Annotated in this window: 114 protein-coding genes, 8 tRNA genes and 1 riboswitch (2 of these 123 running past the window's edge); of the genes, 62 read left to right on the top strand and 60 right to left on the bottom strand. The window is 68.0% G+C overall.

Annotation, left to right across the window (positions count from 1 at the left end):
- Positions 1–660: the beginning of a transketolase gene (gene tkt, locus AC3IYJ_RS10315; RefSeq protein ID WP_489401006.1), read on the bottom strand. It extends 1,428 nt beyond the left edge of the window; only the first 660 of its 2,088 coding nucleotides appear in the window; the start codon lies at positions 658–660; the stop codon falls past the left edge of the window.
- A gap of 270 nt (positions 661–930) precedes the next feature.
- On the opposite strand from tkt, the gene AC3IYJ_RS10310 reads away from it, so the two are divergent.
- The 3 genes from AC3IYJ_RS10310 to AC3IYJ_RS10300 all read left to right on the top strand — a co-directional run bounded on the left by AC3IYJ_RS10310 (position 931) and on the right by AC3IYJ_RS10300 (position 3,609).
- The gene (locus AC3IYJ_RS10310) at positions 931–1,878 is read left to right on the top strand and encodes a heme o synthase (protein WP_489401005.1); all 948 of its coding nucleotides are present in this window, start codon (positions 931–933) and stop codon (positions 1,876–1,878) included.
- A gap of 69 nt (positions 1,879–1,947) precedes the next feature.
- Positions 1,948–2,298, top strand: coding sequence for a hypothetical protein (locus tag AC3IYJ_RS10305; protein ID WP_489401004.1), 351 nt, complete (start codon positions 1,948–1,950; stop codon positions 2,296–2,298).
- 210 nt (positions 2,299–2,508) lie between these two features.
- Positions 2,509–3,609 (top strand): amidohydrolase family protein, encoded by a 1,101-nt coding sequence (locus tag AC3IYJ_RS10300; RefSeq protein WP_489401003.1) that lies wholly within the window; start codon positions 2,509–2,511, stop codon positions 3,607–3,609.
- A gap of 4 nt (positions 3,610–3,613) precedes the next feature.
- Here the strand turns inward: AC3IYJ_RS10300 and AC3IYJ_RS10295 are convergent, their stop codons facing one another.
- From AC3IYJ_RS10295 to AC3IYJ_RS10280, 4 genes are all read right to left on the bottom strand, one after another.
- Positions 3,614–4,603, bottom strand: a complete 990-nt coding sequence (locus AC3IYJ_RS10295) for a COX15/CtaA family protein (RefSeq protein ID WP_489401002.1) — start codon at positions 4,601–4,603, stop codon at positions 3,614–3,616.
- A gap of 4 nt (positions 4,604–4,607) precedes the next feature.
- Entirely contained in the window at positions 4,608–5,744 is a 1,137-nt protein-coding gene (locus AC3IYJ_RS10290; RefSeq protein ID WP_489401001.1) for a hypothetical protein, read from the bottom strand.
- Positions 5,745–5,824: 80 nt separating this feature from the next.
- Positions 5,825–6,592 (bottom strand): ABC transporter permease, encoded by a 768-nt coding sequence (locus tag AC3IYJ_RS10285; protein WP_489401000.1) that lies wholly within the window; start codon positions 6,590–6,592, stop codon positions 5,825–5,827.
- On the bottom strand, positions 6,589–7,515 hold the full coding sequence (locus tag AC3IYJ_RS10280) for an ABC transporter ATP-binding protein (protein WP_489400999.1): 927 nt from the start codon (positions 7,513–7,515) through the stop codon (positions 6,589–6,591). The genes AC3IYJ_RS10285 and AC3IYJ_RS10280 overlap by 4 nt, the downstream gene beginning before the upstream one ends.
- A 133-nt stretch (positions 7,516–7,648) precedes the next feature.
- Here AC3IYJ_RS10280 and AC3IYJ_RS10275 point away from each other — a divergent pair, with 133 nt between their 5' ends.
- The 11 genes from AC3IYJ_RS10275 to AC3IYJ_RS10225 all read left to right on the top strand — a co-directional run bounded on the left by AC3IYJ_RS10275 (position 7,649) and on the right by AC3IYJ_RS10225 (position 18,146).
- Entirely contained in the window at positions 7,649–8,440 is a 792-nt protein-coding gene (locus tag AC3IYJ_RS10275) for a formate/nitrite transporter family protein (RefSeq protein ID WP_489400998.1), read from the top strand.
- A gap of 119 nt (positions 8,441–8,559) precedes the next feature.
- Positions 8,560–9,321 carry a helix-turn-helix transcriptional regulator gene (locus AC3IYJ_RS10270; protein ID WP_489400997.1) on the top strand — a complete coding sequence of 254 codons (762 nt, stop codon included), beginning with the start codon at positions 8,560–8,562 and terminating at the stop codon, positions 9,319–9,321.
- The gene (sufB, locus tag AC3IYJ_RS10265) at positions 9,318–10,733 is read left to right on the top strand and encodes a Fe-S cluster assembly protein SufB (protein ID WP_382979579.1); all 1,416 of its coding nucleotides are present in this window, start codon (positions 9,318–9,320) and stop codon (positions 10,731–10,733) included. Before AC3IYJ_RS10270 ends, sufB begins: the two co-directional genes overlap by 4 nt.
- Before the next feature lie 59 nt (positions 10,734–10,792).
- Positions 10,793–11,971, top strand: a complete 1,179-nt coding sequence (gene sufD, locus AC3IYJ_RS10260) for a Fe-S cluster assembly protein SufD (protein WP_489400996.1) — start codon at positions 10,793–10,795, stop codon at positions 11,969–11,971.
- On the top strand, positions 11,971–12,300 hold the full coding sequence (locus tag AC3IYJ_RS10255) for a bifunctional 3-phenylpropionate/cinnamic acid dioxygenase ferredoxin subunit (protein WP_489400995.1): 330 nt from the start codon (positions 11,971–11,973) through the stop codon (positions 12,298–12,300). The genes sufD and AC3IYJ_RS10255 overlap by 1 nt, the downstream gene beginning before the upstream one ends.
- Before the next feature lie 7 nt (positions 12,301–12,307).
- Entirely contained in the window at positions 12,308–13,075 is a 768-nt protein-coding gene (gene sufC, locus AC3IYJ_RS10250; protein WP_266876885.1) for a Fe-S cluster assembly ATPase SufC, read from the top strand.
- Positions 13,072–14,328 carry a cysteine desulfurase gene (locus AC3IYJ_RS10245; protein WP_330295773.1) on the top strand — a complete coding sequence of 419 codons (1,257 nt, stop codon included), beginning with the start codon at positions 13,072–13,074 and terminating at the stop codon, positions 14,326–14,328. The genes sufC and AC3IYJ_RS10245 overlap by 4 nt, the downstream gene beginning before the upstream one ends.
- A gap of 43 nt (positions 14,329–14,371) precedes the next feature.
- Positions 14,372–14,833, top strand: coding sequence for a Fe-S cluster assembly sulfur transfer protein SufU (gene sufU / locus AC3IYJ_RS10240; protein ID WP_384652633.1), 462 nt, complete (start codon positions 14,372–14,374; stop codon positions 14,831–14,833).
- Complete coding sequence (locus AC3IYJ_RS10235; RefSeq protein WP_073913993.1) at positions 14,830–15,174, top strand: metal-sulfur cluster assembly factor; 345 nt, start codon at positions 14,830–14,832, stop codon at positions 15,172–15,174. Before sufU ends, AC3IYJ_RS10235 begins: the two co-directional genes overlap by 4 nt.
- 174 nt (positions 15,175–15,348) lie before the next feature.
- Positions 15,349–16,776 (top strand): hypothetical protein, encoded by a 1,428-nt coding sequence (locus tag AC3IYJ_RS10230; protein WP_489400994.1) that lies wholly within the window; start codon positions 15,349–15,351, stop codon positions 16,774–16,776.
- On the top strand, positions 16,773–18,146 hold the full coding sequence (locus tag AC3IYJ_RS10225) for a DUF3616 domain-containing protein (RefSeq protein WP_489400993.1): 1,374 nt from the start codon (positions 16,773–16,775) through the stop codon (positions 18,144–18,146). The genes AC3IYJ_RS10230 and AC3IYJ_RS10225 overlap by 4 nt, the downstream gene beginning before the upstream one ends.
- Before the next feature lie 19 nt (positions 18,147–18,165).
- On the opposite strand, the gene AC3IYJ_RS10220 is transcribed toward AC3IYJ_RS10225, so the two are convergent.
- A complete protein-coding gene (locus AC3IYJ_RS10220; protein ID WP_489400992.1) occupies positions 18,166–19,041 on the bottom strand; it encodes a hypothetical protein in 876 nt (291 codons plus the stop codon).
- Positions 19,042–19,152: 111 nt separating this feature from the next.
- On the opposite strand from AC3IYJ_RS10220, the gene AC3IYJ_RS10215 reads away from it, so the two are divergent.
- Together AC3IYJ_RS10215 and AC3IYJ_RS10210 are read left to right on the top strand one after the other, a co-directional pair.
- Positions 19,153–19,476: a DMT family transporter gene (locus AC3IYJ_RS10215; protein ID WP_330295769.1), complete on the top strand. Its 324-nt coding sequence runs from the start codon at positions 19,153–19,155 to the stop codon at positions 19,474–19,476.
- The gene (locus AC3IYJ_RS10210) at positions 19,476–19,982 is read left to right on the top strand and encodes a TetR/AcrR family transcriptional regulator (protein ID WP_489400991.1); all 507 of its coding nucleotides are present in this window, start codon (positions 19,476–19,478) and stop codon (positions 19,980–19,982) included. The genes AC3IYJ_RS10215 and AC3IYJ_RS10210 overlap by 1 nt, the downstream gene beginning before the upstream one ends.
- 39 nt (positions 19,983–20,021) lie before the next feature.
- On the opposite strand, the gene AC3IYJ_RS10205 is transcribed toward AC3IYJ_RS10210, so the two are convergent.
- Complete coding sequence (locus AC3IYJ_RS10205) at positions 20,022–20,894, bottom strand: winged helix-turn-helix transcriptional regulator (protein ID WP_489400990.1); 873 nt, start codon at positions 20,892–20,894, stop codon at positions 20,022–20,024.
- A 235-nt stretch (positions 20,895–21,129) separates the two neighbouring features.
- On the opposite strand from AC3IYJ_RS10205, the gene AC3IYJ_RS10200 reads away from it, so the two are divergent.
- From AC3IYJ_RS10200 to dapD, 3 genes are all read left to right on the top strand, one after another.
- Positions 21,130–22,335 (top strand): IS110 family RNA-guided transposase, encoded by a 1,206-nt coding sequence (locus AC3IYJ_RS10200; RefSeq protein ID WP_489399227.1) that lies wholly within the window; start codon positions 21,130–21,132, stop codon positions 22,333–22,335.
- 147 nt (positions 22,336–22,482) lie between these two features.
- On the top strand, positions 22,483–23,760 hold the full coding sequence (locus tag AC3IYJ_RS10195) for an MFS transporter (protein ID WP_489402766.1): 1,278 nt from the start codon (positions 22,483–22,485) through the stop codon (positions 23,758–23,760).
- 9 nt (positions 23,761–23,769) lie between these two features.
- Positions 23,770–24,750 carry a 2,3,4,5-tetrahydropyridine-2,6-dicarboxylate N-succinyltransferase gene (dapD, locus tag AC3IYJ_RS10190; protein WP_489400989.1) on the top strand — a complete coding sequence of 327 codons (981 nt, stop codon included), beginning with the start codon at positions 23,770–23,772 and terminating at the stop codon, positions 24,748–24,750.
- An 89-nt stretch (positions 24,751–24,839) separates the two neighbouring features.
- Here the strand turns inward: dapD and AC3IYJ_RS10185 are convergent, their stop codons facing one another.
- Positions 24,840–25,094, bottom strand: coding sequence for a hypothetical protein (locus AC3IYJ_RS10185; protein ID WP_489400988.1), 255 nt, complete (start codon positions 25,092–25,094; stop codon positions 24,840–24,842).
- A 268-nt stretch (positions 25,095–25,362) separates the two neighbouring features.
- On the bottom strand, positions 25,363–27,204 hold the full coding sequence (locus tag AC3IYJ_RS10180; protein WP_489402765.1) for a DUF8508 domain-containing protein: 1,842 nt from the start codon (positions 27,202–27,204) through the stop codon (positions 25,363–25,365).
- A 313-nt stretch (positions 27,205–27,517) separates the two neighbouring features.
- On the opposite strand from AC3IYJ_RS10180, the gene AC3IYJ_RS10175 reads away from it, so the two are divergent.
- Positions 27,518–29,038, top strand: a complete 1,521-nt coding sequence (locus AC3IYJ_RS10175; protein WP_489400987.1) for a hypothetical protein — start codon at positions 27,518–27,520, stop codon at positions 29,036–29,038.
- A gap of 164 nt (positions 29,039–29,202) precedes the next feature.
- On the top strand, positions 29,203–30,648 hold the full coding sequence (locus tag AC3IYJ_RS10170; protein WP_489400986.1) for an alkaline phosphatase PhoX: 1,446 nt from the start codon (positions 29,203–29,205) through the stop codon (positions 30,646–30,648).
- 117 nt (positions 30,649–30,765) lie between these two features.
- On the opposite strand, the gene AC3IYJ_RS10165 is transcribed toward AC3IYJ_RS10170, so the two are convergent.
- The 4 genes from AC3IYJ_RS10165 to AC3IYJ_RS10150 form a co-directional block, all read right to left on the bottom strand.
- Positions 30,766–30,936, bottom strand: a complete 171-nt coding sequence (locus tag AC3IYJ_RS10165; protein WP_330295761.1) for a hypothetical protein — start codon at positions 30,934–30,936, stop codon at positions 30,766–30,768.
- A gap of 113 nt (positions 30,937–31,049) precedes the next feature.
- Positions 31,050–32,288, bottom strand: a complete 1,239-nt coding sequence (locus tag AC3IYJ_RS10160; RefSeq protein ID WP_489402764.1) for a TerD family protein — start codon at positions 32,286–32,288, stop codon at positions 31,050–31,052.
- A gap of 94 nt (positions 32,289–32,382) precedes the next feature.
- Complete coding sequence (locus tag AC3IYJ_RS10155; RefSeq protein ID WP_489400985.1) at positions 32,383–32,604, bottom strand: hypothetical protein; 222 nt, start codon at positions 32,602–32,604, stop codon at positions 32,383–32,385.
- A gap of 41 nt (positions 32,605–32,645) precedes the next feature.
- On the bottom strand, positions 32,646–34,178 hold the full coding sequence (locus tag AC3IYJ_RS10150; protein WP_489400984.1) for an aldehyde dehydrogenase (NADP(+)): 1,533 nt from the start codon (positions 34,176–34,178) through the stop codon (positions 32,646–32,648).
- Between the two features lie 169 nt (positions 34,179–34,347).
- Here AC3IYJ_RS10150 and AC3IYJ_RS10145 point away from each other — a divergent pair, with 169 nt between their 5' ends.
- From AC3IYJ_RS10145 to AC3IYJ_RS10110, 8 genes are all read left to right on the top strand, one after another.
- Entirely contained in the window at positions 34,348–35,130 is a 783-nt protein-coding gene (locus AC3IYJ_RS10145) for an IclR family transcriptional regulator (protein ID WP_489400983.1), read from the top strand.
- Between the two features lie 115 nt (positions 35,131–35,245).
- Positions 35,246–36,235: a hypothetical protein gene (locus tag AC3IYJ_RS10140; protein WP_489400982.1), complete on the top strand. Its 990-nt coding sequence runs from the start codon at positions 35,246–35,248 to the stop codon at positions 36,233–36,235.
- Positions 36,232–37,560 (top strand): sensor histidine kinase, encoded by a 1,329-nt coding sequence (locus AC3IYJ_RS10135; RefSeq protein WP_489400981.1) that lies wholly within the window; start codon positions 36,232–36,234, stop codon positions 37,558–37,560. The genes AC3IYJ_RS10140 and AC3IYJ_RS10135 overlap by 4 nt, the downstream gene beginning before the upstream one ends.
- A complete protein-coding gene (locus tag AC3IYJ_RS10130) occupies positions 37,557–38,237 on the top strand; it encodes a response regulator transcription factor (protein WP_489400980.1) in 681 nt (226 codons plus the stop codon). The genes AC3IYJ_RS10135 and AC3IYJ_RS10130 overlap by 4 nt, the downstream gene beginning before the upstream one ends.
- 62 nt (positions 38,238–38,299) lie before the next feature.
- Positions 38,300–39,748: a peptidoglycan D,D-transpeptidase FtsI family protein gene (locus tag AC3IYJ_RS10125; protein ID WP_489400979.1), complete on the top strand. Its 1,449-nt coding sequence runs from the start codon at positions 38,300–38,302 to the stop codon at positions 39,746–39,748.
- 109 nt (positions 39,749–39,857) lie between these two features.
- Positions 39,858–40,355 carry a GNAT family N-acetyltransferase gene (locus tag AC3IYJ_RS10120; protein WP_489400978.1) on the top strand — a complete coding sequence of 166 codons (498 nt, stop codon included), beginning with the start codon at positions 39,858–39,860 and terminating at the stop codon, positions 40,353–40,355.
- Between the two features lie 58 nt (positions 40,356–40,413).
- Positions 40,414–41,124, top strand: coding sequence for a DsbA family oxidoreductase (locus AC3IYJ_RS10115; RefSeq protein WP_489400977.1), 711 nt, complete (start codon positions 40,414–40,416; stop codon positions 41,122–41,124).
- Positions 41,125–41,219: 95 nt separating this feature from the next.
- The gene (locus AC3IYJ_RS10110; protein WP_489400976.1) at positions 41,220–42,275 is read left to right on the top strand and encodes an aminotransferase class V-fold PLP-dependent enzyme; all 1,056 of its coding nucleotides are present in this window, start codon (positions 41,220–41,222) and stop codon (positions 42,273–42,275) included.
- A 34-nt stretch (positions 42,276–42,309) separates the two neighbouring features.
- Here the strand turns inward: AC3IYJ_RS10110 and AC3IYJ_RS10105 are convergent, their stop codons facing one another.
- Positions 42,310–43,395, bottom strand: coding sequence for a pyridoxal-phosphate-dependent aminotransferase family protein (locus AC3IYJ_RS10105; RefSeq protein ID WP_489400975.1), 1,086 nt, complete (start codon positions 43,393–43,395; stop codon positions 42,310–42,312).
- A 98-nt stretch (positions 43,396–43,493) separates the two neighbouring features.
- Here AC3IYJ_RS10105 and AC3IYJ_RS10100 point away from each other — a divergent pair, with 98 nt between their 5' ends.
- Positions 43,494–44,609 (top strand): amidohydrolase family protein, encoded by a 1,116-nt coding sequence (locus AC3IYJ_RS10100; RefSeq protein WP_489400974.1) that lies wholly within the window; start codon positions 43,494–43,496, stop codon positions 44,607–44,609.
- Positions 44,610–44,910: 301 nt separating this feature from the next.
- Positions 44,911–45,828: an SCO1860 family LAETG-anchored protein gene (locus tag AC3IYJ_RS10095; RefSeq protein ID WP_489400973.1), complete on the top strand. Its 918-nt coding sequence runs from the start codon at positions 44,911–44,913 to the stop codon at positions 45,826–45,828.
- Between the two features lie 18 nt (positions 45,829–45,846).
- On the opposite strand, the gene AC3IYJ_RS10090 is transcribed toward AC3IYJ_RS10095, so the two are convergent.
- A complete protein-coding gene (locus AC3IYJ_RS10090; protein WP_489400972.1) occupies positions 45,847–47,085 on the bottom strand; it encodes a CapA family protein in 1,239 nt (412 codons plus the stop codon).
- 113 nt (positions 47,086–47,198) lie between these two features.
- The gene (gene cobC, locus AC3IYJ_RS10085) at positions 47,199–48,623 is read right to left on the bottom strand and encodes an Rv2231c family histidinol phosphate aminotransferase CobC (protein ID WP_489400971.1); all 1,425 of its coding nucleotides are present in this window, start codon (positions 48,621–48,623) and stop codon (positions 47,199–47,201) included.
- Between the two features lie 128 nt (positions 48,624–48,751).
- Between cobC and AC3IYJ_RS10080 the strand changes: the two genes are divergently transcribed.
- Complete coding sequence (locus AC3IYJ_RS10080) at positions 48,752–49,510, top strand: ZIP family metal transporter (protein WP_489402763.1); 759 nt, start codon at positions 48,752–48,754, stop codon at positions 49,508–49,510.
- A 35-nt stretch (positions 49,511–49,545) separates the two neighbouring features.
- Here the strand turns inward: AC3IYJ_RS10080 and AC3IYJ_RS10075 are convergent, their stop codons facing one another.
- The 7 genes from AC3IYJ_RS10075 to AC3IYJ_RS10045 all read right to left on the bottom strand — a co-directional run bounded on the left by AC3IYJ_RS10075 (position 49,546) and on the right by AC3IYJ_RS10045 (position 58,155).
- On the bottom strand, positions 49,546–50,979 hold the full coding sequence (locus AC3IYJ_RS10075) for a cobyrinic acid a,c-diamide synthase CobB (protein WP_489402762.1): 1,434 nt from the start codon (positions 50,977–50,979) through the stop codon (positions 49,546–49,548).
- An 11-nt stretch (positions 50,980–50,990) separates the two neighbouring features.
- Positions 50,991–51,590 carry a cob(I)yrinic acid a,c-diamide adenosyltransferase gene (gene cobO, locus AC3IYJ_RS10070; protein ID WP_489400970.1) on the bottom strand — a complete coding sequence of 200 codons (600 nt, stop codon included), beginning with the start codon at positions 51,588–51,590 and terminating at the stop codon, positions 50,991–50,993.
- The gene (locus AC3IYJ_RS10065; protein WP_489400969.1) at positions 51,590–53,701 is read right to left on the bottom strand and encodes a putative cobaltochelatase; all 2,112 of its coding nucleotides are present in this window, start codon (positions 53,699–53,701) and stop codon (positions 51,590–51,592) included. The genes cobO and AC3IYJ_RS10065 overlap by 1 nt, the downstream gene beginning before the upstream one ends.
- A gap of 112 nt (positions 53,702–53,813) precedes the next feature.
- On the bottom strand, positions 53,814–55,334 hold the full coding sequence (locus AC3IYJ_RS10060; RefSeq protein WP_489400968.1) for a cobyric acid synthase: 1,521 nt from the start codon (positions 55,332–55,334) through the stop codon (positions 53,814–53,816).
- Positions 55,331–56,317: a cobalamin biosynthesis protein gene (locus tag AC3IYJ_RS10055; RefSeq protein ID WP_489400967.1), complete on the bottom strand. Its 987-nt coding sequence runs from the start codon at positions 56,315–56,317 to the stop codon at positions 55,331–55,333. Before AC3IYJ_RS10055 ends, AC3IYJ_RS10060 begins: the two co-directional genes overlap by 4 nt.
- Positions 56,318–56,354: 37 nt before the next feature.
- Positions 56,355–56,505, bottom strand: a riboswitch (cobalamin riboswitch).
- Positions 56,506–56,630: 125 nt separating this feature from the next.
- Positions 56,631–56,852 (bottom strand): hypothetical protein, encoded by a 222-nt coding sequence (locus tag AC3IYJ_RS10050; protein ID WP_330295740.1) that lies wholly within the window; start codon positions 56,850–56,852, stop codon positions 56,631–56,633.
- A 28-nt stretch (positions 56,853–56,880) separates the two neighbouring features.
- Positions 56,881–58,155 (bottom strand): inorganic phosphate transporter, encoded by a 1,275-nt coding sequence (locus AC3IYJ_RS10045; RefSeq protein WP_489400966.1) that lies wholly within the window; start codon positions 58,153–58,155, stop codon positions 56,881–56,883.
- A gap of 431 nt (positions 58,156–58,586) precedes the next feature.
- On the opposite strand from AC3IYJ_RS10045, the gene AC3IYJ_RS10040 reads away from it, so the two are divergent.
- Together AC3IYJ_RS10040 and AC3IYJ_RS10035 are read left to right on the top strand one after the other, a co-directional pair.
- Entirely contained in the window at positions 58,587–59,726 is a 1,140-nt protein-coding gene (locus AC3IYJ_RS10040) for an alpha/beta hydrolase family protein (protein ID WP_489400965.1), read from the top strand.
- 153 nt (positions 59,727–59,879) lie between these two features.
- A complete protein-coding gene (locus AC3IYJ_RS10035) occupies positions 59,880–61,367 on the top strand; it encodes a hypothetical protein (protein ID WP_489400964.1) in 1,488 nt (495 codons plus the stop codon).
- A gap of 68 nt (positions 61,368–61,435) precedes the next feature.
- Here the strand turns inward: AC3IYJ_RS10035 and AC3IYJ_RS10030 are convergent, their stop codons facing one another.
- Positions 61,436–61,831 (bottom strand): VOC family protein, encoded by a 396-nt coding sequence (locus AC3IYJ_RS10030; RefSeq protein ID WP_489400963.1) that lies wholly within the window; start codon positions 61,829–61,831, stop codon positions 61,436–61,438.
- 71 nt (positions 61,832–61,902) lie between these two features.
- The gene (gene ypfJ, locus AC3IYJ_RS10025; RefSeq protein WP_489400962.1) at positions 61,903–62,793 is read right to left on the bottom strand and encodes a KPN_02809 family neutral zinc metallopeptidase; all 891 of its coding nucleotides are present in this window, start codon (positions 62,791–62,793) and stop codon (positions 61,903–61,905) included.
- A gap of 305 nt (positions 62,794–63,098) precedes the next feature.
- On the opposite strand from ypfJ, the gene AC3IYJ_RS10020 reads away from it, so the two are divergent.
- From AC3IYJ_RS10020 to AC3IYJ_RS09985, 8 genes are all read left to right on the top strand, one after another.
- The gene (locus AC3IYJ_RS10020; RefSeq protein ID WP_489400961.1) at positions 63,099–64,697 is read left to right on the top strand and encodes an ABC-F family ATP-binding cassette domain-containing protein; all 1,599 of its coding nucleotides are present in this window, start codon (positions 63,099–63,101) and stop codon (positions 64,695–64,697) included.
- Positions 64,698–65,049: 352 nt separating this feature from the next.
- Entirely contained in the window at positions 65,050–65,271 is a 222-nt protein-coding gene (locus AC3IYJ_RS10015) for a helix-turn-helix domain-containing protein (protein WP_018518904.1), read from the top strand.
- A gap of 178 nt (positions 65,272–65,449) precedes the next feature.
- A complete protein-coding gene (locus AC3IYJ_RS10010) occupies positions 65,450–66,229 on the top strand; it encodes an enoyl-CoA hydratase/isomerase family protein (protein WP_489400960.1) in 780 nt (259 codons plus the stop codon).
- Positions 66,230–66,377: 148 nt separating this feature from the next.
- A complete protein-coding gene (locus AC3IYJ_RS10005) occupies positions 66,378–66,812 on the top strand; it encodes an Asp23/Gls24 family envelope stress response protein (RefSeq protein ID WP_489400959.1) in 435 nt (144 codons plus the stop codon).
- Between the two features lie 10 nt (positions 66,813–66,822).
- Positions 66,823–67,035, top strand: a complete 213-nt coding sequence (locus AC3IYJ_RS10000; RefSeq protein WP_489400958.1) for a hypothetical protein — start codon at positions 66,823–66,825, stop codon at positions 67,033–67,035.
- On the top strand, positions 67,032–67,403 hold the full coding sequence (locus AC3IYJ_RS09995) for an Asp23/Gls24 family envelope stress response protein (RefSeq protein WP_489400957.1): 372 nt from the start codon (positions 67,032–67,034) through the stop codon (positions 67,401–67,403). The genes AC3IYJ_RS10000 and AC3IYJ_RS09995 overlap by 4 nt, the downstream gene beginning before the upstream one ends.
- Positions 67,400–67,930, top strand: coding sequence for a DUF6286 domain-containing protein (locus AC3IYJ_RS09990; RefSeq protein WP_489400956.1), 531 nt, complete (start codon positions 67,400–67,402; stop codon positions 67,928–67,930). The genes AC3IYJ_RS09995 and AC3IYJ_RS09990 overlap by 4 nt, the downstream gene beginning before the upstream one ends.
- Entirely contained in the window at positions 67,927–68,475 is a 549-nt protein-coding gene (locus AC3IYJ_RS09985; protein ID WP_489400955.1) for an alkaline shock response membrane anchor protein AmaP, read from the top strand. The genes AC3IYJ_RS09990 and AC3IYJ_RS09985 overlap by 4 nt, the downstream gene beginning before the upstream one ends.
- 51 nt (positions 68,476–68,526) lie before the next feature.
- Here the strand turns inward: AC3IYJ_RS09985 and AC3IYJ_RS09980 are convergent, their stop codons facing one another.
- From AC3IYJ_RS09980 to AC3IYJ_RS09970, 3 genes are all read right to left on the bottom strand, one after another.
- The gene (locus AC3IYJ_RS09980; RefSeq protein WP_489400954.1) at positions 68,527–69,282 is read right to left on the bottom strand and encodes an SDR family oxidoreductase; all 756 of its coding nucleotides are present in this window, start codon (positions 69,280–69,282) and stop codon (positions 68,527–68,529) included.
- 10 nt (positions 69,283–69,292) lie between these two features.
- Positions 69,293–70,096 (bottom strand): SURF1 family cytochrome oxidase biogenesis protein, encoded by an 804-nt coding sequence (locus tag AC3IYJ_RS09975; RefSeq protein WP_489400953.1) that lies wholly within the window; start codon positions 70,094–70,096, stop codon positions 69,293–69,295.
- 113 nt (positions 70,097–70,209) lie between these two features.
- Positions 70,210–70,377 (bottom strand): hypothetical protein, encoded by a 168-nt coding sequence (locus tag AC3IYJ_RS09970; RefSeq protein WP_489400952.1) that lies wholly within the window; start codon positions 70,375–70,377, stop codon positions 70,210–70,212.
- Positions 70,378–70,674: 297 nt separating this feature from the next.
- Here AC3IYJ_RS09970 and AC3IYJ_RS09965 point away from each other — a divergent pair, with 297 nt between their 5' ends.
- Entirely contained in the window at positions 70,675–71,529 is an 855-nt protein-coding gene (locus AC3IYJ_RS09965; protein ID WP_489400951.1) for a hypothetical protein, read from the top strand.
- 29 nt (positions 71,530–71,558) lie between these two features.
- Positions 71,559–72,341: a putative transcriptional regulator gene (locus tag AC3IYJ_RS09960; RefSeq protein ID WP_489400950.1), complete on the top strand. Its 783-nt coding sequence runs from the start codon at positions 71,559–71,561 to the stop codon at positions 72,339–72,341.
- A gap of 79 nt (positions 72,342–72,420) precedes the next feature.
- Here AC3IYJ_RS09960 and AC3IYJ_RS09955 read toward each other — a convergent pair whose 3' ends face one another.
- On the bottom strand, positions 72,421–72,609 hold the full coding sequence (locus AC3IYJ_RS09955) for a DUF397 domain-containing protein (protein ID WP_489400949.1): 189 nt from the start codon (positions 72,607–72,609) through the stop codon (positions 72,421–72,423).
- Complete coding sequence (locus tag AC3IYJ_RS09950; RefSeq protein WP_489400948.1) at positions 72,606–73,418, bottom strand: helix-turn-helix domain-containing protein; 813 nt, start codon at positions 73,416–73,418, stop codon at positions 72,606–72,608. Before AC3IYJ_RS09950 ends, AC3IYJ_RS09955 begins: the two co-directional genes overlap by 4 nt.
- A gap of 122 nt (positions 73,419–73,540) precedes the next feature.
- Between AC3IYJ_RS09950 and AC3IYJ_RS09945 the strand changes: the two genes are divergently transcribed.
- From AC3IYJ_RS09945 to AC3IYJ_RS09930, 4 genes are all read left to right on the top strand, one after another.
- On the top strand, positions 73,541–73,714 hold the full coding sequence (locus AC3IYJ_RS09945) for a hypothetical protein (protein WP_489400947.1): 174 nt from the start codon (positions 73,541–73,543) through the stop codon (positions 73,712–73,714).
- A 205-nt stretch (positions 73,715–73,919) separates the two neighbouring features.
- Complete coding sequence (locus AC3IYJ_RS09940) at positions 73,920–74,267, top strand: hypothetical protein (protein ID WP_489400946.1); 348 nt, start codon at positions 73,920–73,922, stop codon at positions 74,265–74,267.
- A 35-nt stretch (positions 74,268–74,302) separates the two neighbouring features.
- Complete coding sequence (locus AC3IYJ_RS09935) at positions 74,303–74,521, top strand: hypothetical protein (protein WP_489400945.1); 219 nt, start codon at positions 74,303–74,305, stop codon at positions 74,519–74,521.
- A gap of 73 nt (positions 74,522–74,594) precedes the next feature.
- Complete coding sequence (locus tag AC3IYJ_RS09930) at positions 74,595–75,137, top strand: hypothetical protein (RefSeq protein WP_489400944.1); 543 nt, start codon at positions 74,595–74,597, stop codon at positions 75,135–75,137.
- On the opposite strand, the gene AC3IYJ_RS09925 is transcribed toward AC3IYJ_RS09930, so the two are convergent.
- Complete coding sequence (locus AC3IYJ_RS09925; RefSeq protein ID WP_489400943.1) at positions 75,061–75,885, bottom strand: IS5 family transposase; 825 nt, start codon at positions 75,883–75,885, stop codon at positions 75,061–75,063. The genes AC3IYJ_RS09930 and AC3IYJ_RS09925 overlap by 77 nt on opposite strands.
- Positions 75,886–75,939: 54 nt before the next feature.
- On the opposite strand from AC3IYJ_RS09925, the gene AC3IYJ_RS09920 reads away from it, so the two are divergent.
- From AC3IYJ_RS09920 to AC3IYJ_RS09910, 3 genes are all read left to right on the top strand, one after another.
- Positions 75,940–76,446, top strand: coding sequence for a DUF6082 family protein (locus AC3IYJ_RS09920; protein WP_489400942.1), 507 nt, complete (start codon positions 75,940–75,942; stop codon positions 76,444–76,446).
- 622 nt (positions 76,447–77,068) lie between these two features.
- On the top strand, positions 77,069–77,233 hold the full coding sequence (locus AC3IYJ_RS09915) for a hypothetical protein (RefSeq protein WP_489400941.1): 165 nt from the start codon (positions 77,069–77,071) through the stop codon (positions 77,231–77,233).
- Between the two features lie 91 nt (positions 77,234–77,324).
- Positions 77,325–78,194 carry an aKG-HExxH-type peptide beta-hydroxylase gene (locus tag AC3IYJ_RS09910; protein WP_489400940.1) on the top strand — a complete coding sequence of 290 codons (870 nt, stop codon included), beginning with the start codon at positions 77,325–77,327 and terminating at the stop codon, positions 78,192–78,194.
- Here the strand turns inward: AC3IYJ_RS09910 and AC3IYJ_RS09905 are convergent.
- The gene (locus tag AC3IYJ_RS09905) at positions 78,191–78,874 is read right to left on the bottom strand and encodes a pentapeptide repeat-containing protein (RefSeq protein WP_489400939.1); all 684 of its coding nucleotides are present in this window, start codon (positions 78,872–78,874) and stop codon (positions 78,191–78,193) included. The two genes, AC3IYJ_RS09910 and AC3IYJ_RS09905, sit on opposite strands and share 4 nt — an antisense overlap.
- Positions 78,875–80,528: 1,654 nt before the next feature.
- Between AC3IYJ_RS09905 and AC3IYJ_RS09900 the strand changes: the two genes are divergently transcribed.
- The 10 genes from AC3IYJ_RS09900 (at position 80,529) to AC3IYJ_RS09855 (ending at position 89,927) form a co-directional block, all read left to right on the top strand.
- Complete coding sequence (locus tag AC3IYJ_RS09900; RefSeq protein WP_489400938.1) at positions 80,529–80,822, top strand: hypothetical protein; 294 nt, start codon at positions 80,529–80,531, stop codon at positions 80,820–80,822.
- Positions 80,823–81,093: 271 nt separating this feature from the next.
- Complete coding sequence (locus AC3IYJ_RS09895; protein ID WP_489400937.1) at positions 81,094–81,558, top strand: hypothetical protein; 465 nt, start codon at positions 81,094–81,096, stop codon at positions 81,556–81,558.
- A 734-nt stretch (positions 81,559–82,292) separates the two neighbouring features.
- Positions 82,293–82,493: a hypothetical protein gene (locus AC3IYJ_RS09890; RefSeq protein WP_489400936.1), complete on the top strand. Its 201-nt coding sequence runs from the start codon at positions 82,293–82,295 to the stop codon at positions 82,491–82,493.
- Between the two features lie 635 nt (positions 82,494–83,128).
- On the top strand, positions 83,129–83,488 hold the full coding sequence (locus AC3IYJ_RS09885; RefSeq protein ID WP_489400935.1) for a hypothetical protein: 360 nt from the start codon (positions 83,129–83,131) through the stop codon (positions 83,486–83,488).
- Positions 83,489–83,694: 206 nt separating this feature from the next.
- Positions 83,695–84,354, top strand: a complete 660-nt coding sequence (locus AC3IYJ_RS09880) for a hypothetical protein (RefSeq protein ID WP_489400934.1) — start codon at positions 83,695–83,697, stop codon at positions 84,352–84,354.
- Between the two features lie 1,464 nt (positions 84,355–85,818).
- Entirely contained in the window at positions 85,819–86,058 is a 240-nt protein-coding gene (locus AC3IYJ_RS09875) for a hypothetical protein (protein WP_489400933.1), read from the top strand.
- A 113-nt stretch (positions 86,059–86,171) separates the two neighbouring features.
- Positions 86,172–87,599 (top strand): DUF3987 domain-containing protein, encoded by a 1,428-nt coding sequence (locus tag AC3IYJ_RS09870; RefSeq protein ID WP_489400932.1) that lies wholly within the window; start codon positions 86,172–86,174, stop codon positions 87,597–87,599.
- Between the two features lie 28 nt (positions 87,600–87,627).
- Entirely contained in the window at positions 87,628–88,371 is a 744-nt protein-coding gene (locus AC3IYJ_RS09865; RefSeq protein WP_489400931.1) for a hypothetical protein, read from the top strand.
- Between the two features lie 574 nt (positions 88,372–88,945).
- Positions 88,946–89,293: a histone-like nucleoid-structuring protein Lsr2 gene (locus AC3IYJ_RS09860; protein ID WP_489400930.1), complete on the top strand. Its 348-nt coding sequence runs from the start codon at positions 88,946–88,948 to the stop codon at positions 89,291–89,293.
- A gap of 82 nt (positions 89,294–89,375) precedes the next feature.
- Positions 89,376–89,927, top strand: coding sequence for a histone-like nucleoid-structuring protein Lsr2 (locus AC3IYJ_RS09855; protein WP_489400929.1), 552 nt, complete (start codon positions 89,376–89,378; stop codon positions 89,925–89,927).
- A gap of 89 nt (positions 89,928–90,016) precedes the next feature.
- Here the strand turns inward: AC3IYJ_RS09855 and AC3IYJ_RS09850 are convergent, their stop codons facing one another.
- From AC3IYJ_RS09850 to AC3IYJ_RS09805, 10 genes are all read right to left on the bottom strand, one after another.
- Entirely contained in the window at positions 90,017–90,202 is a 186-nt protein-coding gene (locus AC3IYJ_RS09850; protein ID WP_489400928.1) for a hypothetical protein, read from the bottom strand.
- A gap of 92 nt (positions 90,203–90,294) precedes the next feature.
- A complete protein-coding gene (locus tag AC3IYJ_RS09845; protein ID WP_489400927.1) occupies positions 90,295–91,191 on the bottom strand; it encodes a peptidoglycan-binding protein in 897 nt (298 codons plus the stop codon).
- 382 nt (positions 91,192–91,573) lie between these two features.
- A complete protein-coding gene (locus AC3IYJ_RS09840; RefSeq protein WP_489400926.1) occupies positions 91,574–93,361 on the bottom strand; it encodes a glycerophosphodiester phosphodiesterase in 1,788 nt (595 codons plus the stop codon).
- Between the two features lie 18 nt (positions 93,362–93,379).
- A complete protein-coding gene (locus AC3IYJ_RS09835; RefSeq protein WP_489400925.1) occupies positions 93,380–94,435 on the bottom strand; it encodes a hypothetical protein in 1,056 nt (351 codons plus the stop codon).
- 3 nt (positions 94,436–94,438) lie between these two features.
- Positions 94,439–95,674, bottom strand: coding sequence for a siphovirus ReqiPepy6 Gp37-like family protein (locus AC3IYJ_RS09830; RefSeq protein ID WP_489400924.1), 1,236 nt, complete (start codon positions 95,672–95,674; stop codon positions 94,439–94,441).
- Between the two features lie 7 nt (positions 95,675–95,681).
- Complete coding sequence (locus AC3IYJ_RS09825) at positions 95,682–96,527, bottom strand: phage tail domain-containing protein (protein WP_489400923.1); 846 nt, start codon at positions 96,525–96,527, stop codon at positions 95,682–95,684.
- A gap of 174 nt (positions 96,528–96,701) precedes the next feature.
- Complete coding sequence (locus AC3IYJ_RS09820) at positions 96,702–101,225, bottom strand: transglycosylase SLT domain-containing protein (protein WP_489400922.1); 4,524 nt, start codon at positions 101,223–101,225, stop codon at positions 96,702–96,704.
- 8 nt (positions 101,226–101,233) lie between these two features.
- Positions 101,234–101,590 carry a hypothetical protein gene (locus AC3IYJ_RS09815; protein WP_489400921.1) on the bottom strand — a complete coding sequence of 119 codons (357 nt, stop codon included), beginning with the start codon at positions 101,588–101,590 and terminating at the stop codon, positions 101,234–101,236.
- Positions 101,591–101,643: 53 nt separating this feature from the next.
- Positions 101,644–101,937 carry a hypothetical protein gene (locus tag AC3IYJ_RS09810; RefSeq protein ID WP_489400920.1) on the bottom strand — a complete coding sequence of 98 codons (294 nt, stop codon included), beginning with the start codon at positions 101,935–101,937 and terminating at the stop codon, positions 101,644–101,646.
- Between the two features lie 59 nt (positions 101,938–101,996).
- The gene (locus AC3IYJ_RS09805; protein ID WP_489400919.1) at positions 101,997–102,614 is read right to left on the bottom strand and encodes a phage tail tube protein; all 618 of its coding nucleotides are present in this window, start codon (positions 102,612–102,614) and stop codon (positions 101,997–101,999) included.
- Between the two features lie 75 nt (positions 102,615–102,689).
- On the opposite strand from AC3IYJ_RS09805, the gene AC3IYJ_RS09800 reads away from it, so the two are divergent.
- Positions 102,690–103,028: a GNAT family N-acetyltransferase gene (locus AC3IYJ_RS09800; RefSeq protein WP_489400918.1), complete on the top strand. Its 339-nt coding sequence runs from the start codon at positions 102,690–102,692 to the stop codon at positions 103,026–103,028.
- Here AC3IYJ_RS09800 and AC3IYJ_RS09795 read toward each other — a convergent pair.
- The 18 genes from AC3IYJ_RS09795 to AC3IYJ_RS09710 form a co-directional block, all read right to left on the bottom strand.
- Positions 102,998–103,384: a hypothetical protein gene (locus AC3IYJ_RS09795; RefSeq protein WP_489400917.1), complete on the bottom strand. Its 387-nt coding sequence runs from the start codon at positions 103,382–103,384 to the stop codon at positions 102,998–103,000. The genes AC3IYJ_RS09800 and AC3IYJ_RS09795 overlap by 31 nt on opposite strands.
- 355 nt (positions 103,385–103,739) lie before the next feature.
- On the bottom strand, positions 103,740–104,066 hold the full coding sequence (locus AC3IYJ_RS09790) for a head-tail adaptor protein (protein WP_489400916.1): 327 nt from the start codon (positions 104,064–104,066) through the stop codon (positions 103,740–103,742).
- Positions 104,056–104,643 (bottom strand): phage gp6-like head-tail connector protein, encoded by a 588-nt coding sequence (locus tag AC3IYJ_RS09785; protein WP_489400915.1) that lies wholly within the window; start codon positions 104,641–104,643, stop codon positions 104,056–104,058. Before AC3IYJ_RS09785 ends, AC3IYJ_RS09790 begins: the two co-directional genes overlap by 11 nt.
- An 11-nt stretch (positions 104,644–104,654) precedes the next feature.
- The gene (locus tag AC3IYJ_RS09780) at positions 104,655–105,707 is read right to left on the bottom strand and encodes a phage major capsid protein (protein WP_489400914.1); all 1,053 of its coding nucleotides are present in this window, start codon (positions 105,705–105,707) and stop codon (positions 104,655–104,657) included.
- Between the two features lie 16 nt (positions 105,708–105,723).
- Complete coding sequence (locus tag AC3IYJ_RS09775; RefSeq protein ID WP_489400913.1) at positions 105,724–106,296, bottom strand: hypothetical protein; 573 nt, start codon at positions 106,294–106,296, stop codon at positions 105,724–105,726.
- Positions 106,297–106,365: 69 nt separating this feature from the next.
- Complete coding sequence (locus tag AC3IYJ_RS09770; RefSeq protein WP_489400912.1) at positions 106,366–107,742, bottom strand: phage portal protein; 1,377 nt, start codon at positions 107,740–107,742, stop codon at positions 106,366–106,368.
- Between the two features lie 51 nt (positions 107,743–107,793).
- Positions 107,794–109,176 (bottom strand): hypothetical protein, encoded by a 1,383-nt coding sequence (locus AC3IYJ_RS09765; protein WP_489400911.1) that lies wholly within the window; start codon positions 109,174–109,176, stop codon positions 107,794–107,796.
- A 201-nt stretch (positions 109,177–109,377) separates the two neighbouring features.
- Entirely contained in the window at positions 109,378–109,803 is a 426-nt protein-coding gene (locus tag AC3IYJ_RS09760; protein WP_489400910.1) for a phage terminase small subunit, read from the bottom strand.
- A complete protein-coding gene (locus AC3IYJ_RS09755; protein ID WP_489400909.1) occupies positions 109,803–109,961 on the bottom strand; it encodes a hypothetical protein in 159 nt (52 codons plus the stop codon). Before AC3IYJ_RS09755 ends, AC3IYJ_RS09760 begins: the two co-directional genes overlap by 1 nt.
- Before the next feature lie 59 nt (positions 109,962–110,020).
- A tRNA-Pro gene (locus tag AC3IYJ_RS09750) sits at positions 110,021–110,096 on the bottom strand.
- A 139-nt stretch (positions 110,097–110,235) separates the two neighbouring features.
- Positions 110,236–110,309 (bottom strand) — tRNA-Trp (locus AC3IYJ_RS09745).
- A 64-nt stretch (positions 110,310–110,373) separates the two neighbouring features.
- Positions 110,374–110,447 (bottom strand) — tRNA-Leu (locus AC3IYJ_RS09740).
- Between the two features lie 5 nt (positions 110,448–110,452).
- Positions 110,453–110,525, bottom strand: a tRNA-Lys gene (locus tag AC3IYJ_RS09735).
- Positions 110,526–110,624: 99 nt separating this feature from the next.
- Positions 110,625–110,697 (bottom strand) — tRNA-Asn (locus AC3IYJ_RS09730).
- A gap of 137 nt (positions 110,698–110,834) precedes the next feature.
- Positions 110,835–110,909, bottom strand: a tRNA-Gly gene (locus AC3IYJ_RS09725).
- Between the two features lie 4 nt (positions 110,910–110,913).
- Positions 110,914–110,984: transfer RNA gene (locus tag AC3IYJ_RS09720), tRNA-Asp, on the bottom strand.
- Between the two features lie 56 nt (positions 110,985–111,040).
- Positions 111,041–111,114 (bottom strand) — tRNA-Ile (locus AC3IYJ_RS09715).
- A 49-nt stretch (positions 111,115–111,163) separates the two neighbouring features.
- Positions 111,164–111,330 carry the 3' portion of an HNH endonuclease gene (locus AC3IYJ_RS09710; RefSeq protein ID WP_489400908.1) on the bottom strand. Its footprint extends 166 nt past the window's final position, so only the last 167 of its 333 coding nucleotides appear in the window; its start codon lies beyond the right edge, outside the window — the gene reads right to left on this strand; the stop codon is at positions 111,164–111,166.

Below are 111,330 nucleotides of genomic sequence, written 5' to 3'. Positions count from 1 at the left end.
GTAGCGCGCGATGGTGTCCTCGGAGACGGCCGTCTCCGTGTCACCCTCGATGGAGATGTGGTTGTCGTCCCACAGGAGCACCAGGTTGCCGAGCTTCTGGTGGCCGGCGAGCGCGGACGCCTCGTGGGAGATGCCCTCCTGGAGGCAGCCGTCGCCCGCGATCGCGTAGATCATGTGGTCGAACGGGGAGGCGCCCTGGGGGGCCTCGGGGTCGAACAGGCCGCGCTCGTAGCGGGCGGCCATGGCCATGCCCACCGCGTTGGCGATGCCCTGGCCGAGCGGGCCCGTGGTGGTCTCCACGCCCGCGGTGTGGCCGTACTCCGGGTGGCCTGGGGTCTTGGAACCCCAGGTGCGGAAGGCCTTCAGGTCATCCAGCTCGAGGCCGAAACCGGCCAGGTACAGCTGGGTGTAGAGAGTCAGGGACGAGTGCCCCGCGGAGAGCACGAAACGGTCGCGACCGACCCACTCCGGGTCCGCCGGGTCGTGTCGCATCACCTTCTGGAAGAGGGTGTATGCGACGGGGGCCAGGCTCATCGCCGTACCGGGGTGGCCGTTACCGACCTTCTGGACCGCGTCCGCGGCCAGGATCCGGGCGGTGTCGACAGCACGCTGGTCCAGATCGGTCCAGTCGAGCTCTGTAGTCGTCGGCTTGGTGCTCACCGTTGGTCAGGGCTCCTCTCCACATGTCTAAGTCCCGGTGACGAACGGCGCACCGGCTCGATTCCGAGCCTACCCCCGCCACGGCGTGCAGCTATTCGAGTACCCACTGTCCGTTCATTGCGTCTGAGCGCCGATCGGACCAACACGAGGTGACCCCCGCGCAGGGCGAGGTAAGAGCAACGTCTAGAGTGGCTTGGTACGCGCAAGCCTTTACCGGACCTTCATCTTCGAGGGGACCGAGTCGGATGCTTGCTGGATTCTCTGTCAGGGGTGTGCGTGACGGCCGTCGAATCCCGTCCAGCGGGGGTGCTCGGGACGAGCCCCGGTCACCGGCCGTTCGGGGCCCGGGTCATGGCTTTCGTGGCGCTGACCAAGCCGCGGATCATCGAGCTTCTGCTCATCACGACCGTGCCGGTGATGTTCCTCGCCGAGCAGGGCGTTCCTTCGCTGTGGCTGGTTCTCGCGACCTGCTTCGGCGGCTACCTGTCCGCGGGCGGCGCCAACGCGCTCAACATGTACATCGACCGCGACATCGACGCGTTGATGGACCGGACCGCCGGCCGCCCGCTGGTGACCGGCATGGTCAGCCCCCGCGAATGCCTGGCCTTCGGCATCGGCCTCGGCGTGGTCTCCACGCTCTTCTTCGGCCTGCTGATCAACTGGCTGTCGGCCGCGCTCTCCCTCGGCGCGCTCCTCTTCTACGTCGTCGTCTACACGATGCTGCTGAAGCGGCGCACCTCCCAGAACATCGTCTGGGGCGGGATCGCCGGTTGCATGCCGGTTCTCATCGGATGGTCGGCGGTCAAGAACGAGGTCTCCTGGGCCGCGGTCATCCTCTTCCTCGTCATCTTCTTCTGGACGCCGCCGCACTACTGGCCGCTGTCGATGAAGGTGAAGGACGACTACGCGCGGGTCGGCGTGCCGATGCTGCCGGTCGTGGCGGGCAACAAGGCCGTGGCCAAGCAGATCGTCCTCTACAGCTGGGTGATGGTGGCGGTCTCGCTGCTGCTGACCCCGCTCGGCTACACCGGATGGTTCTACACCTCGGTGGCGCTGCTGGCGGGCGGCTGGTGGCTGTGGGAGGCGCACGCGCTCAACGCGCGGGCCAAGGCGGGGCTGGCGGGCGCGAAGCTCAAGGAGATGCGGCTGTTCCACTGGTCGATCACCTACGTGTCGCTGCTCTTCGTCGCCGTCGCCGTGGATCCCTTCCTCCGCTGATGCTTCCTCCGGTTGCACTTCCTCCATTTATGCTTCCTCTGTTTACTACCCACCGGTAGCATGCCTTCCATGGCAGACACCGAGGAGACCGCGAACACGGCGGACAAGAGGCAGGACCGCAGGGCCGCGAAGCTGGCCAAGCAGATCGGCGCGTTCGCCAAGCAGCACGGCGGCGCCGAGGGCCAGCTCGCGCACATCGGCCAGGCGGGCACCCGGATCGTCCTCGTCGGCACGGACGGCGGCTGGGGCGACCTGGTGGCCCCGGCGTACGACACCGCGAAGCTCGCGGCCGAGAAGGCCGGGCTGACCCTTCACGAGGAGTTCGACGGCGAGTTCGCCGCGCGCGTGAAGACCGGTCCGTACGAGTGGACCCGCATGGCGGGCATGCAGCTGGGCGGAACGCCGAACCCGGTGGCCTAGGCGGGCAGCGATCGCCGGGGGTGCGGGTCAAAACCTGACGGTTTGTAGGGAATGGCCGGTTCCGCGCGGAACATTGGCTTGAAGAGCGCGGTCGTGGCCGACTTTGGCCGCGTCACCCTCTCGGTCAACAGCCCGAGCAACACCTCACACCCCGCTCACCCGTTAGGACGTGTGGAAGCCCCTTCCTCACGTCCGCAACGGGATGCCCGGATGATCGAAACGCCGCCCCTGGTGGACCAGTACTGCCAGGGAGTGCTCCGCACGGAGCTGGGCCTCGCCACCTTCGAGGCCCAGCTGATCCACTCGGCCGGCCCGCCCGCCGCCGGCACCACCTTCTTCGACACCCAGACCGGCTTCGCCCTGCGCCGCTGGCGCCCGCCGCTGCTCGGGCTGGAGCCGCACTGCACCCCGGCCCGCTACCTCGCCCGGCGGCGCGAACTGGGCGCCGCCGAGTCGGCACGCAGACTGCTGCGCGGCTCCGGGGTCGGCGCCCGGCTGGTCGACACCGGGGTGCCCGGGGACCTCACCGGGCCCAAGGAACTGGCCCTGGCCGGCGATGCCGAGACCTTCGAACTGGTCCGGCTGGAACTGCTGGCCGAGCAGGCCGCCGACACCTCCGGGACCGCCGGAGCCTTCCTCGTCAACCTCGCCGAGGCCGTCCACCACGCCGCGGCGGTGGCCGTGGCCTTCACCTGCGGACCCGAGGCCGGCTACCCGGCAGCCCTCGCGCGCTCGGCCGAGCCGCCGGATCCGGGCGAGGTGCGCGGGGCCGCCGGGCGGTGGCTGGCCGGACGGGCCAGGGGCGGCGCCGTACGCGACCCCGTACTCCTGCGGCACCTGCTGTGGAGCGCGGTCGCTTCCGGGCTGCCGCTCCAGCTGCACGTGGGCGGGGGAGCGGGTGGGCCGGGGCCGCTGACGGAGTTCGTACGGGCGACCGCGGGCCTGGGAACGCGGCTGGTCCTGCTCGGGGGATACCCGTACCACCGGCAGGCCGCACGGCTGGCGGCGGCCTTCCCGCACGTCCACGCCGAACTGGGAACGGCGCTGGGACAGTCGGGGGCGCGGGCGGCCGGGGTGCTGGCCGAGTCCCTGGAGACCGCCCCCTTCGGCAAGCTGATGTTCGCCGGAGGCGGGCGGCAGCTGGCCGAACTGCACGCGGTGGGCGCACTGGTCTTCCGGGAGGCGCTGGGCCGGGTCCTGGGCGGCTGGGTCGCCGACGGGTCCTGGTCCTGGAGGGACGCGGAACGGGTGGCGGCGATGGTCGCGGCGGGCAATGCCCGCCGCGTCTACCGGCTGGACGAACGGAACTGACGGATCAGACCGTGGCCAGGCGGGCGTCGCCCTGGGCCGGGATGCCGGCCTGCTCGGACGGGCGCTCGCGCAGGCTCAGTGCGACCCGGAGCACCGAGATCCACACCAGGCAGGAGCCGAACATGTGGGCGGCGACCAGGGCCTCGGGGACCTTGGTGAAGTACTGGACGTAGCCGATGCCGCCCTGGGCGATCAGCACGATCAGCAGGTCCCGGGCGCGCGCCCGGGTGTCGGTCGGGGCGTCGACCACGCGCAGCACCAGCCACATCGCGACGGCGAGCGCGCACACCAGCCAGGCGGAGACCGCGTGGACGTGGGCGGTCGTCGACCAGTCGAACGGCATCCGCTTGATCTCGCTGCTGTCGCCGGCGTGCGGGCCGGACCCGGTGACCACGGTGCCCGCCGCGACCAGCACGACGGTGGCCGCGACCAGGGCCCACGACAGCTTGCGCACGGGGGACGGGACGCGCGGCCGGGCGGGGCCGTCGCCCTCGCGGGTGCGCTGCCAGGTGATCGTCGTCACGGTGATCAGCGAGGTGGCGAGCATGAAGTGCCCGGCCACGCTGTAGGGGTTGAGCCCCGTCAGGACGGTGATGCCGCCGAGTACCGCGTTGCCCATCACGATGGCGAACTGGAGCCAGCCCAGCCGGGTCACCGAGCGGCGCCACGGCTTGGCGCAGCGGGCCGCGGTGATCGCCCAGCCAACGGCCGCGCAGAGCACGTAGGTCAGCATGCGGTTGCCGAACTCGATGGCGCCGTGGAAGCCCTGCGCCTGGGTGACGATCAGGCTGTCGCTCGTGCACTTGGGCCAGGTGTCGCAGCCGAGACCGGAGCCGGTCAGCCGCACCGCGCCGCCGGTGACGACGATGACGACGCTCATGAGCACCGCTGCGAAGGCGGCCCGCTGGACGGTCCGGGGTGACGGGGTCCAGCGGCGGGCGAGGTATGCGAGAGGGGTCAACACGGCCCTTATCGTACGCGGACCCTTGTGCAAAGTTTCACGAGGGGGTGGCGGCTGGTGCGTCGGGGCCGAACGTCCGCCTGAACCGGGCGCCTGCGGGGTCGCCTTCCGCGTGCCACCAGACGCGGATCCGCCAATGCGCCCCGTCGCCCGGGTAGTCGGACGAGGCCGCGAAGCGGTGTACCAATTCGTCCACTACGTCCTTGGCTGTCCTGTTCCTTACTTCTGCCCCGCTGCGCCAGGGATGTGACGTGACGTTCCACAGTCCGTCGGAGCCGCGGACCTCGATGCGCCACACCGCGACCCAGGGGGTGACCTCCAGCATCGTGCGGACCTGATCGCCCTCCAGGCGCAGCCGGGCGGCGATCTCCGGCTCGTCGACCCCCTGGATCCGGGCGGCCACCACGGCCTGGGGCAGCAGCCGTTCGGGCAGCAGGCCCCGCGCGCGAAGATTCACGAGGGAGGCGAACGTCAGGAACCGCAGCCGCAGTTCGAGCTGGCGCCCGATGTGGTCCAGGGCCTCCTCGGCCTCCTGGGACCCCTCCGGTCCGGGATCGGCGAGCAGCAGCCGGCGGAAGGAGCCCTCGGCGTCCACCGCCCAGGCCACCGAGTCCTCGGCCATGCCCAGCTCCGAGAGCCGGTCCCCGAGGAAGACCTTCGCCTGGGCCAGGCCCCGCTGATTGACCGGGTCCTCCTGGTCCAGCCCCGCCCATACCTCCACGGCGCCGCGCGTCAGGTCCCGGGCCCGCTCGCCGGCGGCCCGCTCCATGGCGCTCGGCCCGCTCTCGGCTCCCGGACCGAGGGGATGCAGGGGCAGCCGCTCCCGGTCGCTGAGCGGCCAGGACAGCCAGACCCCCTGGTTGATCAGGCCCCGGGCGTACCAGCGGGCGTACTCGGGGGAGTGTCCGGCGGCCTGCTGCGAGAACCGCAGCCCCTCCTCGATGGCGGCCAGGGCTCCGCCGCGGTCCCCGTCGGCGAAGCGGCGGGCCGCCAGATCGCTCAGGCGCAGACCCAGCCGGGCCGCGCACTCGGCATCGCCGCGGGCCGGCTCGCGCAGTGCGCCGATCAGCTCGGCCAGCAGGGCATCGGCCTCCGCGGGCTCCGCCTGCGCGGCGCCCGACCTGATCCGTGCCCACTGTTCGTCCAGCCGCAGAACGGCCTCCCGCTGCGCCATGCCCGCCCCCCGGCGTCTGTGGTGCGCTGTCGTGTGGAGGTGGTCATCCTCCCGCCCGCACAACGCTCAGGGGAAGGGATTCACTCCCAGCGGAAGAACCGCGCGGCGGCGCCCAGGCCGAGCACGGCCCAGCCGGCCAGGATCGCCGCGTCGCCCCAGGGCAGCGCGGCCCCGTGCTGGAGCACCTCGCGCAGCCCGTCGGAGAGCGCGGAGATCGGCAGCAGCCCGAGAACGGACCGCACCGCGTCCGGGAACTTCTCCAGCGGCACGATCACCCCGCCGCCGACCAGCAGCAGCAGGAAGACCAGGTTGGCCGCGGCCAGGGTGGCCTCCGCCCTGAGCGTGCCCGCCATGAGCAGGCCGAGCCCCGAGAAGGCGGCGGTGCCCAGCAGGATCAGCAGGGCGGCGGACAGCGGGTTCCCGTGCGGGGACCAGCCCAGCGCGAAGGCGATCACGGTCAGCAGCGCGATCTGGAGCACCTCGGTGACCAGCACGGACAGCGTCTTGGCCGCCATCAGCGCCCAGCGCGGCAGCGGGGAGGCCCCCAGCCGCTTGAGGACCCCGTAGCGGCGGTCGAAGCCGGTGGCGATGGCCTGGCCGGTGAACGCGGTGGACATCACGGCCAGCGCCAGGATGCCGGGGGCGAGGAAGTCCACGGACTTCCCGGCACCCGTGTCCACGATGTCCACGGCCGAGAACAGCACCAGCAGCAGCGAGGGGATGATCACGGTCAGCAGCAGCTGCTCGCCGTTGCGCAGCATCATCCGCGTCTCCAGCGCGGTCTGCGCGAGGATCATGCGGGACACGGGCGCGGCCCCCGGGTTCGGGGTGAACGTACCGGCGCTCATGCGCGCAGCTCCTTACCGGTGAGCTCGAGGAAGACGTCTTCGAGAGTGTGGCGTTCCACCGTGAGGCTGTCCGGCATCACCCCGTGCTGGGCGCACCAGGAGGCGACGGTGGCGAGCAGCTGGGGGTGGACCTCGCCGGCGACCCGGTAGACGCCGGGGGTGAGCTCGGCGGCTTGGGTGCCGTCGGGCAGCGCCTTCAGCAGCGAGGCCAGGTCGAGGGCGGGGCGGCCGGTGAATCGCAGGGTGTTCTCGGCGCCGCCGCGGCACAGCTGGTCGGGGCTGCCGTGGGCGATGACCTTGCCGGCGTCGATGATGGCCACCTCGTCGGCGAGCTGCTCGGCCTCGTCCATGTGGTGGGTGGTGAGTACGACGGACACCCCGTCGGCGCGCAGCTCCCGTACGAGGTCCCAGGTCGCTCGGCGGGCCTGCGGGTCGAGGCCGGCGGTCGGCTCGTCCAGGAAGGCCAGCTCGGGGCGGCCCACCACGGCCATGGCCAGGGCCAGGCGCTGCTGCTGGCCGCCGGAGAGCCGGCGGTAGGCGGTGCGGCCGCAGCCGCCGAGGCCGAGGCGTTCCACCAGGGCGTCCACGTCCAGGGGGTCGGCGTAGAGCTTGGCCATGTGGGTGAGCATCTCGACGGCGCGGGCGCCGGAGTAGACGCCGCCGGACTGGAGCATCACGCCGATGCGCGGGCGCAGGGCTTCGGCCCGGGTGACGGGGTCGAGGCCGAGGACGCGGACGGATCCGGCGTCGGGGCGGCGGTAGCCCTCGCAGGTTTCCACAGTGGTCGTCTTGCCCGCGCCGTTGGGACCAAGGACTGCGGTGACCGAGGCCCTGCGGACGGTGAGGTCCAGGCCGTCCACCGCTGTTTTGGGGCCGTACCGCTTCACCAGTCCGCGGATTTCCACGGCGGGGTCGTTGCTCATGGGGGTTGAGTCTACGGAGCGGGAGGAGGCCGCCGGGGCGGGGTCGTAGGTCCCGGCCCCGCAGGGTCGTGTACCTGCGCATTCATGACTTTTTCGGCCGTTGGGGGGAGGGGCGCGGGCCTAACGTCGAATGGTGAACAGCATCGCTCAGAACGTCGAAGCCACCTCGGGGCAGGCCGAGCACAAGGCCCACGACCTTGCTCATCCGCCGCGATACTTCGTCTCGGCGATGCTCGCGGGCGCCTACATCGGCATCGGGGAGGTACTGCTCCTCGTCGCGATCTCGCCGTTCGTGGCCAAGGGCTCGGCGGCCGTGAAGCTGCTGGAGGGCGCGGTCTTCCCGATAGCCCTGACCATCGTGATGTTCGCCGGCGCCCAGCTCTTCACCAGCAATGTGATGGTCATGCTGGTCGGCGCCCTGTCGGGGCGGACCGGGCCCAGGGACCTGGTCGTGTCCTGGGTGCTCTCGCTGGCGGGGAACCTGGCGGGGGCCTTCGCCTTCGGCGCGATGGTGCACGCCTCGGGCGTGACCTCCTCGCCCTCCGCCCGGGCCATGCTGACCGAGATGGTGCACGGGAAGATGGAGCTCGGCGGCGGGCAGCTGTTCTGGCGCGCGGTGCTCTGCAACATGCTCGTCTGCCTGGCCATCTGGATGTTCACCCGGGCCCGCGGCGATGCGGCCAAGATTTTCGTCCTGTGGCTGCCCGTGGCCGTATTCGTTGCCGTCGGATTCGAACACTGTGTAGCGAACATGGCTCTTTTCAGCCTCGCGATCCTGGACGGCTCAGCCGGATTCGGTGATCTTTTCCGGAATCTGATGTTCACCGTGCCGGGGAACGTCGTGGGCGGAGGATTGCTGGTGGGAGCCGTTTACTGGTTCACCGGAGGGGCCCTGCGCGAAGACGGACGGTCTGCTTCCGCATAACGCTCCGTGGATAAATAAGGTAACCCTTAGTGATGGAGGCCACCAGGAGTGGCCTCCATCACCGCTTGTCGCCCGCCGGTTAATTACGCAACAATGGCGTTGTGAAATACGGCGAACGGATGAGCGAGGCCCCCCAGGGCGAACTCGCGACCGGGGAGCGGTCAACCCGCAACCGGGTCGCGCGGTCGATCCTGGACCACGGTCCCTCCACTGTCGCCGACCTCGCCCAGCGCCTCGGCCTCACCCAGGCCGCCGTCCGCCGCCACCTCGACACGCTCGTCGCCGACGACGTGGTCGAACCCCGTGAGCAGCGTGTGTACGGCGCGCGCACCCGGGGTCGGCCCGCCAAGGTCTTCGCGCTGACCGCCTGCGGACGCGACGCCTTCGACCAGTCCTACGACTCGCTCGCCGCGGACGCCATGCGCTGGATCGCGCAGGCCGCCGGCGGCGGCGAGCAGGGGGCGGCGGCGATCGCCGCCTTCGCCAAGGCGAGGCTGGCTGCACAGGCGGAGACCTACCGCGAGACGGTGGAGGCGGCCGACCCCGCGGACCGGACCGAGGCCCTTGCCAGGGCGTTGACCGGAGACGGGTACGCTGCTACGGCGAAGAGCGCTCCCGGTCCGCACAGCGGTGAACAGCTCTGCCAGCACCACTGCCCGGTGGCACACGTCGCCGAACAGTTCCCGCAGCTCTGCGAGGCGGAGACCGAGGTCTTCTCCCGCCTGCTCGGGACGCATGTGCAGCGTCTCGCCACGATCGCCCACGGCGACGGGGTGTGCACGACGTTCATTCCGCGCAGCGGAAGCGGCGCCGGTGCCGCAGGCGCCGCACAGACCAACACATCAGTATCTGCAAGTACGGCCGGGAGGAACCCCGCATGACCACGGAGACTGCTCACCCTGAGCTCGATGGCCTGGGCACCTACGAATACGGATGGGCCGACTCCGACGCGGCCGGTGCGGTCGCCAAGCGGGGCCTGTCCGAAGAGGTCGTCCGCGACATCTCGGCGAAGAAGTCCGAGCCGGAGTGGATGCTGAACCTCCGCCTCAAGGGCCTCAAGCTGTTCGGCAAGAAGCCCATGCCCAACTGGGGCTCCGACCTCTCGGGCATCGACTTCGACAACATCAAGTACTTCGTGCGCTCCACCGAGAAGCAGGCCGCTTCCTGGGAGGACCTGCCGGAGGACATCAAGAACACGTACGACAAGCTCGGCATCCCCGAGGCGGAGAAGCAGCGCCTCGTCGCCGGTGTCGCGGCCCAGTACGAGTCCGAGGTCGTCTACCACCAGATCCGTGAGGACCTGGAGGAGCAGGGCGTCATCTTCCTCGACACGGACACCGCGCTCAAGGAGCACCCGGAGCTCTTCCAGGAGTACTTCGGCACGGTCATCCCGGTCGGCGACAACAAGTTCGCCTCGCTGAACACCGCCGTGTGGTCGGGCGGCTCGTTCATCTACGTCCCCAAGGGCGTCAAGGTCGACATCCCGCTCCAGGCCTACTTCCGCATCAACACGGAGAACATGGGCCAGTTCGAGCGGACGCTGATCATCGTGGACGAGGACGCCTACGTCCACTACGTCGAGGGCTGCACCGCCCCGATCTACTCCTCGGACTCCCTGCACAGCGCCGTGGTCGAGATCATCGTGAAGAAGGGCGGCCGCTGCCGCTACACGACGATCCAGAACTGGTCGAACAACGTCTACAACCTGGTCACCAAGCGCGCCGTGGCGTACGAGGGCGCGACCATGGAGTGGATCGACGGCAACATCGGTTCCAAGGTCACCATGAAGTACCCGGCCGTGTACCTGATGGGCGAGCACGCCAAGGGCGAGACCCTGTCGATCGCCTTCGCGGGCGAGGGCCAGCACCAGGACGCCGGCTCCAAGATGGTCCACATGGCGCCGAACACCTCCTCCAACATCGTCTCCAAGTCGGTGGCGCGAGGCGGCGGCCGCACCTCCTACCGAGGCCTGGTCGAGATCGGCGAGGGCGCCCACGGCTCCAAGTCGAACGTGCTCTGCGACGCGCTCCTGGTCGACACCATCTCCCGCTCGGACACCTACCCCTACGTGGACGTCCGCGAGGACGACGTGTCCATGGGCCACGAGGCCACCGTCTCCAAGGTCTCCGACGACCAGCTCTTCTACCTGATGAGCCGCGGTCTGACGGAGTTCGAGGCCATGGCGATGATCGTGCGCGGCTTCGTCGAGCCGATCGCCCGTGAGCTCCCGATGGAGTACGCGCTGGAGCTGAACCGGCTGATCGAGCTGCAGATGGAGGGCTCGGTCGGTTAATCCCGACCCGCCCGAAGTCCCACAGCAGATTCTTTAAGGAAGAGAGCAACACGACAGCCATGGCTGAGGCTCAGAACATTCCGGCGGGTTCGACCACCGCCGGCGCGATCGCGGTGGCCGCCGAGTCCACCGTCGCCACCCGGATGAGTGCCCCCCCGTCCTTCGACGTGGCGGACTTCCCCGTGCCCCACGGGCGCGAGGAGGAGTGGCGCTTCACGCCGCTCGCCCGCCTCAAGGGCCTGCACGACGGCACCGCGGTCGCCAACGGCACCATGAAGGCCCAGATCGACGCGCCCGAGGGCGTCACGGTCGAGTCCGTGGAGCGCGGCGACGCGCGCATCGGCAAGGCCGGCACCCCGGTGGACCGGATCGCCGCCCAGGCGTTCTCGTCCTTCGCCAAGGCCACGGTCGTCACCGTGCCCAAGGAGGCCGTCCTGACCGAGCCCGTGCGCGTCTCGCTGCACGGCGAGGGCGGCACGACCTTCGGCCACACCGTCTTCGACGTCCAGGCGTTCGCCGAGGCCGTCATCGTCATCGACCACACCGGTGACGGCGTGCGCGCCGCCAACGTCGACTTCCTCGTCGGCGACGGCGCCAAGCTCACCGTCGTGTCCGTGCAGGACTGGGACGACACCGCCGTCCACTGCTCCCAGCACAACGCGCTGGTCGGCCGCGACGCGACCTTCAAGTCGATCATCGTCACCTTCGGCGGCGACGTCGTCCGCCTGCACCCGCGCGTGAACTACGCGGGCCCCGGCGGCGAGGCCGAGCTCCTCGGCCTGTACTTCACGGACGCCGGTCAGCACCAGGAGCACCGCCTCCTGGTCGACCACAAGGCCCCGCACTGCAAGTCGCACGTGGTCTACAAGGGTGCACTGCAGGGCGAAGGCGCCCACGCGGTCTGGATCGGTGACGTCCTCATCGAGAAGACCGCCGAGGGCACCGACACCTACGAGATGAACCGCAACCTCGTCCTCACGGACGGCGCGCGGGTCGACTCCGTGCCGAACCTGGAGATCGAGACCGGCGAGATCGTCGGCGCCGGCCACGCCTCCGCGACCGGCCGCTTCGACGACGAGCAGCTCTTCTACCTCCAGTCGAGGGGTATCCCTGCCGACGAGGCCCGCCGCCTGGTCGTGCGCGGCTTCTTCGCCGAGCTCGTCCAGCAGATCGGTGTCGACGACATCGAGGAGCGCCTGCTCTCCAAGATCGAGACCGAGCTCCAGGGTTCCGTCTGATGACGTATCTCAAGGCTTGTGCGCTGAGCGAGCTCGAGGAGAACACCCCCAAGCGGGTGGAACTCGACGGCACGCCGGTGTCCATCGTCTCCACCGAGGGGGAGGTGTTCGCGATCAACGACATCTGCTCGCACGCGAACGTCTCGCTCTCGGAGGGCGAGGTCGAGGACTGCATGATCGAGTGCTGGCTGCACGGGTCGGCCTTCGACCTGCGCACCGGCAAGCCCTCGGGTCTGCCCGCGACGCGCCCCGTACCCGTATACCCCGTAAAGATCGATGGGGGCAGCGTCCTTGTTGACGTACGCGCCTCCCTCACCCAGGAGTCCTGAGGTATCCATGGCAACGCTTGAAATCCACGACCTGCACGTCTCCGTCGAGGCCGAGAACGGCGCCCGCGAGATCCTCAAGGGCGTCGAGCTCACCATCAAGCAGGGTGAGACGCACGCCATCATGGGTCCGAACGGCTCTGGCAAGTCCACCCTGGCGTACGCGCTCGCCGGTCACCCGAAGTACACCATCACCAAGGGCACCGTGACCCTGGACGGCGAAGACGTCCTGGAGATGTCCGTCGACGAGCGCGCCCGCGCCGGCATGTTCCTCGCGATGCAGTACCCGGTCGAGATCCCCGGCGTCTCGGTCTCCAACTTCCTGCGCACCTCGGCCACCGCCATCCGAGGCGAGGCGCCGAAGCTGCGCACCTGGGTGAAGGAGGTCAAGTCCGCGATGGAGCAGCTCCAGATGGACACGGCCTTCGCCGAGCGCAACGTCAACGAGGGCTTCTCCGGCGGTGAGAAGAAGCGCCACGAGATCCTGCAGCTGGAGCTCCTGAAGCCGAAGATCGCGATCCTCGACGAGACCGACTCCGGCCTCGACGTCGACGCCCTGCGCCAGGTCTCCGAGGGCGTCAACCGCGTCCACGCGACCGGCGACACCGGCACCCTGCTGATCACGCACTACACGCGGATCCTCCGTTACATCAAGCCCGACTTCGTCCACGTCTTCTCCGAGGGCCGCATCGTCGAGTCCGGCGGCGCCGAACTCGCCGACAAGCTGGAGGCCGAAGGCTACGAGTCGTACAGCACGAAGGGTGGCGCGACCGCGTGACACAGCTGCCTGGCCTCCTCGACATCGAGGCGATCCGCAAGGACTTCCCCCTTCTGGATCGTGTGGTCCACGACGGGAAGAAGATCGTTTACCTGGACAACGCTGCGACCTCGCAGAAGCCGCGCCAGGTGCTCGACGCGCTGAACGAGTACTACGAGCAGCACAACGCCAACGTCCACCGTGGCGTGCACGTGCTCGCCGAGGAGGCCACGGCGCTGTACGAGGGCGCTCGCGACAAGGTCGCCGCCTTCATCAACGCGCCGAGCCGCAACGAGGTGATCTTCACCAAGAACGCCTCGGAGTCGCTCAACCTGGTCGCGAACATGCTCGGCTGGGCGGACGAGCCCTACCGGGTCGACCGCGAGACCGAGATCGCCATCACGGAGATGGAGCACCACTCCAACATCGTCCCGTGGCAGCTGCTCTCGCAGCGCACCGGCGCGAAGCTGAAGTGGTTCGGCCTGACCGACGACGGCCGGCTCGACCTGTCCAACATCGAAGAGGTCATCACGGAGAAGACGAAGATCGTCTCCTTCACGCTGGTCTCCAACATCATGGGCACGGTCAACCCGACCGAGGCGATCGTCCGGCGCGCGCAGGAGGTCGGCGCCCTGGTGCTGATCGACGCCTCGCAGGCCGCTCCGCACATGCCGCTGGACGTCCAGGCGCTCGGCGCGGACTTCGTGGCCTTCACCGGCCACAAGATGTGCGGTCCGACCGGCATCGGCGTCCTGTGGGGCCGCCAGGAGCTGCTCGAGGACCTGCCGCCCTTCCTGGGCGGCGGCGAGATGATCGAAACCGTCTCGATGCACTCCTCGACGTACGCCCCGGCGCCCCACAAGTTCGAGGCGGGCACGCCCCCGATCGCCCAGGCCGTCGGCCTCGGCGCGGCCGTGGACTACCTGACCGCGATCGGGATGGACAAGATCGCCGCTCACGAGCACGCGATCACGGAGTACGCGATCAAGCGGCTCGCGGAGGTTCCGGACCTGCGCATCATCGGCCCGACCACGGCCGAGGACCGCGGCGCCGCGATCTCCTTCGTGCTCGGTGACATCCACCCGCACGACGTCGGCCAGGTACTGGACGAGCAGGGCATCGCGGTCCGCGTGGGTCACCACTGCGCCCGCCCGGTCTGCCTCCGGTACGGAATTCCGGCGACGACGCGAGCGTCTTTCTATCTGTACTCCTCTCCGGCCGAGGTCGACGCACTGGTCGACGGGCTGGAGCACGTACGGAACTTCTTCGGCTGAGTCGGCCGGTGAAGAGGGTGGCGACGAAGGCGACGAGGGCGCAGTGAAGCTGGAATCCATGTACCAGGAACTGATCCTGGACCACTACAAGCACCCGCGCGGGCGTGGCCTGCGCGACGGCGACGCCGAGGTGCACCACGTCAATCCGACGTGCGGCGACGAGATCACGCTGCGCGTGAAGTACGACGGCGAGACGCTCACCGACATCTCGTACGAGGGCCAGGGCTGCTCCATCAGCCAGGCGGGCGCGTCGATCCTGAACGAGCTGCTCGTCGGCAAGGAGCTGGCCGAGGCGCAGAAGATCCAGGCCGTGTTCCTGGAGCTGATGCAGTCCAAGGGCAAGATCGAGCCCGACGAGGCCATGGAGGAGGTGCTGGAGGACGCGGTCGCGTTCGCCGGTGTCTCCAAGTATCCGGCGCGGGTGAAGTGTGCTCTGCTGAGCTGGATGGCGTGGAAGGACGCGACCGCCCAGGCACTGGGCGACGCCGAGAGGAAGACGGCATGACCGAGAACGCGACGCCCGAGGCGTCCATCAAGCCGGCCACCGAGGAAGAGGTCCGCGAGGCCCTCTACGACGTGGTCGACCCCGAGCTGGGCATCGACGTCGTCAACCTGGGCCTGATCTACGGCATCCACGTCGACGACGCGAACATCGCCACCCTCGACATGACCCTCACCTCGGCGGCCTGCCCGCTGACGGACGTCATCGAGGACCAGGCGAAGTCGGCGACGGACGGCATCGTCAGCGAACTGCGCATCAACTGGGTCTGGATGCCGCCGTGGGGCCCGGACAAGATCACGGACGATGGTCGCGAGCAGCTGCGCGCGCTCGGTTTCAACGTCTGAGACGACCGGTCGGCGCACCTTGAGCGCTGAGTGAACAGATGACCCCCGGCACGGGTGTGCCGGGGGTCCGCTGTTTTCCCGGAGGACCGATCGTGTGCACCGGGAGTTGGCCACGGTGGCCGAATCTTCTCGACGGCCGTCAGAAACACGACGGCGCACACGAGAGGACCATCCGTGACCGTTCGCGTTTCACCGGCGCACCGCAGGGGTGCCGTGGGAGCTGCCGGGGCCGCAGCCGTGCTCGTCGCCGGGCTGGCCGTGCCCGCGTACGCCGCGCAGGAAGCAGCGGCCGTACCGACCATCGTGCTCTCCGCGGCACACCTGACCGGGGCCGTCGACGCGATCGGTGACCCCGGGGTCGCCGTGGACGTCGCACAGGACGGGATACCCGCCGCCTTCCTCAAGGTCGACGTGGTCTCCTCCAGCAACCCGGCGGTCGCCCGCCCCGGCGACGTGACCTTCCGCCGCACCGGCCACGGCGGCGGCCGCGAGCTGACCGTCCACCCGCGCGGTCGCGGCTACACCGACCTGACGCTCCGGGTGACCGGCCGCGGCGGCAGGACGGCCACGGCCACCCTCTCCTACGCGGCTTCGGCGCGCGTGGGCACCGGGGTCCTCGGCACCCGCTACCTCACCGGCTCCGCCGACTCCTCGGCCGCCGTGGACGCCGGTGGCGGTTACGTGCTGGTCGCCGACGACGAGACCAACGTGCTGCGCCTGTACGACCGTTCCCGCTCGGGCGCCCCGGTCAAGACCTGGGACCTCGGCGCCGCGCTCGGCGCCAAGAAGGAAGTCGACATCGAGGCCGCGGCCCGGGTCGGCGACACCGTCTACTGGACGGGCTCGCTGGGCAACAACAAGGACGGCAAGTACAAGGCCGACCGCAACACCGTCTTCACCACCAGGCTCACCGGGACGGGCGCGGCCACCGAGGTCGTCTTCGGCTCCGCCTACAAGGGCCTGCGCGAGGACCTGATCGCCTGGGACACGGCGAACGGGAACTGCTACGGCTTCGCCGCCGGTACGGCGGCCGGCCGGATCCCCAAGAGCATCGACGGTTTCAACGTGGAGGGCCTGGAGTTCGCCCCGGGCTCCACGACCACCGCCTACCTGGGCTTCCGTGCCCCGCTGGCTCCGGCGGTGCCGGGCGGCAAGGCGCTGATCGTTCCCGTCACCAACATCGACCAGGTCGTGGCCGGAGCGGCCAAGCCGGTCTTCGGCGCGGGCATCGAGCTGGACCTGGGCGGCCTGGCGATCCGTGACATCCGCAAGAACGCGGCCAACCAGTACCTGATCCTGGCCGGTTCCTGGGCGGCGGACGACAACTCCGACCCGTACGCGCTCTACCAGTGGGACGGCGTCGCCGGCCACGCCCCCGTCAAGCGGGCCGACCTGCCGACCACCGATCCCGGCGGCTGGGAAGCCGTGGTCGCCGTCCCCGACCTGCGGGTGCCCGGCGCCCGCGTACAGCTGATCACCGACAGCGGCTCCGCCGACCTGTACGGGGACGGCAAAGAGGCCAAGGACCTCACCTTCCCCGAGTGGAAGAAGTCCCGGTCCGCATGGTTCACGCTCGGCCCGATTCGTGGAGGACACCGATGAAGAAGAAGCAGCTCGGCATCGCCGGTATCGCGGCGTTGATGCTCGCCGCCGGCACGCCCCTCGTGTCCGCGCAGGCCGCGACCTACGGCACGCCGACCATCTCCCTGTCCGCCTCCTACCTCTCGGGCGCCGTCGGCGCCGTCGGTGACCCGACGGTGAACGTCACCGTGGCGCAGAGCGGCGCGGACGTCTCCGCCCTCACCGTCAGCGCCTCGGCCTCCAGCAAGACCTCGGTCGCCGGGACGGGCGACGTGACCGTCACCGGGGCCGGCGCCGTACGGGAGCTGGCCGTCACCGCGCGCGGCCGCGGCTACACCAACCTCACCGTCAAGGTGACCGGGCTGGGCGGCAAGACCGCCACCAAGACGCTGTACTACGCGGCCTCGCCCGCCGTGCAGAACCCGGCCGACGCCCGCTACTTCACCGGCGCCTCCGACTCCTCGGCCGCCGTGGACGTCGGCGGCGGCTACACGGTGGTCGCCGACGACGAGAACAACGTGCTGCGCCTGTACGACCGTTCCCGCTCGGCCGCGCCGGTCAGAACCTGGGACTTCAGCTCGCAGCTCGGTGTCACCAAGGAGGTGGACATCGAGGGGGCGACCCTGATCGGCAACACCATCTACTGGACGGGCTCGCTGGGCAACAACAAGGACGGCGAGTACAAGGCGCCCCGCAACACGGTGTTCACCACCACCCTGAGCGGCTCCGGCTCGACCACGCAGCTCGCGTACGGGCGCTCGTACACCAAGCTCCGCGACGACCTGGTGGCCTGGGACAAGGCGAACGGGAACCGCTACGGCTTCGCGGCGGGCACCGCGGCCGGTGAGGCGCCCAAGCAGATCGACGGTTTCAACGTGGAGGGCCTGGAGTTCGCCCCGGGCTCCACGACCACCGCCTACCTGGGCTTCCGCGCCCCGCTGGCCCCGGCGGTGCCGGGCGGCAAGGCGCTGATCGTGCCGGTGACCAACTTCGACAAGGTGCTCTCCAGCGGCGCCAAGGCCACCTTCGGCGCGGGCATCGAGCTCGACCTCGGTGGCCTGGCGATCCGTGACATCCGCAAGAACGCGGCCAACCAGTACCTGATCCTGGCCGGCTCGTGGGCGGCGGACGACAACTCCGACCCGTACACGCTCTACCAGTGGGACGGCGTCGCCGGCCACGCCCCCGTCAAGCGGGCCGACCTGCCGACCACCGACCCGGGCGGCTGGGAAGCCATCGTGGACGTCCCGGACCTGACGGTCGCGGGCGCGCGGGTCCAGCTCGTCACCGACAGCGGTTCCGCCGACCTGTACGGGGACGGGATCGAGGCCAAGGACCTCACCCACCCGGAGTGGAAGAAGGCGCGCGCGGCCTGGTTCACGCTGAACTGAACTGCGCCGAACTGAGGGCCTAGGCGGCCTCGGACCCCTTGGTGGGTCCGGCCGCCAGGTCCTCGCGGCGGATGCGCCGGTCCACGTAGAGCAGGCCGGCGGTGAGCTGCGGGAAGCAGAGCAGCAGGGTCTGCGCGACCATCCCGCCGAGTGCGGCGAGGGTCGCGCGGACCGGGCCGTCGTCGATCGCCGGGACCAGGCCGAGGGCGCCGGCGAAGGCGAACGGCAGCTGGGCCAGGTACGCCGCCGCGGCCGCGATCGCGGCGGCCAGGGCGGTGACGGCGAAGGTGCGCCACCAGGCCCCGCGCACCAGAGCGGCCGAGCTGCGCAGGGCGGCGACCGGGCCGAGGCCCTCGTACGCGGCGGCCGTGGGCGCCAGGACGAACAGGACCCCGAGTCCGAGCGCGACCGGGAGGGTGGCCGCCGCGAGCAGCGGCGGGAGCCCGGCGGCCAGGACGGCGGCGCCGGGGCCGGCGAGGGCGGTCAGGACCAGGAGCTGGGTGCCGAGCACCGCAGCCAGTCGGGGCCGCGCGGCGCGCAGCAGCGTACGGACGGCGGCGGGGCGGCCGAGTACCGCCTCGCGCAGTACGGCCGTGGACAGGGCGGTGGCCAGGGCCCAGGTCAGCAGTGTGGCCAGGGCCATGGCCGGGACCAGGACGGTGACGGGCCGCACGCCCAGCGCGAGGGCGCTGCCGGCGGCCGCGGCGACGAGCAGCAGGGCGCAGAGCTGGCCGGGGAACATGGCGGCGACGAGCCGGGAGCCGTGGCGGCCCAGGGCGGCGAAGGCGCCGCCGAGTATGTCGGTGGACTTCAGGGGCTGCGGGGCTGTCACCCCCGGTCCGGGCGGCTGCGGGGCCGGCCGGCCGCCGCCCCGGTGGGTCCACTGCTCGGCCATGCGGATCTCCCCTCGCCCGGTTGCGCGGACACCGTAGCGGCCGCGGGCGGGGATGTCCCGTGCACACACAGATGTGTACACCCGTACCCAACGATGTGTACAGTCGTACGCATGCCCTACGTACTGCTTGCCGCCGCGATCGCCGCCGAAGTCGCCGGGACCACCGCGATGAAGTTCAGCGAGGGCTTCACGAAGCTGTGGCCCTCGCTGATCACCCTGGCCGGGTACGTCATCGCCTTCTCGCTGCTCGCGCAGACGCTGAAGTCGATGTCCGTCGGCACGGCCTACGCGATCTGGGCGGGCGTCGGCACCGCGGCGATCGCCGCCATAGGCATGGTCTTCATGGGGGAGGCCGCGACGGCCGCGAAGATCGGCGGGATCGTGCTCGTGATCGCCGGGGTCGTCCTGCTGAACCTCGGCGGGGCGAGCCACTGATGGCCCGCCGGTACGACCCCGAGCGCAGGCAGCGCATCATCGACGCGGCGATCCGGGTGGTCGGCGCCAAGGGCATCGCGGGGCTGAGCCACCGCAGCGTGGCGGCGGAGGCGGACGTCCCGCTCGGGTCGACCACCTACCACTTCGCGACCCTGGACGACCTGCTCGTCGCCGCCCTGCGGCAGGCGAACGAGGCCTTCACGCCGGTGCTGGCCCCCGGGAGCGACCTGGCCCGGTCGCTGGCCCGGCTGCTGTCGGCGGACCGGGCTCGCGCGGAGCTGGAGTACGAGCTCTACCTGGCCGCCCTGCGCCGCCCGGCCCTGCGCCCGGTGGCGGCCGAATGGTGCGAGGCCGTCGCGCTGGCCCTGGCGGAGCGGGTGGACCCGGTCACCGCGCGGGCGGTGGTGGCGGTGATGGACGGGATCAGCCTCCAGGTGCTCCTGACCGGCGGGGAGTACGACGAGGCGTACGCGCGCGAGATCCTGGGGCGGGTGCTGCGGGGCTGAGCCGTCCCTGAGGGGCCTGGCGCCGGGCGCGAAGTCGGCCTAGCCCGCGCGGACCGCGGTCAGGGCGGCGGCCACGCTCGCCTCGATGTCCTGGATCGGGTACAGGACCTCGCGGACCGTCCGGTCGCGGTCCACCACCAGCGTCAGTCGCTTCAGCCGGCTGACGCCCCCGGCCCGGAAGGTGGGCAGGCGCAGTGCCGCCACGAGCCCCAGCTCCGCGTCCGACAGGAGGGGGAAGCGCAGTGCCTCCGCCTGTGCGAACTCCCGCTGCTCGTCCGGCCGTTGCGTCGACACCCCGTGCACCGTCGCACCCGCCGCGGTGAACTCCGCGAGCTGGTCCCGGTAGGTGCACGACTCCAGGGTGCATCCCCGGGCCCCGGGGATCCCGGCCCACCCCGGGGGGTAGGCATCGGCCCGCGCGTACGCGCCCGGGAAGCAGTACAGGACGGTGAACGGGGTGTCCGCCACCGGGTCGCGGAGCTCGCCGAAGCGGTCCGGCAGCATCAGCTCCGGCAGTCGGGTGCCGCGCAGCGCGTGGACCCGCGCCGCCTCCCGCGAGGCTTCTTGCGTGGTGGCCGTCATTTCTCCCTCTCCCAGGATCCAGGTGTCTCCCCAGTCCTGGAGGGCGACCAGGACCGGCAGCAGCGCGCGCCCGCGCGGGGACAGCCGGTACTCGTGCCGAACGGGGCGCTCCTGGTACGGCTCGCGGGTCAGTACCCCCGCCTCGACCAGCAGTTTCAGCCGCTCCGTCAGCACTTTCCGGGACATGCCCAGTTCGCGCTGGAACTCGTCGAAGCGGGCGACGCCGCGCGCGGCGTCCCGGACGATCAGCAGCGTCCACCAGTCGCCCACGACGTCGAGGGCCTGGGCGATGGAGCAGTCCGCGTCGTCGAGCTGCGTGCGCTGGGCCATGGCACTCTTTACGTTGTTGGTGGGTTGATTCCGGTCACTCGTAGGATCGGAAGACCCGGGGATGTCGGGTGTGGCTGTGGTTCTCCAGCCCAGTGGTGGCTTCAAAGGATTGGCCGCCCGGCATCCCGCGACGACTCGACCACTCATTGGGATGCGCGCGACAAGATCGCTTGGTAAGGACACGCTGGCGAGGTCGTCTGCTGGGACCGGTACTGGAACGACTTCGGAGGTGACCGTGCCCGAACTGTGGGCCGGAACAGACGCGGGCAAAGCCGAGCATCACTGCGTGGTGATCGACACCGACGGCCAGCGGAAGCTGTCGCGACGGGTCGCCAATGACGAGACCACACTGCTCAAACTGCTCGCCGACGTACTGGAGCTGAGCCAGGGTGAGCCGGTCACCTGGGCGATCGACCTCAATGCCGGCGGTGCCGCATTGATGATCGCCCTGCTGACCGACAACGGACAGCGGGTCCTCTACATCCCCGGCCGCACCGTCCACCACGCCTCCGGGTCCTACCGCGGCGACGGCAAGACGGACGCGAAGGACGCCTTCGTCATCGCGGACCAGGCGCGTATGCGCCGCGACCTGCAGACCATGCACCGCGGCGACGACATCGCCGTGGACCTGCGGATCCTCACCTCGCGACGTCTGGACCTGGCCGCCGACCGCACCAGGACGATCAACCGGATGCGGGCCCAGATGCTGGAGTACTTCCCCGCCCTGGAGCGGGCCTTCGACTACAGCACCTCGAAGGCATCCCTCGTGCTGCTGACCGGCTACCAGACCCCCGCGGCCCTGCGACGCATCGGAAAGAACCGTCTCGCCGAATGGCTGAAGAACCGCAAGGTCCGCAACTACAAACTCGTCGCGGACACGGCGATCGAGGCCGCCGAAGCCCAGCACACCGCTGTCGCCGGGGAGAAGCTGGCCGCAGTCGTCGTCGCCAAGCTCGCGAGGGAGGTGATGGCCCTCGATGAGGAGATCGCTGAGACCGATGCCCTGATCGAGGGCCGGTTTCGCGACCACCCACACGCCGAAGTCATCCTGAGCATGCCCGGCATCGGCCCGGTCCTGGCTGCGGAGTTCATCGCACACACCGGTGGCGACATGAGCGTCTTCGGCAGTCCCGACCGTCTCGCCGGCGTTTCCGGCCTGGCACCCGTCCCCAGGGACTCCGGACGGATCACCGGCAATATGCGCAGGCCACGGCGGTACTGCCGCCGCCTGCTGCGGGTCTTCTACATGTCCGCCCAGGTCGCCGCCCGATGCTGCCCCACCTCGAAAGCGTTCTACACGCGCAAACGAGCCGAGGGCAAGAACCACAGGCAGGCTGTCATCGCCCTCGCACGGCGCCGATTGAACGTTCTGTGGGCCCTCATACGCGACGGCCGAGCCTTCGAGATCACCGCACCGCCCAGCCCTGTCACGCTGGGATGAAACGCTCACAGTGCGCCACCGGGCGAGCTTGACAACTTCATTGGGAATCCTTTGTCCGTTGACCCGAGGCTGCCATGCTGACATGGTTAGTTCCCAAAGGGAACTCGCCAAGGGGACCCGCCGGGGAACACGGGGGACACGGGTGTGCTGCAAAGGTTCAAGGACGTACCGAGGGTTGTGCGGCTGCTGGCTGCGGGGATCTTCGTCAACGCCGTCGTCAGCTTCACCTTCGTCTTCGTCTTCCTCTACCTGACCGGCCCGCGCGGCCTCGGCGCCGCCCAGGCGGGCCTGGTCGTCGGCCTCGGCGGCGTCGGACTGGTCGCCGGGAACTTCACCGGCGGCTGGTACGGCGACCGCTTCGGTCACCGCCGCGTGCTGCTCACCGCTTCCGCGCTCGGCGGAGCCGCCCTCGTCGCCCTGCCGGCGGTCCCCACCGCCCTGCTGGCCCTCGTCCTGCCGGTGGCCCAGTACGCCTCCGGGGTGGTCCGCGCAGCCAACTCCGCGCTGGTCGCCGTCACCGTGGCGGAAGGCTCCCGGCGCCAGGCCTTCGCCCTCACCCGCTTCATGTCCAACGCCGGTTTCGCGGTGGGCTCACCGCTCGGAGCCCTCGTCGCGACCGCGTTCTCGTACGACTGGCTCTTCGTCGCGGACGGCCTCGGCACCCTCTTCTTCTCCTTCTGGACCGCCCGGGTCGTCCCGGCCGCGATGGCCACCACATCCTCCGCGGACCCCTCGGGGGCACCCTCCGCGGGCCCTTCCACGGCCCCTTCCGCGGCCCCGGACGGGGGTCTGGGCCGCGGGGGGCTGTGGCGGGAGCTGCGGGCGCGGCCCTCCGTGCTCGTCCTGCTCGGCGCGATCCTCGTCATCGACTTCGTCTACCGGCAGCACTACACGACCTTCCCGCTCTTCCTCGCGGACCACGGCCTGGACACCCGCGCGTACGGATGGCTCATCGCGATCAACGGCGGCGTCATCATGCTCCTGGAGATCCCGGCCGCGCTCGCCCTGCGCCGGCGCTCCCCGCTGCACATCATCGGCACCGGCCTGGTGCTGGTGGGCGGCGGCTACGCGGTGCTGATGCTGGGTGTCGGGATCGCGACCGCCGCCGCGATGATGGTGCTGCTCACCCTCGGCGAGATCCTCTACAAGACCACCGCCACGGCCTACGTCGCCGACGAGTCGCCGGAGCACGCCATCGGCCGCTTCCAGAGCCTGTACGCGGGGGTCTCCGTCAGCGGCGTCGTCCTCGCGGCGCCCCTCGGCGGAGCCCTGTACGACGCCGCGCCGGGCCTGCTGTGGCCGCTGTGCGCGGTACTCGGCGCGGCCGCCGGGGGGACCCTGCTGATCATGGGCGGGCTGGAGGTGCGGCGACGCGCCCGCCCGGCACATGAGACCGGTTCGCAACCGCAGGCCGTCGCCGGTTAGGTTTCGGACATGACTGCTACGCGTACCACCGGCGCCGTCGCCGCCGGACTTGCCACCATCGCCGCCGACGGCACCGTCCTCGACACCTGGTTCCCCGCCCCCCAGCTGGTCGCCGAGCCCGGCCCGGCCGGCACCGAGCGCCTCACCGCCGAACAGGCCGTGGAGCTGCTCGGAGCCACCGCGCCGAAGGCGATCCGCCAGGACGCGGTCCGCGGCGTCGAGGTCGTAGCCGTCCGCACCGTGATCTCCTCCCTGGAGGACAAGCCGCTGGACGCGCACGACGCGTACCTGCGCCTGCACCTGCTCAGCCACCGCCTGGTCAAGCCCCACGGCCAGAACCTGGACGGCGTCTTCGGCCTGCTGGCCAACGTCGCCTGGACCTCGCTCGGCCCCGTCGCCGTCGACCAGGTCGAGACCGTCCGCCTGAACGCGCGCGCCGAGGGCCTGCACCTCCAGGTCACCTCGATCGACAAGTTCCCGCGGATGACGGACTACGTCGCCCCCAAGGGCGTGCGCATCGCCGACGCGGACCGGGTCCGCCTGGGCGCGCACCTCGCCGAGGGCACCACCGTCATGCACGAGGGCTTCGTCAACTTCAACGCCGGCACCCTGGGCACCTCCATGGTCGAGGGCCGCATCTCCGCGGGCGTCGTGGTCGGCGACGGCTCCGACATCGGCGGCGGCGCGTCCACGATGGGCACCCTGTCGGGCGGCGGCAAGCAGATCATCTCGATCGGCGAGCGCACCCTCATCGGCGCCGAGGCGGGCGTGGGCATCGCGCTGGGCGACGAGTGCGTCGTCGAGGCCGGCCTCTACGTGACCGCGGGCACCCGCGTCACCCTGCCGGACGGCCAGATCGTCAAGGCCCTGGAGCTCTCGGGCGCCAACAACATCCTCTTCCGCCGCAACTCGGTCACCGGCGCCGTCGAGGCCCGCCCGTACAAGGCGGCCTGGGGCGGCCTGAACGAGGTCCTCCACAGCCACAACTGACCGATCCGGATATGGCGAAGGCCCTCCCCACCCGAGCGGGGGAGGGCCTTCGCCGTATCCGGGTGCCCGGTGAGGGGCGCGGGCTCAGGTCAGCTCAGCGGGATCGTGCGGACCAGGCCGGCGAAGGCCTGCTGCTCAGCCTCGGTCAGTTCCACCGACTCCAGCGGGTGCGCGGAGATGCCGCGCTGGGCCGGGATGACCGAGAGGCCTTCGAAGGCGCCTGGCTGCGGGTGGTGGAAGCGGCTGTCCCACAGCATGTGGCCCAGGCCGATGACCCAGACGAGAGCTGCCACGAGCAGGACGGCGATGCCGATTTCCTGCGCGAGGGAGATGGAGGGGAACACGCGGTCCTCCAAAAGGAGAGCGGTACAAGATCGGGCGTGGGGACACTCAACACCAGAACCGCCCGAATGGGTAGGGATGTGCTGAGCGTCACGCCAGGGTCAAAGGTCCTCATCTTGCCTCCCGGCGGTCCCGGATGTCCGGCCGGCGGCCGTTCCATCAGGGGGCCCCGGGCCCGCGCCCCGCCGGTCCGCGCGGATCCGTGGGTCATGCCCCGGGTGTGCCGAAGGGGCCGGGCGGCGGTGCTGCCCGGCCCCTTCGCACTGCCCGCTACGGGCGGAAGCGCACGACCTGCGGGTCGTGGTCGCTGTTCTGGGCCGAGAACTCGGCGTTGATGTGCACGCTGTCGTAACTGAACTGCTTGATCGACGGGCTCGTCAGGATCTGGTCCAGCACCTGCGCGTTGCCCTGGTAGACGTAGGAGTACCGCTCGGCCTTCGGCAGGGACTTGATCGCCGAGTACAGCGCCCCGCCGTCCTCCAGCGCCTGCGTCGTGCCCGAGAACTCGAAGTCGTTGATGTCGCCGACCGCGAGGACCGCGGCCTTCTTGTCCACCGCCAGGAGGCTCTTGACGAAGCCGTTCACCGCCTGCGCCTGGAGCAGCCGCTTGGCCTCGGAGGAACGGACCGGAGGCTGGTGCGAGGAGGTCAGGCCCTCGTCGCCGCCCTTCGAGGCGAAGTGGTTGGCGATCACGAAGACCGTCTTGCCGCGGAAGACGAACTCGCCGGCCAGCGGCTTGCGGCTGTCCACCCACGCCGGGTTCGACGGGTCGATGCGGCCGGGCGAGTGGGTCAGGGCCGCCTTGCCGTTCTCCGTGGTCGCCGCGGTCGCCGTCACCGAGTCGCCCGGGGCGCGCTCGGTGAAGGAGACCCGGGCCGGGTTGAAGAGGAACACCTGGCGGATGTTGCCGCCGGGCTCGCCGCCGTCCTTGTTGTTCTCCGGGTTGATGTAGCGCCACTGGTACGCCGGGCCGCCCGCGGCCGCGATCGCCGTCGTGAACTTCGTCAGCGTGGCCTCGGCCGAGACGGTGCCGTCGTTCTTGGCGCCGTTGTCGTCCTGGATCTCCTCCAGGGCCACGATGTCGGGGGAGGCCAGGTTCTCCACCACGGCCTTCGCCAGGTTGTCGAACTTGGTCTGCGGGTCGCTCGGGTCGAGGTTCTCGACGTTGTACGTGGCCACCGCGAGCTCGTTCGCGGCCTGCGCCTTGGTCTTCTCGGGGGCGAGGGTGCCCGCCTTGACCGTGCCGAGGGTGCGGGCCACCAGGGTGTAGCCGCCGAACTGGTTGAAGTCCAGCGGGCCTTCGGTGGTGCCGACCAGCTTGTCGCCCACGTTGGCGACCGGGAACGGCTGCTGCGCGAGGGGCGCGAGCTGCTGGATCTGGAGGCGGCCGGTGTTCTGGGACTCGTAGGAGCCGTAGAGCGTGCCGCCTCTCTTGACGTTGTTCTCCCAGCCCTTCACCGTCACCCACAGCTCCGAGTACGGGTCGGTGGCGCCGACCACGCGGGAGGTGCCGATCTTGACGTTCATGCCCTCCAGCGACTCGTAGTAGTCCAGGGCGTAGCGCGAGGGGTCCAGGGTCAGGCCGTTGATGCTGCCGCCGGCGGCCGGGTCGCCGGCCGGGGCGTACTCGCACGGGACCGAGTACTCGTTGACGGCGACGGCCTCGGGCAGCGCGTTGCCCGAAGAGACCACGGTCACCACCGGCTTGGTGATCTGGGTGACCGACTGGTTGCCGGAGGAGGCGCCGCCGGGGATGTACTCGCCGACCAGGCCGGAGACCTTGACGGCGTCGCCGACGGCGACGGTCGGGGCCGAGCCGGTGAAGACGAAGACGCCTTCGCTGGTGGCGTCGTTGTCGTCGGCGTTCGGGTCCTGGATCCAGAAGCCCTTCGAGCCGTACGTACGCACGCCCGTGACGATGCCCTCGACATCGGTGACCTGCTTGCCGACGAGCGGGGATATCCGAGTGGTGCCCTGGATGTCGTGGATGCGTATCGGATCGGCGGACGCGACGCCTTCGGCGGCGTCGGCGGTCCCCGCGAGGAGGCCGGTGGCCAGGGCGGAGGCGACGAGGGCCGCGACGGCGGCGGAACGGGGATGCGAAGAGCGCATGGGCAGGAACTCCGGTGTGAGGAGGAGGGAGGAGATATCTACGCGCGTCAATTTCCTTCTTGGCCAGCAAAGTTGTCAAGCCCTCCAGGGAATACGGCGGCTGACTGTGGGATGAACCAAAGGGGATGGCCCGTCAGGCGCGCCCGAAATGCGTCTACGCTGGGACGCCGTAGCACCCGAAACACCCGAAGTCGTACGGCCCGAACCACCAGAAGCCGTACGACCGGTACGACCCGAAGCACCAGAACCACCCGAAGCACCAGAACCACCCGAGCCACTCGAACCATCCGTGCCCGCGAGGAGAACCGCCCCCATGTCCGCAGACTCGCACCCCACCCTGCCGCCGGTACGGCTGCTCCCCGACGCGGAACTGGCCCGGGACGCCCTGGCGGCCCCGCTGTTCGCCCGCGCCGTACGCCTCGCCCGCTGGGCCGGCCCGGACACCCGCGTGGACGTCGGCGGCGAACTCGTCGCCGCGCAGCTGCCCGAGGCCGTCGCCGTGCTCGGCCTCGACGCCGCCGACGAGGACTCCACCGCGTACGCGAGCCAGGCCTGGCGGGTCGCCGTCGACACCGGCCTGGTGGACGTCACCGAGCCGGAGGAGGACGGGTCCGCCGCCGGGGAACCGGACGGGGAGCACGCGGAGTTCGGTACCGCCGAGCCCGGCGAGGACCTGCCGCTGGTGACCGGCGGAACCCCCGGCGACGTGCTCGACCTGTGGCTGGCCGCCCTGGACACCGTCCTGGCCGACGCGGCGGTGCCCGCCCTGGACGACCTGGTTGATGCCCTCGACGCGGGCGGCGAGATCGACTTCGACCAGCTCGACTGGAACCCGCGCCGCGAGGCCGACTTCCTCGACGGGGTCCTCGCCAACCTCTACCTCCTGTCCGTCGCCGAGGGAGGTGCGGCCGACGCCCCGGTACCGCTCCCGGTGCTGGCCGCCTCGATGGTGGTGCCGCACGACATGGGCGATCCGACCGACGCCGTACTGGAGCAGGTTTCGGACGCGATGATGCGCCTCGACGACCAGTTCCGGCAGCTGGAGCCGATCGGGCTGGTGGAGTTCCGCCCCGTGGACGAGGACCTGATGGCGGAGGCCGACGACGAGGAGCTCGCCGCGGGCGCTCATGTGGGCACGGGCCCCGGCCAGGTGGCCGAGGACGAGGACGTCGCCCGCTACGGGATGGTCCGGCTGACCCCGCTCGGCCTGTACGGGATCCGCGCCCGCATGCTGGAGGCCGGAGTCGAGGCCCCGGCCGTCGGCGAACTGGCCGACAAGGGCGCCGACGTGCTGCTCGACGCGGTCTCGCACTACTCCGAGGGCGCCGCTCAGGCCGAGATCGACGAGTGGCTGGCCGGGCGCCCCGCGGGCGCCGCCGCAGAGGAGCTGCTCAGCGGGGCCCGCGGAGCCGACGAGGGCGGGCCGCTGCGCCGGCTGCGCTGCCAGCAGGCCCTCGCCCGGACGGGCGCGGAGGCCGAGCCCGCGGTCCGCGCGGTGCTGGACGATCCGGAGCTCGGCGGGCTCGCCCGGGTCTGGCTGGCCGAGCGCGGGGCGGTGGGGGTACCGGCTCCGGGCGAGGCGATGGTGTTCTGGCTGACCATCGACACGATCGCGGCGCAGCTCGCGGTGGGAGACGGGGACCAGGCCTCGGAACTGTCGCTCCTCATCGAGTCACTGACCGCTCATCACACCGGATTCTTCGACCAGGCCTGGCGGGTGGAGCACCCGGCGACGGCCCCCGTGCTGGAGGCGATGGGGCGGCTGCACCCGGACAAGAAGGCGGCGAAGGAGGCCCGGAAGGCCGCGTTCAAGGCCCGGTCCCGCAACGCGTGAGGCGCCGGCAACAAGCCGTTCCCGAAGAGGACTCGGCCATCACGGCCACCGGGAAGGGGTCGGTTCGTTTTCCCGGGTAGTTCAGTCGGCGTTCACGTGCGGGCGGGAGCGTGTGCGCCGACGACCGTACGACAGCGCAGCCCCTCCCCACCCCTGGAGATCCGATGCCGCTCAGCCGTAGAGACTTCACCGCCCGCACCGTCCTCGCCGGTGCGGGAGTCGCACTCACGGGGACGGTCGGCGCACTCGCCACCGCCCCGGGTGCGCTCGCCGCCGACGACGGCGCGCTGTCCGACGGGCACGGCCACGGCCACGGGCACGCCCCCGGATACGGCCCGCTCGTCCCCGACCCGGCCGGAATCCTGGCCCTTCCGGCCGGATTCACCTACCGGGTGATCACCCACAGCGGGGTCACGAAGCTGGACTCCGGCGAGATCACCCCGTCCAACCACGACGGAACGGCCGCCTTCGAGGGACACCGGGGAGTCACCCTCCTCGTCAACAACCACGAGCTGAAGGGCCCGCGCGCGAACTGGGCGCACCCCGTCCCGCTCACCGAGGGCCTGGTCTACGATCCGGCCGCGGCCGGCGGCTGCACGGTCGTCGAGGTCCGGCGCGGCGGCGAGGTCGCCGAATGGGTCGGCGTCGCCGGCACCTCGACCAACTGCGCGGGCGGTGCGACCCCCTGGGACACCTGGCTGACCTGCGAGGAGACCGAGGACCTGGCCGGCAAGAACGGGATGACCAAGGACCACGGCTACGTCTTCGAGGTGGACCCGAACGACCGCCGGGCCAACCGCGACCCGAAGCCCGTCAAGGCCTTCGGCCGGTACGCCCACGAGGCCGTCGTCATCGACCCGAGGCAGGGTCACGCCTACCTGACCGAGGACGCCTCCGGCCCCAACGGGCTGCTCTACCGCTGGACCCCGCCGAGCGGCTTCCGCCACGGGCGCGGCAGGCTCCGTACGCTCGCCGCCGACGCCGGGGTGCTGGCCGCGGCCAAGTGCTTCGACAAGACCGGGCGGTTCGTCGATGACCTCTCGCGGGCGACGGAGATCGGCACGACCTACGGGGTCGACTGGGTGCCGGTCGTCGACCGTGACGCTCGCACCACGTCGGTGCGCAAGCAGTTCGGGGAGTCGGCCGTGACCCGTGCGCGCAAGCTGGAGGGCATGTGGTGGGCCGACGGCGGGGCGTACTTCGTCTCCTCCTACGCCCGCTCGGAGAGCCCGGGCGCCGCGCACGACGGCCAGGTGTGGTTCTACGACGCGAAGCGGCGCACGATGCGGCTGCTGGTCCTGCTCGGGGTGAACGCGGACCCGGCGGCGGACGGCTCCCTCGACGGACCCGACAACATCACGGTCTCCCCGTACGGCGGTCTGATCATCGCGGAGGACGGTTCGGGTCTGCAGCACCTCTTCGGCGCGACGGAGTCGGGGCGCACCTACCCGCTGGCCCGCAACGAGATGAACATGGGGACGCCCGAGGCGCCGGAGTACTCGGAGTTCACGGGCGTCTGCTTCTCGCCGGACGAGCGGACCCTGTTCGCGAACATCCAGGACCCGGGCATCATGCTGGCCATCACCGGCCCGTGGCGGCGTAGGCGCTGACCCGGCGCGCGGCGGGGTCCTGCCGCGCATACGAAGAGAGAGCCGCCGGGCCCAGGGGACCGGCGGCTCTCTCTTCGCGTCGTTCTTCGTATTTTCTTCGTACCGGTGGATGTCGAGCTAGAAGCAGTCTTCGGCGCGGCTGGCCGCGGCCCATTCCTCAAGGAGGAACTCGTACGCCTCGGAGGGCCACTCGCCGTCCACCCGGCTCTCGACAAGGTGCCGGATCGCGTCGTTCGCCTCGGAGGCGGACGGGCGCGCGGGACCCGCGGGCTGGAGTGTCTGGTGCATGGGTTCAAGGCTACGGGCGGGCACTGACAGCCACCTCCGGTTTAAGGGTGGAATCGATCACCTGGAGCGCCCCCGGAACGCGGCGCGGTCGCTCCATGTGCCCGCTCACCTGCTCAGAGTGCCTGCGCGGCCGGTTTGACCATGCCCCGCACTGTGCGCGACTTCACAAACTCGCCCATCGCCGTCATCTCCCATTCGCCGGAGAACTGCTTGATCAACTTCGCCATCATGACCCCGGTCTGCGGCTCGGCACCGGTGAGGTCGAAGCGGACCAGCTCCTCGCCGGTCGCGGCGTCGATCAGGCGGCAGTAGGCCTTGGCCACCTCGGTGAACTTCTGGCCGGAGAAGGAGTTGACCGTGAAGACCAGCCCCGTCGCGTCGGCGGGGAGCCGGCCGAGGTCCACGACGATCACCTCGTCGTCGCCCGCGCCCTCGCCGGTGAGGTTGTCACCGGAGTGCTTGACCGAGCCGCCGAGGATGGACAGCTTGCCGAAGTAGCAGCTGTCGATGTGGTTGCGCTGCGGGCCGTACGCGATGACGGAGGCGTCGAGGTCGATGTCCCGGCCGCGGAACGCGGGCTCCCAGCCGAGGCCCATCTTGACCTGGGAGAGCAGCGGGCGGCCGTTCTTGACCAGGGAGACCGTCTGGTTCTTCTGGAGGCTGACCCGGCCCTTGTCGAGGTTGACCTTCCCGGTCCCGGGGGCGGGCGCGGCGGGCGCGGCCACGGGGGCCGGGGGCGCCGCCGCGGGGGTCGCGGCGCCGAGCCAGGGGGAGGGCGGGTACGAGGCCGGCGCCGGGGGAGCCGCCGGAGCCGGGGGAACGGGCGGGGCCACGGGCGCCGCAGCCGCCGGAGCCGGCTCGTCCTCCACGGAGACCCCGAAGTCGGTCGCGATGCCGGCGAGGCCGTTCGCGTAACCCTGGCCGACCGCGCGGACCTTCCACACGCCGCCGCGCTGGTACACCTCGACGACGACCAGGGCGGTCTCCGTGCCGAGCTGCGGCGGGGTGAAGGTGGCGATCACCGCTCCGCTCGCCGCGTCCCGCACGGTGGCGGTGGGCTCGATGCCCTGGAAGGTCTGGCCGGCCGCGTCCGGGCTGGCGGTGATCACGATCCGCTCGATCCCCGGCGGCACCGAGCCGGTGTCCACGGTGATCGAGTCCGGTGTCGTACCGCCGCCGGACCGGTAGGCGACACCGGGGCCGGCCGGCTGGTTGAAGAAGATGAAATCGGCGTCGGAACGCACCTTGCCGTCGGCGGCGAGGAGCAGCCCGGACACGTCGAGCCGCACCGGGGCAGCCACGTCAACCGTCACGCGGACGGTGTTGAGCGGCAGGTTGGAACCAGGGGTCATAGCGGTCATGCCGGGAGAACGACCGGGGTCGCTTTGCCGTTCCCTTACTCTCCGGCGAGATTTCGCGGGTCCCGTGGCCGACCGGCCCCGGTTCTCAGCCCTGGTTCCGGGGGTGGTTCTTGGCCATCCGCTCGTTCCCGAACTTGTAGGCGCCGGTCCAGCGGGCCATCACCAGCTGCGCGTCACCGGCTTCGACCTCGGCGAGGAACTTGTCGGCCCGGCTGCCCCGCAGGGTGGTCGCGGACCGGCCCTGGTGGGTGATGGCGACGGTGTGGTCGCCTAGCTGTTCGTACGAGAATCCGTGTGGTCTGGGCATGGGGCGCAGCCTGCCGCCCCCGGGGCGGGGGCGGCAACGCATTAAGCGGGCAGGTCGCCCGTGACCCGGCGCGGCAGCCCCAGCGGGTTGGCCTCCCGCAGCTCCGGCGGGAGCAGGGCGTCGGGCACCGACTGGTAGGCCACCGGCCGCAGCCAGCGCTCGACGGCGGTACCGCCGACCGAGGTGGAGTGGGAGGTCGCCGCCGGGTAGGGGCCGCCGTGGTGCTGGGCCGGGGCCACCGCGACACCGGTCGGCCAGCCGTTGACCACGATCCGCCCGGCCAGCGCCGTGACCCGGGCGATCAGCTCCGCCGCGGGTCCCGGGCCGCCGGCCGCCTCGGCCGCCGACAGCTGGAGGGTCGCGGTGAGGTTCCCGGGGAGCCGGCCGAGCAGGGCCTGCGCCTGGTCCTGGCCGGCGTACCGGACGAGCACGGTGACGGGGCCGAAGCACTCCTCCAGGAGCACCTCGTAGGGCCCGCCCTCCAGCAGGGTCCGGGCCGGCAGGCTCAGATAGCCCGCGCCGACGGTGTGCTCGCCGCCGGAGCCGGGGGCGACGGGGGCCTCGACCCCGGGCAGCGCGGCGCGCTCGCGGACCCCGGCGATGAAGTTCTCCCGCATCCGGTGGTCGAGCAGGACCCCGGGTCCGCTCTTGCCGAGCGCCTTGCCGAGCGCGCCGGCGAGCCGGTCGCCGTCCGGGCCCTCGGGTACGAGGACCAGGCCGGGCTTGACGCAGAACTGGCCGACTCCGAGGGTGACCGAGCCCGCCAGCCCGGCGCCGATCTCCTCGGCGCGCTCGGCGGCGGCCGCCGGGGTGACCACGACGGGGTTCAGGGAGCCCAGTTCCCCGTGGAAGGGGATCGGCACGGGCCGCGCGGCGGCGGCATCGAACAGGGCCCGCCCGCCCCGGATGGAACCGGTGAAACCGGCGGCGGTGACCAGCGGGTGGCGGATCATCTCCAGGCCCGCGTCGAACCCGTGCACCACGGCGACCACTTCGGGCGGCAGCCCGGCGGCGACGGCCGCCCGGCGCAGCAGCGAGGCGCACAACTCGGAGGTGGCCGGGTGGTCGGGGTGTGCCTTGACCACGACCGGGCAGCCCGCGGCGAGCGCGCTGGCGGTGTCCCCGCCGGGGACCGAGAAGGCGAGCGGGAAGTTCGAGGCGGCGTACACCGCGACCACGCCCAGCGGCACCTTGTAGCGGCGCAGTTCCGGGCGGGGCGGGGTGGTGGTGGGGTCGGCGCGGTCGATGCGGATGTCGAGGTGGGAGCCCTCGTCCACGGCGTCGGCGAATGCGCGCAGCTGGCCGGTGGTGCGGGCGAGCTCGCCCGTGAGCCGGCCGGGGCCGAGCGCGGTCTCCGCGTCGGCGGCCTCGATCACGTGCTCCGCGGCCTCGTCGAGGAGGTCGGCGGCGGCGCGCAGGAAGGCGGCGCGGGCGACGGCGTCGCCGAGCGCGCCGCGGGCCGCGTGGGCCGCGCGCACGGCCTCGTCCACCTCCTGGGGTGTGGCCTCCACCGCAACCTGCTCGCGCTGCTTCCCGGTGCGGGGGTCCACACTCCAGACTGGTGTTGCTGCCATGGCGAACTGCCTCCTGGATCTACGCTGACCCGCATGGATGCGTTCAGTATTCTGAACGCTGTTCCGGTGGATGAATGATCACATCCACCGTGGACTCTATTTCCGCGCCTTCCGGGTTGACAAGACGCCAGCCGGAGCCGGGCACAGCGACAGAGGGGCACGAAGGCGAATGACGACAGCTGAGTCGGGGGGCTCGGGCGCACCGGCGGCCGTCAAGTCGGCGGTACGCACGGTCCAGTTGCTGGAACACTTCGCGGCGCGGCCGGGGCTGCACAGCCTGGCCGACATCCAGAACGACCTCTCCCTGCCCAAATCCAGCCTCTACATGCTGCTGCGCACCCTGGTGAACCTGGGATGGGTGGAGACGGACGCGACGGGTACCCGGTACGGCATCGGCGTACGGGCGCTGCTCGTCGGCAGCTCGTACATCGACGGGGACGAGGTCGTCGCGGCCTCGCGACCGACGCTGGACCGGCTCTCCGACGACACGACGGAGACCATCCACCTGGCCCGGATGGACGGGACGAGCGTGGTCTACCTCGCGACCCGCCAGTCCCAGCACTACCTGCGGCCCTTCACCCGGGTCGGCCGGCGGCTGCCCGTGCACTCGACGGCGCTCGGCAAGGCGCTGCTGGCCACGCACACCGACGAAGAGGTACGGGGCCTCCTGCCGCGGAAGCTGGAACCGGTCACCGAGCACACCATCACCGACCGGGACCGGCTCATCGACGAGCTGGCCCTGGTGCGGGAGCAGGGGTACGCGGTGGACCGGGAGGAGAACACGCTCGGACTGCGCTGCTTCGGGGTGGCGGTGCCGTACCGGACGCCGGCCCGGGACGCCGTGAGCTGCTCGGTGCCGGTGGCGCGGCTGACGCCGGGGCACGAACGGGTCATCAAGGACGCGCTGTTCGAGGCGCGGGACCGGCTGTCGGTGGTGACGCGGCGGATGTAGGTGCGGATGCAGGTACGGGCGAGGCGGTGGAGGGCGTGGTTCCTCCCCCGGGTGGGGGAGGCGGTTCCCCTTCAAGGGGGAGGTGGCGGCGCGGCGGACGCGGGACCGTTGGGTCATGACCACACGAGCGGTTCACACGAGCGATGCGAAGCACACCACGCGGCCTTCGGCCCCCGCGCTGGGGACCGGGCGGCAGATCCTGCGGGCGGTGGCCCTGGCCGCCACCCTCCCGTACCTGGCCGTGAAGGCCGCCTGGCTGGGCGGGAGCAGGCTCGGCATACCGGACGGCAGCGTGCTCCTGGAGCGCGGGCTGTTCTTCACCGTGGCGAATGCGGTCACGCTGGTCATGGACGCCACCGTGATCCTGCTCGTGCTGGTGCTCACCCGCCCATGGGGGATGCGGGTGCCGTCGTGGCTGTTACTCGTCCCGGTCTTCGTCGCGACCGGTCTGCTGACCCCGATCCTCACCGCCTTCCCGGGCCAGATGCTCGTCAAGGCGCTGGGGATGGGGGCGGACGAGGCGGCGCGGGCGGCCCGGGTGCCCTTCCTCGACCCCTGGGTGTTCAACGTCGTCTACACCGGCTTCATGCTCCAAGGGCTCGCACTGGCAGGGCTGTTCGTGCCCTATGCGCGGGAGCGCTGGGGCGCGAGCTGGCAGGGGGTGCTGGGGAGGAGGCTTCCGTCACCCACGGGGGTGGTGGCGGGAGCCGCGGTGGCGCTGGGCACGGCAGTGACCGCGGTGCACCTGTACTGGGCCTTCGGAGGCGCGGCCGGGCTGAGCGCGGAGCAGGTCGCCGTGTACTCCGCGGAGACGGGCGTGGTCAACGCGGTCCATGCGATGTGCGCGCTCGTGGCCGCGGCCGGGGCGCTGCTGCTGGCCCGGGGCGGGGACCGGGCGGTGCGGTGGCCCCTGGGCCTCGCGTGGATCGGGTCGGCGGCGACGCTCAGTTGGGGGGCCTGGCTGCTGATAGCCGCGCTGGGACCGGATGTTGCGGGCGAACCGCCTTCCGCGATGATCTACCTGGCCTACTCTGGTCAGATGATCACCGGAATGCTCGGCACGGTCGTCCTCACCCGGTTCCTCGCCTCCCGCCGCACGGTGTGACCCGGGCCGGGGCGAAGGGCCGCCCGAGCCGGCTGCTGGGGGCGCGGGCCCGGCTGCGCTGGGTGCACCTGATACTCGGCGGGGCCCTGCTGATGCCGTACTTCCTGCTCACGGAGGTGGTGGTCGGCACCGCCGGGGGCGGGGTCAACGCCCTCGACTCGCTGCCGCTCAGCCTCGCCGCTTACGCCACCGCCCTGCCGCTGGTCGCCGTGACCGGGCTGTTCGGGCTGGTCCGGCCGATGTCGGTGGCCGCAGTCCGGGCCCTGGGCGGGATACCGGGGGAGCGGCTCGCGCAGGGCCCGGCCCGGACCTGGGCGGCCCGGGGGCGGACCTCGGCCTGGTGGACCCTGCACCTGGGGGTCGGGGCGCTGGTCAGCGGGATCACCCTGGCGGTGCCGCCCGCGGCGGTGGTGCTGATCGCCCTGCCGTTCGTGAGCGGGCTGCGGGAGCTGCCGATCAGGTTCGGCTGGTTCGACGTGCTGGTCGAGCCCCGGCTGGCCCCCGTGTTCGGGATCGGGCTGCTGGCGGGGGTCGTACTGGGCGCCGCCGGGGCCGGGGCGCTGCTGGCCCGGCTGGCGCCGGTGCTGCTCGGGCCGACGGCGGCGGACCGGCTGGCGGCGGCCGAGGAGCGGGCCGCCGATCTGGCCGTGCGCAACCGGCTGGCCCGGGAGCTGCACGACGCCGTCGGGCACGCGCTCAGCGCGGTCACCCTCCAGGCGGGCGCCGCCCGGCGGGTGCTCGACAGCGATCCCGGCTTCGTACGGGAGGCGCTGGCTGCGATCGAGGACACCACCCGGCGCACGGTGGGGGAGCTGGACGCGGTGCTCGGCCTGCTGCGCGAGGGCGACGGCGTGGCGGTCGGCGGTGCCGGCGGCGACGGCGGTGCCGGGGTCGCGGGGGGCGCCGGGACCGCGCCGACGCTCGCCGCGGACCTCGACGGGCTGCTGGACCGGAGCCGGGCCTCCGGGATCCCGATCACCGCCCACCAGGACCCGGGACCGGCCGGGGACTGGGAGCGGCTCCCGGCGATCGCCTCCCGCGAGGCGTACCGGATCGTGCAGGAGGGGCTGAGCAACGCGCTGCGGCACGGGACGGGACCGGTCGATCTGCGCATCCTCGTAGGGGTGCGCAACGGACACGAGGAACTGGAGATCACCATGACCAACGATCCGGCCGCCGCCGTGCAGGACCGCACCACCGGGGGCCGCGGGCTGCGCGGGGCCGCCGAGCGGGCCGCGCTGCTCGGCGGGCACGTCGAAGCGGGCCCGCACGGCGGCCGGTGGCGGCTGCGGGCCGTCCTGCCGCTCGGCGGGGGCCCGCGATGACATCGCCGCAGCGCCCGCCGCTGCGCGTGGTCCTGGCCGACGACGAGCGGATGGTGCGCACCGCCCTGCGGGTCATCCTCGACGCCGAGCCCGATCTGGAGGTCGTCGGGGAGGCGGCCACCGGTGCCGAGGCCGTGTCCGTGGTCCGGGCCCTGGCCCCGGACGTGGTGCTGATGGACGTCCGGATGCCCGAGGTCGACGGGATCCAGGCCACCCGGCGGATCCTCGCCACCATGGCCGAGCCGCCGCGGATCGTGGTGGTCACCACCTTCGAGAACGACGCGTACGTCTACGACGCACTGCGCGCGGGAGCCGCCGGCTTCCTCCTCAAGCGGGCCCACCCCGACGAGCTGACCGCCGCGGTCCGGCTCGTGGCCCGCGGGGACTCGCTGCTCTTCCCGGCGGCCGTCCGGTCCCTGGCCGCCGCCCACACCCCGTCCGGAGCGGCCGGACCGGGCGCCGCGCCCTGGGTGGCCCGGCTCACGGACCGGGAGGCCGACGTGCTGCGCCTGATGGCCGCCGGGCTGTCCAACCACGAGGTGAGCGAACGCCTCGGGGTCGGCCCGCAGACGGTGAAGACGCATGTGGCCGCGGTGCTGGCCAAGACCGGCTCCCGGGACCGCACCCAGGCGGTCATCGCGGCGTACGAGGGAGGTTTCCCCATGAAGAAAGGCTGAGAACTCCGCCACAATCGGGGCAGAGCGGAACGGCCGGGACGGCTGGGACGTCCTTCTGGGGGATGAACAAGACGATCAGGCGTGCGTCGGTCTTCTGTCTGCTTCTGGTGCTGGCCCTTTTGGTGCGGGTCACCTGGGTGCAGGCATATCAAGGCCAGGCCCTCGCAGACGACAAGAACAACCGGCGGAACCTCATCGGGCAGTACGAGAACCCGTTGGGCAACATCATCGTGGGCGGTGAGCCGATCACCGGCTCCACGAATACGGGAGGACGGGACTTCCAGTACAAGCGGACCTACACCGACGGGCCGCTGTACGCGCCGATCACCGGGTTCAGCTCCCAGGCATACGGGTCGACCATGCTGGAGGGCGTCTACAAGGACGTCCTCAACGGCTCGGACAACCGGCTCAAGAGCATCATGGACACGCTCACCAACAAGCGCGCCTCCCCGGGCAACGTCCTGACGACCATCGACAAGGACGTCCAGAAGGCCGGCTACGACGCGCTCAAGGGAATGCAGGGCTCCGTCGTGGCCCTCGACCCGGCCACCGGCGAGATCCTGGCCATCGTGAACAACCCCTCCTTCGACCCGGGCACGATCACGGGCGCCACGGACGAGGAGGCCTGGAAGAAGCTCAACGCCGACGAGGGCAAGGCGATGGAGAACGTGGCGCTGCGCAAGCCGCAGGCGCCCGGATCCACCTTCAAGCTGGTCACCCTGGCCGCGGCCATCGAGGACGGCCTGGTCAAGAACATCGACACGCCCACCGGCGTCAGCGGCAACTACACGCTTCCCGGCACCGTCACCAAGCTGCGCAGCGAGGTGGACGACTCGATGTGCGACAACGTCTCCGCCCGGACCGCCCTGCGGCTGTCCTGCAACAACGTCTTCGCGGACTTCGCGCACAAACTCGGCCAGGACAAGATGCGTGCCATGGCGGAGAAGTTCGGCTTCAACGTGACCCAGAAGCTTCCCGTCGAGGCCCGCCCGGCGAGCAAGTACCCGACGAAGAAGATCTCCGTCGACCAGGTCGCGCTCACCGGCATCGGCCAGTTCGACGTCCAGGCCACCCCGCTCCAGATGGCGATGGTGACGGCCGCGATCGAGAACGGCGGCAAGCTGGTCTCCCCGCACGAGGTCTCCGAGGTCACCGATTCCAACGGCAACGTGCTGGAGAGCTTCAAGGACCCGAAGTCCCAGCAGGTGATCAGCCAGAAGACCGCCTCCATGCTCCAGGACGCCATGCGGACGGTCGCCACCGAAGGCGGCGGCAAGAACGTCCAGATCCCCGGCGTCGAGGCGGGCGCCAAGACCGGTACCGCCCAGCGCGGCGTGAACAACAGCCTGCCGCCGCTCGCCTGGTACACCACGTACGGAAAGATGAACGGCAAGCAGATCGCGATCGCCGTGGTGGTCGAGAACTCGGACACCGACCGCTCCGAGATCGGCGGCGGCAAGCTGGCCGCTCCCGTCGCGCAGAAGATGATGCAGGCCTGGCTGAAGAAGTAGCCGCGCCGACCGCCACGCCTTCGAAGCGGTCGGCCGCGAGGCTGAATTCGGCGGGTCCATGACATGAGTGACGCGCACCGGGAACCGACAGGGTTCCCGGCGCGTTTCCATGTCCATGATCCGGACCGCGCACCCCGCCGACCTCGACGCCATCGCCGCCCTGCACACCCGGGCCCGTGCCACCTACTACCGGGGCCGGATTCCGCAGGAGAGCTACGGCGGCGCGGCCGAGCTGGCGCGCACCCGCGAGGGCTGGTCCCGGGCGGTCACCCGGACCGGCACCGAGGGCGGGGTGCTCTGCGCCGAGCGGGACGGCGAGCTCACCGGGGTCGCCGCCTTCCGCACCGAGGGCGGCGAGACCACCCTGACCCAGCTGCACGTGGACCCGGTCCACTGGCGCCGGGGCACCGGGGCCGCCCTGCACGCGGCCTGCCTCGACGCCTGGCGCCGTGCGGGCGTGCGCCGGGTCCGCCTGGAGGTCTACGAGCACAACCTCCGCGCCCAGGCCTTCTACGCCCACCACGGCTGGCTCCCGGACCCCGCCGGAGCCCACACCGGCTCCCACCGCATCCTCTGGCTCACGGTGGGGGAACCGTCCGGGGAATGAGACCGGACCGGGAATGGTTGAACCCGGAACAGTTCATTCCATGGAGAGAAGAAGGAACATGCGCGTCGAGATCTGGAGCGACATCGCCTGCCCCTGGTGCTACATCGGCAAGGCCCGTTTCACCAAGGGGTTGGCCGAGTTCGCGCACCGCGACGAGATCGAGGTCGTCTTCCGCTCCTTCGAGCTCGACCCGAACGGCCCCAAGGGCGAGGTGGCGCCGGTCCTGGAGATGCTGGCCAAGAAGTACGGCCGCACCCTCGACGAGGCCCGCGGCATGGAGGAGCACGTGGCCGCCAGCGCCCGCGCCGAGGGGCTGACGTACCGGACCGAGGGCCGCGACCACGGCAACACCTTCGACATCCACCGCCTGCTGCACCTGGCCGCCGCCCGCGGCCGCCAGGAGGAGCTGCTCGACCTCGCCTACCGGGCCAACTTCGGCGAGGAGCGCTCCGTCTTCGACCCGGAGATCCTGGTCGAGCTCGCCGTGGAGGCCGGGCTGGACGAGGCGGAGGCCCGCGAGGTCCTGGCCGACGACTCGGCCTACGCCGCCGAGGTGCGCGCCGACGAGCGCGAAGCCGCCGAACTGGGCGCGAGCGCCGTACCGTTCTTCGTGTTCGACCGCCGCTACGGAATCTCGGGCGGCCAGCCCGCCGAGGTCTTCACCCAGGCGCTGGAGCAGGCGTGGGCCGGGCGCGAGGTCCTCGTCCCCGCCGCCCCCGACGGCGAGGTGTGCGAGCCGGACGGCAGCTGCGCGGTGCCGCAGCACTGACCCCGCTCCCGAGCGCGATGCATAAGTAATCCTTTGGTGGAGCGCGCTGAATTCGGCAATGGACTTTGGGTTGATCCTGGCGCAGAGTGGAAGCCATGGATCTTCTGCTCCCCGAAACGGTCCGCGCCGAGTTCGCGCACTCCACCACCTATCTCAACACCGCCACGTGCGGCGTCCTCCCGCGGGCGGCCGTCGCCGAGGTGCGGCGGCTGGCCGAGGCCGCCGGGGCCGGAATCCCGTCCGGCTTCGGCGACTTCGACCGGGTGGACCGGGTCCGGAACGCCTTCGCGCGCCTCGTGGGGGTGGCGCCGGACCGGGTGGCCGTCGGCTCGGCGGTGTCCACCCACGTCGGTCTGATCTCGGCCGCCCTCCCCGCCGGATCGGAAGTCCTGTGCCCCGAGGGCGAGTTCGCTTCCGTCATCAACCCCTTCGTGGTGCGCGACGACCTCAAGGTCCGCTTCGCCCCGCTGGAGTCGATCGCCGAAGCCGTCGGTCCGGACACCGCGCTGGTCGCGCTGAGCGCCGTACAGTCCGCGGACGGGCGTACGGCGGACCTCGCCGCGGTCCGCGCGGCGACCCGCGCGCACGGGGCGCGGATGCTGGTCGACGCCACCCAGGCGGCGGGCTGGCTGCCGTTCGACGCCTCGCCGTACGAGTACACGGTCACCGCCGGCTACAAGTGGCTGCTGGCCGCGCGCGGGGTCTCCTACCTCACCGTCTCCGAGGAGGCCCAGTCCACGCTGGTCCCGCTGCACGCGGGCTGGGTGGCGGCCGAGTCGATGTGGGACTCCACCTACGGCCCGATGCCCGAACTGGCCCACGGGGCCCGCCGCTTCGACGAGTCCCCGGCCTTCCTCGGCTACCACGCCGCCGAACCCTCGCTGGCCCTGCTGGAGCGGATCGGCATCGAAGCCGTGCACGCCCACGACACCGCCCTGGCCGCCCGCTACCGGGCCGGCCTGGCCGCCCTGGGCCACGAACCGGTCCCCGGCGACGCTCCGATCGTCTCGGTCCCGGGGCTGGCCGACCGCCAGGGCGCCCTCCTCGCCGCGGGCATCGCCACGGCCGCCCGCGCCGGCAATCTGCGGGCCTCCTTCCACCTCTACAACACCGAGGCGGACGTGGACCGGCTGCTGGACCTGCTCTCCTGAGGTCCGGAAGTCCCGAAGTCCCCGAGCCCGTCCGTCAGGCGGAGGGCGCCGCCGACCAGGCCGCCCCGGCCGCCGCGAGGCCCGCGGCCGGGTCGAGGGAGAGGGCGGCGGCCAGGGCCTCCAGGGAGGACCGGACGGTTTCCAGGGAGGCCGCCGGCCCGTAGTGGTTGACCCGGACCATCTCCTGGGCCAGGGCGCCGCCGCCCGCCGCGAGGGGGGCCGCCGGGTCCGCCGCCAGGGCCTTCGCCACCACCAGTGAGGCCTCCGGGACCCGCAGGGTGGTGGCCACCGGGGCGGCCGCCGCGTCCTGGGCGACGTACGGGGCGATGCCCAGCGCCGTAGCGCCCGCGCGGGTCGCCGCCGCCGCGGCCGCGTGGCGGGCCGTCACGGCGGTCAGCCCCTCGGCCGCGATGCGGTCCAGGCACGCCTCCAGCGCCAGCATCTCCAGCTGCGCCGGCGCGTGCGGCAGCGCCTTGCGCCCGCTGTCGATCCAGCGCTCCTTCCAGTCCAGGAGGGAGAGGTACGAACGCCTCGGGGCGGCGGGATTCGCAGCGAAGCGGGTCCAGGCCCGGTCCGAGACCGACACGGCCGAGACGCCCGCCGGTCCGCCCATGGCCTTCTGCGCCCCGATCACGCACAGGTCCACGCCCCACTCGTCCGGCAGCAGCGGCTCCGCGCCCACCGAGGCCACCGCGTCCAGCATGAACAGCGCCCCGTGGGCCCGTACGGCCGCGCCGATCTCCGCGACCGGGTTCGTGTTCCCGGTGGCCGCCTCCGCGTGCACCAGCGAGACGAAGTCGATCTCCGGGTGCGCCGCCAGGGCGTCCGACACCTGGGCGCCCGTGACGGCGGTGTCGAAGGGGACCGCCAGGTCCACGACCGTCGCCCCGCAGTCGCGCAGCCAGTTGCCGAAGGTGGTGCCGTAGGGGCCGGTGACGATGTTCAGTGCGGTGGAACCGGGCCGCGCGCCGGAGCGGATGCAGCCCTCCAGCGGGAGCAGCGCCTCGCCCTGCGTGATCACCACGTCCGCCCGGGTGCCGAGCAGCTCTGCGACGCCCCGCTCGATCGACGCGAACCGCGCGGCGGTCAGGGGCGGAAGGTCCAGGAGGGGGTGGCTCACGGCGGTGCTCTCTTCGTCCGGAATCGATCGTCACGGGTTGTCCGGAATCGTCCGGAGCGACCTGGAGAGCCTACCGATCACGCACGTACAGTGCCGACATGAGCGACGACGTCAAGGGCGACAGTGCACGGGGCGGGCCACTGCACGTGAAGGGACGGGTGCTGGTCGGGCCCGAGGAGGTGCGCGACGAGCTGTGGGTGATCGGCGGGCGCGTCTCCTACGAGCGCCCGCGCGGGCCCGGCCACATCACCGAGGTGTCCGGCTGGGTGCTCCCCGGGCTGGTCGACGCGCACTGTCACGTGGGACTCGACGCCCACGGACCCGTGGACGCGCGGACCGCCGAACAGCAGGCCCTGACCGACCGCGACGCCGGCACCCTCCTCATCCGCGACGCCGGATCCCCGTCCGACACCCGCTGGATCGACGACCGCGAGGACCTGCCCAAGGTCATCCGGGCCGGGCGGCACATCGCCCGCAGCCGCCGCTACATCCGCAACTTCGCCCACGAGATCGAGCCGGCCGACCTCGTCGAGTACGTCGGCCGCGAGGCCCGGCGCGGCGACGGCTGGGTCAAGCTGGTCGGCGACTGGATCGACCGCGAGGTGGGGGACCTGACCGCCTGCTGGCCGCGCGCCGAGGTCGAGGCGGCGATCGCCGAAGCCCACCGGCTCGGCGCCCGGGTCACCGCCCACTGCTTCGCCGAAGACTCCCTGCGCGACCTGGTCGAGGCGGGCATCGACTGCGTCGAGCACGCCACCGGGCTCACCGAGGACACGATCCCGCTCTTCGCGGAGCGCGGGGTCGCGATCGTGCCGACCCTCGTGAACATCGCCACCTTCCCGAAGATGGCGGCGGGCGGCGAAGCCAAGTTCCCCGGCTGGGCGGCGCACATGCGCCGACTCCACGAGCGCCGCTACGACACGGTCCGGTCCGCCTACGACGCGGGCATCGGGGTCTACGTGGGCACCGACGCGGGGGGTTCCCTCCCGCACGGCCTGGTCGCCTCCGAGGTGGGCGAGCTGGTCAAGGCCGGCATTCCGCCGCTCCAGGCCCTCTCGGCGACGACGTGGGGCGCGCGCGAGTGGCTCGGCAGGCCCGGCCTGACCGAGGGGGCGCCGGCCGACCTGGTGGTCTACGCGGACGACCCGCGGGCCGATGTCCGGGCGCTGGCGCAGCCGCTGCGGGTGGTGGTGAACGGCAACGTGGTCGCCTGAGCACGGTCCGGGCCGTGGACGGCGGCTGGTTGACGGGGCGTGACCCCGGGCGCCGACCGCTCGTTGACTAGCGCTTTCGGGGCGAGGAGCGCTGACCGGCTGTGGTGCGAGGGGAGTTCCGTTCCGGATGGGGCGTATTTATTCGAACCCGTGCGTGGAAACCACCCTTTGGGGTGAACTCACGCCAGGTTGGCACCCGTTCACTCTCAGTGCGTAAAGATTCCGGGATCTAGGCCGTCGGTGTCCGCGATGTCCCCCATGGCGACGCGACGGCTCCCATCTCCCCGGGGGTTCCACCACCTTGAACAGCAACGCCTTCCGCATGCCCGTGGCCGCTCTACTCGCCACGGGAGCGGTGGCCCTCCTCGCGGCCCCACCCGCCTTCGCCACCGGGCAGCACGGCTCCGGCGAAGGGAAGGCCGGTGCCGTCGTCCTGCGCGCCGCACTCGACGTGGGCCTGGTCAACAAGACCGTGCACATCCCGCTGACGGCGACCCTCAACGAGGTCAGCGCCCCGGCGGACGCGACGAAGACGGCGCTGACCGTCACCCTCGACGGAGTCGAAGGGGGAGAGCCGGTGAGCGTGCTGCGCGCCGACGTCGCCACCTCCATGGCCACCGCCGACGGGCGCCGCGCCCAGGCGGAGGCCAACCTGGTCAAGGCCCGGGTGCACGTGCCGGGACTGCCGGCGCTCGCTCTGATCGAGGTGGAGAAGGTCACCGCCAAGGCCGTCTGCGAGACGGGCAAGAAGCCGGTCGCCAGTTCCGCCGTCCCCGGGTCGGTGACCGTCCTCGGCAAGAAGATCACCGTCGCGGCGAGCGGTCCCACCAAGGTCGAGGTCCCGAAGGTCGGCCTGGTCAGCCTGGAGCTCTCGGCCGCCGGGACCACCTCCTCCACGGCCGCCGCGACCGCGCTGAAGCTCAAGGTGTCGGTGAACCCGGGCGATCTGAACGTGGCGCAGGTGGAGGGGGAGATCGTGCTCGCCGAAGCGCACTGCGAGTCCCCGGCCGGTCCGGGCCCCAGCTCCAGCCCCAGCTCCAGCCCCTCGCAGACGCCCGACGTCAAGCCCCAGACGGGGACCGCGGGCTCCGGCACCCAGGCCAACCTCGCCGAGACCGGCGGCGGTTCCCTCACCCCGTACGTCACGGGCGGGGCGCTGATCCTGCTCGGCCTCGGCGCCGCCGCGCTGGTCGTCACCCGGCGCGGCAGGTCCTCGTAGCGCGGCCGGGTCTCGCGACTACCTGGTGGCCCGGGTCAGGCCCTGCTCGGCGGCGCCCCGCGAGAGCACGGCCGCGGTGACCTCGCGGTCCACGGCGGTGTAGGTGGCGTCGGCGGCTGCGGTGGAGTCGCAGGAGGTGCAGACGACGTGGAACGGCGGCCGCATGTCCGAGTACTGCGTGAGGTACTCGGCCCTGGTGACCTCCCATCGGCCCGGGTGGGCGGCCGCCGGGGCGAAGGTGAAGCGGGGGATCGAGGACATGTTGCCGCGGGCCTTCTCGGCCTCGTAGAAGCTGGCGACCTGGTCGCCCATCCCGTACACGACCCAGGTGCCGTTGATCTTCTCGTAGGGCTGCGGCACGTGGTTGTGGGTGCCCAGGATCAGGTCGATGTCTGGGAGGCCGTCCGCCCCGCGCGAAGCGGTCAGGGTCTGCGCCAGGTCCAGCTGCTGCTGGTCCGGCGCGGTCTGCCATTCGGAGCCCCAGTGGACGCTGAGGACGACGACGTTCGCGCCGGCCGCGCGCGCGGCGCGGGCGTCGGCGACGATCCGGTCCGGGTCGATCAGGTTCACGGCCCAGGGCTTGTCGGAGGGGAGCGCAATGCCGTTCGTCCCGTACGTGTAGTCCAGCTGGGCGACCTTGGCGCCGTCGGCTTCGAGCAGCGCCGGGGCCTTCGCCTCCTCGGCGCTGCGGGCCGAGCCCACGTGGCGGATGCCGACGCGGTCGAGGTTGTCCAGGACGCGGACGAGGCCGTCGTACCCGTCGTCCAGGGTGTGGTTCGAGGCGGTGGAGCAACTGTCGTACCCGGTGTCCTTGAGGGCATCGGCCAGTTGGTGCGGGGCCTTGAAGAGGGGGTATCCGGTGTAGGGGCCGCCGGGCCGGCCGTACGGTATCTCGTGATGGCATATCGCCAGGTCGGCGGCGGAGACGACGGGCTCGACCCCGGCGAGTATCTTCCGGAAGTCGTAGCCGCCCTTCTCCGCGGAGTCGTCGGCGGCCCGCTGGACGATGGACGGGTACGGGATGATGTCGCCGGTCCCGACCAGCGTGAACGGCTTCGCGCCGGCCGGTGCGGCCTGCGCGGTCGGGGTCGCCGGTGCGCTCGGCGTCGAGCTCGCGCCGGAACCCGGCTTCGCTTCGAGCCGCTGCTCGGCGGAGGCCCGGCCCTCCTTGCCGACCAGGTGCGGGATGCCGAACGCCGCGCCTCCCACGACGGCCAGTCCTGCCAGAACCGCGCCCGTCCTCCCGGCCTTCTTCATCCCCGTACCCCCGGTTGCAGATGATCATTACCTGTGAAGATCCTCGCGCACCGCGGTTCCGGGGGCCACGCCCTCGCACACGAAATGCGGCCGTCCGGGTGAAGCGGCAGGGATCAGCGGGTGGCCAGCGCCATGTCCAGGGCCTGGAGGAGCCGGCCCGTCGTCGCGCGGTCGCGGACCGCCAGGCGCAGCCAGGAGCGGTCCAGGCCCGGGAAGGTGTCCCCGCGGCGGGCGGCGAAGCCCAGCGCGCGCAGCCGGGTGCGGACCTCCATCGCGCCCTCGATCCGGATCAGCACGAACGGGCCCTCGGCCACGCCCGCCACCGAGACCTCCTCGAACTCCGCGAGTCCGGCGAGCAGGTGCTCGCGGTCCACCGCGATCTGCCGGGCCGCGGCCTCCGCCTCGGCCAGCGCCGCCGGGGCCACGCAGGCCTCGGCCGCCACCAGCGCCGGCGTGGAGACCGGCCAGAGCGGCTGCGCGGCCGCCAGCTTCGCGATCACCCCGGGCTCGGCCAGCACGTAGCCGATGCGCAGCCCGGCCAGCCCCCAGGTCTTGGTCAGGCTCCGCAGCACCACCAGCCCCGGTATGTCCGTCCGCCCGGCCAGCGCCTCCCGCTCGCCCGGGACCGCGTCCATGAACGCCTCGTCCACCACCAGGATCCGGCCGGGCCGGGCCAGCGCCGCCAGGGTGGCCGCCGGGTGCAGGACCGAGGTCGGGTTGGTCGGGTTCCCGACCACCACGAGGTCCGCCTCGTCGGGCACCGCCGCCGGGTCGAGGCGGAACCCGTCCGCCGCGCGCAGCACAACCCGTTCCACCTGGTGGCCCGCGTCGCGCAGGGCCGCCTCCGGCTCGGTGAACTGCGGGTGCACCACCACGGGCCGTACGCAGCCCAGGGCCCGCGCGATGAGCACGAAGGCCTCCGCGGCCCCCGCCGTCAGCAGCACCCGCTCGACCGGCACCCCGTGGCGCAGGGCCACCGCGGCGCGGGCCCGGCGGCCGTCGGGGTAGGCGGACAGGGCGTCGAGCGAAGCCGCGATCCGGTCCTTCAGCCACTGCGGGGGCGTGTGGGCCCGTACGTTCACCGCGAGGTCCACCAGGGCCGCGCCCGAATCCGCCACCTCCGCGTCCCCGTGGTGGCGCAGGTCGTGCGTGTGGGCGGTGGCGACCGCGCAGGTCGCCGCCACCGACCGGCGCTTGGGCACGAGGAGCTCCCCGCCCCCGGCCAGTGCGGCGGCCTCGGCCACCGACGGGGTGCCGGCGGCCTCGCGCGCCGTGTCCGAGGGGTGCGGCACGGCGATCTTGGCCAGCCGGTCGGCGGGATAGCTGAGCAACGGCACGCCGAAACGTTCCGCCGCGCCCGCGATCCCCGCTTCCGCCGCCTTCGCCTCCACCGTGGCCAGCGCCGTGACGGCCTTCGCCGACAGGCCGGCCCCGCGCAGGGTCTCCTCCACCAGCGCGCAGACCTCGGCCACGGACACCCCCGCGCGGCCGCCGACACCGACCACAAGCTGCGTCGCGTACTCGCCCACCAGGTTCACCCGTTCCAGTCGATTTCGGTCGTCGTGCTCGTAGCGGCCGTCGTGTCCGTCGCGGTCGTCAACCGCCCGTGGTCCGCCACCCGGGCGCTGAAGTGCGCGGGCGGCCAGGAGTCGGTATGCAGGGGCACATGGCCGTGATCGTGGCGTTGGGCGCGTTCCTGATGACCCTGGCAGGCGGATGGACGGCGCAGCGCGTCACCGACCGCCGCCACCTCGTGCTGGGCCTGGCGGGCGGGCTGATGCTCGGCGTCGTGGGCCTCGACCTGCTGCCGGAGGCCATGCACGCCGCGGGCTCCGAGGTGTTCGGGGTCCCACTCGCCCTGCTGCTCTTCGTCGGCGGGTTCCTGGTCGCGCACTGCGTGGAACGCGTGCTGGCCGTCCGCCAGGCCTCCCACGGAGGCGAGAACGGGTCCGCGCACGGGCACGGGCACGGCGACCACGCGGCGCGGGTGCCCCAGGTCGGCCTGACCGCGGCCTCCGCCATGGTCGGCCACAGCCTCGCCGACGGGGTGGCCCTCGGAGCCGCGTTCCAGGTCGGCGGCGGAATGGGCGTGGCCGTGGCGCTGGCCGTCATCACCCACGACTTCGCCGACGGGTTCAACACGTACACGCTCACCCGCCTCTACGGGAACGCCCGCCGCAAGGCGATGATCATGCTCTTCGCGGACGCGGTGGCCCCCGTCGTGGGCGCCGCGTCCACTTTGCTGTTCACCCTTCCGGAGGAACCCCTCGGGGCGTACCTCGGATTCTTCGGCGGGGTCCTGCTCTACCTGGCCGCCGCCGAGATCCTGCCCGAGGCCCACCACAAGCACCCCGCGCTGTCCACCCTGATGTGCACCGTGGGCGGAGTGGCCGGGATCTGGCTGGTGGTGGGCCTGGCGGACTGACCGGAGCGGGGTCCGGAGCGACGCGGGTCTTCCGCTCACCGGTGCGCTGCCGCGGCTTCGGCGAACCGCAGGGCCACGGACGGCTCCGCCGCCCAGTGGGTGTGCAGGTAGCTGGCGTGCACCCCGCGCCGCACGAAGCCCTCGACGCGGCGTTCCGGATGTGTGAAGCCCCAGGCGGGCTCGGGGCCGGCGCCCGGCTCGATCACCGTGCGGTGGAACTCGTGCCCGCGCAGCCGGGTACCGGCCGGTGCGAGGACGCTGTCGGACACCGCGACCGCCTCGCGGTAGCCGAGCGTGAGCCGCTCCGACATCCGCGCGTCGGCGTCGAGCACCCCGCACATGGGCTTCCCGTCCAGCGAACGGGCCAGGTACAGCAGCCCGGCGCACTCGGCGGCCACCGGGCCGCCGCCGGCGGCGAACGCCGCGACGGCCGCGCGGAGCGGCTCGTTGGCGGACAGCTCGGGGGCGTACACCTCGGGGAACCCGCCGCCTATCACCAGGCCGGTGGTTCCGTCGGGGAGCGCCTCGTCCCGCAGGGGGTCGAAGGTGACGACCTCCGCGCCGGCTGCCCGCAGCAGCTCCGAGTGCTCGGCGTAGGAGAAGGTGAAGGCGGCCCCTCCGGCGACGGCGATGACGGGTCCCCCACCCCGCCCCTTCCCGAAACCGGGCTCCGCCCGGACCCGGTCCTCAAACGCCGGACGGGCTGGATGATCCAGCCCCGTCGGCGTTTGAGGCGCGGGGTACAAAGCCTGCTCCGGAGCCCAGGCCTGGCAAGCCAACGGCGGGGCCGTCCGGGCCAGGGCCATCAGGGCGTCCAGGTCGCAGCCCTGGCGGACCTGGTCCGCCAGCGCCGCCACCGAGGCGACCGCGTCGCGACGCCGCTCGGCCACCGGAACCAGCCCCAGGTGCCGCGACGGCGCAGCCACCTGCGGAGCCCGCCGCAGGACGCCGAGCACCGGCATCCCGGCCTCCTCCAGCGCCTCCCGCAGCATCACCTCGTGCCGGTCGGAGCCGACCTTGTTCAGGATCACGCCGCCCAGGCGCACCTGCGGGTCGAACGAGGCGAAGCCGTGCACCAGCGCCGCCACCGACCGCGACTGCGAGGACGCGTCGACGACCAGCACCACCGGCGCCCGCAGCAGCTTGGCCACCTGCGCCGTGGACGCCAGCTCACCCCGCCCCGCGGCCCCGTCGTAGAGGCCCATGACCCCTTCGACGACGGCCAGATCGCAGCCGGCCGCGCCGTGCGCGAACAGCGGAGCGACCAGCTCCGGCCCGCACATGAAGGAATCCAGGTTGCGCCCCGGCCGGCCGGTGGCCAGCGCGTGGTAGCCCGGGTCGATGTAGTCGGGCCCGGCCTTGTGCGGGGACACGGCCAGGCCGCGCTCCGAGAAGGCCGCCATCAGGCCGGTGGCCACGGTGGTCTTGCCGCTGCCGGAGGACGGCGCGGCGATGACGAGCCGCGGCATGTCGAACGAAGTCACCACTCGATGCCCTTCTGGCCCTTCTGGCCGGCGTCCATCGGGTGCTTGACCTTGGTCATCTCGGTCACCAGATCCGCGAACTCCACCAGCTTCTCCGGCGCGTTGCGGCCGGTGATCACCACGTGCTGGGTGCCGGGACGGCCCCGCAGCACCTCGACGACCTCGTCGACGTCGATCCAGCCCCAGTGCATCGGGTACGCGAACTCGTCCAGCACGTACAGCTTGTGCGTCTCGGCGGCCAGGTCGCGCTTGACCTGCTCCCAACCTTCCTTGGCCGCCTGCTCGTTGTCGAGCTGCGCGTCGCGCTGGACCCAGGACCAGCCCTCGCCCATCTTGTGCCAGACGACCGGGCCGCCCTCGCCGGAGGCGCCGAGCACCTTCAGCGCGTTCTCCTCGCCGACCTTCCACTTCGCCGACTTGACGAACTGGAACACCCCGATCGACCAGCCCTGGTTCCAGGCGCGCAGCGCCAGGCCGAAGGCCGCCGTCGACTTGCCCTTGCCCGGTCCGGTGTGGACGAAGACGAGCGGGCGGTTGCGGCGCTGACGCGTCGTGAGTCCGTCGTCCGGAACGACGGACGGCTGTCCCTGCGGCATTACGCGGCCCTCCTGAGGGTCGGGGATGAGGTACGTACGTCTTTTTTGAGCCCGGCCTTCACGAGCCCGGCCAGCGAGTCGGCCCGCAGCCCGTCCAGCGTGATGGCCGGTCCGCCCAGGTCGGCGGCCAGCACTCCGGCCAGCCCCAGCCGGACCGGCCCCGACTCGCAGTCCACGACCACGGAGGTGACCCCTTCGGCCGCCAGCAGCCGGGCACTGCGGCCGGACAGCTCACGGGGGTTGCCCTCGACACCGCCGGCCGAGGTGGCCCGCCCGTCGGTGACGACCACGAGCAGCGGCCGTCGGCTGGGGTCCCGCAGCCGCTCGATCCGCAGCACCTCGCGGGCCTTGAGCAGCCCGGCGGCCAGCGGGGTGCGCCCGCCGGTCGGCAGCTTCTCCAGCCGGGCGGCGGCGGAATCGACGGAGGAGGTGGGCGGCAGGGCCAGCTCGGCGGTGGCGCCGCGGAAGGTGATCAGACCGACCTTGTCGCGGCGCTGGTAGGCGTCCAGCAGCAGCGACAGCACGGCGCCCTTGACCGCGCTCATGCGCTGCCGGGCGGCCATGGAGCCGGAGGCGTCGACCACGAAGAGGACGAGGTTGCCCTCGCGGCCCTCGCGCGTCGCCTGCCGCAGGTCGTCCTTGCGGATCACCAGCCCGCGCCCGGCACGTCCGCGCGCCCGCTGGTGCGGGGCGGCCGCCTGGATGGTCGCAGCCAGGTGCAGCTTCGTCAGGTGGCCCCGGGGCTGCTGGGCGCCGGTGGTGCGCCCGTGCGCCGTACGGGCGCGCGAGCGGCGGCCGGACGCACCCTCGCCGAGCCCCGGGACGCTGAGCATCTTGGTGCGGAACGGCTCGGAGGCCCGTACGGCGGCCTGCTCGGGCACCTCGGCGTCCTGCCGGGAGGGTTCCGGCTCGGGGGCCTCGGCGGGCTGCTCGGGCTGGTTCTCCGGCTGACCGTCCTCCTCGGCCTCGGGGGCGTCGGGACCAGACCCCTGCGGGGGAACGCCGCCGCCCCCGTCGTCACCGCCGCCGTCCGGGCCGTCGTCGTCCGGTCCCTCGCCGGGACCCTCCGGCTCCGGCTCCGGCTCGTGGTCGGGCTCGTCGTCGGGGAACTGGTCCAGGATCCGGTCGAGCTTCTCCTCGTCGAGGCCGGGGGCGTCGAAGGGGTTGCGCCGGCGCCGGTGGGGGAGGGCCAGCAGGGCGGCCTGCCGGACGTCCTCCTTGCGCACCTCGGTCCGCCCGGCCCAGGCGGCCAGGGCGGTCGCGGTCCGCGCCATCACGATGTCGGCGCGCATGCCGTCGACCTCGAAACCGGCGCAGGTCGCGGCGATCTGCAGCAGCGAGGTGTCACCGAGGACCACCTTCGGGAGCAGGCTCCGGGCGGCCACCACACGGGCGCGCACCTCGTCCTCGTCCCCGGCCCAGCGGCCGGCGAAGGCCGCGGGGTCGTCCTCGTAGGCGAGCCGGCGGCGAACGACCTCGACCCGCTGGACGGGCTCGCGGGAGGCGGCGACCTCCACGGTCAGCCCGAACCGGTCCAGGAGCTGCGGGCGCAGCTCGCCCTCCTCGGGGTTCATGGTGCCGACGAGGAGGAAGCGGGCGGCGTGCCGGACGGAGATGCCCTCGCGCTCCACGTAGGAGGCGCCCATCGCGGCGGCGTCGAGGAGCAGGTCGATGAGGTGGTCGTGGAGGAGGTTGACCTCGTCCACGTACAGGATCCCGCGGTGCGCGTCGGCCAGCAGACCGGGCTCGAAGGCCTTCACGCCCTCGGCGAGTGCCCGTTCGATGTCGAGGGCGCCGACCAGGCGGTCCTCGGAGGCGCCGACGGGAAGCTCGACCATCCGGGCGGGCCGGTCGGCGCCGGGACCGTTCTCGTGCGGGCCGTCGGGGCAGCCGGGGTCCGGGGCGGCGGGCGCGCAGCTGAACCGGCAGCCGGGAACCACGTCGACCTGCGGCAGCAGCGTGGACAGCGCGCGGACGGCGGTGGACTTGGCCGTCCCCTTCTCGCCGCGCACGAGCACACCGCCGACCGCGGGGCTCACCGCGTTGAGCAGCAGCGCGAGGCGCAAGTCGGTTTGGCCGACCAGTGCGGTGAACGGGTAGGGCGTGCTCACGTGTTGCTCACTCCTTCGAAGGTGCGGACCGTTGTCGTTTGAGGCGCGGGTCCGGGCAGAGCCCGGGGAACGGTGGAAGGGCGGGTAGGGGACAAGCCCCGCAGGGTGCCCGTCACGGCGCACCCGGCGGGAGGAAGGGGAGGCCCGTGGGGGCACCGTCCTCGATGAGCCGGAGCAGCGCACGCGTATCGGCGTGTTCCTCGATCAGGTCGCCCAGGAGGTCCAGCTGTTCCTCCCGCAGCGCGGCGAAGGAGGTGTCCGGGGCCGGGACGAAACGGCGGCCCGCCGCCGCGGCGACCTCGCGCAGGAAGGCCCGGCGGAAGCCGTCCGACTCCAGCGAGCCGTGCCAGTGCGTGCCCCACACCTCCCCGACCCGGCAGCCGTCCAGGAAGGGGGTCCCGCCCAGGACTTCGGCCACGCCGTGGTGGATCTCGTAGCCCTCGACGGACTCGCCCAGCGCCGTCCCCACGGGCCGCGCCAGGGTCTTCTCCCGCTCGAAGCGGACGCGCACCGGCAGCAGCCCGAGCCCGTCCACCTCGCCGGCCCGGGACTCGACCTCGTCGGAGATCCGCTCGCCCAGGACCTGGAAGCCGCCGCAGATGCCCAGCACCGGCCGCCCCTCGGCGGCCCGGCGCGCCAGCGCGTCGGCCAGTCCGCGCTCCCGCAGCCAGGCGAGGGCCTTCACCGTGCCGCGGGTGCCGGGTACGACGACCAGGTCCGCGTCGGTTAGTTCCTCGGCCCGGTCCACGAACCGCACCACCACCCCCGGCTCCGCCGCGAGCGCGTCCACGTCCGTGAAGTTCGACATCAGCGGGACCGCGCACACGGCGACCCGCAGCACGTCCTCGCCGACGGGCGGGGCGACCACGGATTCCCGTACCGCACCCCGAAGGGAGACCCGCAGGCCGTCCTCCTCGTCGATGCCCAGACCGTGCTGGAAGGGGAGGACGCCGTACGTGGCGCGCCCCGTCAGCCCGCGCAGCATCTCCATGCCCGGCTCCAGCAGCGAGACGTCGCCGCGGAACTTGTTGACCAGGTAGCCCGCGATCAGCGACTGGTCCTCGGGGGAGAGGAGCGCCGTCGTACCGAAGAAGGACGCGAAGACCCCGCCCCGGTCGATGTCGCCGACCACGACCACCGGGAACCGCGCGGCCCGCGCGATGCCCATGTTCACGATGTCGGTGCGCCGCAGGTTGATCTCGGCCGGGCTGCCCGCCCCCTCGCAGATCACGGCGTCATACGTGCCCCGCAACTGCTCCAGGCAGTCCGTCACGATGCCGAGCAGCTGTTCCTGGCGGCCGCCGTGGTAGCCGCGGGCGCTCATCTCGCCCACCGGCTTGCCCAGCAGCACCACCTGGCTGCTCCGGTCGCTGCCGGGCTTGAGCAGCACCGGGTTCATCAGCGCGGTCGGCTCTACGCGCGCGGCCTGCGCCTGCATGGCCTGCGCCCGGCCGATCTCCGCGCCCTCGCGCGTGACGAAGGAGTTCAGCGACATGTTCTGCGCCTTGAACGGGGCCACCTTCACCCCGCTGCGCGCCAGCCACCGGCAGATGCCCGCCGTGACCACGCTCTTGCCCGCGTCCGATGTCGTACCGGCGACGAGGAGTCCGCCGCCGCGCTGCGCGCCGCTCATGCGCGTCCCTTCCCAGACCTGTGTGAACCGCGTGGACCGCGTGAAACGCCCGACACCGCGCACCGCACCGCCACGCACGCGGCCAGCGCCGCCCACGTCACCTGCCGCGACAGCCGCACCGCCCGCTCGATGTCGGCGACATCCACCGGCCGCCCCGCCGCGCCGTTGAGCACGGCGCGGTGCTCGACGCGGCCCCCGTACGCCAGGGTCCCGCCGAGGCGTACGCCGAGCGCCCCGGCGAAGGAGGATTCCACCGGCCCCGCGTTCGGGCTCGGGTGCTTGGCCGCGTCCGCGCGCCAGGCCCGTACGGCTCCCCGCCGGTCGGGTCCGGCCAGTACGGCGGCCAGGGCCGTCAGCCGGGCGCCCGGCCAGCCCGCGAGGTCGTCGAGGCGGGCCGAGGCCCAGCCGTAGCGCAGGTAGCGGGGGGACCTGTGGCCGACCATCGCGTCCAGGGTGTTCACGGCGCGGAAGGCGAGCAGTCCGGGGACGCCGCCGACGGCGCCCCACACCAGGGCCCCGACCACCGCGTCGGAGGTGTTCTCGGCGACCGACTCCACGACGGCGCGGGCCATCTGCTGCTCGTCCAGGGCCTGCGGGTCGCGTCCGCACAGGTGCGGCAGCCGCTCGCGGGCCGTTTCGGCGTCCCCGGCGGCGAGCGCCCCGCCGATGGCGCGGGCCTCACGGCCCAGCGAGGTGCCGCCCACGACGGCCCAGGTGGCGGCGGCGGTCAGGGCTATGCGGGCCGCGGCGGCCCGGGAGCGCACGGCGCGGGCGCCCAGCGCGCCGATGGCGGCCGCGCCTCCGGCGCACACCAGGGTGTGCAGGGCGCCGCGGGCGCGGTCGTCGCGCCACAGGGCGCGTTCGACCGCGGCGGCGGCTCGTCCGAAGGCGGCCACGGGGTGCCCTCGGCGCGGATCCCCGAGGATCCGGTCGCCGATCAGGCCGGCCGTGGCGCCGTACGCGAAAACGCGATCGGCACGCATGGTGGCAGGTATGTCCTCACTCAGGGTCCGCGCCCTGGTTCGACGTGTCCGGCGGCGAGAGTTCCTGGCTCCCGGTCGCACTCGGCTGGAGTGCTCCGGTGACAGTGGCGGGACCGCGCCGGATTCGCACCGGACTTCCTCTCCATGCCGCCGTATTGGCTCGGGCAGTCCACCACGCACCGCGAAGGCCCGTCAACTCGCCGTTGACCTGCGGTGGGGTGGTGGAGACGGGTGGGCCGCGGCGGGTCCGGGGCACGAGAAAGCTCCCCCCGGGGCGAACCCGGAGGGAGCCTTCACACGCGCTGCCCGGAGCTCAGGCGACGATCAGGTAGATCCCGTAGCTGACGGCCGCCGCGCAGAGCGCGAAGCAGGCGTAGGCGCCGGTACGGGCCAGGGTGGCGGCGCCGCCCTGCTCGGTGGCGGCCTCGTGCTTGGACAGGCCCATCAGACCGAGGGTGAACAGGGTCACGAGGACGACGGTGGCGGTGAGGCTGACCCCGAAGACGGAGCCGAGTGCTGCCCAGTCGATCTTCATACTGCGGATTCCTCTGTCGTTCTCGGGGTCAGACCGCCGCGGCCGGAGCCGCGGGGGTCGCCGGGGCGGCCGGGATGGTGGCCTTGAGGGCCTCGTCCGTCACGGCGGCAGTGGTGCCCGCGGTGGCGGGGCCCGCGACCGGCGGGACGGTGACGGCGGCCATGGCCGTGGTGACCACGCCGGGAGCCTCGGCGGCGGCCGGGGCGACCTCGTTGACGTTGGTGTGGTCGACGACCTGGCGGCGCGAGATGAACCAGATGGCGACGCAGGAGGCGACCAGGAAGACCGCGACGGCGACGACGCCGATGTCACCGATGCGCATGACCCGCTCGGCGCCGGCCGAGACCAGGGCGGCGGCCGGCAGGGTCAGGCCCCAGGCCATGAACATGCGCGAGGCGGTGGACCAGCGGACCACACCGCCCTTGCGTCCCAGACCCGAACCCATCACGGCGCCGGAGCACGCGTGGGTGGTGGAGAGGGAGAAGCCGAGGTGGGAGGAGGCCAGGATGACGCTGGCGGCCGAGGTCTGGGCGGCGAAGCCCTGCTGCGGCTGCAGGTCGGTCAGGCCGCTGCCCATGGTGCGGATGATGCGCCAGCCGCCCAGGTAGGTGCCCATCGCGATGGCCAGACCGGCGGAGACGATGACCCAGACCGGCGGGTTGGAGCCGGGGGCGATGGCGCCGCCGGCGACGAGCGCCAGGGTGATGATGCCCATCGTCTTCTGCGCGTCGTTGGTGCCGTGCGCCAGCGAGACGAGCCCGGCGGAGGCGATCTGACCGGCGCGGAAGCCCTTGGCCGAGGTCTTCTCGCCCATGCCCTTGCCGACCTTGTACGTGACCTTCGTGGCCAGGTACGCGGCGACGCCGGCGACGATCGGCGCGGCGACCGCGGGGATCAGCACCTTGGTGACGACGACGCTGCCGTTGACCGCGCCCATGCCGGCCGAAGCGACCGCGGCACCGATCAGGCCGCCCATCAGGGCGTGCGAGGAGCTGGAGGGCAGTCCGACCAGCCAGGTGACGAGGTTCCAGAGGATCGCGCCGACCAGGGCGGCGAAGATGACCTCCGGCTGGATGCCTTCCTCGTTGACCAGGCCCTTGGAGATCGTCTTGGCGACCTCCACGGACATGAAAGCGCCGACGAGGTTGAGCACGGCGGACATGGCCACCGCAGTCTTGGGCTTGAGGGCGCCGGTCGAGATGGTGGTGGCCATCGCGTTGGCCGTGTCGTGAAAACCGTTCGTGAAATCGAACACGAGAGCGGTGATGATCACGATCCCGAGGAGAAGCGTTATGTGCTCCATTTACCCAGGCTTCTGTTTGACGTCAGTGGTTCGTGGACCGTAGGCAACCTGAATGAACGGAAGGTGAACTGGCGGGGGTCGTACGGTGTATCGATCCGGCACCCGATCGGGACCTTCGTCCCGGTACCGCCGCGGATCCGTCGATTGATGCACGTCACGGGCGGGTCGGGGCCCCCTCCCGGGTGGGACTTCCGGTACGGACCCACGCGCGGGCGGCCTGCCGGAAGAGACCCAGATCACGCTCCGGTGAGCCGCTCCCGCGCCCTCCGGCTTCCCCGCGAAGACCCGCCGGTCGCCTTCCGGCCACCCTCCGCCGTCCCTTCCGGTTCTCGCCGTATCCGCCTTCCGCTTCTCCTCCGGTCCGCCCGGAACCAGGGGCGCCGCGATCTCCTCCGGTGGCCCGCCGCCGGATCCGCCTCGACACTGGAGCGGTGCGTACCGCCACAGCGACGGCAGCAGCCGTCACCACGACTCTTCTGGGCGCCGGCGCGGCCGTCACCGCCGCCGCCCTCGCCGGGCGGTACGCCGCCGACGCGGCCCTGCGGACCGAGCCCGGCCACCCGCTCCCGGGCAGCCCCCGGCTCACCGTCCACTCCACCGCCGCCGGCCGGGTCGAACTGACCCGGTCACTGGCCTCCCTGCGCCCCGGCACCTACGGGCTGACCGCGCCCGGGGTGCACGCCGTGGTCGGGCCCGTCCTCCCCGACGCCCCGCACGGCCCCGACACCGTGGTGCGCAGGCTCGTGGCCGTCACCCACGGCAGCCTCGAACCCGGCACCCGCGTCACCCTCACCCCCCAGGTCCACCTGGGCAATCCGAGCTCCGCCCTCGGGCTGGACCACGCAGACGTGGACGTCCCGGGCGAGCTCGGCGCACTGCCCGCGTGGTTCGTGCCCGCCGCCCGCGACACCTGGGTGATCACCGTCCACGGACTCGGCGCGACCCGCGAGCACCCGATGGTGGTGATGCCCTTCCTGCACCGCCAGCGGATGCCCGTCCTGGACCTCGGCTACCGCGGAGACCTCGGCGCCCCCGAGTCCCCGGACGGCCTCGGGCACCTCGGCGAGTCCGAATGGCGCGATCTCGACGCCGCGATCCGCTACGCCCTGCGCTACGGAGCCCGCCGCGTGGTCCTGCACGGCTGGTCCACCGGCGCCACCATGGCCCTGTACGCGGCCGAGCGCTCGGCGCTGTCCGACCGGATCTCCGGACTGGTGCTCGACTCTCCCGTCCTGGACTGGCACGCCACCCTGAGGGCCCTCGCCGCGGCGCGCCGGACCCCGGCCGCGCTGCTCCCGCTCGCGGTCAAGGCCGCCGAGGGCCGGGCGGGACTGCGCGCCGACCGCCGGGCCCCGGGATCGGACCCGGCCGCGCTGCGGGTCCCCGTCCTGATCTTCCACGGCCCCGACGACACCCTCGCGCCCTGGGAGCCCTCCCGCCGGCTCGCCGCCGCCCGCCCGGACCTGGTGACGCTGCGCCCCGTCCGCGAGGCCGGGCACGGGGCGATGTGGAACGCCGACCCGGCGGGATACGAGGAGGCGCTGCGCCGCTTCCTGACCCCTCTTATGTGACGCCCCATGTGACGGACCGTCCGCCGCGGTGTCCGAAGAATGTGCGTCGGATGGGGCGGTGAGGGCGGGTTGCCCCGGTCTGTCCCATCGGCGCATTGTGGCAATGGCCGGTTCCGTTTGGGCTTTCGGCCGGTGACGGGCGAGACTGCTCACGTGACGTCCCGAAAGCCTGATGAGCAGTTGGCTCGCGACTCCAGACTCCGACTCGTCTACCCGCGGTCCGTGGGTACGGCCCGCAAAGCGGTGACCGACCGGCGGACCCGGACCGCCCCCAGGCCTCCGGCGGGCACCCCCGCCACGGCCGACCTGGCGAACAGAGCCCGCGCCTCGCTCGCCGACGCCGTGCGGCTCGCCCGCTGGGCCGAGCTCCACCTCGGCGCCGGAGACGGCGGCAGGCCGGCACCGGCGGGTGCCCTGCCCGCCGCCGATGTCGAACGCGCCGCCGCGCAGCTGCGCCTGACGCCCGGCCAGATCCGGGTCGGCTGGGACCGCTCCCGGCTGGCCGGCCTGGTCGAGGTGCACGGAGGCCATGCCCGGCCGGGCTGGCGCCTGCGCGCCTGGGACCGGGACGACTCCGCCGTGCTCCGCGGCTGGGTCGCCCTCTTCGACGCCTGGTCGCTGGTCCACCCCGCCCCCGCCGACATCGCCCCCGCGGCCGTCGCCGAGGTCGTCGAGGCCATGCCCCAGCTGCTCTCCCTGCTCCAGCTCTCCGCCGGTCCCGTGACCGTCCCCGACCTGCTGGACCTGCTCGGGCAGCGCGTCGACGAACTGCGCGACGAGCGGTGCGAGGTCCCCTACGAGGCCACCGCGCAGGCGGACGGCCCCGAGCAGGACGGCCCCGAGCACGACGGCCCCGAGCACGACGGCTCCGGTCAGGACGGCTCCGGTCCGTCCGATCCCGGACAGGCCGCGCCCCCCGTACCGCTCGCCCGGCTGCTGCGCTGGGCCCTCGGCGGACTGGCGGCCGTCGACGCCGTCACCCTCGGTCCCGCCCGGGCCACCCTCACCCCGCTCGGGAGCTGGGCCGTCTGGGTCAAGCTGGAGCAGATCTGCGTCGCCGCGCAGAGCCCGGCCGGGAACATCGAGCAGTCCGCCGCCGCGATGCTCCACGGCTGCGCGCGGCTCACGCCGGGCCCGGCCCGCGCCGAGTACCAGGCCTGGCTGGCCGCCCGTCCCGTCGGCCACGCCGTCTCCGAGCTGCTGCTCGCCGCCCGGGGCGAGGACGCCCTGCTGCGCGGGCTCGCCTTCGAGGCGCTGCGCGTGGTCGGGGCCCCGGCCGAGCCCGAGGTGCGCGCGGCCACCCGCGAGGCGGCCCTGCGGCCCTACGCCCTGCTCTGGCTCGCCGAGCACGACGGGGTCGACCCCGACGAGGCGCAGGACGTGCTCACCGCCGAGGAGCAGACCTGGCTCTGGGTGGACACGGCGGCAGCCATCGCCGACCACGGCGAGGCCGAGCTGCTCGCCCGCCACCTGGACTCGGCCGTGCGGACCACGGTCCCGCGGCTGCTGGACGAGGTCCGCGCGGTCGGTCATCCCCGGACGGTGCAGGTGCTGGTCGCGCTGGCCGCCGCCCACCCCGACCCGGCTCTGGCCAAGGCGGTCCGACGGGCGGCCTTCCAGGTCCACACCGGCGGTTCCTGAGACCCCGCGGGCCCGAGGGCTCCGCGGGGCCCCGTCGCCGGAAGCGCGCCGGACGCGTGCGCCGCGGGTCAGACCTGCGGCGCGTACGTCCCGAAGCTCCAGACGTTGCCCTCGGAGTCCCGGGCCATGTAGTCCCGCCCGCCGTAGTCCTGGTCCGTGGGCGCCATCAGGATCTCCACGTCGTGCTCGACCGCACGTTTGTAGTGGGCGTCCACGTCGTCCACGACCATGTAGATCCCGGCCGGGCCTGCGCCGGTCATCGCCGCGTCGAAGGCCCCGCCGCGGCCCTTGCTCCCCAGCATCACCATGCCGTTCCCGTAGGACAGCTCCGCGTGCTGCACGATCCCTCCGTCGCCCTCGTAGGCGGCGACCTGGGTGAAGCCGAACGCCTCTGTGAGCTGACGGATCGCAGCCTTGGCGTCGGTGTAGAGCAGTGTCGGACAGATGGTCGGAACGCCTGCCATGACGATCACTCCCTCTTGCTGTGATGCGGGTCGGGTGACCCACATCACAGCATGGCAGGGGCCACTGACAGTCAGCGGAAGGTGTTGCACTGGGCCATGTCGCCCGTGCGGTAGCCCTGGTAGAACCACTGCTGGCGCTGCTCGGCCGATCCGTGCGTCCAGGACTCCGGGGTCACCCGGCCCTGGAACTTCTCCTGGATCCGGTCGTCGCCGACCGCGGCCGCTGCGTCCAGGCCGTCCTTGATGTCCTGGTCGGTCAGGCTGGTGATCAGCGGCTTGCCGGTGGACTCGTCCGGGGTCTTCGTCGCGTTGTGCGCCCATACCCCGGCGTAGCAGTCGGCCTGGAGCTCGACCCGGACCGCGTTGCTGTTCGCGCCCTGCCGCCCGTCCTGGGCCTTCTGCAGGGTGCCGGTCAGGTTCTGGATGTGGTGCCCGTACTCGTGGGCGACCACGTAGGCCTGGGCGAAGGGGCCGCCGCTCGCGCCGAACTTGCTGCGCAGCTCGTTGAAGAAGCCCAGGTCCAGGTAGACCTGCCGGTCACCGGGGCAGTAGAAGGGGCCGACGGCCGAGCTGGCCGCACCGCAGGCGGTGTTCACCTTCCCGGTGAAGAACACGGTCTTCGCCGGGGAGTACTGGGCGCCCCGCCTGGCGAACTCCTGCTTCCAGAAGTCCTGGGTGCTGTTGATCACGGCCACCAGCCGGCAGTCCTCCCGTGCGTTCGCGTCCTGCCCGGTCTTGCAGGTCTGCTGCACCTGCGCGACGGAGGAGGAGGTCGACACCGGCTCCGGGTTCCCGTCGGACAGGCCCAGCTGCTCCGGGCCCACCCCGAAGAACAGGCCCAGGAGCAGTGCGATGAACCCCACGATGCCGCCGCCGACGGTTGCCTTCCCGCCCGGGATGCGGCTGCCGCGGACATCCGTGACCTCGGAAGTGTCCAGATTGGCGTTGTCGTCGAACTGCATCCCGCACCGCCCTCTATTCGTGAAGACAGGGGCGGCCACGTGTCCGGCCCTGCGGCGAGTACCAACGTGTTCATCCTGATACGCCGCCCGGCCGGTAGCCGCACCCGATGGGCCGAACGGGGGGCGCGGGGGAGCGGGCCCGGGCGGCCGCCAGATCGGCGTGCGCCGGGGCGGACGGGCCCGAAAGTGGTTGCGCACCCCCGGTAGAATGACTTCCATGGCAAATCTCCTCGCGGATTAGCGGCGTCGAAGCATCGCGTCCTGCCCCCCTTCCGCCGTCCCCACCCCGCACTGGAGTATTTTCCGTGATCACCGCCACCGGCATCGAGCTGCGCGCCGGCGCCCGCATCCTCATCGAGAACGCGTCCTTCCGTATCGCCAAGGGCGACCGCATCGGTCTCGTCGGCCGCAACGGAGCCGGCAAGACCACCCTCACCAAGTGCCTCGCGGGCGAGGGGACGCCGGCCGCCGGCAGCATCGCCCGCTCCGGTGAGGTCGGCTACCTCCCGCAGGACCCGCGCACCGGCGACCTCGACGTCCTGGCCAGCGACCGGATCCTCTCCGCGCGCGGCCTCGACGTCCTGCTCAAGAAGATGCGGATGAACGAGGAGCGCATCTCCACCGGCTCCGGCGCCACCCGCGAGAAGGCGATGCGCCAGTACGAGCGCCAGGAGACCGAGTTCCTCACCAAGGGCGGGTACTCCGCCGAGTCGGAGGCCGCGACCATCTCGGCCGCCCTCGGCCTGCCCGACCGGGTGCTCGGCCAGCCGCTGCACACCCTCTCCGGCGGTCAGCGCCGCCGCGTGGAGCTGGCCCGGATCCTCTTCTCGGACGCCGACACCCTCCTCCTCGACGAGCCGACCAACCACCTCGACGCCGACTCGATCGTGTGGCTGCGCGACTACCTGAAGAACTACCGCGGCGGGTTCATCGTGATCTCCCACGATGTCGACCTGGTCGAGACGGTCGTCAACAAGGTCTTCTACCTGGACGCCAACCGCGCCCAGATCGACGTCTACAACATGGGCTGGAAGCTCTACCAGCAACAGCGCGAGGCCGACGAGAAGCGTCGCAAGCGCGAGCGCCAGAACGCGGAGAAGAAGGCCGCGGCGCTGAACTCGCAGGCCGACAAGATGCGCGCCAAGGCCACCAAGACGGTCGCCGCGCAGAACATGGCCAAGCGCGCCGACCGCCTGCTCGCCGGCCTGGAGGCGGTCCGCGTCTCCGACAAGGTCGCCAAGCTGCGCTTCCCGGACCCGGCGCCCTGCGGCAAGACCCCGCTGACCGCCGAGGGCCTGTCCAAGTCGTACGGCTCGCTGGAGATCTTCACCGACGTCGACCTGGCCATCGACAAGGGCTCGCGCGTGGTCATCCTCGGCCTCAACGGCGCCGGCAAGACCACGCTGCTGCGTCTGCTGTCGGGCACCGAGAAGCCCGACACCGGCTCGGTCGTCCCCGGCCACGGCCTCAAGCTCGGCTACTACGCCCAGGAGCACGAGACCCTGGACCCGGAGCGCTCGGTCCTGGAGAACATGCGCTCCTCGGCGCCGGACCTGGACCTGGTCGCCGTCCGCAAGACGCTCGGCTCGTTCCTCTTCTCCGGCGACGACGTGGACAAGCCCGCGGGCGTCCTGTCCGGTGGCGAGAAGACCCGTCTCGCCCTGGCGACGCTGGTGGTCTCCTCGGCGAACGTGCTGCTGCTCGACGAGCCCACGAACAACCTCGACCCGGCGAGCCGCGAGGAGATCCTGGGCGCGCTGCGCACGTACAAGGGCGCTGTCATCCTCGTCACGCACGACGAGGGCGCCGTGGAGGCGCTGGAGCCGGAGCGGATCATCCTGCTCCCCGACGGCGTCGAGGACCTGTGGGGCCCGGACTACCGGGACCTCGTGGCGCTCGCCTGATCCGCTTCCGCAGGTTGATCCAGTTGCTTATGGATCATTCGGCTCAGGCGTGATCCATCATCTGAGTGAGACGGTCTCATACCGTTCCGTGCTCGAATACGGCCCCGGCCGCATCCCCAGGGATGCGCGACCGGGGTCTCGTGTTTTCGCACTCTGGCCCCTGACCTGGCGATTCATCCCGGGGGAGCGAAAATGTGACGGAGGTCATGCAGCGGAAGAGGAGATTCCGTTCTGCACGACTGTCCACCCCGCGAGAAATGCCGTCGTACCGACCTTGCTGAATGGGTGGCCAGGAAGGCGGGGAGGGGTGATCATGAGAAGTCCAGAGCGCACTTCCCATGAGGAGGCACGGGTGGCCGAAACTCTGAAGAAGGGCAGCCGGGTAACCGGCGCCGCGCGCGACAAGCTCGCGGCAGACCTGAAGAAGAAGTACGACTCCGGTGCGAGTATCCGGGCGCTGGCCGAAGAGACTGGCCGGTCCTACGGATTCGTCCACCGGATGCTCAGCGAATCCGGAGTCACGCTGCGCGGTCGCGGTGGTGCGACGCGCGGCAAGAAGGCGGCTACGGCCTGACCATCGGATCAAGGTTCCACTTGTAGTTCCGTTTGTGGTTCCACTTGCAGTTCCGGTTCCAGATCCACCGTCTTCGGTGACCCCCGGTCGGCTTCACGGTCGGCTGGGTGGTTACTGTGCAGTCACTTAGGCTGGCAATCCGGCCGACCGACCGCACAGCCCCACCGGAGGCATAGAGATGGCTCTGCTCGACAAGGACGGCGTACGGCTCACCGTCGACGACACGGTAGCCACGGTGACACTGACCAATCCGGCCAAGCGAAACGCTCAATCCCCCGCGCTCTGGCGGGCGTTGACGGAGGCCGGACGGTCGTTGCCTGGCACCGTCCGGGTCGTCGTGCTGCGCGGCGAGGGGAAGTCCTTCTCCGCAGGGCTCGACAGGCAGGCCTTCACCCCCGAAGGCTTCGAGGGCGAGCCGTCCTTCCTTGACCTGGCGCGCGGTTCGGACGAACTGCTCGACTCCACCATCGCCGAGTACCAGGAGGCATTCACCTGGTGGCGGCGCAACGACATCATCTCCGTGGCCGCCGTACAGGGGCACGCGATCGGTGCCGGATTCCAACTTGCGCTCGCGTGCGATCTGCGCGTCGTCGCGGACGACGTGCAGTTCGCCATGCGCGAGACCGGTCTGGGCCTGGTCCCCGACCTCACCGGCACCCAGCCGCTGACCGACCTGGTCGGCTACGCCCGCGCGCTCGAAATCTGCGCGACGGGCCGCTTCGTACAGGCGGACGAGGCGGAACGGGTCGGCCTCGCCAACCTGGTCGTCCCCGCCGACGAACTCGAGGCGGCGGTCCAGGACCTCACCACGGCCCTGCTGGCCCCGCCGCGGGACGCCGTGATCGAAACCAAGGCCCTGCTGCGCGCGGCCGGCTCCCGGACGTACGACGAACAGCGGGCGGCCGAACGCGCCGCGCAGGCCCGGCGCCTGCGCGACCTGGCGGGCCTCTCCGACTAGTCGGCCCCCGTGTCCGACGCTTCCGCCGCACGGGGGCCGCTTCGGCGTCCCCCGTGCGGCGGTGTGCTCTGCGGACCCCCCGCGCGGTGGCGCGGTCGTCGACTTAACGTGGTCGGGAGTCCACCGCGTGAAGGTGAAGGGACCCGTGATGACCGAATCCGCTTCGGGCGCCAGCGCCGCCAAGCCGCCCGCCGACCGGGGCCGGACGACCATCGCCGACGGGGTGGTCGAGAAGATCGCCGGGCTGGCCGCCCGCGAGGTGGCCGGTGTCCACGCCATGGGCAGCGGCAGCGGCCTCTCCCGTACCTTCGGCGCGGTCCGCGACCGGGTCCCCGGCGGGTCCAAGTCCGCCGTCAGCCGTGGCGTGAAGGCGGAGGTCGGCGAGGTGCAGACCGCCCTCGACCTGGAGATCGTCGTGGACTACGGCGTATCGATCCGGGAGGTGGCCCGTGCCGTCCGTGAGAACGTCGTCTCGGCGGTCGAGCGGATGACGGGCCTGGAAGTCGTCGAGGTGAACATCGCGGTCAGCGACGTCAAGCTGCCCGACGAGGACGACGAGGAGCCGGAGTCCCGACTGCAGTAGAGGAGCCTGTATGAGCATGGCGGTCGTCGGCCTGCTGGCCGGCATGGCACTGGGGTTCGCCGGGTACTTCGGTGGCTTCGGGGCCTTCCTGCTGGTGGCGGCGCTCGGCGCCATCGGCTTCGTCGTCGGCCGGTTCCTCGACGGGGACCTGGATCCCGGCGACCTCCTGCGGCCGCGCGACCGCGGCCGCGGCGCGGACCGCGACCGTCGCGGGGACCGATGAGCACGCCACCGAGGTCAGCCCCGCCCCGGGTGGCCGCCGCCGACCGGGGGGCCACCCGGATCGCCGACCGGGTCGTGGCGAAGATCGCCGCCCAGGCCGCGCGGGAGGCGCTGGAGCGCCCCGCGCCGGACGGCTCCGCGGCGCACGCCGCCGTCACCGTGCACCACGACATCGCCCGCGTGCGCGTCACCCTGGACCTGCCCTACCCCTGCGACCTCGCCGCCCAGTGCGCGGCCGTACGCCGCCGGGTCGCCCTGCGCGTCGAGGAGTACACGCAGATGTCCGTACCCGAGGTGGACATCGACATCGAGCACCTGCGCCCTGCCTCGGTCCGGCCCGCCGCCGGGCCGGACCGGAGGCTGCGGTGAGCGCCCGGTTCCGTTCGTCCCGCAGGATCCCGGCCGCCGCCCTGGCCGTCGCCGTACTGGGGGTGGCGGGGCTGTTCCTGTACGACCTGGCCGCCGTACGGGCCCACCGGCCCGGGATGAGCTGGCGCCGCGAGCTCGCCCGCCAGCTGGAGCGGCACACCCCGGCGGACCCGGGCGTCCTGATCGGCGCCGGGATCCTCGCCGCGGCCGGGGCCGCGCTGCTGCTGCTCGCCGTCCTGCCGGGACTCCGCGGGATCCTGCCGATGCGGGCCGAACACCCGCGGGTCCGGGCCGGTCTGGAGCGCAGGGCCGCCGTGCAGGTGCTGCGGGACCGGGCGATGGAAGTGTCGGGGGTGCGGTCGGTACGGGTCAGCATGGGCCGGTCCCACGTGGGGGTCCGGGCCGTGTCGCACTTCCGCGAACTGGACGACGTACGGGCCGACCTGGACGCGGTGCTGGCCGTCGGGATCGGGGAGCTGGGCCTGGCCCACGAGGTGCGGCCGAGGGTACGGGTGAACCGGCGGTGACCCTCGGCGCGGTGAACCGGGCGCTGCTCGCGCTGTCCGGCCTGGCCCTGCTGGCCGCCGGGGTGGCGGTGCTGACCGGGTCCTGGCCGCTCGGGGGCCGCGACGAGCCGCTGCTGGCCCGGGAGCCGCACCGCGGACTGCCGCCCTGGTGGGCGGTGCTGGCCGGACTCGGGGTCTGCGTACTGCTGGCGCTGTGGTGGCTGCTCGCCCAGTTGCGCCGGGCCCGGCCGGCGTCGCTGCTCGTGGACACCGGTGACGGGGCGTTCGCGGTGCTGCGCGGGCGGGCCCTGGAGGAGGCAGTCGCCGCCGATGTCCGCGCCGCGGTGGACGGGGTGGCCGACTGCCGGGTCGTCCTGCGGGGCCGGCGCGGAGCCCCGGACCTGCGGGTCTCCCTGGAACTGGAGCCGCACGCGGTTCCGGCCGACGCCCTGGCCGCGCTGGCGGGCCCGGTCCTGACCCGGGCCAGCACCTCGGCCGGGCTGTCCGGGCTCTCGGCCCGGGCCCGGCTCCGCGTCACGCCCAGGCGGGCCCGGCGGGTGCTCTGACACCGTGTCCCGCGTCAGCAGACCCGTCGGAAGCCCCGCCCCGAAGCCGCGTCAGAAGCCGTGGCGGGAGCCGCCGTCCACCGGGAGCATGATGCCGGTCAGGTACGAGGCCGCGGGGGACAGCAGGAACGCCGCCGAGCGGCCGAACTCCTCGGGTGCCCCGTAGCGCCGCAGCGGGATCCGGGACTCGTTCCCGCTGCGCGCGGCGGCCGCGTCCCCCGACAGGGCGTCGAGCTCGCGGACCCGGTCGGTGTCGATGCGGGCCGGGAGCAGCCCGACCACGCGGATGCCGCGCGGCCCCAGTTCCACCGAGAGGGACTTGGCGAAGCCGGCCAGGCCCGGACGCAGGCCGTTGGAGATGGTGAGGCCGGGGATCGGTTCGTGGACCGAGCCCGACAGGACGAAGCCGATGACCCCGCCCTCGCCCAGTTCCGCGGCCGCCGCCCGCGCGAGGCGGACCGCGCCGAGGAAGACCGACTCGAAGGCCGTCGTCCACTGCGCGTCGGTGTTGTCGGCGGCCGAACCCGGCGCCGGGCCGCCCACGCTGATGAGGATGCCGTCGAAGCGGCCGAAGCGCTCCTTGGCGGTGGCGACGAGACGGTCGGCCGCCTGCGGGTCGGAGTTGTCCGCGGCCACGCCCACCGCGTTCGGGCCCAGTTCCGCGGCGGCGGCCTCGGCGCGCTGTGCGTCGCGGCCGGTCAGCACCACCTTCGCGCCGTCGGCGGTCAGTTCGCGGGCGGAGGCGTAGCCGAGGCCCCTGGTGGCGCCGGTGACGACGTAGACACGGTCCTTCAGTCCAAGATCCATGCCCGGTACGCTACGCCGTCGGTGCCGCCGCCGACTCCTCGTCCCGCTCCGTGGCGGCCTTCGCCGCGGCCTCCTCGCGGTCGCGCTTCTCGCGCCGTACGAGGATGATCCAGCCCGCCGGCACGCCGAGGGTGAAGAGCCACCACTGCACGGCGTAGGCCATGTGCGGCCCGATCGAGTCGTGGTCGGGTTCGGCGACCACCTCGGGCCTGCCGTCCGCCGGGACGGGGGCGGTGAGTTCCAGGTATCCGCCGAGGACGGGCTTGCCGAGGGACTCGGCCTGCTGCTCGCTGTTGATCAGCATCACCTGGCGGTCCGGGAGGCCCTTGCGGTCCTTGATCCCGCTGTCGCCGCTGGTCTCGTCGGCCTTGAGCCGGCCGGTGACCGTCACCTCGCCCGTGGGGGCGGCGGGGACCGGAGGGTAGGCGCGCGGATCGTCGCCGCCCGCCACCCAGCCGCGGTTGACGAGGACCACCTTGCCGTCGTCCTGCACCAGCGGGGTCACGACCTGGAAGCCGACCTTGCCGTCGTTCGAGGTGCGCATCCGTACGACGACCTCGTGCGCGGAGTCGTACCTGCCGGTGGCGGTCACGGCACGCCAGAAGTCGGCGCGCGGGACGGTGTGGCCGGGGGAGGTGACCTGGCCCATGGGAACCGGCTTGTCGGTCAGGTTCTTCGCGATCAGCTCGTTCTGCGCGACCCGGTGCTCATGGCGGTGGAACTGCCAGAACCCCAGCTTGATCATCGCGGGGATGAGGACGAGGCCGATGAGGGTGAGGCACACCCACTGCCGGGTCAGCACAAAGCGGTACACGCCCACGACGGTACCCCCAGCGGCGAGGACCCCGGAGGCCGGGTGGCCGTCCGGGGTCGTGGGGGAAGGGAGCGGGGGGAGGGGCGGGGCGGGAGCCCGGGAGCGCGGAGGGGTCAAACGCGGTCGGTGATGCCCACCTTCCCCTCCGCGCGGGCGCAGTGCCCTCCGCAGAACCACTGCCCCTCCACCTCGACGCCCTGCCCGATGATCTGGACCCGGCAGTGCTCACAGATGGGCGCCATGCGGTGGATGGCGCAGGAGAAGCAGTCGAAGACGTGCACTCTCCTCTTCGATGAAACTGATACCTCACCAAAGGTGGTGACCTGCCCACATGACCGGAAGCGAGTGGCTTGCGCACTGGCTGTCACGCGTCCCCATGCTCTCTGATGATGCCATGGCTGACATCCGAGACGTCCTGGTTGCAGCCGAAGATGCGGACGACTGACCCACCCCAACCTACTTGCCTCCCGTGATCCGCAGGAGTAGCTTCACGGGAAGCAAGAGACCCCGGTAGCGCGCCAACGCTGCCGGGGTCTTACATCTCCATCTCCATCTCCACCTAGAGGAGCTAGCTCTAGATGCAGGTCCAGCGTACAAGGCACGTTCGTGCCTATGTCCAGATACCCAACGAGATCGCACGTCACAGCACCCTCAGCCTTGAGGCTGTCGGCCTGCTGACCCGTCTCCTGTCGCTCCCGGACGCCAACGGCGCCACGGTCGAGCGTGTCACTTCTGCTGTGCCTAACGGCAGGCGCACTGTCTCCAACGCCATGAACGAATTGATCGACGCTGGTTACGTGAAGCGTGCCCGCGTTCAGGACCCAGAGACTGGCCGTTGGGTCACCATCACCTCCGTCACGGACTCCCCGACTGACCACATGCCGACGGTCGGTCTCCCGACTGGTCAGGCTGTCGGCGGCTATCCCAAGGGAGTAATACACGAGGGAAATGACCTCCTCCCCGAGGCCGCCCCGGAGCCTGAAGGCTGCGAGGGCGAGAGCCAGCAGCAGGAGGGGGAGGAGATTTCCTCTCTCGGCAACGACAGCGACAACAGCGCCTCCGGCACCGCTGACGCGGTGACCGTTCGGGCTGCCGTCTGTCTGGGTCGCCTGGGCAGCTTCGAGCGTCGGCTGAGGCTGTCCCCTCAGGAAGTCATGCGGCTCGCGCCGAAGGCTTCCAAGTGGCTCAGTGATGGTCTCCACGAGATGGAGGTAATCACCGCTCTCACTCGTGCGCTTCCCGCAACCATCGAATCCGCGGCGGCTCTCGTGACGCACCGGCTTGAGAAGTTCCAGCCCGAGAAGGCGGAGATCCGTCCGCCGGCAGCGGCTGCTGCCCCTCGCGCCAAGCGCTCGCAGTGCCAGGAGTGCGGCAGGCCCTTCCGCCTCGGTGTCACGGCTGATCTGTGCGCCGACTGCCGAACCAACGCCTAACCCAACTTCCGCAACTGAAAGGCACTCTTGTGTCCAGCTCAGCCCTGCCCTGGTACCTCAAGGGGATCCTGTACGTAGCGCTGCCAGCCGCGTGCGTCGCAGCCCTCTACCTCTCCATCCCAGGAGAGGTGGCCTTGGCGAGAACCGCCGGATGGTCTGAGAACTACGCACCAGCCATGCCGATTTGCCTCTCGGTCTATGCCCTCTCAGCCGGGGCCATCGCCACCTACCGCCGCAAGATGCAGCTACCGGGCCAGGTGACGGCTCTCATGGGGTCCCTCGCAGCTCTCACCCTGGCGATGTCGGCCCAGTCGATCTCTCACCTGATCGAACAGGACTACATGACCAGCTCTGCTCACCTGGTGGTAGCCGTCTCCTGCGTGCCCCCTCTCACCATCGCGCACCTGGTGCACATGGCAGAGACTCCCTCTCAGGTGAAGACTGCTGCTGAGGAGAAGCGGGAGCTTGCTGAGATGATCGACTTCCTCACGGTGGAGTTGACTCGCACTGTGACCTCTCAGACCTCCCTCGTGCTCTCTCAGTCTCAGGCAGCAGTGCAGCAGTTCGACACTCTCACTGAGGTAGCTGAGAACCTGACCCTGGAAGCGGAGGAGGCGACAGGGGAGCTTGAGAAGGTTCTCACCGCCGTTACCACCTCTCGTAAGGTCATCGACGCACAGACCATCGAGGCAGCCGCTGAGAGGCTGAAGCGGGCTGGTAAGAGGGCCACGGTAGAGAACATGTGCAAGGCCCTGGGAATCTCTCAGGCCACCTACTACCGCTACGGCGGTGGGAAGGCTCTCACTGCCTAGCCTGGCTGTCCTAGAGACGCACGAGGGCCCTCCCCAGGGATATGGGGGAGGGCCCTCAGCTCTAAGTGTACGTGGCTTGTCAGACGCTCTGACCCCTGGCGAAGCCAACGAAGTTGGACCATGCCTTGGGGGAGGCCGTGAATGCTCCTTGGCTGTGGTCCTTGGTGTCCCGGACGGAGACAGCTCCGGGAACGTTCGTGGCGACCTCGACGCAGTTGTCGTTCTGGCCGCTGTACGTGCTCTTGCGCCAAGCAGGCTGCGTGATCATGTGTACGTCCCCAGTGCTTCCCGGATCAACTCTTCTGACTGGCTGGGCGATAGGGCCTCAGCGTGGAGCTGATCATAGATCCTCTGAAACCGCTCTGCGTCTTCAGCATCCAGCATGTACCGGCCTACGTCGAAGCCCTCCGTGTACGCGGAGACCTCACCAGTACGCGAGGTGAGCACGCTAATGGATCCGCCGACAGTCGGGCAGTGAGGCGGAAGGATCTGTACGTGAATGTTCGGCATCTGTACGACCTTGAGTAGATGCTCCATCTGTTCGCGCATGATCGCTCGCGAACCGATCACCTTGGTGAGTGCTCCCCTGTCGAGAACGACCCACAGCCAGGGAGCATCCGCCCCTTCCAAGACCTCCTGCCGCTCGTACCGACGCTCAGCGGCTACCCGGATCTCCTCTTCCCGCCCTTCAGGGTCACCCAGCCGCATGAGTGCTGCGGCGTACGCCTGTGTCTGGAGCAGGCCAGGGATGAGGAGAGAGAACTCCTTTATCGTCTTGGCCTTGGCCTGCTTCGCAAGGAACGGTCGCGCGTAGTCCTTGAAGCTTGCAAGGCTCATCAGGGGATACAGCTCAGTCAGAGAGTCGCCGGCGTCCAGGACGGCCGTGAGCCGTTCCACCATCTCCTTGTTCGGCGGATCGTTGGCCGTCTGGATCTTGATCAGGCGAGTTTCTGAGATGAAGAGCTTCGCAGCTAACTCCTTGGCGGTGAGCCCCCGTAGGTCCTGCAAGTCTCTGACCTTCGCACCTAGCAAGCCTGCTGGCGTTGTCCTGTCCAGCTCCTTACGCGGTCGGCCCACGTCACTACCCCTGTTTCTGCGGGATCTCACTACGCACCTTGACTTACCTGGTCAGCGTAGCCAGTTGGGGTCCAAGGTTGGAACCAGAAGCCCGAAGCTGACTCGAAGGGCAGGGAGCCCCTGTGAGCACCGAACTTGGCACTGGTCACCAGCCCGCCGCAGTGGCGGACCTCCCCAACGCGATAGAAGCACGGGCCTTCCACAGGCTGACCCCCGAACCCGTCATGCTGCCTCGCTACGACAACTCGACCGAGGTGGTGAAGAGGGTGCTTGTGCGGCTCCACGACATCCTGTGAGAGCACTCCGGCCTCCCTACCAACCGTTCACTGGTCAGGCTGTCGTAGACGAGCGCACAGGACGCGTCTGCCGGGTTCTCGTGGACGTGCACGGAGTCGCCTGGGTGCGCCCTCTACTTGGTGGCCCTCGCCGGCAAGCCGTTCTGAGCCAACTGCGGAAGGCCAGTTACACGGAAGTCAGTCGAGAGTGGACCAGGAGGGCGACGTGAGCGGCAGCGAGGAACTCGGAGGCCTCAACTTGGGCCAGTTCAAAGCTCTCTTGGTCGAAGGCTATGTGCGGGCCCGTGCAGAGGAACGCCTTGCGGCAGACGAGTACGTAAGCGAGGAAGAGAAGCGAGTTGATGCCGTCTTCGTTGCGCTTCCGATGCTCTTCGAGGCAGTAGGAGTGTCCTTGGACCAGGCCCTCATGCAGCAGGGAGAGGATCTGCGCACGATCGAAGACGGCCCCGACGATGTCAGCCGCCGGCACCCGGAGCTGACGAACATTCCGGCGGATGCCTACTGGTCGAAGGGGTCTTCTCTGGACATGAGACCCCCTGAAGCCCCCAGGTGACCGCTACAACACAGAGCAGGTCGGGAAGAGAGAGCATGAAGAACTACGTACTGGCCGGGGCTGTACTTGCGGGAGTCCTGGTGCAGGTCGAACGGCTGCGGCAGAGCAACCAGCAGCACCGCGAGCGGGCCCACCTCGTTACCGCCAGGATGCATCAACGCCTCTTGGCGGACGAGGAGGCCAACCCGCTGATGGCGGCCGTCTGGAGTGAGAAGCCGTTGTCTTACCGGATGTGGTCGTTGAGTTTCCGCTGATCAGGCATGGTGTCGGTGATACCGGTGCAGGGTTCGGTCGTTCGGTTCGTGCTCGGTGACGCGGAGGTGCCCGGTGACGTCGGTGATGGGACTGCTGGAGGAGCGGGAGACGACTGCCCGGGTGCGGGCGGAGGAGCTTCGCGAGGAATCCGAGCGGATTCTCGCTGAACTCGCAGACGCGGAAGCGGTGCTGGAACGCCGGGTGATCGCCCGGACGGAACTGGCCGAGGCCCTGGCCGCTCCCGGCCCGGACGTGCGGGAGCCAGCCCACGAGCCGCCAGGGGCGGACCACGCTCCGGTCGCAGGTTCCGTCGTGCCGCTGTGGCACGCGGGGGCAAGCACGGACATGCTCGTGGCGGACTACCGGCGGATCGTCGGGCTCGTCGCGGTTGAGTCGGCTGGAGGCGAGGGGGTGTCGGCGAAGGAGCTGGCCGTCCGGCTCGGGCTCGAGGCGGTGCCGGGGAAGATCGAGGGCGTGCGCTCGAAGGCGAAGAGGCTGGCTCAGCGGGGCTGGCTGGAAGCGTCGCCGACGGGCCGGTTCACGCCGCGACTTCCCAGCTCGACCAGTCGGCCGACGGGGCCGGTGCGGCCCGGCGGGCAAGGCGGCGGCTCATGAGCATGGCCAGCGAGAAGTAGATGAACGTTTCGCTGGAGGCGGGCAGCGTCTCGAAGTCCCGCACCAGGCGCCGCGAGCGCATCAGCCACCCCAGGGTGCGCTCGACCACCCACCGCCTCGGCAGCACCACGAACCCACTCATGTCGTCACTGCGCTTGACGATCTCCAGCGTGAGCTGGAGTTTCTCCTTCGCCCAGGTGACCAGCCGCCCGCGGTAGCCGCCGTCCGCCCACACCAGCGTGATCTTCCTGAACCGTGCCCGCAGCCCGGGCAGCAGGAGGCCGGCGGCCTGCCGGTCGGTGACGTTGCCCGCGGTCACGAGCACCACCAGGAGCAGGCCGAGTGTGTCAGTGACGACGTGCCGGCGCCTCCCGTTGATCTTCTTGCCGCCGTCGTAGCCGCGCGTGATCCCCGGGACCGAAGCGGCGGCCTTGACGGACTGTGAGTCGATGATCGCCGCGGTCGGCTCCACCGCGCGCCCCTCCGCGAGACGGACCCGGCCACGCAGCCGATCGTGGAACTCCCGAGCCAGGCCCTGCTCCCGCCACCTGCGGAAACAGGCATACACCCGGTCCCAGGCGGGAAAGTCGGCAGGCATCGACCGCCACTTGATCCCGTTGTCCGTGACATAGAAGATCGCATCCAACATCTGCCGGTGGCAGTAGCCCTCGGGCTGCCCACCCCGGCCCTCCAGCCACGCCGGGACCGGCAGCGCATCCCGCACCACCGCCCACTGCGCGTCCGTCATGTCCGACGGATACCTGCGCATCCTGTTCGGACGGTCGCCCGCGTTCCCGAACCGATGCGCCAGGCAATCACACGATGGAGCAGACGAGTTGAACGCGATCGGCGTGACAGCGTAGAACTGCATCAGCAGGGCCTCCCGGACCTCACGAGTTGGCTTCGCAACCCTCGTGCTGCACCAGAGGCCCTGTCTTCATGCACGTCACGGCAAGGTTCACCCGCCCCAGCCCCCGCGTTCGATCACATCGCGCTCATGATCGATAGGACAACGGCTTCTGAGAGCGTTCCGGCTGGCTCGGAGATGGCTCGGGCCAAGATCTTTCACGTCAACCGCTGGGTTTCCCTCTGGGCCGTCCAACACAGGACCGGGGTCCTTACAACGGAGTCCCTCATTCGCTACGCCGCCGACTCGATGCGGAACTCTGAGTTTCGGATCTTCTGGGAAGCGGCCCGGAAGTTCCGGTTGGCTGGTGCACGGGATGACGTGGACGGCGTATTCAACAGAATCATGGATATGGCGTACACCGCCGAGAGTTCTGAGACCGTGGAGCCGACAGCGGCCTAGCTGAACTGCCGTGCGTACCGGACATCGTATGTGTGGCGCTCTGGCCTGGTGGAGAGCGAACCACGTTGAACTCTCCCGACGTTGCCACCCCGGGACCAGCCGCTATGGGGGTCAGCTTCCCGAGGTCCTGACCTGTCAGCTACCTCCGCACAACCATGATCAGCGGCACCTGATGACCCTTCGGCCGATTCCAGAAGTCCACGGCGGTGGATGGTTAGCGGCCTTGTGGGGCAAGGACTGCGAACGGAAAGGTCTGCTGTCCTTCGTACATTTCCCGCTGTCGCTTGACCGTAAGACTCTTGACGAAACTTCCACCTTTCATTAGCTCCGTCACTCTGCTGGATGGAACCAGAACGCTCAATCTCCCCGCGTATCTGGGAGCCCAGCAGAGTGACGGGCAAATCCCCACTCCGGCCGTCTGCTTTTGGAAGGGCTGGCGGTCGGAGTGGGCCCCAGCATTACTACAGACTTCCACCCCCGCTATTCGTTCCCCCACGGGGCGGGGGTGGAGACAGACCTCCCGAGTGCACGCGGGAGCCGTGGAGCCAAGGAAACCCATTTCCTTGGTGCGTCCACGAAGGTGCACCGTCAAATGACCCAACCATCAACCAGGAGGTTCGATATGAACAGCACCCTGAAGACGACCAGCGACGCGTTCGCCGGCATCGTGGCCAGCGCGGCCGACGAGTCCGCGGAGCAGGTGGCGGCCGTTCGGACCAACGTCGAGCGGGCCCAGGCGGACGCCAACAACGCCATGATGGGCGGCTGGGTCTCCGACGTCGCCTAACGGCCACGTAGCGCGCGTGCAGTAAAGCCCTAAGCGTGCCCGGAGGGGATTCCCCTCCGGGCACGCGCTTAACCCCTAGGGAGGAGCCCTAATGCACTTCATGAACCTCGGCCACACGTACCTGAACGCCGCCCGTTTCGTGCGCGCCATGACGGGTGAGGCGCCGAGCATCGAAGGACTGCCCAGCGCCTACCGTGCCGCGATCTCCGCGCCCGAACTGCGGCCCATGCCGATCGCACACGAGGGCCTGAACATCGCTTATGAGGATGGAAGGTGGGCCCGATACTGCGCCAACAACGGCGTCTTCCCTCACATCCTGGGGGGAGCCACCCCCACCGATGGGCCTACCCGTGAGGCCTGGGACAGCAGCATTCGTGATGCGCTCAGCCTAATTCGGAGGATCAACCCCGACCTCCGCACCCTGGTTGACTTCATGGTCGCGGATGTCGTCGTTCTGAACAGTGGACAGGACGGTGGAGGCTCCGCTTCTCAGCTTCCGGGGCTGGTTGTCATGAGCCCCGGTTCGACGTGGACCACGATGGACTACGCCATGTGCCTCGTGCACGAGGCCCTCCACCTGAACCTGTTCCTGGGCGACGCCGTGTACGGCACGTTCTACCTGACCTCCATCGAGCTGGAGGCTGACGAACACCGCGCTCTCTCGGCCGTCAAGATCGGTCAGCGTCGGCCGCTGGACAAGGCGTTCCACGCCGCAGCCGTGACGGTCCCCCTGATGTACATGGAGGACCACCAGGGCGAAACCACGCTCGTAGACCTCTACACGGCCTCTCTCAGCGACGCGTGCGAGGATCTGCTGAAGCAGCGGGACAAGTTCACCCCCTACGGTCGGCTGCTCCTGGACGAGCTGACCACGTGGGGGAAGAACATCGACTTCCCCCACGTGGCCCGCACCATCTCCGACGCTGCCTATGCCGGCTACGACCCGGCGCGGGCTGCCTAGTAGTCCTCGAAGCGAATACCGGCGTCTCGTGCGAGGCTCAGGGCCAGTTCCATGGCTCCTGGGCCTCGTACTGCTGCCCCCTTCAGACTTGAAGCCCCTCCAACATCCCTAAGGGTGCAGAAGTCAAATCGGGCTGTCCCCACTTTGACGTTGGCGAACTGTGCTCCGCTCAGGTCACAGTTCACGAAGCGCACACTGTGAAACTCTGCACCTTGGAAGTCGGCACCCATCAGTCGGCAATCCTCGAACGTCACAGAGTAGAGCTTCATACCCCGGAACATGGCCGGGGCGGCAACACAGCCAGAGAACTGAACATCACGGATGGTGCCAGCTTTCCAGGACGATCCTGTAATCCTGCTGCCGCTAACGGTGCAGCGAATTAGAGAAACGTCATGGGCAGTCAACTGGGAGAAGTCGCAGGTTTCGAATTCGGCATTGCTGAACTGGCCGCGCTCGAAAGTGCTCCCAGTGAATCGAACGTTTTCAAAGCGGCAGCCGTCAACCTCGAACACCTCAGCTGTAATGCCGATGAAGTGCATTCCGTCATACTTGACGCCCTTAACCATGGCGTCTTCCTCAAGTGCGTCACGCTCAGCATCTGCCGGCCTCAGGAAACCCGAAAGGTTCGGCTTGGTAGGCGCCTTGATGCGAACCGGCTGAGAGAAGGTGCTGTGAGACATAGCTGTCTACCTTCAGTGCTGGGGTCAGAGGTAGTAGAGCTTATCGGCCTCCGAGGGGGCCGTCAGCGAGATTGGAAAGTATGACTGCCAACGGCAGAGCTACTGTGTGAGGCGGGGTATAGAGCAACCCCGCCATAGTTAACGTACGTGTCCTATGGAGACTCCCAGGACAGTGCTGTGACCGAGACCACCAATAATGTTGTTACCGCACCCAAGTGAGGCAACATTAGAGGCCCTGCGGAGGCTCGTGGAGGGCCGGGGGGAGGCCGCGGTAAGGTGTGCCGGCTGTCGTAAGGGGTCTGAGGGGGCACGGCTTGTGCCTTTGTGAAAAATGTTAAACCCGTACACGATGACAGGAAGGCGCCCCTGCGGTCCTCCTGTCTGCATTCTCGTTATATTACCCCCGTATATGTGCACCACATGGGGTGCGGTAACAATAATTACTTGTGCGCTTGTGAATGATAATGATGCATAACTCAATTGGTGCATCAATAGGCGCGACTAATTGCCCGTCAGGTACTGCCCAGTAGTGTGACTAGCCATCAGATGACATGCATTTCCATCTGAGCGGACATCAGATCACCCTGACGACCCGTCAATGTTGCTCACCAGGACGTCAAAAACACCTCCCTTGTAAGCACCATAAGCACTAATACTACTGACTCTGACGCTTTGTCAGCACTGCCATATGTCCCTATATGTCACGGGCTTAGGTAAAGGCAAGGCAAAGAACTTGCTTCCCGTGATGGGGTCTATTTGTGGGTTATTGTCCCTTTCGCCGGCCGCGAGGACATACCCTCTGACCTGCGGTTTAGCAGTGCCCAATGTGCGCGCGTGCGCTTCCTGAATCACCCTTGCATCGCTACTTGCTTCCCGTGATGAGTCCGGGCAATGTCCTCCCTGTCACCAACCGCCCCACCGAACGGGGCGGACAGGAAAGGGGGTAGCGAAATGAGCGCACGGTCTCCACCACATAGGAGCGGGTGAGTGTCCATCACTCACCGGGCCCGGAAACGGCCCTGATGGCGCCTAGGGCGGCTTTAGCCGCTACCAACGCACCGTTTCCTATCCATCGGCGTCAGGGCCCTTCTAGGGCCGACTGCGTAGCTCCTTGAGAACTCAATACATAGGCACTGCACCCTTAAGCGAATACGGGGTGTTTCCCACAGTACCGAGCGAGGCTGAGACCTTGCCGCAAACGGCTGAGAGCGCGAAAGCGTCGGGAGTGCTGAGGAACCGGACATGATCACCCGGACAATGAGTAGATCCATGCGAAACAGAGTGCGGTGAAGCGAATCAAACCGAGACTGACTCTGTGCGTGCCAGCAGCGTTACGGACGCCGTTTACCCATGACTCCTTGACCCCTTGTGGGGCCTGTTGAGCGGGACGGTATGAGTGACGCGAGAGTGCCAGTAAGACACGCGCAGAGGTGGTCAGAGTGCGTTGCCCAGTAGCCGCAGTAAGGCGCATGCGAACAACTGAGATTTCCTACGACTCACACACCCAACATGAGGCGTCCAGCACGCACGGCCAATGCCTAGAGCGACGGCCGAGAGTGTGCCTCTAAGCCCCTGAGAGTGAGTGAGTCGGGGGGAGTGTCGGTTAGGCACTTGCAAGGGCCCTAGGGGCCACAGATACCCGTAAGGGGAAGCAATGGCAGTAGCGGCAGAGTTCAAGGCGAGTGCGCCACGTGAGCGCGGAATGATCCAGCTCAACGCGTTCTCGTTCCATCGAGAGAACGTCAACCACGATGTTTTCCAGGTGAGCATCACGGATGCGGAAGGGCCGTTCGCCTACCAAGTGCGCTCGTGGGGAAACATGATCCGCACCGTAGAGGCTTTCACGCGCAGTAGGGCGCACGCTGGCATCTGCGTCAAGACAGATATCTATCGCACGGGCTACGCCAGCATGAACGGCACCAACGTTCGTGTCACACCCGTTGGGTAGCTAGGCCGGCAACGGCAGAGCTCTGCGCACATTCGAAGGGAGGTAGCAGTATGACGTACGAGGTTTTCCACGGTTTCACGTACAGCCGCATAGATCAGTTTCACGCGGACGGAAGGCATTGCAGCGTGATCTACGTTCACCGGTCTGAGTACAGGCATTGGGACGCGTAGCTCTCTCGTAGGGGAGTCGGGTGCACAGTGGCTAGGGATAAGCTCCTGTGCACCCTCTCACCCATTGCGACAGACGTAGTGGAGAACGAGGAGATACCCACATGCCCAAGACTTCGCGGATCATCGTGCGAATAGGTGAGTTCAGTGCCGTCGAACATGCCCTGAAGGGGGAAGAGTTTCAGTACGACGACCGAATGGGTGAAAACATCACATGGTGCGGGCGGTCCGGCATCATGAGTCCTAGCTCTTACATGTCGGGCAAGGAACTCCCTGTCACGTGCAAGGCCTGCCAGGAAGCGGGACCGCGCTGGATTGTCTACATGTACACGGGCATTCCGCAGAGTGGGTTTGGGCTCACCACGGTTGAGAACCTGAAAGGGGCTGTCACCGCCCTTGAGAAGTTCTCTGGTGAATGCGGCGTGGACGACGTGACCGCGAGTCTCTACCCCTACTCTCCTGAGAATTGGGAGGACGCGGAAGAGTTTCGTACGGGTTGCCCGTTTGACTACCCGTCCAGGCTCATTCTCCGTGGCGCTCGTGGTGGCTTTCGGGTGGTGGAGGCATGAGCGCTCTCACTGTGGCCCGTGAGGACAACGGGCACGGCTCGATATGGGTCAAGGTCACCGGTCCTATGTCGGAACTCAAGCGCGCCCCGTATGTGTCGGGTGCTGAGGCCCGAAAGATCGGGCGGGAACTCCGAGGAAAGGTCATGGGTCGGATCACCTCGGGGGCGACTCTCGGCCCGGACAGGTTCGAATGGCGCACCCTCTATCACCCGTTCGACAGGGAAGCGTGAAATGTCAAAGCGAGTAGGGGTTCACTACAGCAGTTATGCGGTGGCGCAAGGGGTTATCTGTGTCCCCTTCTGTAACAAGACGCCGACGCATTGGGTATGCACGGAAAGGTTTGGAGACAGGCACTTTACGTGCCAGGCGCGGTGTGAATCGCACCGCCAGGAAAACGAGCCGGACACTACAAGCATGCCGATTAAGTAGGGGCAGAAATGTACGTAGCTCACATCGGGCCACATTGGCACACACGATTTGACCGGTACGAGGATGCGGTGAACTACGCCGCAGGATACGGAATCGGCCCCTCATTCGTAGAGCTCAACCTGAGTAAGACCCGCTACCGCACACGTTAGGCCGTAGTCGGCAGCACGGGCACATGGGATAGGGATAGCCCCATGTGCCCCTCTGTCTACTGCGTCAGACAGTAGGTAAGCGAAAGGTCGGACATGTTCACGGTGGGGCTTATTCGGAACGGGTCTCAAGGCCACTGGCAGGTGGAGACTGATTCCTTGGATGAGGTAAAGCGGCTGATGCTTGCCGTATGGGACGACGAACACTCGGACCGGGAATTTCCCTACTCGGGGAAGGAGCTGCGGGCAAAGGGCCGCCCGGCCGTCGAGTTGGCTTTGAAGACGTTGCAGGAAAACGGCTACGTCATCCTTTCCGCTGGTCTGGCTGAGGTGGAGGCGGAAACGGTGGCACCCAAGTGAACTATGTTCTCACGCGGCGGAAGGGTCCTCGGGACTACGCCGCCTACCTCGACATGTACGGGTCGATGTATGGGGACATGAGCGACCCCGTACGGCGTGCGGAAGTGGTGAGGTCGCTCCGAAACCGGGATGCCCGCATGCTGGCTGCTGCCCGTCGGGAATTCTGGCGGGAAGTAGCGGCCATGTCGACCTTGTTTATCCGTGACGAAATCAGGGTCAAGCGCTATCAGCTCGATCACTGCGGGGCGTACCGCCCCTGGAACATTCGCAACGCAGACATACGCACATACCGCGTGCTGTGTCGTGAACTAAAGAGGAGAGGGGAAAACCCGTGATGTCGAAGGTGCCGAAGGAGTGCCGTTTGCATGCGGCGCTTGCTGAGCTGGACAGACTCTCACGGGAACTCTCCGACGCGGTGAGCGAAACGGCTATGTCTGCGGAGCAGGTTGCATGGGAAGCGCTCGCGGTAGCCGGAAGGCTTGCCCACGCTGCCTGTACCTGTAACTGAGCCCAGGGGGACGTACGTCCGCCGGCACAGCACCACCGCGGGGTTGAGTTCGTTGGGCACGGGGTCAAGGGATAGGTCTCCGTGCCCCTCTCATGTCCGCCTACGGGCGGAGAGATGGAGACAGGTAATGCAGACGTACGTAAGTCACGACACGTGGGGAAACAGCGAAACCCGTCCGATCGGGGAGCCGATCACGCATCACGGGCACTCGCCGGAATCGTTGATCGGTCGGCTCGTCCTGGTGAGGCCGTTCTACCACGTGCCGGGCAGCCGCAGCAGCCTTAAGTCCGTGCGATCCCCCTTTGTCTTTGAAGCGCATGTGATCGAAACCTGCGGGGAGATGGTCAAGGTCCACTACACGTGGACCAGCAACGATGCCCCGTGGCAGCGGGAAGCACTGTTCCACCCTCGCGAGCTGCACCAGGTCCGCACGTGCGAATGCGCAGCGTGCAAGGGCGACGGCCTTTCGGAGCACTGGGGAGCGTAGCTAGCGACTCAATATCAGGGGCAGGGAAGTGCAGCCGCTCACGCGGTCGGTGCCACTCTGCCCCCGGTATCGGGCCTCTAGAGACACGCTCTGCGGCGCGGCGAAGGGAAAACATGGAAACGGTTTGGAGCTCCCCGGATGGTTGGGACGGCGTTGCGTACCTCGGAAAGCAGCACACGGAGGAATACCGGGGATACGTAGTCCTCGTGCAAGGGACGGACGATGGGCTTACCGAGAAATGGTACGCCTACGCATGGGACGCTCCGAAGGATGAGCACGAGTGGATAGCTGAGGCTCCCACCCGCGAGGGTGCGCAAAAGGCCCTGGAGAACGTGACGCCGGGCGGGCATCTTTGTGAGGTGTTCATAAATGACTGGCTCGGCCACTGCCCCGAGCCTGCCGTAGAGGTGCGGATTACGGAGGGCAGGGAGAACGAGAAGCGCAGCCGGGGAATTCTTCTGTGCACCGTTCACACGAGGTCGGTGCTGGTTGAACAGCCTCGGATGTGGGTTCGCCAATGGGAGGCCACTACTGGGCCGATCGCGCCGGAAAGCTCCTCGATCATTGGGAGCCGTATCGCTCCTCCCATGGCGCGAATCAAGCGGAGTAATTTTCTGTCACGGCCGGCAGTCTGGGGGGACGACTGGACTGGGTACAGGCTGCGGGTCACGCACTCTGAGTGGATCAAGCCTGGGGACCTGGTCATTTTCGACCACGGCAATGCGTACCGCGTTGAATCGATCGACCGCATTCCGATCGGGGATGCGCAGCACATGAAGCGCCTCAACTGTGAAACAGGTGCCACTTACGGCACCTTCGAGAATCGACCGGTGCCCATTCTAGTTCCGGACGGTACTCGCTCCTAGAAGGTAGTAGCTGAGTTTGGGGCACGGACGATAGGGATAGCCGTCCGTGCCCCTTGCTCTGTACCTAACGGAAGGATCGACAGTGCAGGAAACTGTAATCATTATCTGTTCGGCGTGCAGTAAGGCGCCCTTTGGTGCCATGCCTACAGGAGGGTTCCGTTGCGACAACTGCGGAGCCGAAATTACAATCCCGGATCTCGTCTTGGATCCTGGGGAAGTGTGGACCGTGGACAGTAACGGCACCCTCGGCTACAGCGTTACCGCCTAACCGACTAAAGGAGAGACGCAATGACTGAGCACACCCCGGAACTTCCCGAGCTTGACCCCATTCTGAAGACGGGGGCAAGCATGCGGAACATAGCGGCAGCCGCTAAGGCGCTGACGCGCATTCATGAGCTTGGGTGGGAGCCGTTGGCCCCATATCCGGGCAGTGACACGCACTGGCAGGTTCGATGCATTCTCGGGTGCGGAAAGGATGGGGTCACCTGGGAAGGCCTGATGTTCTACAGCCACATGCGGCGTGCAAGGCGCCACAAAGGGTGCCTGCCCAAGGAACTCCAGACGGCAGCGGTAGAGGCGCTGAACAACGCTCGCGCCCGCTAGTTGGCTGAGCTTGGGGCGCGGGGAAAGGGATAGTCCCCGCGTCTCTTGCTCGGTCAACTATCGGGAGGGAAAGCATTGGACTTCTTCATTCTGACGAATGCGCAAGAGGACGTACTCATATCCGCCCTGATCTGGGATGGCTCTGTTGCCGGCCGCGCCAGCGTGGTTCGCAAGTTGGAGCGCTATGGGTTCGTACATGGCGGGACTCTCACGAGTAAGGGGCGGGCACGTGCCGAGTTCCTTAAGGCCTCCCGCGAAGCGCTGAGAGAGGCTCTGGGCTGATGCAGCGTGTTGCACATACGCATATGGCAGTTGGGCAGACGGAAGGATTCGCCTATCGCGTTGACATCCATTGGACCCCGGAGGTTTCTCGGGTGGACGTCACCGTACGAACTGCGTCAGACCTGACGGAGCACGGGACGTATGTAGGGATCCGGGCGGAGCCCATGCCCGCCGGTACCGTGTCAGACACGTTCCTGGACGGTCTTGCGGTTCAAATTCTGGGTCCGTTCAAGGTCATGACGGCGCATTGGGTGGTAGACCCCGTGTCCATTGCGGGGGAGTACGTGAATACAAGCGGATTTCGGTGGAGCACTGAAAAGGAGGCCAAGCGGTGAGTGCAATAAAAGCTTGGGAGCTGGACGTCCGGTCGGCTCGATACGGGGCAAGGGCTGCCGCTGGTATGGAGACCCCGTGTGCCCGTATCCGGGCTTACACCGCGCTGTGTGAGTCTCTCGGAGAAACGGCGAACGGGTACGCGGACCCGATGAATTCGGCTCGCGCTCTCGTACGTGTCGCCGCTCGCGCCTTTGGGGTAGAGCGCAAAAGGTTGGGGGCCTGATGGACACTCAACCTTCGGTTGTGTACGTCGACGTGGTGGAGCCTGGTAAGGCCATCGTCATTCTGCCCAACGGCCAAGCACGGATAGGCCGAGAGGATGGGCGCTACTTCGTAGACACGACCGAGTGGGACGGACACGAGGACGACCCCGAGCCGTGGCCGTACAAATCGGGGCTCGCCTCGTATGACGCAGCCGCAACGTGGATTGCTCGCGCCCTGGGAATCTCCGGGGACCTAGATATTCAGAGACAGTTCGAGTAAGGGCAGGCTCTGAGCTGCTTTGGTTGTGGCCGGAATAGGGATAGCTCCGGCCCCATCCATGGACGCTCACGCTCTGATGTGACGTACCAAACTCAACTGAAGAGAGGAAGGCTATGGACGAAGAGGCTCGCTATAAGCCTATGGCCTACGGCCCTATCGGTATGGCGGTTAGAGCTTCAATGCCCTACACAGAGGCGGATCCGGTAGGCGTGCACGCTGCCGTACTGGCCCTGTATTCGGCTGCCTTGAACGGCAACATTTTGCAGCCCAACGGGCGCCCGTCGGTCGTGTGGACGGCACTTGCCGGCCCGTCGCGGGTGGGGCGCAAGGGATATGCGCTCGCAACCGCGGAAGTGATAGTCAAGGATGCTATCGGAGACTTCCTCTCGCTCCGCAGAGAGGGAGGAATTTCCTCGGGCCCCTCACTCGTACAGGTCATGGCCGAGAACGAACACGATTCCATGACCTCGGAAGGAGGGTTGGACGGCCGTACGCTCATCCTTGATGAGGAGTGGTCCACCACTCTCCAGCTCACGAATCGATGCCCGAAATACTCCGGTGTTCTCAGGACCTCGTGGGATGGCGGGCGCGTCTCGAACGTCACCAAAAAGGATGGCAAGCGCGTAGAGGTAACGGTAGAAACGCCTGCACTCGGGTTTCATGGCCATATCCAGCCCGCTGCCTGGGCTAAGTATGTGAGCCTTACAGAAGCTCAGGGCGGGTCTTTCAACCGGATTCTTACCGTCTCGGTGAAGCGATCCAAGCTCCTGCGAACGGCCAAGCACAAGCGCAACCCCTTGAGTGAAATCAAGGTAAGCGCCTCCCTGCGGTTGGCGTACGAGTGGGCGCGTAAGGAGGTTCGCGAGATGGCTCTAAGTGATCCTGCCGCAGAGCGTTATGACGACATGCGGGCAGCTTACGAAGATGAGATGGAAGAGCTTCCGGACGATGTCTCGTGCTTCTTCGAGCGGGCTGAAGAGCAGGTTATGCGTGTCGCCTGCATTCTCACTGCTGCGGAGCGAAAGACCGTGATCAGCGTCAAAGCCCTTGATGCGGCTCAGGCTTTCGTTGAGTACTCCATAGCGTCGATCAAGCAACTGATTTCACAGACCAACGTGCAGAAGGCCCGCACGGTCCTGCCGCTGGACGTGAAAATCCGCGAAAAGCTGCGGATGTACGGCGGGGAGATGACCAGTACGCAGCTCTATCGTGCTCTGTCCTCTCGGTACACGGCGGATCAGATCTTCAACATTGCCGATGAGATGCCGGATGTGGAGGTGACACAGGTTCGACAGAAGCGCCCTGGGCAGAACCCGACCATTTTTCGGCTCGTGGATGCTCCCGTGGAAGTTGATCCGCAGCCCGCCCCGATCCCGGTGAAGCGGCCCGCGCGGAAGCGGGCCCCTGCTAAGAAGGCAGCGGTACCCGCGAGCAAGGCCACCGCGGCTGTCCCTCCGCCGGCACGAGCCAGGGCTAGCAGGACGGCCCCCGCCAAGAAGGCGCCCGCAAAGAAGGCCGCGGCACCCAACCCGAGTGCGTAGGCACTCGGTAGACAGAGGAGAAAAGTACGTGCACAAGATCGTCTTGACTGACAAAGTCCTGGACATGCTTGACGGGTCGAGCGTGATGCAAGGGGACGAGTCCCCCGAGATCAAGGCCGAGATGGACAGTCTGAAGAAGACTTCCAGGGGAGTGTCTGGCGCCGTATCCCTGCCGACTTTGGCTTGGGTGCTGGACACCTTGGAGGCCCTGGCTTGCTCGGACGAACCGGGTGACGCCAAAGCCGCTAACGCGGCGATTGCAAAGCTGGACCCGATCTACAGGGCCGCAGGAGGCACGACTACAACTATGGGGGCACTAAGGGACTTGGAGACGGAGGCAGCCATGACAGTGGTTGAGAGCCCTGAGCACCAGGAGCAGGAGGAGGGGCAGAAGCCTGCCGGCGGCTGGACGCGTGGCGAGCTCCGTGGGCTTCCCCAGGACGCTGACTCGCGGTTCCTGTTCGGGGGTAAGGGCGGGAAGCACTCGGCGGAACCGTCCCAATCAACGCTTGCCGCAGTGAGGTACACGGAGAGCGGTAGGTACGAGATCTGGGATGTGGCGACAGGCGCCGTACTCCTGACGGGGGCGCTTCAGTCTCTGATCTGGTGGGCCCCGGCTCCCTCGGTAGGTGGTGAGGCCACGGACCGTGACCCTGCCGAGATCCGGGATGTCAGTGCCGTCAAGTACGGTCGGCCTGTCTACCACGAGCACACGGGCGCTCTCGTCGGATATCTGAGCCCTGACGCCTTCACGCCCATTGGTGATGTCTAGATCACGTGCACGTAAGGAATCGCCATGGTCGCTTCTATGAGCCTCCGCAGCCCGGAAACCGTCCTCGATACCACAGAGGATGAGGGGACTGCCACCCGTCTACTTCACGAGTGGGCGGCTCGCTTGCGACAGCACCCGCTAGGGGACACGGACCGCTTCGGGATCTACAAGAGGCGCCAGAAGGGCGTTTGGCAGATTGTCTTTCTGGATAGGCAGGCCAAGCGCACCCGAGGTCAGCGAGCAACTCAGGAGGGTGCATTATGGACGAATCGACGCGACATGACCGTCGCTGAAGCTGTGGGCCGAAGGCCTGTCGTCCCGTCATGCCTGCCACATAAGCGCCCGTCTGCATCGCGGGTAGTGCAAGGGCGGTACACACCGCTCTGTCGAAAGTGGGCTGCGGGAAAGTGGCATGACTGAAAACGCTTGATGGGAAGGGCTGACTATGACAGCCTCGCATAGCGGCTGAGCGCTAAAGGCGCTGGGAAGTGGCGGGTCCGTAGGGATACCGGACCCGCCCGGCCCTTCCCCAGGAAACTACACCGCGTGTTCGAGAACAAAGGAAGCAAGCACGATGGCTCAGAAGGTTACTTTTCTCCTTGTCGACGACATCGACGGCGGGCAGGCGGACGAGTCGCTGACGTTCGCTCTGGACGGCAAGACGTACGAGATCGACCTCTCCACGGACAAGGCGGAGAAGCTGCGTAAGGCACTGGAGCCGTTCGTCAAGGGTGGGCGCCGTACGGGCACCCGTACGGCGTCCGCCGGCACGAGCCGAGCGCGGTCCTCCGCTCCCGCGTCGACGGACGGGCCGAGTGCTGACGAAGTACGGAAGTGGGCCGCCAAGAACGGCTACGAGGTCAAGGACCGGGGCCGCGTGCCCGCGCCCATCCGTGAGGCGTACAACGCGGCTCACGCCTAAGTCGAGACCAGTACAACCGCATAGACGAACTTCTGAGGCCCCGCCAGTTTGGCGGGGCCTCAGTCATGCCCTGGGGAGAGACATGGCCACTATCACCCGACTGATCATGATTGACGATGTGGACGGTACGGAGTCCACCGAGCCGGGCGAGATCACCACTGTTCGCTTCGCTCTGGATGGGGTGGAGTACGAGATAGACCTGACCGAGGAGCACGACCAGGAGCTGAGGGAGCTCCTCGCCCCCCTCATTGCTGCCGGACGACGAACTGTCGCCACGGCCTTGAAGCGTCCTGGGCGTAAGGGTGGGGGAGACCCGGAAGCCGAAGCGCGACGCCACTACACGCCGATCGTGATCCCCGCGGGTGTGCGGCCCTCCTGGGAGAAGCGCACCGCGAGCGGGTGTGAGCGGTCGCTCAAGGTTCAGGAGTGGACTCTTACCGAGAGAATCAAGGCCTTGACGGAGAACAACATAAAGCTCTTGGGCCAGTACCTGGGAGAGCTGCCGACGACCAGCGGCAGGCTGCCCAAGCTGGGCATGACGGAAGCTCGCTTCCGGAACTTGGAGATTCTCGACTTTGACGGCAACGTGACCCCTTTTGGGCGGTACGTCTATAACATGCGGTCTGGCCAGTAAAAGCAGAAAATGCCCCCTCCCGATACGGGAGGGGGCATTTTTGCGTTGTCGGTAACCCTGGGTGGAGCACCTTCTAGGGTGCGTGCCGGCTATTCGGCAGACTTGCCCTGAAGCTCGGAGGGAAAGGGGCTGTCCTCGTAGAGAGCCTTCAGAGTCTTGGTGTCCTCGTGACGCTGCACGGCCTCACCGAGGCCCAGGCCGAGGACGGCCGCAGCGACAGCCAGCCACGGGCCGTCAGGGAGACCCGGAACGTAGACCTTGAGCAGGGCCGCCACAGCGACCAGGACAGCGTAGATACGGACAGCGTGAGTCGATACGAAGTTGTTGATGATGCATCACATCCCATGTGAGGTAACAAAGAGGGGGGTTAGGAGAACAGGCGCTTCCAGGTCTGCGGCCCGGGGTAGCCATCGGCTCCCGTTCCGGACCAGCCCTGAGCCTCCTGGAAGGCACGAACAGCCGCGCGGTCAACGGCAGTCCACTGGGGACCGGGCCCGACCTTGTAGAACCGGCCGTAGCCCTTCTTGACGAGCTGACGGCCGAGCTGCGTAACGAACTGGTTCTTTGCCCCGGCGCGGAAGTAGTAGGTTCCCGGGAATGCGGGAACGTCAGGCCGCGGTGCCGGCTTCTCAGGCTCCGGCTTCGGCTTCGGCGGAACAGGCTTGGAGGGCTTGCCCTCCGCGATGGTGGCCTTGATGTCCGCGCGAACGGCGCTCATGTCCATCATCTTTCCGGGCGCGTAACCCGGGTCCCACTTGCCGGGGCTGCCCCACTCGCCGTGACCTATGACAGAGCCCTCGGTCCAGCCGTGGAAATCGCAGATTGCCGCAGACAGCTTCCGAAGGGTGGCGTACTGAGCGTCGGTCATCTTGTGAGAGCCGGAGTACCAGATCTCAACGCCATAGAAGTGGCTGTTTCCGTCGACGCTCGACTCATTGTCAGTCGGCAGTGCGGTCTCAGCCTTAACCGCAGCGAGTACGTCGGGGTCGCCGGCACCGGCGTGATTCGCGCGGCCCCAGCCAATCAGGTGCACCGTTCCATCCTGGGCAAGGCCGAACTGGGCAAGCGGGCCCGGTAGATCACTGAGACCCGCATACAAAAGCTCCCGCTGGTCCTTGGAGTCAGAGCCGGTGTGATGAACCATGAATCCGTGTACGGGCCCCCACGCGCCCTTGTGGTTTCGATTGTGGGTTGCCCAGCTCTTGTACTCCGCGAACGGAATTCCGAACTTGGCAAGCTGCGCCTTGATCTGCGCGGGGGTCATCGGAGTAGCCATTAGTCCTCCAGGGGGTTAGCCGCCAGCCGGAGAACGGCAAGGCGGTCAGGGTCGAGAGAAGTGAGAAGGCTGATCAGCCTCTTGTTTTCGGCCTCAATCCGAGAAAGGCGTTCCTTGATCTCGGAGAGCGAGCTTTCTAGTCGGTCGGCTCGGCTCTTCTGTGCTTCGGCCTCTTCGCGCCATACGCGGGCGGAGCTGGTACGAGCGGCTGCGAGGACGACGACTAGAGCCGCTACGAGGGACGCCAGCGTTCCGCCGGCAGTCAGGATCTGGGTTGGAGTCATACGCGCCTCTGTTGGGCTCAGGGCAACACAAAGGCGGCCACCTGGAATCAGGGGCCGCCTCGGTCGCGCTAGTCGGTCAGTGAGCCCTACAGGGCATTTACGGTCAGGTTCCGCCAGCGCGGACGGTTAGTCAGGCTGCTAACAGAGCCACCCGAGACATGGATATAGCCACCTCGGTAGGTCGCGTTAGTGCTCGTGACTGTGATATTCGGAGTGACGTCAAGGCGCGTGATCTTGACGTTGGCCGGAGTTACATCGATCTGAAAAGACATAACCTGGCCCGCCACAGGCGCGGCGGTGGCTGCTGTAGCGAGCTGCGTTCCACTCGTTACACCTGCGGTGTGGCTAAAGATTTGCAGGTCACCGTTTCCGCGGAAAGCCATGTGATAGCCGCCGGCAGGGTTGGCCGCACCGAACTGGTACGTGCTGTCATCGGCCTTACCGAAAACGACACCCGCGTGTTCGTTCGTTGGGACCGTGCCGTCGTACTTCATATCAAAGGTGACGCGGTAGCCGTTCGTGGGAAACTCGGGAATGGAGCAGGAGCCGATGAGTACAGCATCGCCGGTTACGTCCATGTAGGCCCAGCCGGTTCCATCGTATTTGAGATCGCGTGTGCCGCTGTAGTATGTGCGGCCCATGTCCCCAGGAGCCTTTACCTGAGTCGCCCAATTGTCCTTCTTGAGAATCTGCTTGGTGTACGAAACCCACTTGTACTGGGCGCACATCATTCCCCAGACACCGAGCCCTGAAAGGGTGTTGCGCTGACTCCGGCGGTGAACCTCCCAGCAAATTGCCTTCTTGCCGTCAGGACGGTTGACGATCTCCTGAATGCGAGCCGAAGGCATCGTATGGGGGACTCCCCACATGTCGATGTTGGGTCCGTACGTAGCGAGATCCGCGTCAGTGGTGGCATCGTCCACGTAGCCCCAGGTGGTGAACCCTCGCGCCTTCATTGTCGCGAAGGTTGGCGACTTGTAGTACGCCTTCCAGACCACTGACTGATTCGCCGTTGGGTAATACGTCTGCAAGATGCTCTGGACAATCGGAGCCGCCTCATTGCTCTTGGCTTCCAGGAAGATGACCACCTTCCCTAGGAAGCGGTCGAGCACATCGCGCAGATTAGGAAGAGGCTGAGGTGCCCAGCCGTTGCCAAGGATCTGCTTGGGCTGAACCGTCACGCCGTTGATAAGCGAGGGGTAGACCCAGTCAACGACTGGCCCCGTGGCATTGGTCGTCCGGTCTAGCGTCTGGTCGTGAATACAGACTGGAATGCCTTCGGCGGTGACATTCACAGAAACCTCGATGGCGCGAACGCCAGAGGTCAGAGCAGCGTCGTAGGCGGCCATCGTGTGTTCTGGGTATTCCATGCCCGAACCGCGGTGAGCGATGTAGGCCGGAGCCGGCATCGCGAGAAAGGCCGCGACAGTGGCCGTGGGCGGTCCTGAAGCCGGGATGAACTGCGGTGGGACCAGGCCGTCAGTGCCAAGGGGCACCAGGCCCCCAGGAGCACCCACGCGAGCATCAATCTCAGTCATGACGGCCGCTTGAGTGCCGTGAGGGTCCGGCGCTACCAGGTGGCTGGCAAAGCGGTCTCCCACGTCAGAGGAGAGGATTGCCGTTCTAACTCCTCCGCCGAAATCCACGTACAGCCGCTCGGGGGATCCGTCGGGGCCATAAAAGGGTGGGAGCATCCCGTATTGGTCAGACATGATGACCGTTATGGGTGTGCCGTCAGTCTGAAGTAGATCGGTGACCTGCACAGCGCCCTCTGCGGGGCCGTCCCAAAGTGTTCCTACAATCCCCGGGACTCGGACACCGGAGGTGTCTTCAGCAACATCAGCGGCAGTGCCGCCGAAGAGAAGTCGTGCCATGTGCTCTCCCTGCTTAGGTTAGGCGGTTTCGTAGACTCCGGAAATGGTGATGTCACCGCGACGGGGAAGGAAGTCGACTCCGTCCATGCCGTCGCCGGCACTCCATTTTGACTGCTGGTAAAACCAAGCCGTCGAAGAGTCCGAGCCCTGATTTACCTTTGCGAGGAGCTGTACGAAGTTGGGCATGTCCGGGCTGCCAGAATTGTTATTGAACATATGACCCGTGAAGACCTGCCCGATTCGGCCGTTTGCCGGAGTAGGCAGCGTGAAGCCGAAAGTCCACTGACCCTGATGGAGCTTCAGATCAGAGCCGCCCGGGTTCCTCAGGAGGGCGGTGAACCAAACCACCTTGGGGGCGATATAGCGCCAACGGCCCTGACGGACTGACGGGTTATTGATATTGGCGCAGTTAGGCGTGTAGGTGCGAGTGGGCCCCAGGTCGCGGGTAACGACGTAGCCATCGCGCGAGTTAAAGGCTTCGTACTGGGCGCCGGTCGCATTGACGTCCAGGTCGTAGACCATCGAACCGCGGGGCAGTAGAGCCGCCGTGGCCTCCGTGTTCCAGGGGGTTGCGATTGTTGGCGGTGCGTTGAAAGACATGCGGCTAGAGATGGCCACAGAAGCATCTAGAGCAGCAACGTCCACCTCAAACAAGGCCATTTCCCAGAGGCCACCAACGACACGTCGGGGCTTTGGCGCTACAGGGGAAGCGCCGGCAGTTCCCTTGACTACCGCGAGATTCACGGCCGACTGAGCCATATCCGCCTGAATGACTACCAGGTCCTTCCGGGCCTTCGTGCCCGGGTTTGCCTCAATGGTCACTGACTTGGTGGCGGTGAGCTGGTAATAGAAGCCCCCTACCCAGGCCTTTCCAGGCTTCACTTCGACTGACCTACCATTTACAACGCGCCCGCCGAATGGCAGATCGTCGGAGTCGTAGGCAGCAGCGGTTAGGGTGTAGTCGACCCGGTCGCCGCCCCACATGTGGGCCATGCTTTGCCACTGAGTCTGAGACACAATGGCTCGGCCACCGTCCGCGTTATCCGCATTGAACGGATAGCTAATCTCTGCCATGCGTCACATCCTCGCTTCGAGCTTGCGCAGCTTCCGCTGCATGTCGTAGACCGTCTTGTAAAGGTTGAGGGGCTCGCCAGAACCCTGCTGGCCGATCTTCGGATTCACGTCCTTGGCCTTGCCGCCATCGTCAACGGAGATAGCAACCTCACGGACAACGTCCGAATACTCGGTGCCGTCCACGGCCACCGTGACAATGTCGCCGACGAAGTAGTCGCGACCAAACAGACAGTCGGCCGTGTCAATCGGATAGATCTGGAAGTTGCCCGACTTCTGGTTCTCGTTCAGAGTGCCTATGGCCGCTTCTTGGACCGCCTTCTTCGCAGCCTCCACATCGGCAGCAGTCATCGAATCCTCAGACTTCACGGGCTGACCCGTGTTCCGGTCTACCTTGAGCTGAATGTCTCGTCGGTCTACAAAGACCTCCGTCTGACGCCCCCACTCCGCCTCTGAGGCGGTATCAGTCTGCTGGTAGTAGTACCGCTCCAGCTTCTCGCCGGCAGCCCCCACAATGGCGCGTGTCGCCTTCGGTGCATTCAAAGTCCAGATGTACTCGCGCAGGTTTCCTAGCTCGGGACTGAACCGAACCCGCTTTGAAAGATCCCGCGGCTTGAATATCTCGACGTCGACCCTCTGAGCGTTCGCGTTGTAAATGAATCGGTAGGCAACGTTACGACCCTTGAACCACTCTTCGAGCTTGCTGCCGATCACATCGAATCGGAGCGAGTCCGCTATACCAGTGCCAAGCTCAGATGCGGTGAAATTGAGGCCTGCTACCCGACGATCAGCAAGAGCACCAGGGCCAAGAGCGCGGTTTAGCTCCTCGTAAATCATTCCGCCTGTAGTGCCCGAGTCTGGCCACTGCCTGACGGGGAGAGGGGCTAGGTACTGCTGGCTGACTGGGAGTGCAGGGTCAGGGAAAGCCAATCGGCGGTATGCAAGCGTGTTGTGGCACTTACCGCCGATGTAGAGGGAGCCGGGCCCCGTGTGCTGGATCTTCGTCCAGTACTTTTGGAACACGTCCACCTGGCCGCTCAGTAGGGGCTTCGAAACACCCTCCTGCCAGATGGCGACTCCTCCGCCCTTTTTGATGAGGTCAGACTGAGGCGTGCCGTCCTTGATAAGGATCTGCCAGGAGCCTTCCTGTGCAAGACGCACCGTGAAATCCAGGCTGATCCACTGATCGATCTCCCCGACCCTCTTAAGGTCTCTGTCGAAAACCTCGACTCGGTAGCCCATAGTCCTCCTAGACGAATGATGCGTATCGCGGGTAGAAGGACAGGACGACTGCGGCCCTGTCAGTGCCGGCGACGACAGATACATGCGCCGTGGTGTCGCCTGGCTCTACCGACCAGAATTCGGGGTTTGTGTCCAAGGCCGCCCAATAGTTCAGGCCGTGGTCATCCTTGACCGTCTTACGGCCGGGGCGAGTGTCGATGGTGAGCACGCGCCCCACAGGCACCAGGTCTGAACCGTCCTCGGGAGGCGATGCCTTGATGAGTTCCCCAGCAGAACCGGTAAGGGAGAAGGATTTGATGGGGCCGTAGAGCTTCCAAACGGGCCAAGCTTCGATGTCGCCCGGATTGCTGATTGTGATCTTGTCCTCGGGCACACCCATGACTCCACTACTCAGATGCATGGGGAAGAGGCTTGCGCTGGAGCTGAGGAGTGGATCGCCGGCACCGAAGTCCCATCGAGTTGACTGAGAGCGATCCGGATAGAACCAGGGATCCATAGCAATAAACGAAAGGCCGTACTTGGCCCATGCGAAACCTGCTGTGTCGACGCTCTCTGATCCTTCCATTCCGCCCTTGTAGTAGGCGGTTATCTGGCGGGCCCGGTCATCTCCCTCAGTGAAGCGGATCAAGCAGTAACCCCGCTTGGGGTTGAGAGCCTGGAACAGTCGCCGCTTAAGCTGATTTATGCTTTGGCGGTCATGCCCGCGGAGATAGACCGGAATCATGATTTCCCGTGCAGCAGCTCGGGCGGATCGATATATGGACCCGTCAAGATTCGGGGAGTCATCGGAGAATAGCCCAAAGGGAGGCATGTCTAGCCCTGTAGCTCCTGGCTGCATGATAATGCTGGTCATAATATCGCTGATGCCCTCGGTGAGGGGGATTCGCTCCCCCTCACCGTTGGCCCCGATGAGTGTGACGTGAGTAGGGCCCCACTCAACGGGCCGAGGCAGCGGCCTTGGCGGTATGACGGGCTGCGGCAGCGGCTTCGGTAGAATAGGAATTGGCACGGGGCAACCCCCTCCTTCTTACAGGTTGGTGTAAAGCGCCTCCGCTGTTTGAAGGGCCCGCATTACTGCCTGAGCAGTCGGCTCGCTACGAGCCTCGTGCACGTGGATTTCGTACTTCTTCCCGTTGAGCAGTGCCTCAGTTTCCCGGTCGTTGTAGACCCGCTCTCCTCCGCCGAAGCGGACGAGTTCCGGACCCTTCTCCCCGACCATGGCAAAGCCAGGAGACGCGGAAAGGGTGCCAGTCGCGTAACCCGTGTTTCCCGCAAGCATCCGCTGCCAGCCCGCGCCGTAGCGCTGGCGGGCGTAGTTCAGGCCTGCGTAGATATTTGCCAACGGGTTAACACTGGTGCCGTACAACTTGGGCTGAGAACCCCGGAAAGGCCCCGCATAGGCGTCAAAGGTGGGACCAATGACCTGCATCAGACCTACCGAAGGGTGCCCCGCAATCCAGTTGGAATCCCACTTGTTGACAATGGTCGGGTCTCCACCGGACTCCATACCGATGCGGTACAGAACCGTTTGAAGAGCGGTACTGGGAAGGCCCAGCATCGACATTGCCTGAAGGGCTGTAGGGGCCCACTGACCGGCTCCGCCGGCACCTGGCTGTGGGGCCAGCCCAGCGCCGAAGTCCGGCATAGATGCCTGAACGGTGGCCCCATTCTTGAAGTCGAACAAGCCCTTAGTGTTAGGCATGCTCTCCTCCGCATTGGCCATAAACTCGTTATACACACGACCCGCGTAGGCCGTAGGAGAATCCTTGATCTCCTTCACCGTCTCGATCATGTCGATGATGTTGTTGTACGAGCCCGACAGGATTTCTCCGATGTCACCAAATCCGTCAGTGAAAGCGCCGATGGGGTCTGTGACAACATCCCAGATGGCGCCTAGAGAGTCTCCGACACCGGAATACAGGTTGTCCCAGACCTTGCCGAGAGTCTCCATGGAAAACATGTGGTCCATGTACTTCTTACCGCGAGCGACGATGTTTCCATCGCCCTTCCACACGTCATTCCAGAAATACTCAGCCTGCACAGGTGCCATGGCGCCGCCGAGGATGCCGGCTGCCTGGCCGACTAGCGTCGGTACCTTCCGGAGAACCTCGAATGCATCCTCGGTCATCCAGTCGTACATGCCCCGAAAGTTCTCAGCAGCAGCGTTTCCACCGAGGGCAGAGGACTTGTCTCCGGTCCGTAGAACACCCTGCTGAGTCGAACCGCCGAGACGATCCGAAGAGCCGTCTAGTTTCATTGTCTTCAGCATCGCGGTTCCGACAGGAGCAATGCCCTGAAGGCTGATCAGTTCCTTGATAGCGTCCAGGTCGAACTTTCCGCCACCACCACTAGTACCGCGTGCGTGCCTGGAAAGCTTTCCGCGGATGGCCAGAGCATTCCAGGTATTAATGGTGGACTCGCCAAGAGCGTTGGTGACCTCGGGACGAAGTACCGCCTCACCCGGAGAGAGAACGGCGGGGATATTGTCTACCCAAGGCGCATAGCCGGGCATGACCCCGGCCATACTCACATCGCTCTGTCGAGCGATACCACCACGAGCGTGATTCTTCTTCCCTCCACCGCTACCGCCCCCACCAGGCGCCTTCTTACCGATCCGGTCAAGAGCCCCGTCAAGGCCGTCACCCTCATCCTTCGCGTTCTTCAGGGCGCGGCCTAGCTCATCGACCTTCCCCTTTACGTCACTGAGAGAGCGCTGATTCAGGAGACCGATACGACCTGCAAGCGAGCCGGCACCAGTGCCCTGACCAATCTTCTCGTAGACATCGTGAGCAGCGGTTAGAAGGTTCCTGAACTCTTGGATCACGTCAGTCAGTCGGCGCTTATTCAGGTTGGCCGTGCGTCCGGATGTAGAGGCACTCATTGCCCCGTCACCAATCTGATCCGCAGCCTGGCGGGCTGCCTGAGTCAGTTCGTCAACGGAGGCCTTCACGTTCGAAACCCGCTTACCGTCCAGGTTCCCAACTCGCGTGTTGACGCTGGTGATTTTGGTCCCGGCGTCCTCAGCAGAGGCCTTAAGGCCGTCTACCTCACCCTTGATGGCATTGAGGGTGACGCCGTTCAGGCCTCGACCCTTGACGGCCGCCTGGTCGAGCTCGGCCGTCAGCTTCCGAGCAGCCTCCTCCGCCTGGTCCAGCTCCTGGCGGAGCTGACTGACGGACGTGCGGTTGAGCTGCTGTGCCTGCTGCTGGACGTTGTTGACCGAGGTCTGAGCCTGCTGTGCGGCCCCCTGGATAGACGTGCTGCCCCCACCGAGGGCGGAAGCGATGTCCCGGAGACTCTGGGAGTTGACTTCTCGCAGATCAGCACGGAGGCGGGTGACCTCGTCACGGGCCTCACGGGCCTGGCGCTCCAGCTCCGCCATCTCTTGACGCTCGTTCCCGCTGGGGCCTGAACGACCAAGAGCACGATCGACAACCCGGCGCCCAACCGATCGCGTATCACCGCCGGCACGGTCAGTGCGGGTCTGCCGATAGGCATCCCGTCCGGCCTGGCGAATCTGCGAACGGCTCTCTCCGCGGTCGCGGGCTTCCCGACGTGCCTCATTCCGGGCACGGGTCTGACGCCTTACGTCGTTGGCGCCCTGGGCGCCGTTACCGACAGCGCGGGCAACGGCTGCCACGGGGCCGAAGGCTCGGCCAACAAGTCCGGTCACCTTGCCCAAAACCTTGGAGAGCAGGCCAACGGCAATGATGAGCGGGCCCCAAGTCACAAGGAACTCAGCGACCTTGGAGACGACTTCCTTGATAACCGGGTGTTCGTTGATGAAATCGGCTACGGCCTTGATCTGCGATGCGAAGGACTCGATGGCGTCGAAGAACATGTCCAGGAACTTGGGAATCTTCGGACCGTACTGCTTCGCGAGATCCTGAATTTCGTTGAGGAATCCACCCTCAAACTCGGTGGTTTCCTGGCCCCAGTGGTCTTTCTTGGTTACCTTCTTGCCCATGATTCGCTCACCGAGACCGGTGTACTCAACCATGCCCGTTTCCGGGTTGGTCCTGGCGAAAAGGTTACCCAAACTGAGCTGGGCGCCTTCCTTCATCTGCTGAATGCGGCCCGTGATGGTCGCAGAGGTAACCTTCTTGGCGTAGCCCTGCGTGTCAGTGCCGGCCCAGTTGTCAATCAGGGCCTGAATCATCTCGGGACCCTGGAGACCGCCAGTCTCTTTCGCGTTAGCCATTAGCTCAAGAATCTGAGCCGCTGCCGTGTGCTTAGTCGGCTTCCCATCCTTGCCCTTGACCATCTTGTCCTGATAGCCCATGAGCTGAGCCAGTTCCTGGACAGGAATACCAGCCGCGGCGGTGAACTGCTTCAGATTCCTCGTTGGCACACGCTCAAGGTCAAGAATCATGTCAATCGCGTACATGGCGCGAGAGACCATCGCGGGATCAAGGTTTCCTGCCTTCGCCGCGTTGTCGCCGATCATTTGTACGATCTGGGCGGCACGTTCCGAAGCGTTCTTTCCCGCCTCTTGCTTCTTCGCAGGGTCCTTCGACTGGGAACCGGCTTCGTGGGAGTACAGACTTCGAATGTACCGAGTCATGTACATCTGCATGTCTTCGATCGAGAACGGCGTATCAACACCGTACTGACGGATCTTCGCAAGCGCTGCGGCCGAGTCCTTCGCAGAGACGTTGGAACCCATAAGGCCAAGCTGCCCGAGAATCAGGCTGTCAGCAGACTTAACACCGATGGTGGTAAGCAGGCCGCCGGCCATCGCCAGCGGAGCCAGAAACTTTGTCGCGAGAATGTTTCCGGTCTCCGTGATGGAGTTGCCGACATTCTCAAAATTCGTTCCGAGCTTCTTCAGGCTCGTCTCTGTCCGGCCAAAGAAATTCTGAGTGCTGGTGGTAGTTGCAGACATCTGCCGCTGAAGATCCCGCATGCGGTCACGTGTCTGCGTAATGAGCCTCTGCTGTGCGGTAATGCCCGCCTGGAGAGACTCACGCTGAGCGAGAGCCTCAGAGCGTATGAGAGCAATCCGCTCTCGTGTCGCTTCACGCTGAGCGGCTACCGTCTGGCGTAGTTCCTGGCGAGCTATGGAGGCTGCTTGCCGCTCCAAGCGCTCGACTTCACGAACGCGGTCCCGCTCAGCCCGAATGCGGTCGAGCGCGGCCCGCTCCTCCTGGCGCACGGTCTCACGTAGAGCCTGCCGCGTTGTATTGGACGCGCCCTCGGTCAAACGCTCGTACTTGCCGTAGAACTCCCGCAGTTCCTTAAGACGCTTCGCAGACTCCTGGCCGTACTGCTGCGTTACGTGACGCTCCAAAGCCTCGATCGTCTCCGCAGTGTCCTTGGCCTCAGCCTCAATTGCGGCCTTGGCCTGCTTGGCCTGCTTGGCCGCCGCACGAGGTAGGCCGGCAAGCCCGCGGGCTACCCCCGCCTCGATGTCTCGACCGGCCTGAAGGCCGAGCTTCTCCATCTCCGCTGTGACCTTCGAGCGAAGCTGTCGCATGTCCTCAGCGGTGACCTTGGGCACGATTTCGATGTAGCCAGTGCCGACCTTGATCGGTGCACGTCCTTCGGCCATAAGACCCCCTAGAGGCTGTTCATTTGCCCCAGGAAGCTGCTCAAGTCCTCTGCGGAGCTGAACTGTGTCTCTATGGGCTCTGGTTCTGGCTCCGGTTGGCCGGGCCGTGGAATGGGAGCAGGTTGCTCAAGGTCGTCGGAGTCTTCCGCGTTCGCCTTGAAGAAGAGGAAGTTGGATAGCTCAAGGGCATCGGAGATTCGGGCGAGGAGGTAGTCAGACTCACCCCACCTGGTCCGTTCGTCCATCGCCTCAAGGAGGGTGGAGCGGCCGGGCTTTTTCATCAACGAGTTGATCAGTACGCCTACACGGCGAAGGGAGAGCCGTCCGCGCCACAGGTCTAGAAGGTCAACCTGGAAGAACTCCATGAGATCAGCTTCTAGTTCGTCCTGGTAGTCCTGGATGACGCGGACGACAGCAATCAGTTTCCCGAGTCGGTGTCACGACCCTGAGCCGCAGAAAGCTTCTCAGCGAACACACCAAAGTCACGAATGGTCGGACGGGTGGCCTTGTATGCCTTCCACTGCTCGTCACCCACGATGAGCCGGCAGGCCTCGAACTCGTCGTCGGTCTCCAGGACCTCAAGCGGGAAGTCCAGTGGGTGAGGAACTTCGAAGGTGAGCCCGGCGTGCTCAAAGCTCGTTGGGCTCTCCTCAAGCGCCTCAGCCTTAGCCGCGGTGGCCTTCTTCGTGGCAGTCTTCTTGGGAGCAGTCATAGGGGTCTCCTGGGCATAAAAAAGGCCCCTCAAGGGGGCGGGCATGGGGTTGGTAGTTCTTACGGGTTGGCGGGGAGCGTCTGCGGCGCCTCATCGAGAATGTCGTCGTTCGTGAGGACGTAGCCCAGGTTTCCATTGAAGTCGAGGGCTTCAATGGTCAGCTCGTACCGCCCGTTTTCAGTACGGTTCAGCTGAATGGCTCCACGGTCCGAGATCATCGCTCGCGGAATGACGCAGCGATACCGAATGGCTCCCTGCTGCCAGTCCACGACAAGCGAAAGCTCCTTGAGTTCTGGGGTGCTGGAGAGGTTGAGGCGGTACTCACCCGTGGCAACGGCTCCAACCATCACCGGCTCCCACACGGCTCCCCAGAAGAGTTCGGTAGTAAGTTCGTTTGTCTCCTGAAGAGTTGCCTTCACGGAGAAACTCGCCTTGGTGACGTTGTAGAGGATTGGAACAGCGCTCTGCCAGGCCTCGACAGGCTGAGTCTCAATCGAAGGCGTCAGGGTGACACCACCAGCGTCTACATAGCCCAGTGCCTTATAGCCAGTAGGCGCAGCGACACCGTCCCCCGTTGCGGTTGGGAGTACGGTGCTGCCTACACCACCCGTGGGTGCCGGCGCGATGAATAGCGAGCCGTTGGGGGCAAATCGAATCTTCTTGGCATCATTAGCCATGGGGCCTCCTGAGGGCATAAAAAAAGCCCCCGAGCAGGGGGCTTGTGCCGGAAAACGGCAATGGATAAGGTGGCCATGAAGCCGACTTACGTACTCCACGGCGGATTAGCGTCCGCCAGTCTGATCTCTGGGCCCTCCAGCAAAGAGCCGACCATCGTCAGTGAGGTGGTGGTCAGGGAAGAGGCCAGAGGGAAGGGACTAGGAAGCGAGATCCTCAGGCAGGTGTGCCGAGATGCAGACACCGAAGGCGTGGTTCTGCTCCTGAGCGTCGATCCCGGTCCGGGAGGTCTCAGCTACGAGGAGCTAGGTCGGTGGTACAGCCGGCACGGCTTCCAAGGGTTCCAGGCTGACGGTCCCGAGGACAACGTGATGGTGCGGCTCCCTCAGGACTCGGTGAAGAAGACGGCCACCTGACCGCAGTACACATGCTCACGAGAGGAGTCGTCAGGGTCGTACTTGGGGGAGTCGATCTCTTCCACGTCCAGGACGAGAGCGCCGCCAACGGCGGTGCTGGGCAGCTCCTCCAGAAGCTTTTCGCGTACGAGGAGCGCGAGATCTACCGCTTCTTTGCGGTCGAGCGCGTACACGTCGTATTCGACATCCACACGGTCCATGCAATCTCTGACGACTCTGAAGCCGCCCATGTGCTCTAGGTAGATCGCGGTTTCCCCAGTGACGTGTTCTGTCAGATCGCCTATGACCGAGTCATTTGGGATGCCAGGACGGGAGTTCAGATAGGACACCAGAACTTCGATTGCGTCGATCCTCATTGGACCCTCATTTTCAGCAGGGCACCCTTGAGGTACCTACGGCCACGAATCTTGCGGCCCTTCGGACTGGTAAAACCCGTTTCCTGGAGCATGGCGTGACGCACAAGGGGGTTGTCCTCGATGACGACGTTTCCGTACCAGCCCTCGGAGGAGAGCTGTACGTACGCCTCAAGGTGTTTTGCGATCGAGTTCCAGGGGAGGGAGCCGTGTCCACGGCGGGGAGCGTCTGTGATGACTCGATGCAGCAGCTCGCCCGTGTGCTCCGCTACAAGCTTCCGGACACCTGGGAGAGACAGAGCGTCGTCCTGCCATCCGGCACGGAAGGTCAGCCTCGTGCGGGCTCTCCGGGAACTGGTCACTTGAGGGCCCTCCAGATCGAGACCTTCAGGTGCCGGCGGGAGGTGGCCCCCCACTGCTCCGGCTCCCCATCGACCTCGTACATGTGGCCCGCATACTTGACCCTGTCCCCAGAGGCGACGACAGCTATATAGGGGAGGAAGGCCGTGAGCCGCTCCTGAGACTGGTCACGAGCTGGGCTGTAACTCTCGTAGGCCTTGTCAGGCTGAACGTCGGCCAGGCCCTCCCAGACCCTCACGGCCTGGTCCCAGTCGGGACGAGAGGTGTAAGCGGTCTTGATCTGTACGGGTGCTCGCCAGACCTCTACGGGGTGATCAGAGAACAACGGGCCCCCTCAGGTCGAGAGCAGGGCCTTCCCGCCTGAGTGTGATGGAGCCAGCTCCTCGACGCCGGTAGGGGCGGAGCGTGGTCCTGGTGGCGGTCGAGAGCGTCTGTGCTGAACCGGCACCGGTAAACGTCACCTCGACTTCACCCACACGCTCTGACTCAATGCCAGGGGAGAGGGCAAGCCAGCGGATCACCTCGGAGCAGGCAACTGCACGGAGAGCAGCAGGGGTTGCCTCGTAGCCCCAAGACGCGGTGATGGTCACCGCGGCTTCCTCCCAGCCAACATCCCGAGTGAGTGACCGCCCGTTGAAGGTGTAGTCAGTCACCGGCTGGCCGTTCTGCAGGACGCCGGCAACCGTGAGGAAGGTCTGATATCGAAGGGGGACAGGGAGGTCACAACCACCCTCGGGGTAGAGGGTGATGCTCTGACCGGTCCGCCTGTCCATGTCTCGGCCGCAGTAGTCCTCAACCAGCCCCGTCACGTCCTCCAAGAAGGCTGACACGCGGGCGGTTTCGTCTGCGGCGACGGGCCGCCCAATACGGGCGGCCACGTCGTCAACGGATGCCAGAGGCAACAGGGGCCTCCTTACGGCGTGTTGTTCGCAGCGTTGTGGGTCGAGATCAGAGCCTCAACGCCAGTCGCTACAACAAGCTGTTCTGGGCGAATAACCTTCGCGTCATAGATGACTCGGCTCTTAATGGCATTGGTGAACTTCGCCTCAGGCTGGTAAGCCTGCATCTCCGCGAACGGAACGATGAGCGAAACCGCCGCAGTGGAGCCCATGAACATGTCCACCGTGCTGAAGTCGGTGTGGCGGTTCTTGACCAGCTTGTCATTCACACGGGTGTGAGAGCCGAGAGTGTTAGCCACTCGGACTGGCACGCCGAGAATGGAGCCGATGACACCAGTCGGCATCACAGCACCCCCACCGAAGTGACTGGCATCAATGAACTTCGGGTCACGCAGAAGCGCAGAACGAAGCTTCGGGGAGATGAAGAGGAATCGATCCTGCGGAGCGCCCTTGATATCGAGCTTCTCCAGCATCGACACAACAAAGTCGTAGACGGAGATATCCAGCGGAGCCGCGAAGTCACCATCCACGATCTTGTCAATGGTGCCGTGCAGTGCCGGCAGACCGGAAACAGTTGCGTTGCGGTCCTCAGTGCCGTTCAGGTCCTTACCAGCGACCGCGGCAAGAATGGTCTTCGCAATGAGCGAATCCATCGTGTTCGCCAGGGTGCGGGCACGCTGAGCAATGAGATTGCTCATCAGGTCAATGCCCGTCTTGGTCTGGAGCTGGTGAAGGTTGTCAAGCTCCAGGTGGAAGCTCGAACCCTTTGCTACGGTCATCTTGATGTACTCAAGCTGAGCACGGTCAGCGGTACCGATTGCCCCGTAGGACTTCACGATTCCCTTGTCAACGACGGTGTCAACGAAGTGAGGGATTCGCACAACGTCGCCCTCGCGCCGGAACTCGCCTTCATAACTGCGGTTCACGATCTCGGGGGAACCGAGTACGAGATTGTCATCCAGGTTCTCAAGGAGCTGGGACGTCCAAATCTCGGGGATGAAGTGGCCGCCTGCGGCCTGAAGTGCGCCGGCACCTGGGTTGTTACCGGCCTGAGTGGTAAAAGACATAGGCTACCTCAATGGGTCAGAGGTCCCCCCGCATAAGAGCGTCGAGCTTGCCCGCCTTACGGGCAGCAGCAATTTCCTGGGGAGACATTCGGGAAAGGGCGTCACGACTGAGCTGTCCGGCTGCGTAAGAGCCGGAGTCGCCCTGACGTCCAAGGCCAATCCCCTGGGCAAATTCGGGGGAGTTGGACGGCTTGGGAAGGGACGACACAAACGCGTTAATCGCCTCTGTGTTCACTGATCCGTCAGTGCTCATGAAGGCGCTGGTGTTCAGGAACTCGGGCTTTGGGAGGGTCACACCAGCAGTAGCGGCCTGAACTCGAAGCTCAGCGTCTACAAGGCGTGTGCCGACCTCGGAATAGGCTGCGTTTCGCGCCTCGGTCCGTGCGGCCTCAATGGCCTTCTCGGCGTCAGTCATGGAAGCCTGCTGAATTGACGCAAGCTCAGTGCGAGCGTCATTCCAGTTCTTCTCGTTCTGACGAGAGAGGGCCTTCCACCGCTCGACATCTGCCTGAAGGGCTGCCACATCGGGCACACCCTCAGAGGTCTTGGTGTCGGTGGTGTTCTGCTGGTTCTGCGTGGTGTCGTCCATGTGATCTCCCATTTCGGGGCATAAAAAAGGGCCCCCATTGCGGGAGCCGTCCGGGTGTTGTGCAGTAGGTCAGGCAGCCTTGCGGGCCGCATTCCCCGAGTTGCCCTGTGGGGCCTTGCGAGCTTCCTTCTCACTGGCCTTAGGGTCATCAGGTTGTTCCGGCACTGGGGCCGGGTACTTCTCCGCCATTTCCATTGCGTCCTTGGCGTCTTGTTCCCGCATGGTGCGGAAGCGCTCGATCTGCTGCGGCGTGTAGCCGGCATCGAGAAGGAGCTGATCTCTCGGTACGCCGATAAGCTGTGCCTTGAGAAGCGCGTCCATGTGCTGTGCTTCAGTGCGGTTCTCTGGGTCACGCCAGATGACCTCAGCCCCGTGGGCTTCGGATCGCTTGTCACCGAGCACCAGGAAGGCGAGACGCATTACGCGTTCCCAGGCCTCACCGAAGTGCAACATGCGCTCTCGCGCCTTAGCGATTAGTCCGGCTTCCGCGCTCGTGATGCTCTCGCCGGACGGCGCGGTTCCTCCGTTGAGAAGGAAGTAATGGAACGGGATGCGGGAAATGCTCGCCATATGCTGAACCAGCATGTTGACGAGATTCACGTAATTCTTGAGGTCGGCTGCTTCGAATTGCCCGAAACGAACATCGGGGTTCTCTGCCTGCAAGAGCTTGTCCACCGCAACCTTGTACGGCTCGATGGGGCGGCCCTGCTCGTCCTCCTGGATCTCAAGGCCAGTCACGTACCGCTGTGGCCAAGCCGCGTACTCGCTCGCCACCAGGGCATCAGCCACGGTTTTGTTGATGGCGTCAGCCAGAGGTACGACCACGGTGAGGTCAGAGATCGGAGGACCGGTAAGCCGAGAGCGGTTGGGGATAGGCACGATTGGAGGCACCTTGAGAGGGTTATGGGCTTCCTTGTAGTCGCCCCAATTCCCTGTCAGGCCGGCACCCGTGTAGACCTTGCCGTTCCACCAGAGAGTGACAAACTCTCTGCCCCAGTCATCGGTGTAAAACTTGGCCGCGGCCTCAATGTCCCAGCGGCTACCAGGCTTGTACTGGACAACGACGTTTTCAGCACTTTCAATACTGATGACGGGTTGGCCGGCAGAGTCTGCCCAGACGACGGCATACGAGACGCCATGAATCATCGCGTCCAGGTGAGCGGCATTGGACTCGGCATCGAGCCGGTTCCGCTGCCAAATCTCCCGAGCGTCCTTGTCACCGCCTGGCTCATCAGTCATCTGGAAGCCGTCGATGTAGAGGCGCTCATTCACAGAGTCCACGATCAGGCCACAGAAGTTGTCCGACCACGAGTCGAAGAGGCGGCCGAACTCAGACTGATACTTGGCCTGAGCGAACACCATCTTCTGATGCCGTCCGTCGTAGTAGTTCGAGTAGAAACGCAGTTTGGATCTGCGCTGGAGTAGCTTGCTGTGTAGCCAGTCCACCCACCCTGAAGGTGTTATGGGCGGAGAACCCACTTCGATATCAGCCAATAGCTACCACCCCACTACTCGGGACCTCCGGATCTGCATACGGCCATCAGCGATGGCGTCAGCCCTCGCCTCCAGGGCGAGCACGGCGCATACGGCAAGGTCGATCTTCCTTTTGGATCGCGGAGAGTCCTTCTGAATGAGGACTCCCTGAGGAACTTCACGCGTGACCGCGTTGAGGACGTGCCGAGTAAGCCGACCGTCCCCGTTGTGCTTCAGATCGCCAACCATGGTGGCGGTGCGGAATCGCTCCACTGCCTGAACCATTCTGGTTGGCTTATTGGTCCAGAACTCAAAGACTGTGTCGTCTCCATGCTCAATGGACCACCGGCCTATAGCCTCCTGAAAGTAAGGCGGATCGGCGTACATCCAAGCAACGCGGTAGTCTGCGAAAGCTCGGTTCACCGCGGCCTCGACCGCGAGAACGTCGACTTCCCAGTCATCTGGGGCATTCTCAGGGCGCTCCCACACGTCGAGCACGAAGAGCTTGGCGTCCCGCATTCTGATTCCTACGAGGCCCGTCGAGTCACCGCGGACCGATCCGTCAAAGCCGATGGCTATTTGATCGCCAGGCTTGATGGGGTCATCGTCGTCAAGACATGCGTCCCACTCACTCTTACTCATCCAGCCGTCCGAGGATTCGGCGATCTGGTTGAAGAAAAAGCGACAGTATGTCGAATCAGGAGTAGTGCGGTCGTAGAGAATGGTTCGTGTCAGGCCGTCAATGTCAGCCCACGAGGCATCTCCGTAAGCCTCCACAAGAGACGCGCGTACGGATGCCTCATCGCGGATGTCCTCGACCGCGATAGAACCCTCAAGGCAGTCGTAGAGCCAATAGCTCTGCGACACCATGTCGGACTCGTGAATGATCTGAGCTACAGAATCCTCGTTCGGGTTGTAGGCGTTAGTCGTGCACACCCACCGAGACCCGGCCTTGGTCGTCTTCTCAATGTTTCGTTTGATCGTCTGGTAGAAGTCGGGACCACCGTTGCTGGAAACCCAGTGGTGGACTTCATCCATCAGAGCAAAGGTCGGGCGGTTTCCCTCGTTCGTCCTGCCGGCGGTCGCCTTGGGCTTGATAGAGCCAGGCTTACCGCTCTTGAACTGGACGATCGACTTACCGATGTCGAGACCGTACTCAGCCTCAGCAGGAGACTCCGAGAGCATGCCTCGGATCATGTCTAGCGTCTGGTCTGTCTGGTCAAGCGCGGTCGCGCCGATCTGAACCACAGGCAGTGCTACGGCCTTGCCTACCGGAAGGCCGAAGGCATCGAAGTGGCTGAAGCGACATGGGCCTAGGAACTCGACAATGGCGAGAGCCGCTAGCAAGGGGGTCTTGCTAAGCCCCAGCCTTTCGCTCGTCTGAGCGTTGCGGCTGAGTAGGTCCACCCCCCATCGGGCTTGATGCTGTAGAACCACAGCACAAAGCGGAGTTGCTCGGGGGTGAACTGCCAGGATTCTCCGGCTCGATCGCCGTCAGGCTGAACGATGTACTTCTGGCACCAGCGGATAATTTGGTAGCCGAGAGTCTGATTCGGCTTCGGGACCCCTGCGGGCAGATTGCCTGTCTGCAAGGGGCCTCACCGCCTTCTAAGTGCCGTTGAGCAGCTTGTAAAGCTCCTCGTCCATGTCGACTTCAGGAGCGGGCGCAGAGGGCGCCTCAGAGTCCTCTTCGGGGGTTTTGTCGAAAGTCATTCGGAGCCTCGCCCTGTCCTCGACCGTGGCGCCCCACTTAGCAACCCGCTGCCGAATCTCTCCGGCCAACTTGAGATCACCGAGGAACAGGCCATCAACCAGCTTTGTAGTCAGCTCCAGTTCGGCCCAGTCGGTCTCAGTCCAAGCCGCTGTCTGCGGAGCAGATGACCAGGTCTTCCAGAAGCGCCGAGCTCCACCAGTGGTGATGCCGAGAGCCTTTGGCAGCTCACGGCCTGGCTGGGGTACAGCCGGCAGCGTCTGCGCGCTGGGGTGCAGGTTGCGTCTGACTGCGTTGTCCTTGGGTGCAGGTCCTCGTGTCATCAGAAGCTCACCTTCGGCAGGTCGACGTCCAGGAGGTCACCGAGGTCATCCAGCTCGTCACGAGCCATCTGCCTCCAACTGCTCTTGCGCTTGGCCCTGGTGGGCTCGTCCGCAGCGTGGAAGCGTGGGCCGTCGCCGTGCTCCTGGTCCTCGTACATTGGTGCATCACTCCTGGGTGCGGTAACAAAAAAGCCCCGCACGATGGCGGGGCTTGCGGTGGTCTGGTCGGCAGGACTCGAACCTGCGGCCTCCTGGTCCCAAACCAGGCGCTCTACCAACTGAACTACGACCAGAAGCGGGGCAGCGGACTCGAACCGCTCTTCCTCCCTGTTCCTTCGGGTGACTAGCCCGATGTACTTGGGGCGGGGTGCATCCCGTACACCGTCCCCTTGTCCTATCGTTGCAGCGGTCAGGCCGCTATTGTCGGACCAGCTAGGCCAGTCGGATTCGAACCGACACCTCCCAGATTTGGAGTCTGGGCGCTCTCCCAGTTGAGCTACGTCCTACTGTGAGAGAGCCTCCTACAAGGAGGCCGCGGAGTGCATGCCGGCGCTTGCGTCTCTCACTCCGTACCCACCCCCGGAGTCGAACCGGGAAACTTCTGTTCCTGAGACAGACGGCTTTGCCATTTTGCCTAGGCGGGCTTGAGTGGATCCGGTAGGGCTCGAACCTACGACTCGGGGCTTAAGAGGCCCTAGCTCTACCAACTGAGCTACAGATCCAATGTGGCCAAGGGCTAGGTCGGGGACTCGAACCCCTGGAGGCCAACCACCGCGCTTCCGCTACGGCTCCGGTACCCACCGGTCTGACCCTGCCCCTTGCTGACATGGCTGGACTCGAACCAGCGCCTGAGGGATTAACAGTCCCTTGCTCTGCCCACTGAGCTACATGCCAATGTGTCTGGACTCTCCTACGGCCATGGGCCGCGCACCCGCATGGGGCCGGGATTATCTCTCGGGTGGGACCTGACGTCCATAAGTCCGATCCTTTGCCGGCTCCCATCCCATATCCAGACTGACGGGTCCCTAGCGAGCCCCCTATCGGATTCGAACCGATGTCCCCGCGTTGGAAGCGCGGTGCTCTAGACCAGACTGAGCTAAGAGGGCAGAAAGCGCGTTACGGGATTCGAACCCGTGTCACCCCCTGACCGGGGGAGTCCTGAGCCGCTAGACGAAACGCGCGTCTCCTCCGTCCCCTGATCAGGGGGAGTTTCAGAGACAGGGGAGCTACCCCATCGTTGGCCATCCTGGATTTGAACCAGGGACACCGCCCTTATCAGAGGCGTGCTCTACCAGGCTGAGCTAATGGCCATCGGTGCCGGCCCCGCGGATGCGGGACCTTCAGCCCTCCGAGAGGGGTACTAGTGCCCTCGCCTGTCGCTTTGGGTCTTGGCAAAGTGGCAGGGCTGGCACAGGGTTTGAGCGTTGTCGAGGGTCCAGGTGCCGCCCTTGGCGATGGGCTTGATGTGGTCCACTTCCAGACTCTCCCGAGCCCCGCACACCACGCAGGCGAACCTGTCGCGGACCA

The organism is Streptomyces sp. GL_140 (assembly GCF_057834465.1).
Note: the sequence above shows the minus strand (reverse complement) of the source record. Positions and strands in the feature narration are given on the sequence as shown.

Bases quoted from the DNA above. Each gene is read 5' to 3' on its own strand.
- AC3IYJ_RS10305 (WP_489401004.1), top strand. From the start codon at position 1,948: ATGGCAGACACCGAGGAGACCGCGAACACGGCGGACAAGAGGCAGGAC.
- AC3IYJ_RS10300 (WP_489401003.1), top strand. From the start codon at position 2,509: ATGATCGAAACGCCGCCCCTGGTGGACCAGTACTGCCAGGGAGTGCTC.
- AC3IYJ_RS10290 (WP_489401001.1), bottom strand. From the start codon at position 5,744: ATGGCGCAGCGGGAGGCCGTTCTGCGGCTGGACGAACAGTGGGCACGG.
- AC3IYJ_RS10285 (WP_489401000.1), bottom strand. From the start codon at position 6,592: ATGAGCGCCGGTACGTTCACCCCGAACCCGGGGGCCGCGCCCGTGTCC.
- AC3IYJ_RS10280 (WP_489400999.1), bottom strand. From the start codon at position 7,515: ATGAGCAACGACCCCGCCGTGGAAATCCGCGGACTGGTGAAGCGGTAC.
- AC3IYJ_RS10270 (WP_489400997.1), top strand. From the start codon at position 8,560: ATGAGCGAGGCCCCCCAGGGCGAACTCGCGACCGGGGAGCGGTCAACC.
- sufB (WP_382979579.1), top strand. From the start codon at position 9,318: ATGACCACGGAGACTGCTCACCCTGAGCTCGATGGCCTGGGCACCTAC.
- sufD (WP_489400996.1), top strand. From the start codon at position 10,793: ATGGCTGAGGCTCAGAACATTCCGGCGGGTTCGACCACCGCCGGCGCG.
- AC3IYJ_RS10255 (WP_489400995.1), top strand. From the start codon at position 11,971: ATGACGTATCTCAAGGCTTGTGCGCTGAGCGAGCTCGAGGAGAACACC.
- sufC (WP_266876885.1), top strand. From the start codon at position 12,308: ATGGCAACGCTTGAAATCCACGACCTGCACGTCTCCGTCGAGGCCGAG.
- AC3IYJ_RS10235 (WP_073913993.1), top strand. From the start codon at position 14,830: ATGACCGAGAACGCGACGCCCGAGGCGTCCATCAAGCCGGCCACCGAG.
- AC3IYJ_RS10225 (WP_489400993.1), top strand. From the start codon at position 16,773: ATGAAGAAGAAGCAGCTCGGCATCGCCGGTATCGCGGCGTTGATGCTC.
- AC3IYJ_RS10220 (WP_489400992.1), bottom strand. From the start codon at position 19,041: ATGGCCGAGCAGTGGACCCACCGGGGCGGCGGCCGGCCGGCCCCGCAG.
- AC3IYJ_RS10215 (WP_330295769.1), top strand. From the start codon at position 19,153: ATGCCCTACGTACTGCTTGCCGCCGCGATCGCCGCCGAAGTCGCCGGG.
- AC3IYJ_RS10210 (WP_489400991.1), top strand. From the start codon at position 19,476: ATGGCCCGCCGGTACGACCCCGAGCGCAGGCAGCGCATCATCGACGCG.
- AC3IYJ_RS10205 (WP_489400990.1), bottom strand. From the start codon at position 20,894: ATGGCCCAGCGCACGCAGCTCGACGACGCGGACTGCTCCATCGCCCAG.
- dapD (WP_489400989.1), top strand. From the start codon at position 23,770: ATGACTGCTACGCGTACCACCGGCGCCGTCGCCGCCGGACTTGCCACC.
- AC3IYJ_RS10180 (WP_489402765.1), bottom strand. From the start codon at position 27,204: ATGCGCTCTTCGCATCCCCGTTCCGCCGCCGTCGCGGCCCTCGTCGCC.
- AC3IYJ_RS10175 (WP_489400987.1), top strand. From the start codon at position 27,518: ATGTCCGCAGACTCGCACCCCACCCTGCCGCCGGTACGGCTGCTCCCC.
- AC3IYJ_RS10170 (WP_489400986.1), top strand. From the start codon at position 29,203: ATGCCGCTCAGCCGTAGAGACTTCACCGCCCGCACCGTCCTCGCCGGT.
- AC3IYJ_RS10165 (WP_330295761.1), bottom strand. From the start codon at position 30,936: ATGCACCAGACACTCCAGCCCGCGGGTCCCGCGCGCCCGTCCGCCTCC.
- AC3IYJ_RS10160 (WP_489402764.1), bottom strand. From the start codon at position 32,288: ATGACCCCTGGTTCCAACCTGCCGCTCAACACCGTCCGCGTGACGGTT.
- AC3IYJ_RS10155 (WP_489400985.1), bottom strand. From the start codon at position 32,604: ATGCCCAGACCACACGGATTCTCGTACGAACAGCTAGGCGACCACACC.
- AC3IYJ_RS10150 (WP_489400984.1), bottom strand. From the start codon at position 34,178: ATGGCAGCAACACCAGTCTGGAGTGTGGACCCCCGCACCGGGAAGCAG.
- AC3IYJ_RS10145 (WP_489400983.1), top strand. From the start codon at position 34,348: ATGACGACAGCTGAGTCGGGGGGCTCGGGCGCACCGGCGGCCGTCAAG.
- AC3IYJ_RS10140 (WP_489400982.1), top strand. From the start codon at position 35,246: ATGACCACACGAGCGGTTCACACGAGCGATGCGAAGCACACCACGCGG.
- AC3IYJ_RS10130 (WP_489400980.1), top strand. From the start codon at position 37,557: ATGACATCGCCGCAGCGCCCGCCGCTGCGCGTGGTCCTGGCCGACGAC.
- AC3IYJ_RS10125 (WP_489400979.1), top strand. From the start codon at position 38,300: ATGAACAAGACGATCAGGCGTGCGTCGGTCTTCTGTCTGCTTCTGGTG.
- AC3IYJ_RS10120 (WP_489400978.1), top strand. From the start codon at position 39,858: ATGTCCATGATCCGGACCGCGCACCCCGCCGACCTCGACGCCATCGCC.
- AC3IYJ_RS10115 (WP_489400977.1), top strand. From the start codon at position 40,414: ATGCGCGTCGAGATCTGGAGCGACATCGCCTGCCCCTGGTGCTACATC.
- AC3IYJ_RS10110 (WP_489400976.1), top strand. From the start codon at position 41,220: ATGGATCTTCTGCTCCCCGAAACGGTCCGCGCCGAGTTCGCGCACTCC.
- AC3IYJ_RS10100 (WP_489400974.1), top strand. From the start codon at position 43,494: ATGAGCGACGACGTCAAGGGCGACAGTGCACGGGGCGGGCCACTGCAC.
- AC3IYJ_RS10090 (WP_489400972.1), bottom strand. From the start codon at position 47,085: ATGAAGAAGGCCGGGAGGACGGGCGCGGTTCTGGCAGGACTGGCCGTC.
- AC3IYJ_RS10080 (WP_489402763.1), top strand. From the start codon at position 48,752: ATGGCCGTGATCGTGGCGTTGGGCGCGTTCCTGATGACCCTGGCAGGC.
- AC3IYJ_RS10075 (WP_489402762.1), bottom strand. From the start codon at position 50,979: ATGCCGCGGCTCGTCATCGCCGCGCCGTCCTCCGGCAGCGGCAAGACC.
- cobO (WP_489400970.1), bottom strand. From the start codon at position 51,590: ATGCCGCAGGGACAGCCGTCCGTCGTTCCGGACGACGGACTCACGACG.
- AC3IYJ_RS10060 (WP_489400968.1), bottom strand. From the start codon at position 55,334: ATGAGCGGCGCGCAGCGCGGCGGCGGACTCCTCGTCGCCGGTACGACA.
- AC3IYJ_RS10055 (WP_489400967.1), bottom strand. From the start codon at position 56,317: ATGCGTGCCGATCGCGTTTTCGCGTACGGCGCCACGGCCGGCCTGATC.
- AC3IYJ_RS10050 (WP_330295740.1), bottom strand. From the start codon at position 56,852: ATGAAGATCGACTGGGCAGCACTCGGCTCCGTCTTCGGGGTCAGCCTC.
- AC3IYJ_RS10045 (WP_489400966.1), bottom strand. From the start codon at position 58,155: ATGGAGCACATAACGCTTCTCCTCGGGATCGTGATCATCACCGCTCTC.
- AC3IYJ_RS10030 (WP_489400963.1), bottom strand. From the start codon at position 61,831: ATGGCAGGCGTTCCGACCATCTGTCCGACACTGCTCTACACCGACGCC.
- ypfJ (WP_489400962.1), bottom strand. From the start codon at position 62,793: ATGCAGTTCGACGACAACGCCAATCTGGACACTTCCGAGGTCACGGAT.
- AC3IYJ_RS10010 (WP_489400960.1), top strand. From the start codon at position 65,450: ATGGCTCTGCTCGACAAGGACGGCGTACGGCTCACCGTCGACGACACG.
- AC3IYJ_RS10005 (WP_489400959.1), top strand. From the start codon at position 66,378: ATGACCGAATCCGCTTCGGGCGCCAGCGCCGCCAAGCCGCCCGCCGAC.
- AC3IYJ_RS10000 (WP_489400958.1), top strand. From the start codon at position 66,823: ATGAGCATGGCGGTCGTCGGCCTGCTGGCCGGCATGGCACTGGGGTTC.
- AC3IYJ_RS09995 (WP_489400957.1), top strand. From the start codon at position 67,032: ATGAGCACGCCACCGAGGTCAGCCCCGCCCCGGGTGGCCGCCGCCGAC.
- AC3IYJ_RS09980 (WP_489400954.1), bottom strand. From the start codon at position 69,282: ATGGATCTTGGACTGAAGGACCGTGTCTACGTCGTCACCGGCGCCACC.
- AC3IYJ_RS09965 (WP_489400951.1), top strand. From the start codon at position 70,675: ATGCAGGTCCAGCGTACAAGGCACGTTCGTGCCTATGTCCAGATACCC.
- AC3IYJ_RS09955 (WP_489400949.1), bottom strand. From the start codon at position 72,609: ATGATCACGCAGCCTGCTTGGCGCAAGAGCACGTACAGCGGCCAGAAC.
- AC3IYJ_RS09935 (WP_489400945.1), top strand. From the start codon at position 74,303: ATGAAGAACTACGTACTGGCCGGGGCTGTACTTGCGGGAGTCCTGGTG.
- AC3IYJ_RS09925 (WP_489400943.1), bottom strand. From the start codon at position 75,885: ATGACGGACGCGCAGTGGGCGGTGGTGCGGGATGCGCTGCCGGTCCCG.
- AC3IYJ_RS09920 (WP_489400942.1), top strand. From the start codon at position 75,940: ATGCGCCAGGCAATCACACGATGGAGCAGACGAGTTGAACGCGATCGG.
- AC3IYJ_RS09915 (WP_489400941.1), top strand. From the start codon at position 77,069: ATGAACAGCACCCTGAAGACGACCAGCGACGCGTTCGCCGGCATCGTG.
- AC3IYJ_RS09910 (WP_489400940.1), top strand. From the start codon at position 77,325: ATGCACTTCATGAACCTCGGCCACACGTACCTGAACGCCGCCCGTTTC.
- AC3IYJ_RS09905 (WP_489400939.1), bottom strand. From the start codon at position 78,874: ATGTCTCACAGCACCTTCTCTCAGCCGGTTCGCATCAAGGCGCCTACC.
- AC3IYJ_RS09900 (WP_489400938.1), top strand. From the start codon at position 80,529: ATGGCAGTAGCGGCAGAGTTCAAGGCGAGTGCGCCACGTGAGCGCGGA.
- AC3IYJ_RS09895 (WP_489400937.1), top strand. From the start codon at position 81,094: ATGCCCAAGACTTCGCGGATCATCGTGCGAATAGGTGAGTTCAGTGCC.
- AC3IYJ_RS09885 (WP_489400935.1), top strand. From the start codon at position 83,129: ATGCAGACGTACGTAAGTCACGACACGTGGGGAAACAGCGAAACCCGT.
- AC3IYJ_RS09870 (WP_489400932.1), top strand. From the start codon at position 86,172: ATGGACGAAGAGGCTCGCTATAAGCCTATGGCCTACGGCCCTATCGGT.
- AC3IYJ_RS09860 (WP_489400930.1), top strand. From the start codon at position 88,946: ATGGCTCAGAAGGTTACTTTTCTCCTTGTCGACGACATCGACGGCGGG.
- AC3IYJ_RS09855 (WP_489400929.1), top strand. From the start codon at position 89,376: ATGGCCACTATCACCCGACTGATCATGATTGACGATGTGGACGGTACG.
- AC3IYJ_RS09845 (WP_489400927.1), bottom strand. From the start codon at position 91,191: ATGACCCCCGCGCAGATCAAGGCGCAGCTTGCCAAGTTCGGAATTCCG.
- AC3IYJ_RS09840 (WP_489400926.1), bottom strand. From the start codon at position 93,361: ATGGCACGACTTCTCTTCGGCGGCACTGCCGCTGATGTTGCTGAAGAC.
- AC3IYJ_RS09835 (WP_489400925.1), bottom strand. From the start codon at position 94,435: ATGGCAGAGATTAGCTATCCGTTCAATGCGGATAACGCGGACGGTGGC.
- AC3IYJ_RS09830 (WP_489400924.1), bottom strand. From the start codon at position 95,674: ATGGGCTACCGAGTCGAGGTTTTCGACAGAGACCTTAAGAGGGTCGGG.
- AC3IYJ_RS09825 (WP_489400923.1), bottom strand. From the start codon at position 96,527: ATGACCAGCATTATCATGCAGCCAGGAGCTACAGGGCTAGACATGCCT.
- AC3IYJ_RS09820 (WP_489400922.1), bottom strand. From the start codon at position 101,225: ATGGCCGAAGGACGTGCACCGATCAAGGTCGGCACTGGCTACATCGAA.
- AC3IYJ_RS09815 (WP_489400921.1), bottom strand. From the start codon at position 101,590: ATGGAGTTCTTCCAGGTTGACCTTCTAGACCTGTGGCGCGGACGGCTC.
- AC3IYJ_RS09810 (WP_489400920.1), bottom strand. From the start codon at position 101,937: ATGACTGCTCCCAAGAAGACTGCCACGAAGAAGGCCACCGCGGCTAAG.
- AC3IYJ_RS09805 (WP_489400919.1), bottom strand. From the start codon at position 102,614: ATGGCTAATGATGCCAAGAAGATTCGATTTGCCCCCAACGGCTCGCTA.
- AC3IYJ_RS09800 (WP_489400918.1), top strand. From the start codon at position 102,690: ATGAAGCCGACTTACGTACTCCACGGCGGATTAGCGTCCGCCAGTCTG.
- AC3IYJ_RS09795 (WP_489400917.1), bottom strand. From the start codon at position 103,384: ATGAGGATCGACGCAATCGAAGTTCTGGTGTCCTATCTGAACTCCCGT.
- AC3IYJ_RS09780 (WP_489400914.1), bottom strand. From the start codon at position 105,707: ATGTCTTTTACCACTCAGGCCGGTAACAACCCAGGTGCCGGCGCACTT.
- AC3IYJ_RS09775 (WP_489400913.1), bottom strand. From the start codon at position 106,296: ATGGACGACACCACGCAGAACCAGCAGAACACCACCGACACCAAGACC.
- AC3IYJ_RS09760 (WP_489400910.1), bottom strand. From the start codon at position 109,803: ATGACACGAGGACCTGCACCCAAGGACAACGCAGTCAGACGCAACCTG.
- AC3IYJ_RS09755 (WP_489400909.1), bottom strand. From the start codon at position 109,961: ATGTACGAGGACCAGGAGCACGGCGACGGCCCACGCTTCCACGCTGCG.